The organism is Ensifer sp. ENS03 (assembly GCF_014852035.1).
GTDB lineage: Bacteria > Pseudomonadota > Alphaproteobacteria > Rhizobiales > Rhizobiaceae > Ensifer > Ensifer adhaerens.
The window spans coordinates 228428-340845 of record NZ_JACVAV010000009.1 but is presented as its reverse complement, the minus strand read 5'-3'; the positions used below and the strand labels follow the sequence as shown (position 1 = coordinate 340845).

The window sequence follows — 112418 nt, the reverse complement described above, 5'->3', positions numbered from 1 at the left end:
AAGGTGACGAAGACGGTGGCGAGCACCAGGCCCGGCACGGCAAAGAGGATCTGGATGCCGTGGCTCTGCAGCCAGGGACCAAGGACACTGTGCGAGCCGAACAGAAGCACGAAGACGAGGCCGGAGATCACCGGCGAGACCGAGAACGGCAGGTCGATCAGCGTCGTCAGGAAGGCCTTGCCCTTGAACTCGAACTTGGCGATCGCCCAGGCGGCGGCCACGCCGAAGACGAGGTTGAGCGGCACGGCGATGGCGGCGACGATCAGCGTCAGGCGGATGGCGGAAAAGGTTTCGGCATCGCCAAGGGCCAGCACGAATTCCGTCACACCCTTGCGCAGCGCCTCGGTGAAGACGGCGGCGAGCGGCAAAAGCAAAAACAGCGCGACGAAGGCGAGCGCGGTGATCGTCAGCGTCAGTCGGGCAAAGCGGCTTTCGGAGGTGGCGGCGGCCAGTTCCGGCAGGGCGGCGCGAGGGCCGGAGGCCGGACTGAGGCCGGGACTGGGTGCTGAGGCGGCGGTCAGGTCATGCGACATAGACATATCTCCGCCGGCTCCAGGCCTGGATCGAGTTGATGAGGAGCAGCATGGCAAACGAGATCGCCAGCATGACAGCGGCAATCGCTGTCGCAGCCGCATAGTTGAACTCTTCGAGCCGGATGACGATCAGCAGCGGGGCGATCTCGGAGACGTAAGGCAGGTTGCCGGCGATGAAGATCACCGAGCCGTATTCGCCGACACCACGGGCAAAGGCGAGCGCAAAGCCGGTGAGGCCGGCTGGCAAGAGCCCCGGCAAAAGCACCCGGCTGATCGTCTGGAAGCGGCTGGCGCCAAGGGTGGCTGCAGCTTCCTCCACTTCCTTGTCGATCTCCTCCATGATCGGCTGCACGGTCCTGACCACAAAGGGCAGGCCGACGAAGATCAGGGCGATGACGATGCCGGCCGGAGTGAAGGCGATCTTGAGGCCAAGCGGCTCCAGGAACTGGCCGATCCAGCCGTTCGGGGCATAGAGCGTCGTCAGCGCAATGCCGGCAACCGCGGTCGGCAGCGCAAAGGGCAGGTCGACCATGGCGTCGATCACCCGCTTGCCGGGGAACCGGTAGCGCACCAATACCCAGGCGAGGATGACGCCGAAGACGAGATTGATAACGGCGGCGATAAAGGCCGTGCCGAAGGAGATCTTCAAGGCATTGAGCGTGCGCGGATCAAGCGCCAGCGCCACGAACTGCGCCCAGCCGAGCCCGCTGGCGCGAAACACCAGACCCGACAGCGGGATCAACACGATCAGAACCAGCCAGCTCAGCGTGATCCCGAGCGACAATCCAAATCCAGGCAAAACACTCGGCTGGCGAAATCGCCAGGGTGCAGTCTTCGTCGCATCCGTCAATGGCACTACCTTTGCAGTCTTTACGCGGCACGATGAAACGCGCTTCGCTCGAGGGCTCGGCCCGGCGCGACGCGAAGCAGCGCGCGCAGCCGGGCTCGCCGGCTGCGCGCGCTGTTCAGGTTTTATTGGCCCGGCTTGTAGAGCGTGTCGAAGACACCGCCGTCGCCGAAGAATTTCGGCTGGGCTTCTTTCCAGCCGCCGAAGTCTTCGATGGTGACGAGCTTCAGTTCGCCGAACCGCTTGATATCGGCCGGGTCTGCCGCTGCCGGCTTGAACGGCCGGTAGTAGTGCTTGGCCGCGATCTTCTGGCCGGCATCGCTGTAGAGGTAGCCGAGATAGGCTTCCGCCACCTTGCGTGTACCCTTGGTGTCGACGTTGCCGTCGACGAGCGCTACGGGCGGCTCCGCCTTGATCGAGATCGACGGCGTGACGATCTCGAACTTGTCGGGGCCGAGTTCCTCGAGCGACAGGTAGGCTTCGTTTTCCCAGGCGAGCAGCACGTCGCCGAGGCCGCGCTGCACGAAGGTCGTCGTAGCGCCACGCGCGCCGGTATCGAGCACCGGCACGTGCTTGAAGAGCTCGGTCACATATTCCTGCGCCTTGGCGTCGTCACCGCCATTGGCGGAGCGGCCATAGGCCCAGGCAGCGAGGAAGTTCCAGCGCGCGCCGCCCGAGGTCTTCGGGTTTGGCGTGATCACCTGGATATCGGGCTTGACCAGATCGCCCCAGTCCTTGATGCCCTTGGGGTTGCCCTTGCGCACCAGGAACACGATCGTCGACGTGTAGGGCGCGCTGTTGTTTTCGAACTTCGTCTTCCAGTCTGCCGGGATCTTGCCGGTTTCCTTGGCGATCGCGTCGATGTCCGCTTCGAGCGCCAGCGTCACGACGTCGGCCTGCAGGCCGTCGATGACCGAGCGGGCCTGCTTGCCCGAACCGCCGTGCGACGTCTGGATCGTCACGGTCTCACCGGTGTCCGCCTTCCACTTCTCGGCAAAGGCAGCATTGAAGTCCTTGTAGAGTTCTCGTGTCGGATCATAAGACACGTTCAGGATCGTCGTGTCGGCAAACGCAACACTTGCAGCTCCCAGCTGCAGGCCTCCGAGCACGATTGCCAGTCCCACCATTCCGGTAATTCGTCCAAAGACCATTTCGACCTCCATTGGTTACCAGATAAAACTATCAATTTTGTCGACTGCTACAACGTAAACCGATGACGCCAGAAGCAGCTATGGGGAAATGTCCTATCGTTTTGTCGGGCTTTTCGGGAACGGTTTGCCTGCAACCGCCTCCGCGACCGCGCCAAACCAACGACAGAATACATGGAGAGCGCGAAGCGGCTGTCCAGAAAAAATGCGCGGCGGCGGAAATATTTGGCGCGCATCTGCGAGGAGGCGACGACGGCCGTGCTCGGCCGGCTGAACGCCGAAGACTTCCTCGGTTACTGGTCGGCGGTTGCCGGGGACGAAGCGGCCTGCTCTCGCGACCGCGGCTATGCGGACGGGCTGGTCGTGGCGGAAAAGGTGGTGTTTTCGAGGATGCTGACCGAAGCTCCCTGGGAGCGCACGCGGATCGCGAATGGATCGGTGATGGACGTCGTTTCAGACCTCAAGGCGTCCGGCGAAGGTGACATTCTCGTCAACAGCAGCGCCAGCCTCATCAAGTCGCTCCTTTCGGCCGACATGATCGACAGGCCCTATCTGCTGATCTGCCTGGAGATTGCAGGAGGTGGCGCGCGGCTCTTCGAGGACGGCCTGCCGGGCACGACGTGGCGCGTTGCGCACCAGGAGACGGGTGAGCGGGGCAAGATCGCGCTCGTTTATGACCGGGTCCGCTGAGCGCGGAGCGTCAAGAGTGGCGGCGCGGCAAACGCGCCGCTCAACTATGGCGACCGGCTAAAGCACGTGGCCGCGCGCCACTACCGGCCAGATATCCTTCAGCCTGTCGCCTTCGACGATATGGACGGCGTCGAACATGTTGGTCACGACGCAGGCGTGGTTCGGCACGATCCTCAGCTGCTCGCCGACCTTGAGCCCGATTGGCCCGTCGGTGACGAGGCGGCCGTGTTCCTCAGAGAGCTGGTCGATGCGGATGTCGTCGCGGCCGAGCACGTGGCCGTAGCCGGTGAGGCCGAGTAGATCCGAGGTCAGCACCTTGCTGCCGGCATCGATGATGGCGCGGTTCTCGGAGGGGACCGAGACGACGGTCGCAAGCACCGTCAGCGCGCACTCGTCCCAGCCGGCGACGCCGCGCGAAACCAGCGAGCGGTCGTTGTAGATATAGGTTCCGGGGCGGTATTCGCTGGCAACAGGCGCGCCGTCGGCATGCATCATGCTCGGCGTGCCGCCTGAGGTGATGGCGGGGACAGTGATGCCGTCGGCCTCGATCAACTGCTTCGCCTCGCTCATGAAGGCCTGGACCTTCGCCTGGCCGTTGACGGGCGGATAGGTCATCAGGCCGCCGAACACGAGCCCCTTTGCCTCTTCGATCCGGCGGGCGAGCTTGGCGGCCTCTGCCGGGGAGCCGACACCGCAGCGATCGGCGCCGGTGTTGCATTCGACAAGCACGTGCAGCGGCTTGTCCTTGTCGGCGAAATAGCCGGCGAGCCCGTCGATGACCGTTTCGCTGTCGGCGACGACCGAGAGCGAAACGCGGTCATTGAGCCGCTCCAGCCGCGCCATCTTGGCGTCGCCGAGAATGTTGTAGGTGATCAGCACGTCCTTGATCCGGTCGCTGCCCGCAACCATTGCCTCCGCCTCGGTGACCTTCTGGCAGGTGATGCCGATGGCGCCGGCTTGAAGTTGAAGCTCGGCCATCTGCGGCAGCTTGTGCGTCTTGATGTGGGGGCGCACGCGAATGCCGTGCTCATCCGCATAGGCCTGAAAGCGCTCGATGTTGCGCTTGGCAATTTCAAGATCGACGAGAACGGCCGGGGTTTCGATCGGCAGGGGCATCGCGACTCAACTCCTCTTGGGCGGCGCAGGATCGGGGCGAAACTACCTCAACTGCCCTTGACAAGATATGACCGCGGGCCTTTGATACGTCAATCCATTATTCAAGATTATGATGCATAGTAATAGAATAATGGTGGGGAGGCTAAAAAAGGGAGGAATGAAATGAGCAAGACCGTTTTTGCAGCGGCTGCCGTCGCAGTCATGGCTATGGCCGGCTCGGCCTTGGCCCAGGAGCCGGCGAGCAAGCTGGACGAAGTTATCGCCCGCGGCCATCTGGTCATGGGCACCGGCAGCACCAATGCGCCGTGGCATTTCAAGAGCGTCGACGACAAGCTGCAGGGCTTCGATGTCGACATGGGGCGCATCATCGCCAAGGCCCTCTTCGGCGATCCGGAGAAGATCGAGTTCGTCAACCAGTCGTCCGACGCCCGCATTCCGAACATCACCACGAACAAGGTGGACATCACCTGCCAGTTCATGACGGTGACCGGTGAGCGCGCGCAGCAGATCGCCTTCACCATTCCCTACTATCGCGAGGGCGTGGGCCTGATGCTGAAGGCCGACGGCAAATATGCTGACTACGCTGCGCTCAAGGCCGGCGGCTCGTCCGTCACCGTATCCGTCCTGCAAAACGTCTATGCCGAGGCCATGGTGCATGCCGCCTTGCCGGAAGCGACGGTCGACCAGTACGAGTCCGTCGACCTTATCTATCAGGCGCTGGAATCCGGTCGTGCCGACACGGTCGCCACCGACCAGTCGTCGCTCGCCTGGTACATGACGCAGAACCCCAACCGCTATAAGGATGCCGGCTACGGCTGGAACCCGCAGACCTATGCCTGCGGCGTCAAGCGCGGCGACCAGGACTGGCTGAACTTCGTCAACACCGCACTGCACGAGGCGATGACCGGCGTCGAGTTCGATTTCTATGCGAAGTCGTTCAAGACCTGGTTCGGCAAGGACCTTGCTCCGCCGCAGATCGGATTCCCGGTCGAGTACAAGTAAGCCTCTCCGGGGCGATCCCGCCGCCTGCGGGGTCGTCCTGCGTCCTTCGGCATGGGTGGCTGAAACATGGGCTATACTCTGAATTTTGCCGCCGTCTGGCGCTCTTTCGATCTTCTGCTCGAAGGGCTGGCGCTCAGTCTCGGCCTCGCCTTCGCGGCAATCCTTGCGGGTTGCCTGATCGGTCTCGTCACCGCTTTCGGGCTGGTGTCGAAAAACCTGTTCCTGCGCAAGCCGGCCGGTCTCTATGTGACCGTCATCCGCAACACGCCGATCCTGGTGCTGGTACTGTTCAGCTACTTCGCCTTGCCGCAGCTCGGCGTCAGGCTCGGCAAGATCGAGAGCTTCGTGCTGACGCTGGCGATCTATTCCGGCGCCTATCTCGCCGAAGTCTTCCGCGGTGGGCTGCTTTCAGTTCCGCCGGGGCAGCGCGAGGCGGGGCTGGCGATCGGGCTCACGGAAATGCAGATACGCACCTCGATCATCCTTCCCTTGATGCTGCGCAACGTCCTGCCATCCTTGAGCAGCACGATGATCTCGCTGTTCAAGGACACTTCGCTTGCAGCCGCGATCGCAGTACCCGAACTGACCTTCGAGGCGCGCAAGATCAATGTCGAGACCTTTCGGGTGATCGAAACTTGGATCGTTGCGAGCTGCCTCTATGTCGCCACCTGCTCGGTATTGGCCGCCTTGATGCGCGCGGTCGAGCGCCGTCTCTCCGTGCCGAGGTGATCGCCATGGATTTTCCAGCATTTCTCGACCAGCTCTGGCTCGCCCGCATTCCCTTGCTGAAGGGGCTTGGTGTCTCGATCTCGATCTCCTTCCTGTCGATCGTCGTCGGAACGGTGCTCGGCGTCTTCGTCGGCCTGGCGCTCACCTATGGCTATCGCCCGGTGCAATGGGTCGTGCGCGGCTATACGGATTTCATCCGTGGCACGCCGGTGCTGGTGCTCGTTCTGGCGAGCTACTATGTGCTTAGCACCGTCGGTATCGATCTCGGGCCCTTCCAGGCCGGCATCCTGGCGCTCTCGGTCTTCTGCAGTTCGCATGTCGGCGAGCTCGTCCGCGGCGCCCTGCAGGCGATCCCGAAGGGGCAGACGGAGGCGGCGAAAGCAATCGGCCTGACATTCTCGCAGACCTTCGTCTACGTGCTCGGGCCGCAGGCGTTGCGGCAGGCGCTGCCGGCCTGGGTCAATACGGCGGCCGAGATGGTCAAGGCCTCGACGCTTCTGTCGATCATCGGCGTCGCCGAGCTTCTGCTTCGCACCCAGGAGCAGATCTCCCGCAGCTTCATGAGCCTGGAGTTCTATTTCTTCGCCGGCTTCCTCTATTTCGTCATCAACTACAGCATCGAGCGTTTCGGCCGTTACGTCGAACGCAAGACCGCTGTCCCATCCTGAGGCTTCGGCTCCGATGACCCAGACACTGCTTGAAATCCGTGACCTCCACAAACGCTACGGCGCCGTCGAAGTGCTGAAGGGCGTCGACTGCACCATGGCACAAGGGGAGGTCATCTCCATCATCGGCTCCAGCGGCTCGGGCAAGACGACGATGCTGCGCTGTATCAACATGCTGGAGGAGTTCCAGGGCGGCTCGATCCGCATCGACGGCCAGGAGATCGGCTACGAGACCGTGGGCGGCCAACGCCGCCGCAAGAAGGAAAAGGAAATCGCCCGCCAGCGGGCGATGACCGGCATGGCCTTCCAGCAGTTCAACCTCTTCCCGCATATGACCGCGGCCAGAAACATCATGCTCGGCCTGATGAAGGTCCGCGGTATGGGACGCGATGAGGCGCGGGCGGTTGCCGAGAAATGGCTGGACCGTGTCGGGCTGCTCTCACGCATGGATCACTATCCCGGCCAGCTCTCCGGCGGCCAGCAGCAGCGCGTGGCGATCGCCCGGGCGATCGCAATGAACCCGAAGCTGATGCTGTTCGATGAAGTGACCTCGGCGCTCGATCCGGAACTCGTCAACGAGGTGCTGCAGGTGATCAAGGGGCTTGCCGAAGACGGCATGAGCATGCTGCTCGTCACCCACGAAATGCGCTTTGCCTATGAGGTCTCGACGCGCGTGATCTTCATGAACCAGGGCCGCATCGGCGAAGAGGGCAACCCGAAGCAAATGTTCGTGAAGCCGCAGACCGAGCGCCTGGCGGAGTTCCTGAAAAGCTCGTCGTTCAATTGATGTGGGGGCTATGATCGGGCCGGCCGCCGCGGCAGCGACGGTCGGCTCTTGTTCGTCGCGAAAGGCTCAGCCTTTCGCCAGCGACCGGCCGCTTTGCGGATCAAAGAGATGCAGCGCATCCGCCTCGATGCTAAAGGCGCGCTCGTCACCGGCCAGAAGCGAGCTGCGCGGTGGCAGGCAGGCGGTGATGCGCTGCTCACCGATCCGTGCCGTGGTGACAAGTTCTGGGCCTGTCAGTTCGACCACTTCGACGCGCGCCTTGAATTGCGGCCCAGTCTCGTCGCTGGAGGCCAGCCGCAGCGCTTCTGGGCGGATGCCGATCTTGACGCGCTGACCATCGGAGACCACACCGCGAAAATGGGACGGCAGGGCGATTGCCTGATCACCGCCGGCGATCGTCACCTGACCCTGAGCAACAGTCGCATCCAAGATGTTCATCGGCGGCGAGCCGACGAAGCCGGCGACATAGAGCGTGGCGGGCCGGTCGTAGATCTGTTCCGGCGTGCCCAGTTGCTCGATCCTCCCGTCGCGCATGACGGCGATACGGGTCGCAAGCGTCATCGCCTCGATCTGGTCGTGGGTGACGTAGACGACAGTCGTCTTCAGCATCTGGTGCAGGCGCTTGAGCTCGGTGCGCATTTCCATGCGCAGCTTGGCGTCGAGGTTGGAGAGCGGCTCGTCGAAGAGGAAGACCTGCGGATTGCGCACCAGTGCGCGGCCGATCGCGACGCGTTGGCGCTGGCCGCCGGAGAGCTGGCTTGGCTTGCGCTCGAGCAGGTTCTCGATTTGCAACAGCTTGGCGGTTTCTTTTACCGCCTTCTCGCGTTCGGCGACCGGAACCTTGCGCATCTCCAGGCCGAAGCCGATGTTCCGCGCAACGCTCATGTTCGGGTAGAGCGCATAGGACTGGAACACCATGGCGATGTCGCGATCCTTCGGATGCGCGCCAAGAATTGAGCGCTCGCCGATGCGGATGTCGCCGCCGCTTGGCTCCGCCAGTCCGGCGATGATGTTGAGAAGCGTGGACTTGCCGCAGCCGGATGAGCCGAGAAGGACCAGGAACTCGCCGCTTTCGAGCGCGATGTCGATGCCCTTCAGCGTCTCGACTTCGCCATAGCGCTTGTGAATGTTCTCAATCGCAAGTGCGCTCATGCGCCGGTCTCCTGAAGGTAGGACGAAAGCGGTTGGCCGTAGCTGCGCGGCAGGGTGGAGATCGCCTCGGAAGCGATGGCGACGCCGGTGCGCAGACAGGCTTCGAGCGGCATCTCGGCGGCAAGTGCCGCGAGGAAGCCTGCATTGAAGACGTCGCCGGCGCCGATCGTATCGACCACGGTGACGACGGGTGCTGGCGACGATGAAAGGCGGCCTTCCGCGTCAATGGCGATCGCGCCGTGTGGTCCGCGCTTGACGACGACGATCGCGCCTTCGGGCATATGTTTTCGGAGTTCGCGTGCCGCCTCGGCCGGGTCGGTGACACCTGTCAGCGTCGTCGTTTCGACCTCGTTGAACAGCGCGAGCCGGCAGCGCTTCATCCAGCCGATGGTCGCGGCGCAGTTCGCCTCCGTCCAGCCGTCGAGCGGCCAGCCAGTGTCGAGTGCCACCGCAATGTCGTGCGCATCGGCCCAGTCGAAGAAACGATCGTATTCGGCCGTCAATGCGTCCGTCAGGAACGAGCCGGTCAGAAGCGCGTAGCCGCCGCGCAGCTTCTTGCCGTCGAGCATCGCCCAGACTTCCTCGAAGGTGAGGAGCGGCAGATGTCCGCGCGTGGTGAAGAAGGTGCGCTCGCCGTCCGGATGGGTGATGCCGACGGAGAGCGTGGTGCCGACGCTTTCGACCGGCCAGGACACGGACCGCTCGGGAAAGGCCTGCCTCAGCCAGGTGCCGAACTGGTCGTTGCCGACATTGGCTGCGATTGCGTAGTCGACGCCGAGCGAATCCCAGGCGAGCGCGCTGTTGCCGGCGCAGCCGCCGACGCGCAACTCGTCATGGTCGACGATGATTTCGGTTCCGGCTTTCGGCCAGGGGGCCGCCGGCCCGAGGATGAGGTCGACATTGGCGTTGCCGACCACGGCAAGAGGACGCATCGTTATTCGCTCCGGGTAATCTTGGTCGAGCGCACCGGAGTGCCGGCATTCTCGACGCGGGCCGCCGCAAAGGCGATCATGAAGGACTGCGCGACCGGCAGCATGGCGAAGATTGCCGCGAGGCCAGTGGCCGGCGCAAAGGGAATGGTGGTGACACCATCGCTCGCCGCCTCGCCGGAAGCGTCGAAGACGATGACCGGCGAACCGGCTTCGGCGGCCGAGATCGCCATAGCGCGAACGAGCCCGGCGGTTGCATCCGCTCCACGGAAGAGAACGACGCCAACCGAAGGGCCGAGCATTTCCATAGGCCCATGCCGGAGCTGACCGCCTTCGAGCGAGAAACAGGGCAGGCGCGAGAGTTCGGTCAAGCCGAGACCGATCGCCTCTGCGAGGCCCTGCAGGCGACGGCCTGAGGTGACGACGGAGCGGACGTTGCTCAGGGCCGCAAGCGCTGCGGACGTATCCGGCGATTGCGGGTTTTCCAACGCGGAAAGCGCTTCGCCGGTGTCATCGCCGAGGGCTGCGAGGACGGAGAGGTGCAGGGCGAAGCTGATTGTCAGGCTGCGGGTAGCAGCAAAGGCCTTTTCGGTGCCGCCGACGCCGACCAGCGAAGGCGCGTTGCTTGCGAGGAAGGAGCCACCTTCCAGCGTCAACCCGAACGTGTGCGGCGTTCCGCCATCGGTCTCGGCGAACCAGCGCAGCACTTCGGCGCTTTCGCCGGACTGCGAAGTGATGAGGATCGTCTTGTCCTCGATCGACAGCGGCTGGCCGAGCTGCTCTGAAAGCGGCAGGGCGACGGCGTCGATGCCATGAGCGCGGTAGAGCGGTTCGACAGCGCGGCCGACCGCATGCGAGCCGCCCATGCCGAGCAGCAAGAGTTTGCCGGTCGCTTTCAGCGAGCGGGCGATCTCTGCGGCGCGCGGCGCTGCGCCGCGGACGGAGGCGACCGCATCGGCGGCCTGCCACGCCATTTCACGATCGATTGCGGCGAGCCCTGCGGGGCGTTCCGAAGTGGTCATGGCCGTCATCCCTTCACACCGCCGCTGGTAAGCCCGGAGATCAGGGCACGTTGCATGACGAGGCCGATCAGTACCGGGGGCAGGGCGGCCAGCACCCCGGCTGTGGCGATCAGCCCGTAATCGGAGACACGGCCGCCGGCGAGATCGGAAATGGCAACCGTAAGCGTCTTGGCGCGCAGGTCCGACGTGAAGAGCAGCGCGTAGAAGAATTCATCCCAGGCAAGCAGGAAGGCAAAGAGTGCCGATGTCGCCATGACGGGTGCTGCGAGCGGCAGGGTGATGAGCCTCAGGATCTGGTCGAGGCGGGCGCCGTCGATCATCGCGGCACTCTCGATCTCCTTGGGGATGGAATCAAAGCCGGATTTCAGCAGCCAGGTGGTGAAGGGCGCCAGAATGGTGAGGTAGACAAGGGCCAGGCCGAACACAGAATTCAGAAGCCCGAGATAGGCAAGCCCCATGTAGAGCGGCACTGCGAGCGCCACCGGCGGCAGCATGTAGGTGGCGATCACCGCATAGAGCGACCAGGAGACATTTGACGTGCGCGACACCGCCCAGGCGGCCGGAATGGCGACCGCGATCGCTGCCAGCGTCGCCATGCCGGCGACCTTCAGGCTGTTGAACAGCGAAGCGGTAAAGGCCGCACCCGCGCTGTTCTCGATCGTCGACAGAAGCAGCCGGTAGCGCGAGAGGTCGATTTCCTCCGGCCACCAGTTGAGCGGCATCGCCGAGAGGTCGGCGGCCGACGAGATGCTCATGACGAAGAGCCAGAGGATGGGGGCGAGAATGATTGCCGCCAAGAGCAGCGCTGCCGCATAGACGAAAACGGTAAAGAGTGGGCTTTGGCGTTCCATCACGAGGCTCCCGCGGCTTTGCGCACCATGGCCGCGTAGGCAACGGCGAGCACGGTTACGAGCAGGGTGACGATCAGCGCCAGCGACGCGCCGGATCCCGCCCGCTGGAAGGAGAAGGCTTCCTGATAGACCAGGATCGACAGGGTGCGGGTGCTGTTGGCCGGACCACCGCGCGTCATCACCCAGATGAGGTCGAAGACCTTGAACGCCTCGATGGTGCGCAGCACCAGCGCAACCAGCAGCGGGCCTGCGAGATAGGGCATGATCACGTAGCGGAAACGGTTGAAGGGGCCCGCGCCATCGACGAGCGAGGCGGCGGTGATATCTCGCGGCACGGCCTGGAGGGCGGCAAGCGCGATCAGCGCGACCAGCGGAAAGTTCTTCCAGCAATCGGCGACGATCAATGCCGCCAGCGCCGAGCCGGGTTCGCCGAGCCAGGAGCGGTAGCTGTCGATCACTCCGAACTGCAACAGGGCGGCGTTGAGCGCGCCGTATTCCGGGTTGTAGATCAGCCGCCACAGCGTGGCATTGACCACGGTCGGCAGCGCCCAGGGCAGGATCATCAGGGCTCTGAGCGCCGTGCGGCCGCGGAATTGCTGGTTGAGCAGTAGGGCTGCGAGCACGCCCAGCACCATTTCCGCGGTAACGGAGACGACCGCGAACCAGGTCGTCGTGATGAACGCACGCTGGAAATTCGAGCCGCCAAGCATCTTGGCATAATTGTCGACGCCGACGAACGTGCCTTCGGTGCCGACGAGCTTGGCGTCGGTGAAGGAAAGCCTGATCGTGTCGATCAACGGCCAGCCGATGACGGCGATCATCACCGCCAGCAGTGGCAGCATGAGCAGCCATGCGCGCGTTGTTATCCAGGTGCCGGACATAGGATGGAAACCTTCTCGGGCCTAGGGAGCCCCGTCATGCTATCGTTTATTGCCCCGGACCGTAATCGACCCAAGCGAATGATGCGCCAAATCAAAGTGTTAAAGCGTTGCGGCGGCGCCGCCAATTCCCGCGGTCCCCGGGCGGTTTCCCGCCCGGGGCTTGGGAGGGCGGCTCAAAGGCCGCTGTTTTCGGCCGCCGTCTTCAGGGCGTCTTCGGCCGAGGCCTGGCCGAGAAGCGCTTCCTGGATCGCCTGTTGAAGGGCGGTCGAAAGTTCCTGGTACTTGGGGGTCGTCGGGCGCGGATACATGGCAGCGAGGCCAAGCTTGGCAGCACCGATCAGCTCTTCCTGGCCCTTGGTGACGCTGGCGTCCTCATAGGAGGAGGCCCAGATCGGCAGGCTGAGCTTGGCGTAGGCGTTCTGCGTCTGCTGCGAGGTCATGTAGACGATGTACTTCCAGGCATCGTCCGGGTTCTTGCTGGTCGAGGTGACGCCGAGGCCCATCGAGCCGTTGACGGCCGAGACTTCGCTCTTGCCGGCCACGCCCGGTGCCGGCACGACGCCGACCTTGCCCGCGACCTTGCTTTCCTTCGGATCGTTGGCGAGGTTGTACATGTAGGTCCAGTTGAGAGCGAAGGCGGCTTCGCCGTTCTGGAACACCTTGCGCACGTCCTCCTCCAGGAATTCCTTGGAGTTCGGGTTGGTCAGGCCCGAGGTGTAGCTCGTCACCATGTAGTTGAGCGCGTCGAGACCGCCGCCAGAGGTGAAGGCCGGCTTGCCGCCATCGATGAACTTGCCGCCATAGGCGCTGACAAGCGTGGTGTAGTCGCAGATCGCGGCTTCGGCCTGCGACCAGCTCCAGGCGATCGGGGTTGCGAGCAGACCCTTGTCCTTGATGACCTTGGCCTGTTCGGCAAGCTCGTCCCAGGTCTTCGGCGGTGCCTTGATGCCGGCCTTCTCCAGGATTTCCTTGTTGTAGAACAGGTACTTGGTGTCGAGGATCCAGGGCATGCCGTAGCGCTTGCCGTCATATTCGACCGTCGTCCAGGCGCCGGGCAGCACGCCGGACTTCATCTCGTCGGTGATGCGGTCGGTGACGTCGACGAGCACCTTGTTGGCGGCATATTCGGCCGGCCAGATCACGTCGAAGAGCACGACGTCGTAGCCGCCGCCGGAGCCCTGTGCCAGCACGGTCTTGTCGTGCAGGCCTTCATAGGGAACGAATTCGAGATTGACCTTCACATCCGGGTTGGCCTTGGTGAAGGCCTCGGTCATGGCGCGTACATCCGCCTCGCTATAGGCGGCCTGCGCCATGAACAGTGCGTTGAGCGTCGTTTCAGCATGCGCGTGGCCAGCGAATGAGACGCCGGCAAGGGTCGCGCAAAGCAGCGTCGTTCTTATGGATTTCAACATTCCTACCTCCCAATGACATAAGCGTTTCAGATTTCCCGGCATGCCTTATGCGGCACGCCGCATGCGAGAAGTCCGCTCTTCACAAAGCGGCTGTCGACATAACAATTGGAGCGCTCGCGGTCGGTCCTGCCGCCGCTGTCGTTCCCCCGAAGCTCTTTTCGGCTTCTATTAAGTCAATTGTCTTGACTTATTTTTTGTTCAATATTCTAACAGTGTCAAGAGGGGTTTTTGGATGAACGATATGCGCCTGATCCGGGCGAAGAGCGGCACCAATCAGGAGGGGACGAGCGCGCATAACCGCCGCGTCATGATCGACGCGTTGCGACTGAACGGCCAATTGTCCCGCGCGGAACTTGCCCGCGCGACGGCGCTGACGAAGCAGACCGTTTCCAACATCATCGAAGATCTGGAGCGCGACGGGCTGGTCGAGTCACTGCAAGCAGTGCGTAATGGCCGCGGGCAGCCTTCGACGCCCTACCGGCTGGTGCCGGAAGGCGCGTTCGCAATCGGGCTGCAGATCGACCGGCACGTGACGCGTACGATCGCGGTCGATCTCGTCGGCCGGGTGCTCGCCCGCGGCGAGGCCAACCTGCCGGCCGGCGGGCCGGCGACCGGGGTCAGGACCATCCTGGAGCTGATCGAAAAGACCCGCCGTGACCTGACGGCGCTTGCGCCGCATTCGGAGGATCGCCTGGTCGGGCTTGGCGCTGCCATGCCGGGTCCCTTCGGCGTGGAGGCCGATGCCGACGACCCCTGGATGATGGCCGCCTGGCAGAACTTTCCGTTGCTCGAAACGCTTGCGGCGGGCACCGGGCTCGATGTCGGCCTGCAGAACGACGCCGCTGCAGCCGCCACCGCCGAGCGTATGGTCGGGGCGGCGCATGGCGTCGATCATGCGATCTGCATTTACTTCGGCTATGGCCTCGGCGCAGGCCTGATCCTCAACGGCGAACTCTATCGCGGCGCGAACGGCAATGCCGGCGAGATCGGCATGATCCTCAGCTTGCCGCGCGGGGCCAGTTCCGACGAGCGCATGCCGCTCGAACACCGCGCCTCGATCGCTTCGCTGTGCAAGCTTCTGGACCTCGACCCCGCCGATCCGGACCTCTATGCACGCATCGATGCTGTGGCAGAGAGCCCGGACCAAAGGCTGCTGCGGTGGATCGATGCCGCTGCCTTTGAAATGCGCGCGGCTGTTCAGGCGCTGGAAACGATCTTCGACCCGCAGACGGTGATCCTCTGCGGTGGCCTTCCGCCGGGCCTTGCGCGCCTGTTGACCGACGCGATGATGCCGCTGCTTCCGTCGATAGCCGACCGGCGAGACCGTACACTTCCTCGGCTGCAGGTCGGCTTCACCGATCCTTGGGCGGTGGCGATCGGCGCTGCCGCCGAGCCGATCAGCCGGACCTTCGATCCGCGCTTTTCCGCGATCCTCAAGACCCGGGCTGGCGCCGCCATCTGACCGCCGGCTTTAGACGATCAGGTCCGGGGCTCGTCCAGACGGGCGAGTTCCGCAAACTCGGTGCCGAGAAAATCGAGCAGGGCGCGGACGGAGGGAAGCAGGCCGCGCCGCGACGGGAAGGCAGCATGAATGATGCCGGCCTTCGGCGCCCAATCGGGCAGCACGTCGACAAGCGTGCCGTCTTTCAGGTCCTGCCGCACGACCATGGTCGGCAGCTGGCAGATGCCGACGCCGTTGAGCGCGGCCAGCCGCAGGGCCACCATGTCTTCGGTTACGAGGCGTGGCCGATGTCGGACGATCGCGGTCGCGCCGTTGGGACCGTCGAGCCGCCAGTCGTGGCTTTGGCGGTCGGGGTTCCAGGCAAGGCTCGGCAGGCCGCCGAGATCCGCCGGTGCCGGCGGGTTGCTCAAACCGGCAAGCAGCCTGGGGCTGGCGACCAGCCTTTGTTTGCTCTCGGCGAACCGCTTGACGACGAGATCGCTTTCCTCGAGCGGCGGGAAGCGCACGCGGATGGCGACATCGATGCCTTCACGCAGAACGTCGACGCGGCGATTGGTGCTTTCGAGCACCACCTCGACCTTCGGGCATTCGGCCATGAAGCGCGCGATCATCTCGCCCACCTGGAAATAGACGACCGACGACGGGCAGCTGACATGAACCACGCCCTGCGGTTCGGAACGGGTGCGGTCGATCATTTCCTGCGCCGCCTCGGCCTCCACCAGCATGGCGACGCAGTGGCGGTAATATTCCCGTCCGATCTCGGTGATGACGAAGTGGCGCGTCGAGCGCTGCACCAGCCGCACCCCGAGGCGCTCTTCGAGAAGGCCGATGCGACGGCTCAGGCGCGAGCGCGGCATGTTCAGTTTCCGGGCCGCGGCAGCAAAGCCGTTCTGTTCGACGACGTCGACGAACAGCTTGAGATCGTTCAAATCCTGCATGGGCGTTTGTCCTGTTTTCAGGACACTGTAGACCGATAGGGCTGTCTAGCGCCAGATTTGGTGCAGGCATATCTTCCCTCCAACGCTCTCGCTGACATGGCGAGACCAAGGAGAAACAGCCATGAGAAAGATACTCGGCATCTTCGGGAATGCGCATCCGCATTGGGTTGGCGATGGCTTCCCGGTCCGTTCGCTGCTGGCGCGTGACCGCGCCGGCGATCATGTGAGCCCGTTCCTTCTGCTCGACTATGCTGGGCCGATGAATTTTGCCCCTGGTGTCACGCCGCGCGGCGTCGGTGTGCATCCGCACCGCGGCTTCGAGACGGTGACGATCGTCTACCAGGGCGAGGTCGACCATCGCGACTCCGCCGGCAATGGCGGCCATATCGGTCCGGGTGACGTGCAATGGATGACGGCTGCGGGTGGTATCCTGCATGAGGAGTTCCATTCGGAGCGCTTCACACGCGAAGGCGGCACGCTCGAAATGGTGCAGCTCTGGGTCAACCTGCCGGCCGCCCACAAGAGTGTCGATCCCGGCTACCAGACGCTGCTCGACCGCGACATTCCGACGGTCAGCCTGCCGGATGGTGCGGGATCGCTCAGGGTGATCGCCGGAAGCTACGCCGGAACGCAAGGGCCGGCGCGCACCTTCACGCCCGTCAACCTCTGGGACCTGCGCCTGAAGCAGCGAGGCTCGCTCAGCCTCGATCTGCCCGAGGGCCATTCGCTCGGACTGGCGGTCCTGCGCGGTAATGTGCTCGTCAACGGTAGCGATCTTGTCGGAGAGGCGCAATTCGTTCTCTTCGGCCGCGACGGTGGCGGCATTACGCTGGACGCCAATTCGGATGCGACGGCGCTCATCTTGACCGGCGAGCCGATCGACGAACCGGTCGCCATGTACGGCCCCTTCGTCATGAACACCGAACAGGAAATCAGGCAGGCGATGACGGACTTCCAGTCCGGTCGATTCGGCAAGATCGCGAGCGTTTAGCCGCGCGAGACCGCATCGCGAACACGGAATGAACCACGACTGAACAGGAGACCGGGCGGTACCGCCCCTCAATCCCAACGCCGAAGCGCATGCGCTTCGGGGAACCCGAACGCATGCCTGCTTCCCGAATGCAGCCATGCAATCAAGCCAGCAAGGAGCAAGACCATGACACCTGCAAACTTCAACGGACAGCGCCCGGTTATCGATCCCGATGATGCGGTGATGCTTTTGATCGACCACCAGAGCGGCCTGTTCCAGACCGTCAACGACATGCCGATGCCGAAGCTTCGGGCCCATGCGGCAGCGCTTGCCAGCATGGCGACGCTGACGAAAATGCCGGTCATCACCACGGCCTCCGTGCCGCAGGGCCCGAACGGCCCGTTGATCCCGGAAATCCATGCCAATGCCCCGCATGCCAAGTATGTCGCCCGCCGCGGCGAGATCAACGCCTGGGACAATCCGGACTTCGTCGCCGCCGTCAAGGAAACCGGCCGCAAGACCCTGATCATCGCCGGCACGATCACCAGCGTCTGCATGGCCTTCCCGGCGATCAGCGCCGTGCATGACGGCTACAAGGTCTTCGTGGTCGTCGACGCTTCGGGCACCTATTCGAAGATGGCTGAGGAGATCACCCTTGCCCGTGTCGTTCAGGCCGGCGTGGTGCCGATGGATACGGCAGCGGTCGCCTCCGAACTGCAGCGCACATGGCACCGCGACGACGCCCAGCAGTGGGCCGAGATCTACACCAAGATTTTCCCGGAATATCAGCTGCTGATCGAAAGCTACCTCAAGGCCCAGCAGGTCGAGAAGGATCAGGAACAGCTCGACTCGCAGCGCGGCTAAGGCCCGCGTCGGGCAAGAGAATGAAACACCCACGGCAGATATCCTGCCGTGGGTGTTTTGTCTTGATGATTAGCGGCGGTCGATTTCCAGAATGGTCTGGAACAGCACTTCTGCGCCGCGGGCGCATTCCTCGGGCGCGGTATATTCCGCCTCGTTGTGCGAGAGCCCGTCCTTGGATGGCACAAAGATCATGGCAGTCGGGGTGATTGTCGCGATATGGGCGGCATCATGCCCGGCGCCGGAGACCATGTCGGTCGCCGAATAGCCGAGCGCTTCCGTGCTGGCGCGCACGGCGTCGATGATTACGGGATCGAAAACGACAGGCGCCTTCGACCAGATGTGGTTCAAGGCGACACCTGGCCCAGTCTTGCGGACAGCCTCTTCAAGGGCCGCTTGCATCTGATTGAGCCCCGTCTCGGAAGGATGGCGCATGTCGATCTGGAGCCGAACGGAACCGGGCACGACATTGCGCGAATTCGGCCCCACCTCGACGAAGCCGACGGTGCCCACACCCGGCGGGTTTTGACGGGCGATGTCGCGGACGGCAAGGACGATCTCGGCCGCCGCAACAAGTGCATCGTCGCGCTGCGCCATCGGCGTGCTGCCCGCATGCGCCTCCGTGCCCGTGATAGTGACATCGAACCAGCGCAGCCCTTGGATGCCCGTGACGACACCGACCTCGGTCGCCGACGCTTCGAGCAGCGGCCCCTGCTCGATATGGAGCTCGACATAGGCGGCAAAGGAAGCTGGATCGATCTTGGCCTCGCCGCGATAGCCGATCGCATCGAGCGCCGCACCGACCGTGATACCTTCGCGGTCGGTGCGCGCCTGGGCGTCATCGAGCGCCAGCGCGCCGGCAAAGACGCCGGAGCCCAGCATTGCCGGCGAGAAGCGGGAGCCTTCCTCGTTCGTCCAGTTGACGACCACGAGCGGATGGCGAAGCCGGGTGGCGCCTTCCTTGAGGGTGCGCAGGATTTCGACACCGGCGAGCACGCCGAGGATGCCGTCGAAGCGGCCGCCCTGCGGCTGGGTATCGAGATGGCTGCCGACGGCGATCGCCGGCAGCGACATGTCCTCGCCGGCATAGGTCGCAAAGATGTTGCCGATGGGGTCAATCTCGACCGTGCAGCCGAGCGCGCGGCATTCCGCGACATACCAGTCGCGGACTTCACGATCCTCCTCGGTCAATGTCAGCCGCGTGACCCCGCCCTTGTCCGCAGCACCGAAGCGCGCGGTCGAGACGATGTCGGCCCACAGCCGGTCGCCGCTTGTCGCCGGCGTGTTGATGCGGCTGGTTTCGCTGCGCATGGCTTCGGCGCTCATTTCTGCTGCTCCGGCGCGTCCTTGTTGAGCCGATAGCGGAAATCGCAATGGGAGGCGCCCTGCATTACAGTCTGGGTGCGCTCCAGCGTGATGCGCGGGTCGTAGCCGGTGCAGAAGACGCCGTCGCGGTTGCAGGACAGCAGGTGTCCGATATGGCCGAGGCCCATCTCGCGATAGGTCTCGGCGTAGCGACAGCGCTTGACGTTGTAGTGGAATTCCTCGTCCGTCGCCTTGGTGACCTCGATGACCAGCGCGTCGTCCTGGGTCCAGAGATCCTGAAGTTCCTGGAAGGTGCGCAGGTTGGTGCCGCCGGGTGTCTTGGCGGCAAAGGTCCGGCCCGCCTCGATCGCGGCCTTGGTGATCGCCTTGTCGAGGATCGCCTGGGCGCGCTCCTCGCCGATCTCCTCGCGCATCGCCTCATAGATTGGCGCGATGATGCCGGCCTCGATGCGGCGGCGCGCGAGAATTCCGATCTCGCCATCCATCGCGACGCGCGAGTCGGCGTTTTGATTGTCCGTCTTTTCCATGCAATGCCTCCCTGTCTGCCTAAGGGCAGAAGAACAGGGGCAGTTTACTACGCTGTCGATGCTTCCGTGTTGCAAATCCGTACCGGAACGATCGAATGCTGTGCAAATATTTTGCGCCAATCTCCGACCGCGCAGGAATCATTCCCGCTTTTTGGGGAATATGCATAGCCGCGTGGTGTAGCGCCCGGAATCGGCGCTGTGCCGTCAGCGCTCGCTGCTTGAAACGAACCAGCGGTAATAGGGATTGGTCGGCTCTACGCGCATCAGCAATTCCATGTCGCGCGCCCACTCGTCGCGGTAGCCGGCATAGGCATTCAGCGAGGCCTGGTAGAACAGCATCAGCCGGTTGTGGGCATCCGTCACGGATTTGTCGAACGCCGGGTCCGCGCCGAGAAGCGGAGCCTTGCTGCGGAGGGCAACCAGGGCCGGCAGCGTGCGCTGCAACTCGTCGGGGCGAACCCAGCTTGCATATTCGATCCGCGGTTGGTCGTCGGTGACCGGCAGGGCCGAACCGGCATAGCGCTCCAACCCGGTGCGATCGGACATCCAGGTCGCGAGCAGGTCGGCCGGTCCGGAAATGCCGACGTCGCGAAGCGCTGCTGCAAGCGTCGGGTCGGCGAGCCGGGCGGCAATGCGGGAAGCGTCAAGCTCCTGCGGCTCGACGGAGCCAATGAGCAGCATCTCGTGCAGTTCGGTCGACCAGAGTGTCGCATGCGGGAAACTGTCGAGGAAGCTGCGCACGAGCGCGCGGGTGTCCTCGTCGTTCTGAGTGGCGATCGGCAGCCATTGGGCGACAAGCCCGTTCGGCGCGAGGCGCTCACGCGCCAGGCGATAGAAGTCGGACGAGTAGAGGTTGACCACGCTGGCGGCCGAGGGCGGCGGCGGTTCGAGCGTGATCAGATCGTAGCGGGATTGGCTCCGCATCAGTTCGCGCCGGCCGTCGGCTACGCGCACGTCGAGACGGCTATCGCCAGCCGCATTGAAGTTGCCGGCAAAGAGCGCCGAGGCGCGGGCGACCGAGGGCAGGAGTTCGGCGGCAACGCGCCGGTCGAGGCCGGGATAGGCGAGAAGCGACCCGGCGGTGATGCCGGTACCGAGACCGATGACCAGAGCCGATTTCGGTTCGCCCTTGTGGATGACGAGCGGCAGCAGCGCCTGCAGCCGCATGTAGCGCAGCGACGGCATGGCATCGCCGGTGTTGGAAACGCCCTGGATGTAAAGGCGGCGGAAACGGCGGTCGGGCTGCCCCTGTTCGATGACGGCGACGGTGGCGCCGAGACCCTCTTCATAGGAAACGATCGTGCCATTGCCGCGCGAAAGGTTGAGCAGGCTCGCCAGCCGATCCGACGGCACGATGACGGCGATCAACACGGTGAGGGTGCCGAGAGCCGGTGCGAGTAGCCGCCGGCCCATCCAGCCGCCCTGTCCGCGACTGACGGCGACGAGCCCGATTGCTGCTGCGGCAATGGCGAGGACGGAAAAACTTCTGACGATACCGAGAGACGGGATCAGCACAAAGCCGGTCAGAAGCGTGCCGAAAATGCCGCCGAGCGTGTTCAAGGCAAGAACCCGGCCGGTGTCGCGGCCGGCGTGTTCAGGGTCGACGGCGAGCCTGAGGGCGACCGGGAAGGCGGCGCCGAGGATCAGCGTCGGGATAAAGACGATCGTCAGCGCGGCAACCAGGAAGCGCGCGCACATGCCGGCAAAGATGCTACCGGTGACGTCGGCGACGGCGGCCTCAGCGCTGGTCTGCAGCGCCGTCAGCCAGGGGCCAAGCAGCGCAAGCTCGGCCAGCGCGACCAGGCCGGCGAGCGTGATCAACAAGCCGAAGGCGCCCCAGGGGTCGGACAGGCGCTCGCTCCGGCGCGCAAAAAGGGCGGCGCCGAGGGCAAGGCCAGAAAGATAGGTGGCAAGCACCACGGAAAAGGCGAAGGAGCGGGTGGAGATGAACTGCACGATCGCCTGCGACCAGGCCACTTCATAGCCAAGGGCGATACCGCCGGCGATGGCATAGAGGACAAGCGCCAGCCGCGAACCGTTAGCGCTACGCGTTTCCCCAGGGAGTGTCCCTTGAACAGGTTCCCGGGCGATAGGCACATTCAGGGAAAGCGCGATCGCTGCGGCGACAAGGCCGAGCCCTGCTGCCGCAAGCCCTGTCGCCTGAACGCCGAGGGTGGGAATAAGGACGAAAGAGACCGCCAGGCACCCGGCGATCGCGCCGAGCGTATTGGCGGCATAGAGCCTGCCGCCCTTTGCGGCGACGCTGCCTGCTGCGGCGTTTAGCGCCCGCAGCAGGACCGGCAGGGTGCCGCCCATCAGGAAGGCTGGCGTTGCCACGATCAGGACCAGCAGGGCCCAGGCGGCCATCGGGCTGGTGCCCTCAATCGCGACGAAGACCGGCGCGATTCTGGAAAGGATGAAGGTGACGCCGGCGCCGAGCATGGCGACCCCGGTTTCAAGCAGGGCATAGAGGCGGAGCGGCTGGCGGGAACGGTCGCCGGCACGGCCAAGGACAAAACTGCCGAGCGCAAGGCCGAGGAAGAAGGCGCTGACCCCGGTGCTGACCGCATAGACATCGACGCCGGTGACCAGCGAAAGCTGCTTGATCCAGAGAACCTGAAAGACCAGGGCGGCGGTGCCGGAGAGGAAGAGCATGAAGGCGGCGATTGCCGGCCGGAAGGCCTGAATCCGTTGCCCGGTCATCGGGCCTCCAGTCGTCTCGCCAAGAGCGATCGGTCGCATGGGCGGGCTGTTCTTCGTCGTCATCGCGTCATGCCATTGTTAGGAAAGGCAAGATAGAAAAGGCGGCGCTTCAGCGCCGCCTTCGCGCATTACTGGGCAGCCGGGGTCTTCGCCAGGATAGCATTGATCTTGGCATGCACGCCTTCTTCCACCTGGTCGACCGAGAAGCTGGCGGGCTTCTGGCTTGGCGGATACTCGATGAAGGTCTCCAGGAAGGTTGCGGCCTTCATGGTAGCAATCCCGACAAGATAGACATTCTTCGTTCTCCAGTCGTTGTACTGATCGGAGACGATATCGGCCCTCTCATAGGGGTCCATGCGCAGGTTGAACATCTTCGGCACGCGCAAGCAGACAAAGGGGTCCTGCCAGACGTCGAAGCCACCGGGCTTGCGCATCTCGCAGAAGACCGCCTTCCAGTTGTCAAAGCGCATGCCGACGAGCTTGGCATCGTCGTTGAAATAGTAGAACTCGTTGCGTGCGCCCTTCGGCTGCTCGCCAAGCAGGTAGGGAAGTTGGTTGTAGCCGTCGAGGTGCACCTTGAAGTCCTTGTCTCCGAGCTTGGTACCCTTCAACAGCCGATCCTTGATGTCGTTGTCGCCGGCTGCGGCAAGCAGCGTCGGGAACCAGTCGAGGCCGGAGACCATTTCGTTGGAAACACCCGGCTTGATCTTGCCCGGCCAGCGAATGATGGCGGGAACACGGAAGGCGCCTTCCCAGTTCGAGTCCTTTTCGCTGCGGAACGGTGTGGTTGCCGCGTCCGGCCAGGAGAACTGGTTGGGACCATTGTCGGTCGCGTAGATGACGATGGTGTTGTCGGCGATCTTCAGGTCGTCGATCGCCTTCAGGAGCTTGCCCACGTCATTGTCATGCTCGACCATGCCGTCGGCATAGTCGTTGCCCGGCATCCCACTCTGGCCCTTGTACTGATCGCGCACGTGGGTGAAGAGGTGCATGCGCGTGGTGTTCATCCAGGTGAAGAACGGTTTACCTTCCTTGACCTGCTTTTCCATGAAGCCGATGGCTGCCGACGTCGTCTCGTCGTCGATCGTTTCCATGCGCTTGGAGTTCAGTGCGCCTGTATCCTCAATCTTGCCATCGGCAAAAGAGTGCAGCACGCCGCGAGGTGTGGCCGCCTTGACGAAGGGATCATTGGGATCCTTCGGCCAGTATGGGCGCTCCGGTTCTTCTTCGGCATTGAGGTGATAGAGATTGCCGAAAAACTCATCGAAGCCGTGTGCCGTCGGCAGGAAGCGGTCCTGGTCGCCAAGGTGGTTCTTGCCGAACTGGCCGGTGGCGTAGCCGAGAGGCTTCAGCGCCTGCGCAATGGTCACGTCGCGGTCCTGGAGTCCGACCGGAGCGCCGGGCACGCCGACCTTGGACATGCCTGTGCGCAGCACTGACTGCCCGGTGATGAAGGTCGAGCGACCGGCTGTACAGCTATTCTCCGCATAGTAATCCGTGAACATCACGCCTTCTCTAGCGAGTCGGTCGATGTTCGGGGTCTTGTATCCGACAACGCCGAAGGAGTAGGCGCTGATATTGGTCTGGCCGATATCGTCGCCAAAGATGACGAGGATGTTGGGCCTGGCGGCATCCTGCGCGAAGGCCGGCAGCACGGAGGCGGAAATCGACGACATTAGCACGGCGCCGGCGAGCGCCAGCGCTTTCGGTTTCGCGGCATGCCCGATGGTACACGCGGCGAGCCGGCCAAGCCTGTTCTTCAGATCGATACTCATCTCATGTCTCCCTGAGGCAGCAAGCAAACACTCTCGGAATGCAGCCAAAGTTTCGGATTTACCGATGCAACTTCTACCGGCGGGCGTCCGCGGGTAAGTACGTAACAGTTACGAAGACCGGCGACGGCGGGTAAATCAAGTCCGGCTGACGGCTCCGAAGCGCCTTGGCGGCGCGGCCTCCAGACCGGGATTAAGATCGGGCAAGTCCGATGTCGGGCCGCCGCTATCAGCGGAGGTTTCGGCCAGCCAGCGCTGTCTCGCCACGTTCAGACCGCTGCGTAACCGCAGGAGATCTGGCCCGCCCTGATGGGAGCTGCTGCTGCCATAGCGGCTGCGGCGATAATCGGCAAAAGCGTTTGCCGTCGCCGGGTCGGCGAAGCTGTCGAGCCAGCGCGAGACCGGCGTGTTGCCAGTCCGGCGTGACCAATGGTCGACCGCCGTCTCCAGCCGCGTGGGGTCGTGATCCCGACAGGCGTCGAGCACGTGGCGAAATGCCGTGGCCTCGGATTGCGCCCTCTGCTCGAGCGCGGTTTCCAGCCAGGTTTCGAGGCGGCCGAACAGATTGGCGGCCAGCTGGATAAGCGCCGCGAGAGCGGCGATCGATGTCGCGATGCCGAGCCACCACAACCAGTCGAAAGGTTCCTCAGCGGGCGGCGGCGCAGGCGGGGCGAGTGCGGGCGCAGCCGCTGGGGCAGCGTTGACGCTGACGGTCACTCTGGCCGCCTCGGCCGTCTGCATCGATCCGCTCGCCGGGTCGAACCAGGGCAGGCTGATCGCTGGAAGCGCGTAGGTGCCGGGCTTTGCAAAGACGTAGGTTGCCACGTCCTTGCGCAGTCCCGCCGTGATATCCCCGCGTGACGTGCGCTCCTCCGAAAGCACCGGATCGTGCCGGTAAAGCTGCACGTCCGCGGGGGCGTCGAAGGTCGGTTCGGGGATCATCATCGGCGCCAGGCCGGCGGCGCGGATGGTGATGGTCCGCACCAGGGCATCGCCTGCCTTTAGCCCCGCGGGATCCCGGTCGAAAGACTGGGTGAGGGTGATTTCTCCGGCGGTGACGCCGGCCTCTCCACCTGCGCCTTGCGGAACGGCTTCGACCGTGAACTTGAGCGAAGGCAACGTCACCTGACCCTTGCTCATCTGGCCGGGTACGGCGGCATAGCCGAACGGAATGATGGCGGGCGGCAGCACGTAGTCGCCTGCCGCCTGTGGGTTGATCGCGTAGGTTTTGCGGATGCCTGAGAAGGCCTCGCCGTTGACGGTCTCGTTGAGGTTCATGCCGCGTTCGTCGGGCATGGTGACGACAGTGCCGGGAAGATCGAACAGAGGAAACTGCGGCGGCGAAAGGAAGTAGTTCGGCACGAAGACGTCGACGTCGACCTCGATCTGCTGGCCGGCATAAATCGGCGCCTTGGTCGTGAGCGTCGCGCGGGCAAAGGGATCGGCGGCGAAGGCCGTGCCTGCAAGCCAAAGCGACAGGCCGAGGAGCCAGATGATCAGCCGCGGCAGGGCGGCGAGGGCTGTCACGGGGCCGCCTCCTTTGCTTCGATCGCAAATTTTCGTGCCAGCAGTTCGGCCGGCGACACCTGGATGTTGCGCATCCACATGTCGGCCGTCTGCGGTCCGCCCTGAACGGTCGCTTCCGTTCCCTTCTTGCCCTTGTCGTCGAACTGGACCTGGTCCGGGTCAATGCCCGCCTGTTCCTGCTGTGCGTCCTGTTCCTGCTTGTCCTTGTCGGCCTTGCGCTTTTTGGCGATCTCGAGGTTCTTTTGGGCGTCGGTCCAGTCGGGGCGGCGCTTTAGCGCCTGCTCGTAGGCGGCGATCGCCTCCTCGGCCTTGTCGAGGTGCAGGAGGGCATTGCCCTGATTGTAGTAGCTTTCCGCCGTATCGCTCTCGGCAAAGGTGTCGATCGCATCCTGGAAACGGCCGGCGCGGTAGAGCGCTGCGCCGCGCCAGGCGGGATCCGCGAACGTTTCAGAGGCCCCCTGGAAATCGCCCTGTTCGAAGGCGCGACGGCCCTGCTGGTCCGGAGTGAGCCAGAGGTCGATAAAGCGATTGTCCGCCGCCTCCACCCGTTCGCTGCCCATGAGCGAAGTGGCCGCGAGCAGATAGACCGCCCAGCGTATGGTCCAGCCGCGTCGGAACCAGAAGAGGCCGAAGACGGCGATCGGAATCGTCAGCCACCAGCCGAGATCGTACCAGCGCGTCAGCCCTTCGGCCGTCTTCGCTGCAAAATTCGTCTGGATGCGCCTGATGATCCAGCTGACGTCGGCGTCGTCGGATGTGACCGACGCCACCTCGGCCTTGGATGCGGACTGCAGCGCCTTGAGGCCGTCGACATCGAGCTTCGCCCTGACATGCGCGCCGGTGGCGTCGGTCAGGAACCCGCCGTCCGCCGTCTTGACCGGACCGCCTTCTGCCGTGCCGATGCCGAGCACCATCAGCGAGTTGCGCCCCTGATACCCACCGAAGGCCGGGAAGGCGGAACGCTCGACGCCGTCGGTCATGAACAGGATGGTGCCAGGCACCGTTTCGTTGGCGAGCGCTTTTTCGACCTCCTGGAGGGCCTTGGCTGTGTCCTTACCCTCGACGGGCATGATCTGCGGCGACAGCGCGGCGAGGTAGGATTTGACCAGCGCGGCATCGTCGCTGAGCGGCAGCACCATGTGGGCGGAGCCGGCATAGGCGAACAAGGCGGTGCGCGAGCCTTTCCTCCTGTCGAGAATGTCCTGGACCTTCAATTTGGCGCGTTCGAGCCGCGTCGGCGAAACATCGGTCGCGTTCATCGTCGGGTTGAGGTCGATGGCGATTGCCAGAGGTGCGGTGTCCTCGACGAAGGGCGGCCGTTCACGCTGCCAGGTCGGGCCAGCGGCTGCGATCGCCGCAACGGCGATCAGTGCGGCGGTGACGTGCACCGGCTGGAAGCGCCGTTTCCCGCCCTTGTCGATCAGCAGGTGATCGAGCAGATGCGGTGCGATCATGTCCTGCCACTGCGAGCGGACATCGCCGCGCCGGGTGACGAGGTAGATCAGCAGCGGGACGGCGGCGAGCGCCAGCAGCCACAGCGGCCGCAGAAAGTGAAAATCGGCGATCATGGCGCTGCCTCCCGGCGCTGACGCCGGTCACCGAGCGAGGATAGGAGCCACATGACGGCGTGATAGGCGAGCACCAGCAGGAGTGCCGCACCCAGCGGATAGTAGAACAGCTCGATGCGCGGCCGCCAGGAGAGCGTCTTCTGGTTTGCCGGCGTCAACTGGTCGAGCAATTGGTAGATGTTCTGCAGACCGGCCTGATCCTGGCCGAAGAAGTAGCGCCCCTTCGTCGCTTCGGCGATCTGCTGGAGTGCCGCGGTGTCGAGCTTTTGCTCTCCTTGAGCATTGGGATCGCCGATGCCGACCGTGTGGATCACCACCTTTCGCTCGGCGGCGATGCCGGCGGCCTTGTCGGGCGGCATCTTGCTGGCGGTGTCGTTGCCGTCGGTCAAGAGGATCATCACCTTGTCCGGCGCGGTGCTGGCGTCGAACATTTTGATCGCCAGCCCGATCGCATCGCCGACGGCGGTGCGGGGACCGGCCATGCCCGGCAGGCTGTCGGCCAGCATCAGCTTGACGGTCTTGTGGTCGAGCGTGAACGGTACCAGCGGATAGGGCGCATCGCCAAAGGCGATCAGGCCCAACCGGTCATTGGGCCGCCGGTCGATGAAGTCGGCGACCACCGCGTGCACCGCTTCGGCGCGGGTCTGCAGGTTGCCGGCGGGATCGCGAAAGTCGCGCGTGTCCATCGACTGTGACAGATCGATCGCCAACATCAGGTCGCGCTGCGGTTCGACCTTTTCGATCGGCGGCTCGACATATTGCGGCCGCGCCAGCGCCAGCACGATCAGCGTCCAGCAGATGGGTGCGATCACCTTCTGGCCGAGATTGGTTCTCGGAACGACGGAGCCTTCGGTCGGACCGAGATTGGCCGCCGCGGTGATGTCCTTGAAGAACGGCACCCTGACGGCGGCCGACTGCTCGCGGTATGGCGGAAGCAGCCACCAGACAAGGAAGGGCAACGGCAGAAGGATCAGTGCCCAGGCGTGGTCAAGCACGTACATGATGCGCCTCGATCCAGTGCCGCGCTGCCGCGATGTAGGCCTTTGCCTCAGCCTCCGGAACCGCGGCGAGCGCCTGGCTGCCACGATACTCGGCTTCCTCGAAAAAACGCGCAGAGGCGATCGGAAAGACGGGGCCGCCGGAATGAGCGTCGAGATATTTGGTCCAGCCGGTGCCGTGCAGGCCGGCAATGGCTTCGCGTGGCCAGACCGAGAGCGCGGTCCGCTTCAAAAGGACAGGCAGGGCCGCGAGCGCCTCGCCACGCGATCCGGTGGCGGTCAATCCGGCTTCTATCTTTCTGAGGTCGGCGAGCGCCTCGCGGCGGTAGCTGTTGGCCTCCCAGCGCCGGTACCAGCGCCAGCAGGCAAAGGCCGCCATGAGGAGGACAATGCAGCCGAGCACCACCCATGCCGGGGTCTGGGGCATCATCGAGACAGGCTGCGGCAAGGCGATATCCGCGAGCTGCCGAAGGGCGGCGTCGAGTATCGGATCTTTCGCAGGTGCCGCTGTCGCCATCATCGCCTCCGCTGCCGGCTGGCGAGCTGGCCGAGCATGGTGCGCAGCTGCGGCGCCACCTCTTCCGCCGCAGAGATCGGCAGCATGGGCAGGCCGAGCTCCTCCTGCCAGGCGCGCAGCGCTCGCCCGCGCTTGCGGGCAAAGCTGTCGATCGCCTCGCGCACATTGCCGTGGCCGAACTGCACTTCGGCCTGAAGCAGCCCGCCGCTAAAGACGATATCGCCCTTGCGCGGCAGTTCGAGCAGGAAGGGATCGTAGATCAGAACGCAGATCACATCGTTGTGGGCCGAAAGCTTCAAAAGCATGTCGCGGGTTTCGAGGCTGTAGCCGTCGAAGTCGCTGACGACGATGATCAGGTGATCGTGCCGGGCGATGTTGGCGACGGTCGTCAGCACGACGTCGAGCTGCTCGGCTCCATGCGGCGCCTGCGAACCGGCCTGCAGTGCGGTATTGTGGCGAACGATGCTGTCGGCGAGCCGGATCACCGCTTCGCGGCTGCGGTATGGGCGCGTTTCGGTCACCTCCTCGTCGCCGAAGACGAAGCCGCCGACACGGTCGCCAAGGGCCAGCACGCGCCAGGCGGAGAGCGCTGCCACTTCCGCCGCGGCGACCGACTTCATCGCGCGGCGGCTGCCGAAGAACATGTTGATGCGCTGGTCGACGAGGATGAGGGCCGGCCGGTCCTTCTCTTCGTCATAAACGCGGACGACCGGCTTGCCGGTGCGCGCCGTCACGCGCCAGTCGATGGCGCGGATGTCGTCGCCGGGCAGGTAGTTGCGTAGTTCCTCGAAGGAAAGTCCGCGGCCGCGCATGCGTGATTCGTGACGGCCGGCAAGCAGGCGGCGCACCGGCGCCTTGCGCAGGAACGTCAGGTCGCGGGCCATGGCTTCGAGGCCGACAAGTGCGTCCACCGAGGTGTAGACGCCGGTGGTGTCGGCGGTGCGGGGCTTTATGATGCCGCGTGAGCGGGCGAGGGCCGGCAGGGATATGGCCATCGGCGAACCTCCATCCTCAGGCGACCGCGACGAGCTCGACGATGCGGTCGATCACCTGGTTGGCGGTGGTGCCGCCGGCATGCGCTTCGTAAGAGAGCACCAGGCGATGGCGAAAGACATCGTGCACGGTCGCCTGCACATCGTCGGGCGTGACGAAATCGCGGCCGTTCAACCAGGCGTGCGCCCGCGAAACCTTATCGAGGCCGATGACGCCGCGCGGGCTCACGCCGACCTGAAGCCACTTGGCCAGATCCTTGTCGACCTTGTCGGGATAACGTGTCGCCATCACCAGCGCGACGATGTAGTTCTCGATCGCTTCGGAAACGGTGATCGCCGATATTTCCTTGCGTGCGGCAAAGACCGCGTCCTGGGCAAGCTTCTCCGTCGCATGATTGTTGGACTTGGCGTTGGTTTCCTCCGAGCGCACGAGCCGCATGATGTCTGCCTCTGAGGCTGCGTCCGGATAATCCACCTGGATGTGCATGAGGAAGCGATCCAGTTGCGCTTCGGGAAGCGGATAGGTGCCTTCCTGCTCGATCGGGTTCTGGGTCGCCATGACCAAAAAGAGATCGGGCAGCACATGGCTCTTGCCGCCGATCGTGACCTGGCGTTCCTCCATCGCCTCGAGCAGCGCCGATTGCACCTTGGCCGGCGCCCGGTTCACCTCGTCGGCGAGGATGAGATTGGCGAAGATCGGCCCTTCCTGGAACTGGAACGCGCCCTTGCCGCCCTCGGAAAAATAGATCTCGGACCCCGTGATGTCGGCGGGCAAGAGGTCGGGTGTGAACTGGATGCGCGAAAGCTCCGCATCGAGGTTTTTGGCCATGCTCTTGATCGCTCGGGTTTTCGCAAGTCCGGGCAGGCCCTCGACCAGCAGATGGCCGTTGCTGAGCAGCCCCAGCAGCAAGCGCTCGATCATGCCCTCCTGGCCGATGATCGCTTCGCCGATGCGCTTGCCGAGTTGTTGGATATCGTCGCGTGCACCCATGAAGTCCTGCTCCCTTGCCCCGCCGGCAACATCAGTCGTCATGAACTTTCGCGAGAGCTTATTGTTAAATCAGGCCAATTGGAAAGAACGTAACAGTAACGAAGGCCTGAGCGGCGATGGCGGATACCTCTTGTGGCACGCGGCCTGCGCCCCGAGGGCTTTGGGCGATTGCGTAACGGTTACGTACTTTGGGCAGCGGTCATTTGGCGCTAACGTGTGCAGACCGTCCGCGCGCGTGCTAGCCGACGGTGCCAAGGGAGATCAGAGCCACATGCAAATGTCCCCGAAAATGCCCCTTGTCGACGAAACGCCGGCGGCGATCAGCGCCCGCGAGCAAATCTGGATCGAGGGCGGGACCTTTCTCATGGGTTCGGACAAGCACTATCCGGAGGAAGCGCCGGCCCATCCGGTGAAAGTTGACGGCTTCTGGATCGACGTCACGCCCGTTACCAACCGGCAGTTCGCCGCCTTCGTCGAGGCGACCGGCTACGTGACCGAGGCGGAGAAGACGCCCGATCCGAAGGACTATCCGGGCGCGCTTCCGGAAATGATGCGGGCGGGTTCAGTGATCTTCGACCCGCCGAAGCGGGTGACCAGCAACAGTCCGTCGCAATGGTGGAACTTCAAGTTCGGCGCCGACTGGCGGCGGCCCTATGGGCGGCAGAGCAACATCCGCGGCAAACTCGACCATCCGGTGGTGCAGGTCTCCTACCTCGACGCCAAGGCCTATGCCGCCTGGGCGGGAAAGGACCTGCCGACGGAGGCCGAATGGGAGTTCGCCGCGAAAGGCGGGCTCGAAGGCGCGGAATTTGCCTGGGGGGACGAACTGGTGCCCGAGGGACGTTTCATGGCAAACACCTGGCACGGCATATTTCCGACGGAAAACCTGAAGCCCGACGGCTTCGAGCGGACCTCGCCGGTCGCGAGCTTTCCCGCCAATGGCTACGGCCTCTACGACATGATCGGCAATACCTGGGAATGGACCAGCGACTACTGGTCCACCCGCCACCCTGCGCCGGCGCAAAAGAGCTGCTGCATACCCGCCAATCCGCGGGGCGGGGACCGGGAAGCGAGTTTCGATCCGCGGCAGCCGACGATCCATATCGCCCGTCGCGTCGTGAAAGGCGGATCCCATCTCTGCGCGCCTAACTATTGCCGTCGGTATCGTCCGGCGGCGCGTCACGCGCACGAGGAAAACGCGGCGACGACCCATATTGGGTTCCGTTGCATTCGGCGGCCCTGATCCGGCCGGAGGACTTGAAAACCGTTCCGCCAGGAGGATGGATGATGACGGCAACAGCGATGCGTCTGGGGTTCGTGATGGACGAAAGGGCTTGCAAACCGCGGCGTCGCGCAAGGCTCGCTGGCCTGCTGCTCGCGTTCGTTGCGGCCTTCGCCTCACCTGTTGCCCTTGTGGCGGCCGATGCGCCGGCCGACATTCTGCCTTCGTGGAACGATGGCGAGGCGAAAACCGAGATCGTCGATTTCGTCACACGGGTCACCAGCGAGGGCAGCGCCGATTTCGTGTCGCCGGCAGAGCGGATCGCCGTCTTCGACAATGACGGCACGCTGTGGACCGAGCAGCCGAACTATTTCCAGGGCATGTTCGCCATCGACCGCGTCAAGGCGATGGCGCCCGAGCACCCCGAATGGAAGGACAAGGAGCCTTTCGCATCGCTGCTGAAGGGGGACATGGCAGGCGTTGCCGCCGCCGGCGAAAAAGGCATCGTCGAGTTGGTCATGGCGACCCATGCCGGCATGACGACGGACGCGTTCACGAAAACGGTCACGGATTGGTTTGCAACCGCCCGGCATCCGCGCTTCGATCGCCCCTATAACGAGGTCACCTTTCTGCCGATGCGCGAGTTGCTCGATTATCTCAGGGCAAACGGCTTCAAGACCTATATCGTCTCGGGCGGCGGCATCGAATTCATGCGGCCGATGACCGAACAGATGTATGGGATCCCACCCGAGCAGGTGGTCGGCAGCAGCATCACGACGAAGTACGAACTCGACGGCGACGCGCCGGTGCTGATGCGGGAGCCCAAGATCGACTTCATCGACGACGGTGCCGGCAAGCCGGTCGGGATCAACACCTTTATCGGTCGCCGCCCGATCTTCGCCGCCGGTAATTCCGATGGCGACTATGAGATGCTGCGTTGGGTAACGGCGGGCTCCGGCCCGCGTTTCGGCATGATCGTGCACCATACGGACGGGGAGCGCGAATGGGCCTATGATCGGCAATCCCCTGTCGGCAAGCTGGACAAGGCGATGACCGAGGCCGAGCAGCGAAACTGGCTTCTGGTCGATATGAAGAACGACTGGCGCAAGATCTACGCCTTCGAAAAATAGGTGGCTGCACGGCTGGCGCCGTGCGCCTCAGCTATCGATGTCGGGGCGAGGGCCGAGTGCCAAGTGCGACTTTAGCGCGGGGCCGTGGTCGACTATCGTCGCGCGGACGATGGTGCTCTTGCTCGTCTTTCCCGCCGCGGAACATCTCTCAACATCGATCGCGATATCGCGTGTGCCGCCTGTGCGGCTGCTGACGGCCGGAATCATGGGATTCCAGGCGAAGATTGCCAAGGCGCCGGCAATCCGGGCCAATGTTACTGTTACGTACTTCCGAAAATCGGCGTTCGTGCCACTTTTCGCTCAGGGGAGAGGTAAGCGAGGGCCGGATTGGCCACAAGCACCGACCGGCGAGCCGGCCCCCGCCCGCAACGGTGTCTGGTCGTCGCTGACACCTTGGGGAATGCAAAGGCATGAGCATCGATTGTCGTTCAAACGGATGGTAACCCATGCCCAGCGCAGCCTCTCAACGGGGACTACTGAAGCTTATGCTCAGGCTGCCGGCTCTGCGCGGCCAGTTGCAATTGCTCTGTGCCAAGAACCAGTCCCTGGCAAGCCTCTGCGAAGCCTATGAGGAAGCGAGCTCTATGCTTGACCGGCAAAGGCGTCTCGCCCCTCTGGATCATCCGATGATCTCGGAGTATGAATTGATCTGTCGCGAGATCGAAGAAGAGGTCATTTCCGTCTGTATCGCCGATACGGGGACGTGAGCGTAGTCCGTTGTGATTAACAAATAGCTCGCTTGAGCTTGTCAGAGCGACGAAAACCCCACAAGAATTCTATGGGAATGATCGAGCGTTCCTGTTCCAACTTAAAATGATTCAATTCTTCGATGAAAATATTTTGTGACGGTGCGATATTCTTCTTTCCGCCACGGAAGCTCTCGTCTAGAGTTCGCCTCGCGTTGCACTCTCTTTGGGGTTGTGGCAGTTGGGAGCGCATCATGGAAGCCAGCAGAAATGCGGGTCATACGAACTGCATTGCCGTTGCAGAATGCGAGGCGCGAGCCGCCCTTGAGCGCATTCTTGCCGACAGCCAGTTTCACGCGACCGAGCGTCATCGCAAGCTGTTGCGGTACCTGGTTGACGAGTTTTTCGCTGGCCGTTCGGGCCAGGTGAAAGCCTACACGATCGCCATTGACGTCTTCGGACGGCCCGCCTCCTTCGATCCTGCGACCGATCCGATCGTGCGTGTGGAAGCGTCGCGCCTGCGCGCGGCCCTGGCGCAGTATTACGAGGCGCTCGGCGAAAGAGCGGAGCTTCGCATCGAGCTGCCGAAAGGCAATTACGTTCCGCAATTCGTGATCAGCGGTGAGCCTTTGAGAGGGGTGCTCGAGAGCACGACGCCGGTTGCTGAGGCGGCAGCCGAGCAGCCCATCGAGCTCGCGATTGCGCCTGCCGTTCTTGCCCGCAAATGGCGCCCGCTTGCGGGCTTCGCGGCACTTGGAGCCGGCGTGGCGGTCATGGCCGGGGCCTTCTACGTGTCCGTTGCCGACCACCTTCCCTGGCAGCCGGTTTTCTCGGCCAAGCCGACGATCGTCGTTGACGTGCCGACGCGGCTCGGGGCTGACGACGAGGTGCAGAAGAAGGCGGGAGACTATCTGGTCCACGCACTCTCGCAGTTTTCCGCCGTCCGCACTCTTGCGCCGGTCTCGCCCGCGGGTGTCGACGTGGCGTCGATAACCGGGTGGGTTTCGTCCGCGCCGCCGGTCAAGCTGCAGGGCAGCAAGGAGTACAGGCTTTCCATCGCCTACAGCACCGACGAGCGCCGGCATGAGGTCTCCTGGCAGGTGATCGATGTGCAAAGCAACGAGGCGCTGAGGTCCGGCAGCTCTAAGGTGGCGCTCGATAGCGGCGATGCGCAGGAAATACAGGAAAAGCTGCTTTCTCGTCTGGCCCTTTCGCTTGCCGGCGAAGAGGGCGTCATTGTCAGTCTGGAGGCTGCGCGGCAACTGGTGACGCCGTCGATCGGCTTCGGCTGCGTGCTTCAGGCGGATGTGGCACTGGCGCGGATCGACCCTGAGGGACTGGTTTCGGCCCACGGCTGCCTTGAAAAATCCGTCGCCTACCAGGCCGCCGACGCCGATGTTTTGGCGAGCTTGGCGATGGTGTTGGTGGCAACCGGTGAAGCGAGCGCCGCGCCGACGGTGGCTGAGCGTGCGCTGAAGCTCGCCGACAAGGCCGTTGCGCTGGCACCGCAATCGAGCCAGAGCTACGTCGCCCAGATGCAAGCGCGCTTTGCAGCCGGCGACAGGGAAGCGGCGTTCATTTCCGGTCGGCGCGCGGCGGCACTCAATCCGCTCGACGACGCCATTCCGGCACGGCTAGGCCTGCTGCTTTTCGTCAGCGGCGCCTATTCGCAAGGGGTGAATCTGGCCCGTGTGGCGGATGCCGGCAGCGAGTATCTTCACCACGATGCCGCGCTGACCCTGGCGCTGGAAGACTACCGCAGCGGGCGCTACCGCGAAGCGCTGAGGCGCGCACGCGAGCTTGCCAATCCGGCGGACATGGCGGTCAATCTCCTGCGCGTGGCAGCGGCAGGCCAACTCGGCCTGACGCGGGAAGCGACCAGCGCCTTGGACGGATTGCGCCTGAACGAAACGCGCGCGTCGCAGCCGTACGATACGGAACTGGTCGCTCGCGGCTACGCGCCGGACCTGATCGCGTTGCTTGATGACGGTCTCGCCAAGGCCGGCTTCGCCCAGCAGTAACGCCGGGCCCGAGCCCCTTTTAGTTTTCGGCGGCGACCCGGATCACCAGCTTGCCGAAATTGCGGCCGTCCAGCAGACCGATGAAGGCTTCCGGCGCATTCTCGAGCCCGTCGACGATGTCTTCGCGGTAGCGGACTTCGCCGCTTTTGATCCAGCCGGCCATCTCCTGATAGAAGAGCGGCCTCTGATCGGCAAACTCGCGCTGGATGAAACCCCGGATGAGCAGGCTCCGGCTGAGCACTTCGCGCATGACGCCGGGCAACCGGTCGCTCCCGGCTTGCGCGCCTGCGGGCTGGTTGTAGTGCGCAATCAGGCCGCAGACGGGCACGCGAGCGAAGTCGTTCAACAGCGGGAACACCGCATCCCAGACATGACCGCCGACATTCTCGAAATAGACGTCGATGCCTTTGGGGCAGGCGGCGGCGAGCTGTTCGGCGAAATCAGGCGCGCGGTGATCGATCACCGCGTCGAAGCCGAGCGTGTCGCGAACGAAGGCGCATTTGTCCGCCCCGCCGGCAATCCCGACTGCGCGCGCACCCTTGATGCGGGCAATCTGCCCGACCGCCGAGCCGACGGCGCCGCTTGCAGCCGCCACGACGACCGTTTCGCCCGGCAGCGGTTTGCCGATCGTCAGCAGCCCCGCATAGGCGGTGAAACCGGGCATGCCGAGAATGCCGAGTGCCGTCGAAAGAGGTGCGGCCGCCGGATCGAGCTTGCGCAAGTCAGTACCACGCGACAGCGCATAGCTTTGCCAGCCGGAGTGGGAAAGAACGAAATCGCCGTCGCTGAAATCCGGGTGACGCGAGCGGAGGACGCGGGCGACCGTGCCGCCCTCCATGACAGCACCGATCTCCACCGGCTTGGCATAGGAGCGGCCGGCATTCATGCGGCCGCGCATATAGGGGTCGAGCGAAAGGTAGAGGATCTTCAGGAGAACCTCGCCTTCCGCCGGCTCCGGGATAGCCGTTTCGACGACGCGGAAATCGCTCGGCACCGGTTTTTCGGATGGCCGCGCGGCAAGCAGGACCTGGGTATTCTTGCTCATAGTCTTTTCCTCCTGTGCGTGTCCCGATGCCCCGCGACGGCTGACGCGCGACGAGAAGCTCTTTTCGCATGAAACGAAACAACGGCCTACAGACGTGTTTTGAGCCGCAAACGGCTCCGCGGGCTCGCCCCTGTGGACGAGCCCGCGGAAAATGCGAAAGCGTCTTACGCTCAGGCGGCGTCGATCGCTTGTCTGAGATCGCCGATGATGTCGTCCGGATGTTCGATGCCGATCGAAAGCCTGACATAGCCGGGCGTCACCCCGGTCTTTAGCTGGTCGATCTCCGACAGCTGCGAGTGCGTCGTCGTGGCGGGATGAATGGCCAGTGAGCGGGCGTCGCCGATATTGGCGACATGGTAGAGCAGTTTCAGCCCGTCGATGAAACGCCGTCCCGCCTCGCGACCGTCCTTCAGCTCGAAGCCCACGAGCGCGCCATAGTGGCCGTTCAGCAGATATTTCCCGCCGCGCGCTTTTGCCTCGCCATCCTGGAACTTCGGGAAGATCACCCGCGCCACCTTCGGGTGGGTGCGGAGGAACTCGGCCACCTTGATGGCATTCTCGTTGTGCTGCCGGATCCGGAGCGGCAGCGTTTCCAGACCCTGGATGAACTGGAATGCGTTTAGCGGGCTGATCGCGGCGCCGAGGTCGCGCAACAGCACCGCGCGGGCGCGCAGGATATAGGGATGAAACGCGATCGCGGCCGCTTTTTCGAGCCAAGTCTTGCCCTGGTAGCTCGGGTCAGGCTCGTGCAGGTTCGGATGGCGCGCCTCATGCTCGTGCCAGGGAAACTGGCCGCTGTCGATGATCGCGCCGCCGATCGAGGTACCGTGCCCGCCGATGTATTTTGTCGTCGAATAGACGACTACCGCAGCGCCGTGGTCGAAGGGCCGGATCGTCAGCGGGGCCGCCGTGTTGTCGACGACCAGCGGAATGCCGAAGCGCTTGCCGATCTCGGCGACCTCGGCGATCGGAAAGACCTCGAGCTTCGGATTCGGCAGGGACTCGGCATAATAGGCACGTGTCCGGTCGTCCGTCGCCCGGGCAAACGCCTCGGGATCAGCCGCATCGACGAAACGAACCTCGATGCCGAAACTTTTCAGGGTGGCGGCAAACAGCGCCCAGGTGCCGCCATAAAGGCCGGCGGCGCTGACGACGTTGTCGCCGGAGCGCGCAAGGTTCAGGAGCGCGAAGGCTGATGCCGCCTGGCCGGAGCCAAGTGCCAGCGCGGCTGCTCCCCCTTCGATCTCCGCCAGCCGCTGCTCAAACGCGTCTTGCGTCGGGTTGGAAACGCGGGTGTAGAGATGCCCCGGCGCCTCCAGCGCAAAGAGCTTGTCGGCGCCGTCGGTGCCGGGCAGTTGATAGGAGGTCGTCTGGTAGATCGGCACGGCGACGGCGCCGCTTGCCGGATCGAAGCGATAGCTGCCGCCGTGGAGCGCCAGCGTTTCGGGATGCAACCGCCCGCCGGCTTCGCGCAGGCCGTTCGGCGTCTTGATCTCGACTGCCGGTTCTTCCGGCTTCTGATGGATCGTCATGCCATTTCTCCTTGGCTCTCAGGTTGATCGGCGCTGTCCGGTTGATCAGGCGGGCACAGCCGCCTTTGGCTGTTCCAGCAGGTCTGCGTGGTGCGCGGCGGCGACATCGGGGTGCGAGCGCAGCCGGGATTTCAGCACGTTGCGGCCGACCTCGTGGAAGAGCGGGTTCTGCGGATCCTGGGTGACGCCGCGGACCTCGGCTGCAAGCTGTGGCGGGAGATCGAGCACCGGGATGGTCGAGGCGAGATTGGCGCCGAGGAAGAAGGCGACCGAGAGCCGATCGCCGCCAGCTGGCGGCGTTACCACCCGGTGGATGTTGGCGAGCAGATAGCCGTTCGATGCCAGTTCCAGGAGTTCGCCGACATTGATGACGAAGGTGCCGCGCTTCGGCGGTGCGTCGATCCAGCCGCCCTTGCCGTCGTCGACCTGCAGTCCGCCGACCACGTCCTGCAACAGGATGGTGACGAAGCCGCCGTCCTTGTGGGCGCCGACGCCCTGATCGCTTTCGGTCTTGTCGCGGCCGGGATAGCGGATGATCTTCAGCAACTGGTTGGGGCCATCGCGATAGATCGGCCCGAAGACATCGGGCTTCTGCCCGAGCGCTTCGGAGAAAATCTCGATCAGCCGGATACCGAGCCCGGTGACGGCTTCGATATAGCCAAGGATCGCAGGCTTCAGTTCCGGCAAGGCGTCCGGAAACTGGTTCGGGCCGACAAGCCGCTTCCACGGCGCATCGCCGGACGCGATATTGAGGCTCTGGCGCTCGGGACCAAAGTCGACCTGTTCGCGCCAGTCCTGCGTGCCGCGCGTGTATTCGAGGCCGGCGCGATTGTAGCCGCGGAAGTGCGGCGACTTGCGCATCTCGATCGCCAGCTTGTCGTCCTCCGGCAGCGCGAAGAAGCGGCGCGAAAGCGAGAGAATGCCGTCGATTTCGTCCTGCGGGATCCCGTGGCCCTCGAGATAAAAGAAGCCCACCGAGCGGGCAACGCTGCGCAACTCGTCGAGCGCTGCGGCCCGCTCGGGGTGGCCCGCCGCAAAGCGCGAAAGGTCAAGGACGGGCAGGGTTGGATTTGTCTGGCTCAAGCTGGTCTCCCTTTGTCGTTCAGGCGGTGGGCCAGTCGATAAGGGCCCTGCGCCGGTTCGCACATGATGGGAGAAGCCTAACCGGAGGTGGCTCGCTCACTCAATATTGTCTATGGAAATTATGGACTAAATTTCAACGAAAGCGCGAAGCGGGCTTTCGAACGGAACTGGTTTGCGGGGAATATCCGTCCCGGCCGTCTGTTTTACGGATTCCCTGAGCTGTCTCATGCGGTGCGAGAGCAACGATCGTTCGGCGACGAAATCCGCTTGCGGCGAAACGCGGGGAGCGGCAGACGCTAGGCCTAACAACGACCAAAACCCCGCTTCGCCTTCGGCCAAACGGGGCTATCTTCGTGTCATCGCTCAATCGCAAAGCCACCGGTCCGCGCAGGCGGACCAATCGCGGGATGACCGCAATCCCAAAAGCGGCGTGGAACTCAGCAGCGGCCGAGGCTCGGGCGCGTCAGCAACTCGTTGGTCAGATGCGCTCTCTGGCTGCCGCAGTCCTCGGCCTCCTTGAGCAGCGATGCGAGCGCGAGTTCGAGACAGTATTGCACGCCTTCGACGTTGAGGGTCTTGGCGGAGTCGCGCGCATAGGTGACAAGACGAGCCAGTGCCAAGAGCTCCTTTTCCTTGTCTTCCGGTTCTACTGGCACAGCAAATGAAGATAGCATGATTTTCCCCAGCTTCCTTTGGATCCGCAGATCCAGCCCACCGTGGCCAATCATAGCGTGACTTCGCGGCATTGCGCGTGACATGAGCGTGACACACGTTGTATGTGAAAACCACATCCTTAAGATGAAGCGTCAGGTTGACCGAACAACCTCTTCCACATGCTGGTAGAATTGAATTTCCAGCCTTGCGTTGCAACCGTCCGTTGGGTTGGCGTGTGTCGCAGTGCGTCCAGTAAATGTCGCGCGTCGATGCCCTTCTGGTCGACATATTCGCTCGCGAGCAGCGCGGTGAGACGGGCGGGGTTCGTCCCCGCCGGCAGTGCAACGCGCGCGACGATGCCCGCCCAGTTGCGCTCCTTGTAGAACATGGCGGACGCCGTCGCGCCCATCAATGCGATGAGCGCTGGGGCAAGGGCTTGGGTCTGCGAGAGGCGCTTGAGCGTCGCATCGACGTTGACCAGCGGGAGTGTCAGCGGCAGATAGCCGAGTTCGGCCGGGCCGTGGATCAGCGCAACATCGGCGTCGTCCACGCGGGCTCCTTCGGCGTATTGCCGGTAGATCTCGCCAATGCCGACCATGCCGAAGGGCGCGCATTCCGCCGCGCGCAGCGCGCCCATGCTGGCCGCGCCGAAGACCTGCACGCCCAGCGACAGCGCATAAAGGATTTCCTTGTGCCAGACGGGCGCAGCATTTTCGAAGTTGCCGTCGATAAGCCCGATCGCGGTTGCACCGCCCTCAACTTCGCGCAGGACGTCGCCCTGAACGGCAGGCGGGAGGATTAGGACGCTCTTGTCCGCCGCGTTTCGTGCGTCCGGCAGCGTCGGGCCAACAAAGACAACGTTCATCCGGCCTCCAGAGCACGGGCGAGCGCGCGTTCTCCGAAGCGACGCTTGCGCAGGCCGTCGGGATTTTCGAGGGCCGGAACGATGACCTTGACCACCGAGAAAGGTGCAACGCCTTCCATCAGCGGAACGACGACAACCGTCCGGACGCCAGCCACTTCAAGCCGCCGCAGTACGTAATCGAGCTGCGCCTGAGGCCCGGCCGGGACATCGGGGGCCGCCACGCTTGTCCGGAGCGGCACGGCGGCAAACAGGCCTCGCGTTTCCTCGGGAAGGTCGCGGGTGAAGGTTTCCGGGAACACATCGTCGCGGGCGCCGCTGATATAGGTAAGCCGCGACTGGGCGGCCTCGGTCACGGCACGGATGGCGGCGCGCCGCGCCACGGGGTGGGCACCGTGGCCGATCGTGACGTCGTGATAACGCGGCTGCCTGGCCGAGAGAATGCCCGCTTCGGCGAGGGTTGCGGCATAGCAGGGGATGCCGATGTCGCTGGTCATGTCGAACAGGCGCAACTCCAGACCTGAAGAGGCGATCCGTTCCGTAAGGGCATCGAGGACAGGATCCTCCAAACTTCCCGGATCGATGCAGCCTCGGTGCTTGCCGTTCAGCGGCAGCATTCGCCACAGCGTTTCGGCGTCGCGCTCGATGCGCTCGAGCAAGCCGTGCAGGGTCGCCTCGGTCTCGGTGTTGCCCGAGGCCAGGCCATCGGAGGACTGCCAGTAACGACAATCGACGATCGTCCGGTCGAGGATTGTCGCTTCGCGCGGGACCCAGGTGGTTGCGCCGTCAAAGAGGTCGAAGCCACGGAGCCAGTCGATCGTTTCGTCGTTCTGAAGGTCCGCTTGCCCCGCCGAGATGAGCCCCGGCAGATGCAGCGTTCGATCGCCCGTTTCGGAAAGAGCCCGGCTGGTGGCCGTTCTTGTCGCGGCCGACGGCGCGCAGGCCACTGCCCGCTCGATCGCCTCCATGGCCGCCGAAACCTTGGCGTCAACGTCGGTGATGCCTTTTCCCTGGTTGATGACGATCGATCGGGCGTTGGGCGACACGGCGCTCCACACGGGAATGCCGAGCCGGTCGAGGCCGGTCAGCCGCGCGAGCCGGGTGACGCCGAGCGCCGGCAGGAATGCCTCGATCCGCCGGAACGTTTCTTCTGGCGGGCAGGCGCGATCGCTGTAGGAAAGCGGCTCGGCCGCCGGACGGCTGGAATGCTCGTCCGACGGCCGGCCAGTTTCAGCGGCTTGTGCCACGCGTGGACTAGCCGTCCATGAACCCGCCGGAAACGGAGCCGGACGAGGCCGCAACCACGGCGAGATTGACGCCCTTGTGCACCATTGCCCCGCTGTTGTTACGCAGGTCGTTGGCCGCAGCCAGCGGCCCCTGCGTCGGCGTTGCGATCTGCGAGACCGTGCCCGCATCCAGATCCGCAACCCAAAGCCGGTTGTCACCCGCCAAACCGATCACCACTACTTTTGCCATTTTCCCCTCCTGGCCGTTGCTGATGTGAGAAATTAGAAGCCCGCCTTGCGCAGGCCCTCGCAATAATGAACGCGCTGCCATTCTTCCCTAAAGGGAACGATGGTCATCCACTTGTCGAGATCAAAGTCCGGATGCACGTCGAAAGTCTTACGGACGAACTGGCGCGCTTTTTTCCGGTTGCCGAGCATGCCCCAACTTGCCGCCGACAGCCGGTCGGCAGGGGTCGGATCGCGCATGCGCTCGATATAGGCGATCGCCTGCTCATACTGGCCAAGCGAGTAGCTGGCGCCGGCCGCGGTCCAGAAATATTCGTCCGGCGCAATCGGGTTGAGATCGATTGCTGCCTGGATCTTGCGCAGGCCACCCTCGGGGCGCGAAGCTTGCACCAGCGTGTCGGCGTAGCTCGCAATCACGTTGGCGTGCTGAGGGCTCAGCGCCTCCGCCTTGTCATGGTATTCCATGCTCTCGTCGAACTGTCTCAAGTAGAGCTTGACGACGCCAAGCTCGCGATAGCCCGTTGCCAGCGTGTCGTCGGCCACCACCGCATCGCGCGCATGCCGTTCCGCAAGCGCCAGCAGCTCTGCGTCGCCGCGGGCTGTCAGCAGCCACTCGAAAAAATAGCTGCGGGCGAGCCCGCTCATCGCCGGCGCAAAGCCGGAGTTCTCATAGAGCGACTGGCGGAAACTCTTGCGCGCGCGCCGCAGCTCCGGAAGGTTGAGCTGCTTGAGATAGCGCTGCCCGAGGAGGAAGCTGCGGTACGAGCCGACATTGGTCTCGTAGGTCTGGCGATGGGTCTCGTTGCGCTCCACCTGGTTGGCGATCGCCAGCGCGATCTGGCGGGCGATTTCCCGCCGTGAGGCCATCAGCCCGTCGCCATCGAGATTGAAACGGTCGGCCCAGATCACTTCGTCATTGGCAAAGAAGATCAGTTGCGTGAAGAGCGTCAGCCGGCTGCCTTCGTCGGTCAGGCGCGTGTCGAGAATGTAGCTGATGGCGTGCTTCTGGTAGGTGCTGGCCTTGTCTGCCTGCAGGCTGATCTGTGCGGCCGTGTAGGGCGCGATCACCGAAACCGAGCGAAGCGCGCAAAGCCCGATCGTCACGTCCTCGATCAATGCGCTTGCAAATTGTGTTGCCGGACTGTCGTTCGCGCCGTTGTTCGGCGGCAGAAGCACGACGCGCGGCGGGCGCGAGTCGGCTGCCGGCTCCGACGTCGGCGCGATTATCGTCGAGACCGATCGCAATTCCGGCCTGTTGATCGCGATCGCGCCGCCGCCATTCGAGACAGCCCGTGCCTCCAGATGGTTGCCCTCAAGCTGAAACGCCTGGGTCAGGATCTTGCGCACGTCCTCGTCGAGCGGGTTGCGCTCGAGCAGCCGGGTCGCTGCCGCCTTGACCAGCTTGCGATGATTGTTCGTCGCCTCCGCTGCCGCAAGAAGCAGGCTTTCGCGCAGCAGCGCCATATGCTCGCCACGCTGCCGCTCGATCCAGCCATGCAGCGCCTGGCCCTGGGACTTCAAGTCCTTGAGGAAGTCTTCCTGGAAGGTTTCGACGGCCCACTGGAGACGGGAAAGTGGATCGCCCGCCTCACGCCCGATGGTATCGAGGTCGCTCTTGAGCCGGCTGGCGTCGAAGCGCACGGCCGACGGCGAGAAACTCAGGAAGTGACAGCCGAGTTCTTCCTGGCGCGCGCTGATGCGGGAGACCGTCTTGCGCAGATTGACGAAGGCCTGGCTCGGGACGATCTCGTCCCAAAGGAGCTTGGCGACATCGTTTCTTGACTGCTCGCTGTGGCCGCCGACGATCAGATGACACAGGATCAGCAGACCCTTTTCGGGAAACGCTACCTCACGCCCGCCGTTATCGACGAGCCGCAAGCGCCCGAGGGTCTGCAGTCTGAATGTCATCCGGTCATTCCTGTCGGGCGCGGGTGCTTAGCCGTGCAGGTCCTGAGCGTGGCTCGTGCTTGAGCGGGCGGTCTCGGTCTCCGGCGTCTGGGCAACGGCGGCGACCAGCGAGATGATCTTCTTGCGCAGCACCGGGTCCGTGATCTTCAGGAAAGCGCGGTTGAGCGCGATGCCTTCCTTCGACGAAACGAAGGACGAGATTTCGCTCGGCTCGCGCGTTGTGTCGCCGTTGCGTGCGCCGGCAGGGTCTTCACCCTCCTGGAAGAAGAAGCTCGGGTGCACGCCGAGGATATCGGCGATCGCCTGCAGACGGCTCGCGCCGATGCGGTTGGTGCCTTTTTCGTACTTCTGTACCTGCTGGAATGTGATCCCGAGACCGTCGGCCAGCTTCTCCTGGCTCAGTCCGGCCATCAACCGACGCATCCTGACGCGGGAACCGACAAAGACATCGATCTGGCTGGGGGCTTTCGTGTTCACTTGTATTTCCTCCGCACGTAGGAGTGGTCAAATCATACATATGAGTTTGCTTGAATAAATGACTCTATGCAATCACTACGGGCTAAAACACAAAGATTTGCGACGCTTTAATGATTTTACCCGGGGAGACGGGATAGCGACCGTCGCGATCGGGACAGAAGCGGGCAACCTGAAGGACCGGGGAGGGGTGGTGAAACGGCATGCGCCCCTGCGGCGCTCCGAATCGTTCCGGTATCCGGCGTTTGCTGCGGCACGCTCCGCTCCGTTGCGTCTAACTTCTCGGCGACCCGTTACGGTCGCCGTTACTGTTACGTACTTGCGCTTTGGCGATGGGCAAAGATGTCTATGGCTCAACCAGTTCCGGTGCCAGCTTCGGCTTCAGTCGTTGCGGGCGCGGGTCGGCCGCCCGGGATCTCGGAGAACCGTAATGCGCAGACTGACACTCGCCTTCACCCTCCTCGCGATTGCCGCGGTTCCGGCGCGGGCCGGGCCGGCAACGACGAGCGCCTCAGTCAATTTCCGGGAAGGACCGGGAACCGCCTCCAACAGTCTGGGGACGATCGCCGAGGGAACCGAGGTCGATGTCAAGGAATGCGACGATGCGGGCACGTGGTGCGCGGTAAGCTTCAATGGCCAGAACGGCTTCGTGAGCGGCAAGTACCTGAACGATGCCGATCCCAAGGGGCTCGGTTGGCCGCGCGCCTACAAGACCGATAGTGGCGCGACCATCACGCTCTATCAGCCGCAGATCAACGCCTGGAAGGATTTCACCGAACTCGATGCGCTGATCGCCGCCGAATACAAGCAGTCCGACGACGCCAAGCCGATCTTCGGCGTGGTTGGCGTTACTGGCAAGACCGATGCCGACAGCGCCTCCGGCCAGGTCGTCGTTTCTGATATCAAGATGACCGAGATCAACTTCTCCGTCCTCGACCGGAAGGAACTGGCGGATCTGACGCTCGAGGTCGGCAAGCTGATGCCGGTCGGGACGATCACCATTTCGGAGGACAAGCTGACGGCGAGCCTCGCCGACTACCAGCGGCTCGGCAATGTCGAGGGGTTGAAGGCCGACGCGCCGCCGATCTTTATCAGCAAGAAGCCGGCGATCCTGGTGCAGACCGACGGCAAGGCCGTGTTTGCCCCGGTCAAGGGCGTCGAGGGGCTCTCCTTCACGGTCAACACCAATTGGGATCTGTTCAAGGTCGAGGCTGACGCCACTTATTACCTGCGCAACGACAAGTCATGGCTGCAATCGAAGGATCTCGCCTCGGGATGGCAGTCCGCCTCGTCGCTTCCCGACATACTCAGCAAACTGCCGGACGACGACAACTGGAAGGATGCCAAGGCGGCGATCCCGCCGCAGGCGGACAAGGTGATCGTGCCCGACGTCATCTATTCGGACAAGCCGTCGGAACTGCTCGCCTTCGACGGTGAGCCGAAACTCGAACAGGTGCCGGGCACCGGTCTCAAGGTTGCGACCAACACCGAGAGCGACGCCTTTTACCGTGACGTTGACTCAAGCTGGTACATCCTCGTATCCGGTCGCTGGTTCGCGAGTACCGCGCTCGACGGCCCCTGGACCTTCGCGACGCCCAAGCTGCCGCAGGACTTCCAGAACATTCCGCAGGATGCCGCCTATTACACGGTGCGCGCGTCCGTTCCCGGTACCTCCGAAAACGCAGAGGCGCGGCTGAAGGCGAGCATTCCCGAAAAGGCGCGTGTCTCGCTCGATGGCTCCGTCACGGTGGACGTCGCCTATAGCGGCGACCCGAAGTTCGAAACGATCGACGGGACGTCCCTGACCTACGCGGTCAACACCAACGAGACCGTCATCAAGGTCGGCGACAAGTATTTCGTGCTCAAGGACGGGGTCTGGTTCGTCGGCGATGCACCGACCGGGCCGTTCGCTGTGGCAAAGGCGGTGCCGGACGAGATCTATACCATCCCGCCGTCGTCGCCGATCTACAATGCCACCTATGTGCGCATCTACGATACCGAGCCCGACGCGGTCTGGTTCGGCTATACGATGGGTTACCTGGGTGCCTATCTCGCCTGGGACACCTTCGTCTACGGCACCGGCTGGTACTATGACGACTATTGGGATTACGGCTGGGCCGGTGGCGGTTACTGGCCCTATTATCCACGCCCGGTAACCTATGGGGTCGGCGCCTTCTATAATCCGGCCATCGGTACGTTCGGCCGCTATGGATATGCCTACGGGCCCTATCGCGGCATTGCTGCCGGTGCGGCCTACAATCCGCGCACGGGCACCTACGTTCGCGGCGCGGCCGGCTACGGACCGAACGGAGACCGCGGCTTCGTCGCCGCCTACAATCCGCGCACCGGCAACGCGGCGATGGCCCGCGGCGGACATAACGTCTACGGAAGCTGGGGCACCGCGGCCGTCAAGCACGGGTCCGATTTTGCCCGCATCAGCGGCGGCTCGACCGCCAATGGCGCCGGCGTCAATTGGCGCACGTCGGACGGGAACCATGGCTTTGTCGCCGGCGGCAAGGGCGGCGACGTCTATGCCGGCCGTGACGGAAACGTGTATCGTCGTGACGACGGACAATGGCAAAAGCGTACGCCCGACGGTTGGCAGCCAGTCCAGAAGCCTTTGATCCAGGATAGGACCAAGGTGGGCGAGCAATTCTCCGCCAATCATCCGGATGCGGCGGCGAACCTCAACCAGCGGATCGACACGCGCCAGCAAGCCGGTCAAGGCGCGGACCGCGCTCGTGCCCCCGATCATCTGGCGATCGACAATATCGGACGTCAACTTGGCAACCAGCGCTCCTTCGAACGACAGTCTTTCGATCAGCGGCCGTTGAATTTCCCGAGCAGTGGCGGAGGCGGCTTTGACCGACCCGGTGGCTTTAGCGGAGGTGGCTTCCATGGAGGCGGTGGGTTCCATGGCGGTGGTGGATTCCGTCGCCGTTGACCGCGACGCTCTTGACGTTGGCGCAACAGCCCGGTGGTATGTTAGCCTTTGTAATGATTGAGAGTCGTGCCGGTCGGGGGACGGGCATGTTCGTCGGGGGTGCTGAGAATGGGCTGTGTCGGGTCGTCGGGTCGCTTGCTTGTGGGGCCGGTCTTCGGTCTCGTGGCTTTTCTTTCCGTTGTTTTTGGGCTGGTTTCGCCAGGGCTGGCGCAGGAAGCCGCGCCGGCGGCTCCGCCCGCAAAGGTCCAGCAGCTGATCCAGCTTCTCGATGATCCGGAAGTGAAACAGTGGCTGTCGACGAAACAGGCCCCGCCCGCCACTGCGGCCGAAGCTCCGGCCGGAACGCCCGCAACCGGTGTCGTGGCGCGTTGGACCGCCGAAATCAGGCGTCATCTGACCGGCATCGGCAACGCCGTGCCGCGTGTCCTTCCGGAAATGCAGGCGGCGCGCCAGCGCCTTTCCGGCGACATGGAGAGCCATGGCGCCGCTCCCATCCTCAAAGGGTTTTTCCTGATCCTGGCGATCGGCTACGGCGCCGAATATCTCCTGCGCTGGCTGCTCGGACGCAGCCTGAAGGGGGCGGTGCTGACGGGGCCGGCCCGCACCATGCTCACACGGCTTCTGCCGCTTATCGTTTTTGCGGCTGCCAGCATGTCGGTGCTGGCGATCGCCGACTGGCCGACGCGGCTGGAAACGACGATCGCGCCGCTGCTCGGCGCCTGGATCGGAGCACGCCTTTTGATGATCATCGCCTCGGCGGTCCTGACGGGGGGACCGGTCAACGAGGGGAATGCGGACGGGCGAGGCGGTTACCTCTCGCTCACGCCCGATGAGGCCAGCTTCTGGCACCGGCATGCCCTATGGCTGATCGGTGGCGGGGCGCTCGTCTGGGGTGTCGGCGACGCGATGAGCGCGTTGTCGATTTCCGCGGACGTGCGCAATCTCATCACCGCGCTTCTTGGGCTCGTGGTCCTCGCGCTCGGGATCCTCACAGTCGTGCGGCGTCCGGTGGGGGCCGTCGTCGGTTCGCGCCGTATCGTCGGCAACGTGTTCCTGGTTGCCTTCCTGATCGTGCTTTGGCTGCTTTGGGTCGCCGGCATGGACGTGCTGTTCTGGATCGGCCTTTACGTGATCGGCTTGCCGCCGCTGCTGCGTTTCACGAGCGCCTTTACCAAGACGATGCTGGATAGCTCGGCAGAGGACGATCCGCGCGTGGTGCGCAACATCTTCATCGAGCGCGGGGCACGGCTGCTGGTCATCGCGCTTGCCGCCGGCTGGCTGGCGCTCGTCTTCAAGGTCAGCGCCACGTCGATGATGCAGGACGACGCCTTCAATCGGGTGTTCCGCGGCGTCCTGGCGGGTATCGTCATCCTGCTGGCTGCAGATCTGGTCTGGCAGCTCGTCAAGGGTTTCATCAACCTGCGCGTCAAGCAGGCCAATCACGCGACCGAAGACCCGGCCGAGCGCGCCCGCAACACCCGCCTGATGACGTTGCTGCCGATCCTGCGTAACTTTCTGGCAGCCTTCATCGCGATCGTGGCCGTGCTGATGGTGCTCTCCGGCCTTGGGGTGGAAATCGGCCCGCTGATTGCCGGCGCCGGTGTCTTCGGCGTGGCGATTGGCTTCGGCTCGCAGACGCTGGTCAAGGACGTCATCAGCGGCATCTTCTACATGATGGACGATGCCTTCCGCATCGGCGAATACATCCAGAGCGGCAGCTACAAGGGCACGGTCGAATCCTTCAGCATTCGCTCGGTCAAGCTCCGGCATCATCGCGGTCCCGTGTTCACGGTGCCTTTCGGCTCGCTCGGCGCGGTGCAGAACATGAGCCGCGACTGGGTGATCGACAAGTTCCTGATCAACGTTTCCTTCGATGCCGACGTCGCCAAGGTGAAGAAACTGGTGAAGGGCATCGGCGCCAAGCTGCTCGAAGATCCGGATATCGGGCCGCTGATCCTGGAAACGGTCAAGATGAAGGGTGTCGAGAACTTTGGCGACTACGGCATGACCTTGAGTTTCGCCATGAAGACGAAGCCGGGGGCACAGACCCAGGTCCGGCGCCGGGCGCAGGTGATGATCAAGGAATCCTTCAAGGAAAACGGCATCAACTTCGCCTCGCCGACCGTGCAGGTGGCGGGCGACGAGCAGCAGCAATCCGTCGCCGCGGCCGCCGCGACCCGCGACGCCATCGCCAAGAAGAATGCGGCCGCCGCGCTTGGCGAAGGCGGTCCGCCGCAGGAATAGCATTTCGGCAACAGGGTTCTCGGGCTGGGGGCTGACATGAAACGCGTTCTCTTGGGGCTGCTGCTTCTCGTGTTCTTCACGGGAAGCGGCGCCTTGGCACAGTCGAATGAGCAATTCCTTCGCTCGATGTTCGTCCCCCACAAGGACGACTTCGACGGAATGGAAAAGCGGCGCGTGATCCGCATCATCGTGCCTTTCAGCAAGACCATCTATTTCCTCGATCGCGGCCAGCAATTGGGCACGGCCGTCGACTTCGGAACGGCGCTCGAACACGAACTCAACAAGGGGAGGAAGAAGCAGATCGACAAGATCCGCGTCGGGTTCCTGCCGATGCCGCGGGCGCGTCTGCTCTCGGCGCTCGAAGAAGGGCTTGGCGATATCGTCATGGCCAATCTGACGATAACCGAGACGCGGCTTGCAAAGGTCGATTTCACCGCGCCGCTGTTCGACGAAGCCAAGGAGGTGCTGGTCACCGGCCCTTCGGCGCCGGCGATCACAAGCGTCGACGATTTGAGCGGGCAGGAACTGCATGTGCGCCGATCGAGCAGCTATTACGAGCACCTGGCGGCGCTCAGCGCCGGCTTCGAAAAGGCCGGTCGCGCGCCGATCACGCTGAAGGACATGGATGAGAACCTCGAGGACGAAGACGTCCTGGAGATGATCAATGCCGGCCTGCTGCCCTGGACGGTCGTCGACAAATACAAGGCGGACATCTGGGTGAAGGTGTTCACCGACCTCAAGGTGCGCGACGACATCGTCGTTTCCGACCACGGGGAGATCGCCTGGGCGATCCGCAAGGACAGCCCCAAGCTTAAAGGTGTGCTCGACGACTTCGTCAAGACCCACAAGGTCGGGACGACCTTCGGCAACATCCTGAGGAGCACCTATTACAAGGGCGACAAGATGCTGAAGCGCGCCTATGCGCCAGCCGATGTCGAACGTTTCAAGCAACTCGTGGAAATCTTCCGCACGCACGGGAAGACCTATTCCTTCGACCACCTGATGCTGATGGCGCAGGGCTACCAGGAATCGCAGCTCGATCAGTCCCGCCGCAGCCACAGGGGCGCGGTCGGCATCATGCAGTTGCTGCCATCGACCGCTGCGGACAAGGCCGTCAACATTCGCGGCATCGATAAGGACGAGAACCTCAACGTCGAAGCGGGCTCGAAATATCTGCGCTACCTTGTCGATACCTACATCGACGACCCGGCCGTCACGCCGAAAAACCAGATGCTGTTTGCCTTCGCGGCCTACAATGCCGGACCGGGAAACCTGCGCAAGTTCAGGGCCAAGGCCAAGGATATGGGGCTCGACCCGAACCTCTGGTTCGGCAATGTCGAGAATGCGGCGGCGGCGATCGTCGGGCGCGAGACGGTGCAATACGTCAGCAATATCTACAAATACTATGTCGCCTATAGCCTGCTCTCGGAGCATGATACGGAAACCACGGTCGAGAAGGCCGGCAGCACAGGGGTGGCTGCAACGCCTTAGCGAACGCGGCGGCGCGATCTGGCCGCGCTGGAAGAAGAGAAACGAAACAAGGAGTGGCAGGCACGGAGCGGTCCACGGACGGCGATGGGGCTGCCAGGTGATCATGGTGAAAAACATCCGCAGCCTTGGCGGGCTGTTTGGTCTGCTTGCTCTGTCCGCGGTGACGCTTGCGGGCTGCACGACGCCGGACCTGGAGCCGATCCCCGGCAGCATCACCTATGGCGGGCAGCCGCGCACGAAGCTGACGAAGGCGCCCGTCGGCAGCATCGTCCCGCACCGCTTCACGAGCGGCAACAGCTTCGTTCAGGAAACCTATGTCATCGAGCCGGACCGTTCGCTGAAACTGATCCGCCGGGACTACTACGATTTGCCGATCGACCGATGAACCGCTGGCGGTCGGGCCTGGTATCCCCTTGGCTGCAGACGGCGGCGCGGACGCATGCTTTCCTCTCCCGCGATCCCACCGGAAAGCGGCAAGCTCCCGGCGCGGTCGGTTGACAGGCCGCCGCGGAGAAACGATAGCTCGCTGCGGATGAAGATCGCCTTTTACGCACCGCTGAAATCCCCAGACCATCCCGTTCCTTCGGGTGATCGCCTGATGGCGCGCATGCTGGTTGCAGCACTCCGTGCGGGAGGGCACGAGGTCGCGGTCGTCTCGGACCTGCGCAGCTTCATGGCGGCCGCGTCGGACGTAGATTTTCGTGAACTGGAGCAAGCGGCGGCAGGCGAGATCATCCGCCTCCGGCAGGGGTGGATGCGCGACGGCGCCCCCGATCTATGGTTCTGCTACCATCCCTACTACAAGGCGCCGGACCTGCTCGGTCCTTCGCTTGCCGCCGAATTCACCATCCCCTACGTGACGGCAGAGGCCTCCTACTCGGCGCGGCGAAACGAGGGCGTGCGCGCGATCGCCCAACGCCACGTGCTCCAGGCCATCGAGCAGGCGGCAGTCAACATCTGCCTGACGCGCCGGGACCGGGATGGCCTGCTGGAGGCCGCGCCCGACTGCCGCCACGCGATGCTTGCCCCCTTCATCGATGCCGCCCCTTTCGTGCCGGGCGGCGGAAGCACGGATGACCTCTGCCGCATGGTCGCTGTCGCCATGATGCGCAGCGGCGACAAGCTGGACAGCTACCGCATGCTGGCGCAATCGCTGACACACATCGCCGATAGCCGCTGGACCCTGACGATCGTCGGCGACGGTCCGTGCCGCGACGAGGTGCAACAGGCCTTCTCGGCCTTGCCGTCCGACCGGCTGGACTGGCTCGGCGAAAGGAGCGCTGCCGATCTGCCGGCTATTCTTGCCGGCAGCGACCTCTACGTTTGGCCGGGCTGCGGCGAGGCCTATGGGCTTGCCTATCTCGAAGCTCAGGCGGCGGGCCTGCCAGTCGTTGCGCAGAATACCGCCGGCGTGCCGGAAGTGGTCAGGGACGGCGAGACAGGGATCCTTACGCCCGACGGCGATGCCACCGCCTTTGCGGCGGCGATGCGCGCGCTGATAGAGGATCCGGTCCTTCGGCGGAGATTGGGTACGGCTGCCGGACGGTTCGTCCACGACGAACGTTCCTTCCCTGCCGCGGCGCGGCGGCTGCGCACGATATTTGACGAGCATCTGGAGGCGACGGCATGAGACGACCCCATTGGCAGCAGCTTGCCGTCGCGCTCGACCGCGTGGCCGCGTCCGGTCGACAGGTTGATTTCTGGCTGCGGGACGACGACGCCGCCGAGCCGACGGCAGCACTCGACCGCCTGTTGTCGCTGGTTGACAAGCACCTGGTTCCGGTGGTCATCGCCGTGCCGCCCGCGCTGACGGGCGAGGCGCTTGCGCGCCGCCTCGATGGACATGCCGGCGTCAGCGTCGCGGTGCACGGCTGGGCGCACCGCAACCATGCTCCGCCCGAGGAAAAGAAACAGGAACTCGGCGCGCACCGGCCACGCTCAACGGTTCTCGATGAACTCACGGAGGGTTGCGCGCGTCTCCAGGCGCTGTTTCCGCGCAGCTTCGTGCCGATGCTGGTGCCGCCGTGGAACCGGATCGACGGCGCGCTTCTGGATGACCTGCCCGGGGTCGGTTTTGCGGCGCTGTCGGTCTTCGGTCCGGAAAAACCCTCGCTCTTCAAGCTCGTCAACACCCATGCCGATGTGATGGATTGGCAGGGAACACGCGGCTGCCGCGAGCACGCGGCGATTGTAGCAGACATCATCGCCAGGCTAAGGCAGATCTGCGGTGACGATGAAAAGAGGCGGGATCAGGCCGGGCGAACCATCGGAGTGCTCACCCATCATCTGGTTCACGACGCCGGCGTTTGGTCCTTCATGGAGGAGCTCTTCACGCTTACGGCCGCGCATCCGGCCTGTCGCTGGCGGACCGGAGCCGATCTCATAGCTTAATGATCCTTTCGCTGGCGGAAGCGTAGTTTGGCCAGCTGCCGCGACAAACAGTAGGGACGCTTGCCGCCATGTCAGGGAGGCGCGGCCGTCGGATGCGACGGCCCATGTTTTGCTGGAACACCACCTCAGCCGCTACCGGGTACGACAGTGTCGTCATCGTTGTCCGGCAGCAACCCTGAGCCGGGGGTCTTGGTCTTGTCGGTCAGTCGATCCTTTGCATGAGGACCTGCGGTTGGAAGATGCTGCCCACCCGACGGATCCTTGCCGGTTTCCTCGATCGCCTGCTGGGCCTTCTTGTCCTTGCTCATGCGGTGCTCCTTCTTTGGAAAGAAGGAATCCACGAGGCGTGAAATAGTTCCGGCCCGAATTTCGGGTAAAGGACATCCCGACGCGATTTCAGATGCTCAATCGAGCTCGACGATCTGTCCGTCGCGGGCGGCAAAGGCGCCGGGGAATGTCGCCTGGACATCGCGTTCCATGGCGGCCAACGCCTCATCGGTGCGCGACGGATCGTGGTGGAACATGGCGAGCTGCTTGACGCCGGCGGCCATCGCCAGTCGTGCGCCATGCATGCCGGTCGAGTGTCCGTAACCCTGAAAATGCTCCATCTCGCTTTCGAGATAGGTGCAGTCGTAGACGAACAGGTCGGCCCCGGCGATCAGTTCGAGCACGCCGGGATCGAGGACGCCCGGCTCGTGCTCGGTATCGTAGACGAGAGCGACGGCGCGGCCGTTCCATTCGATCCGATAGCCGACGCAGCCACCGGGATGGTTGAGGCTCGTCGTGCGGATGGTGACGCCGGCACGCGGGGTCAGCACGTCACCGGGTTTGAAGTCCATGCCGTCGAGGCTCGCTTGACAGATGTCGGGATCGACCGGGAACCATGGTGGGCGCATGAAATCGCGGATCATCTCCCGCGTGGTCATGGTGCCGTGCAGATGGCCAGACCAGAAGCGCACCGAATTGCGACATTTGTAGATGGGTTTGAAATAGGGAAGACCGATAATGTGGTCGTAGTGGCTGTGAGTGAAGAACAGATCGAACTCTTCGACGCCTTCGGCGATCAGCGCATAGCCAGCCTCGCGCAGGCCAGAGCCGGCATCGAACAGCAATACGTCCTTGCCGCATCGAATTTCGATGCAGGATGTATTTCCCCCATAGGCGACGTATTGTTGGCCGGAGACCGGCAAACTTCCTCTTACGCCCCAGAACCGCACTCGAAAGTTGTCGTCACGCATTCAGTTTCGGCTTCACTACGCACGCTTGGACCATTTTGATCCTTGTGTGACTGTTAAACAAGCACAGATGGCCACACCCCTGCAATGCCATGGGTTATTATTTGGAAACTAACCATCGCGTCGCCAAGTCCCCCTCCGGCCAAATCCGCTCCTCGCCTATCTTCTAGGCTGCAGAAACGGACTGAGGTGTCTCCTTGGTAACAGCCAATGAAACTTTTTGTTGCGCTCCCGCGTGAATTATCTGACGAACGTTAAGGGCGAGCGAAGATCGAGGCGCTGATGGTTGAGGCAATGGAAGGCCGATTTTACGATAGCGTGCCGTTGTTCGACGCCTTCGAAGGCGTCGCGGACGAAGCGAATTACCGGCCGTTGCCGGACGGCTGGCTGCTGGCCGTGGCCGATATCGTCAACTCGACCGGTGCGATTGCCGACGGCCGCTACAAGACGGTCAACATGGCCGGCGCCAGCGTCATATCCGCCCTGATGAACGTGCTCGAAGAAAAGACGATGCCCTTCGTATTCGGGGGGGATGGCGCCTTGGCGGCGCTGCCGGCATCAATGGCCGACAGGGCCCGCGACGCGCTGGCCGCGGTGAAGACCTGGGTGGCGGAGGAACTTGACCTTGAGTTGCGGACCGCGCTCGTTCCGGTCAGTGACATCCGCCAGCACGGGCTCGACATGCGCGTCGCCCGCTTCAAGGCCAGCGACGAGGTTTCCTACGCGATGTTTGCAGGCGGCGGCGCAAGCTGGGCCGAGGCGGCGATGAAGGCCGGGCGCTATCACGTCGCGGCGGCGCCTGCCGGCAGCCGGCCGGACCTGACCGGCCTTTCCTGTCGCTGGAACCCGATCGAGTCCCGCCACGGCACGATTGCCTCGATCATCGCGGTGCCGGGCGCGAAGGGCAACGGACCGGAATTCCAGGCGCTGATCGCCGACATCGTCGCGCTTGCCGACGAGGAAGGTCGCGGCGGTCACCCCGTTCCCGAGCTTGGTCCGACCGCGCGGTTCTCCTTCCAGGGGATCGACACCGAGACGCGCGCGGCCGCTCCGCGAGGGCGACGTTTCCTGAAGCGTTGCGTTATCACCGTGCAGACGCTGGCACTTTTCGTCTGCCTTCGGATGGGCTGGAACCTTGGGCCCTTCGATACGAACCGATACCGCCGCGACCTTGCCGACAACACCGACTTCCGTAAATTCGACGACGGCCTGAAAATGACGATCGATATCAGTGCCCCGTGCCTCGAACGGATCGAGGCGCGGCTGCAGCGGGCAGAGGCAGAGGGCGTCGGACACTATGGCCTGCACCGGCAGGATTCGGCGCTGATGACCTGCATCGTGCCGACGCCGATGACCCGCGACCACATACACTTCGTCGACGGCGCCTCTGGAGGCTATGCGGTGGCGGCGAGCAATCTCAAGGCCGCGCTGGCGCGCAACAAGGCTACTCAACCCTTTGCCGGTGGCGCCGGCTAGCTGTTGTGGCCACAGGGATGCGCACGACCGTTGCGCTATGCCTTGATAATGTGGCTGCCCGTCAGGCCGTTTCGATGGAAGACGTTGCGGGTATCGACGACGAGCGGCGCCCACTTGGCGAGGGCTGCGTAGTCCACCTGGTCGTGGTCGGTGGCGATCAGCACGGCGTCGAACGCCGCCACCGTGGGCTCGTCGAGCGTCACTGAACGCCGGCCCTTCAGAGCGGCATATTCGCGCGTCGGCGGGATCTCGGTAACGTAGGGGTCGTGATAGGCGGTGTGGCCGCCGCGCTCCTCGATCAGTTCGATCAGGCGCAACGATGGGCTCTCGCGAATATCGGGAACGTTCTTCTTGTAGGCGAGGCCGATGACGAGAACGGTGGAGCGGCTGAGCGCCTTGCCGGCGTGCCGGTCCAGCGCCTCGGCCAGTCGGCTGACGACGTGGCGCGGCATGGCCGAGTTGATCTCGCCGGCAAGCTCGATGAAACGCGTCGGCAGTTCGTATTCGCGCGACTTCCAGGTGAGGTAAAAAGGGTCGATCGGAATACAGTGGCCGCCGAGGCCGGGGCCGGGATAGAACGGCATATAGCCGAACGGCTTGGTTTTGGCGGCCTCGATCACTTCCCAGACGTCGATGCCCATCGCCTCGTAGACAATCTTCAATTCGTTGACGAGCGCGATGTTGACCGAGCGGAAGATGTTTTCGGTGAGTTTCACGGCTTCCGCCGTGGCGTTGGACGAGACCGGAACGACCGTCTTGACCACGGAAGCGTAGAACGCCTCCATCAGCTTTGCCGCCTCGGGGCCGTCGCCGGCGACGACCTTCGGAATGCTCACGGTCTCATAGACCGGGTTGCCCGGGTCTTCGCGCTCGGGTGAAAAGCCGACGAAAAATTCGGCGCCGGACTTGAACCCGGTTTCCTCGAGGATGCTGCGCACGATGCCATCGGTCGTACCGGGGTAGGTGGTCGATTCCAGGACGATGAGCTGCGCGGGACGCAGGGTTGCGGCGATCGCGCGCGACGTCTTTTCGACAAAGGAAAGGTCCGGGTCGCGATATTTGGTCAGGGGCGTCGGCACGCAGATGATGATGACGTCGCAGCCGGACAGTTCGAGGAAATCCGTCGTGGAACGGAAACGGCCAGCACCGCTCTCCCGGGCAAGGACAGCGTCCGAGACCGCCCCGATGTAGGACTTGCCCGCATCGAGCGCGACGATCTTGCCGGGATCAATGTCGAAACCGATGACGGAATAGCCCGCGCGCGCTGCCGCAATCGCCAATGGCAGGCCGACATAGCCGAGCCCGATGACGCCGGCCTTGGCGCTCCGGGCGGAGATGGACGACAGCAGGCTTTCGAAATGAGGTGAGGTCAAGTTTCGGTTCCGGATCTCGTGGACAGACAGGCGCGGCGCGCGAACATGTCGTGGTTTGTTGGAGAGAAACAAGCCCCAAGTCAAGCGAGGCCCGGCACCAGGGCCGCTGGCAGGCCGTTGAGCCGGCTATCAAATCTTCATGCTGCAACAGGTCGGAAAAATCTTCGTTCGCCTCTGGAAATTGGCGGCGCGCGTGAATATCTGCAACATATAAGTGCCGCATTCCGGGTGCCTGCACGTCATCGACGCCGGAATCGGTTGGAGCATTTTCTTAACGGGCACGGCTCATCATCATCCACCGCGAACATGAACCGGCAAATTGCCGGGGCGTTCGCCGTCTCCGGATGCTGACGCGGGACGGTCTGTCATGCGAGGACGCGAAATGGGCCCGACGAACGACAACGTATCCGAAATCCTCATCGACAAGGTCGCCGACTGGCTGATGCGCACATCGCTGAGCGACGCGCCGCTGGAGACGATCGTCAAAGGCTTCTGCGAGCGGCTGGCGGCCGCCGGCTTGCCGCTGATGCGCGTCCATCTTTCCTTCTCGATGCTGCACCCGCTTTACGATGCTCTGGGCTTCACCTGGGTGCGCGGCAAGGGCGTGGAGGTCAGCGGCCTTCGGCACGAGGAACTGGCGCTTAATCCCGAGCGGTTCCTGCAGAGCCCCTACTATTACCTGCTCAACAACAATCTCGAGCATGTCCGCCGGCGCATCTACCAGGATACCCCGTCCGAATTTCCGATCTTCGACGATCTGAAGGAGCAGGGTGCGACGGACTATCTCGCCTTCATGCAGTCTCTCGGCGCCGATTCCGGCCACGGCATGGTCGGATCCTGGACGACCGATCGGCACGGCGGCTTCACGGACGATGTCATTGGCGCGCTTTTGAAGCTGCAATACCATCTGGCAGTCGCCGCGAAGATGGCGGTGCTCGGCAAGCTCGCCGACAACATGCTGACGACCTATCTCGGCTCCAGCGCTGGCCGGCGTGTGATGAGCGGCCAGGTTCGCCGCGGCGACGGCGAGACCGTGCGCGCCGTCCTCGTCATGGGCGACATGCGCCGCTCGACGATGCTGGCGGAAAAGGAAGGGCGTCAGTCCTATATCGAGACCCTGAACACCTATTTCGATGCAATCGCAGCCCCCTTCAATCGCAACGGTGGCCATATTCTGAGCTTCGTCGGTGACGGCTTCATCGCCGTCTATCCCTGTGGGCGCCACAAGGAGCCCTCGGAATTTGCCGCCCGCGAGGCCTTTGCCGCCGTGCGCGCGGCAACCGCACGCATGGACATGCTGAACGGCGAGCGGCGCAAGCAGGCACGCGATCCGATCGGCTACGGCATCGGTCTGCATGTGGGCAACGTGATGTTCGGCAATGTGGGCCTGCGCGACCGGCTGACGTTCTCGGCCTTCGGCTCGGCCGTCAACGAAGTCCAGAGGTTGCAGAACCTGACCAAGAAATACGCCCACAGCGTCGTCGCGAGCGAAGCCTTCGTCAATTATTGCGGCGGCGACTGGACGGCCCTCGGCCAGGAAAAGCTCCGCGGCGTGCGGCAGAAATTCACGATCCTCTACCCCAACGACGCTGCCTTGCTCGCAAGGGCCGATGAACGATTCGACGACGTGTTGCAGGATGGACTTTCCGAGGCGGAGCATGTCATGCTGCTTCATCGCAATACGCGTCCGCTCCAGCCGCCGCGCGGCCTTATCGACAAGATGCTTCAATAGGGGGAAGAATGTTTCGCACCGTCCTTTTCGTCGCTTCCATCGTCATGGCCGGGAGCGCGATGGCGCAGCCATGGGAAACCAAGCTTTCCGACGACTTCGAGGGGCGGGATTTTGCGCCTGAGGGCGGGCTCTACTATCGCGAGAACTTCGAGCAGACCGCCGGCACGGTGGAGTTTCAGAACGAGGTCAAGCATAACGGTAATGGCGCGCTCAAGCTGAGCGTCGTTCCGACCTGTCCCGATTCGCTCGACGGTTGCAGCGAGCGGGCCGAGATCTGGGAAAAGACGGCGCTGCGCGTGCCATACGACCAGGGCGTCTGGTATGGTTTCGCGGTCAAGTTTGCCGACCCGATCCCGAATGAGGACCATCGTTATCTGATCGCCCAGTGGAAGCGCGAGATCGATCCGGGTGCCGAGGGCGATTTCAGCCCGTTCCTTGCCTTGAGGCTCGAGGCCGGCAAACTTTTCGCCACTGTGGAAACGAACTATATCGCGCCGCTCTGGGCCGGTCCTGAGGGGAAGCCGGCGAGCTGCAAACCGGGCGAGATCCCCGTATGGGGGCGGCCGGGCGTCAACCAGATGCGCATGCTGGTCGCCGCAGACAGCAACTGGGAGCTGATCGACGGCAGTCTCTTCAATGCATGCACCGATGCGATCAAGGTGACGAACCACGGCAATCCGTTGCCCGACCCGAAGTCCGGCTGGATCGATTTCGCGATCTACACGCTGCCGGGAGCCAATGGCACGGGTCGCATCGAACTCTTCGCCAACGACAAGCCGATCATCACGGTGACGGGCCATATCGGTCACGACGACAAGGGGCTCGGCAAGAACCAGTACTTCAAGTTCGGCCCCTACCGGGCGGCCGATAAAACCGACTGGACACTGTTTTACGACGACTTCCGACGCTCGGCCAATTGCGCCGACGTGTTGAAGGGCGGTGCCTGCCCTTCGTTCTAACCATCTGAAGATGCAGGTGGGTAGAGCCTCGTCTGCAACCGGGTGTGCTGGACAGCCCTTGGAAGCTGCGCTAGTCTTTTTTTAGAGGCGGCGGATAAAAAGCAATGAGGGAAGCGTGCTGCTATGACATCTGGGGCGGACCTGCTTCGAGTTGAAGGTCTGCGGATCACATTCTCGGTGCTCGGCGGCGAAGTTCAAGCCGTCAATAACGCGAATTTCAGAATTTTGCCCGGCAAGGTGACGGCGCTCGTCGGCGAGTCCGGATCGGGGAAATCCGCAATCAGCCAGGCGGTGATGGGCATCTTGCCCAACGTCGCCAAGGTTGGTGGCAAAATTTTGTTCAACGACCCGACGACGGCTGCAAAGCCGATCGACCTGCTCTCGCTGGAGCGGGAAGGGGAGGAGATCCGCAGCCTGCGCGGCACGCGCATCAGCAAGATCTTCCAGGAGCCGATGACATCGCTGTCGCCGCTCCACACGATCGGAAACCAGATTTCCGAAGTGCTGAAGATCCACACCGACGCGGAAAAGGCGGAACGTCGGGCGCGAACGGAAGAGCTGCTCGGCTATGTGGGCTTTGCCAATCCGAAGCGCGCCTACGACATGTATCCGTTCGAGCTTTCCGGCGGCATGCGGCAACGCGCGATGATTGCCATGGCATTGATCTGCCGGCCGGCGCTGTTGATCGCCGACGAGCCGACGACGGCGCTCGACGTGACCGTTCAGGCCCAGATCCTGAAACTCCTGCGCGAGCTTCAGGTCAAACTCAACATGGCCATGCTGCTGATCACCCATGACCTTGGCGTCGTCGCCAACATGGCCGACGAGGTTGTGGTGATCTATCACGGCCAGATCGTCGAAGCGGGTCCGGTCGAGGCGATCTTCCGCAACCCGCAGCATCCCTATCTCAAGGGCCTGATGGCCGCGGTTCCGCATTTCGACATGAAGCCCGGCGAGCGGCTGAAGGCACTGCGCGAAGTGCCGGTCAAGGCCGGAACGCTGCTCGGGACCTCGGCCGCCGACCGGCGCACCGGTCCCGACGTGCTTTTGTCCGTCCGCAATGTCTCGAAGACCTATGGAACGCGCAAATCGTCCTGGTTCGGTGGTGGCGAAGATACGCTGCATCGCGCCGTCGACGATGTCAGTTTCGATATCCGCCGTGGCGAGTGCCTCGGCCTCGTCGGGGAAAGCGGCTGCGGCAAGACCACCGTCAGCAAGATCCTGATGCGGGCCGTCACGCCCGACCAGGGCTCGGTGATCTTCGACAATGGCGAGGGGCCGGTCGATGTGCTGAAAGTGCAGGGCGACGACCTTAAGGCCATGCGGTCCAAGATCCAGATGGTCTTCCAGGATCCGGTCTCCTCGCTCTCGCCGCGCATGACGGTCAAGAACATCCTCAGCGAGCCGCTCGAGATCCACGGGCGCGGAACGGGCAAATCGCGCGAAGAAACGGTGCGTTCGCTGCTGCAGGCCGTCGGTCTCGACCAGCGCTTCATCAACCGCTACCCGCATTCCTTCTCGGGCGGTCAACGCCAGCGCATCGGGATCGCGCGCGCACTGGCGCTGGTGCCGGAGCTGCTAATCTGCGACGAGCCGGTGTCCGCGCTCGACGTCTCCGTCCAGGCGCAGATCCTCAATCTGCTGAAGGACCTGCAGAAGGAGCTGGGGCTGACCTGCCTGTTCATCTCGCACAATCTGGCTGTCGTCGACTATATGGCCGACCGCATCGCCGTGATGTGTGCAGGGCGTATCGTCGAGCTGGCGCCGCGCGAGGTGCTGATGCGCAATCCTGTTCATCCCTATACCAAGTCGCTGCTCGCGGCGGTTCCTTATCCGGATCTCGACCGGCCGCTGGATTTCGAACTGCTGAAGGACAGCGAAGGTTCGGACATGCGGCGTTGGGGAGCGCAGTTCCGGGACGATGATGCCGGCGACGCGCTGATCCCCGCGGATCTCGGTGGTGACCACATCGTGCTGGCGCGCCGATCCGTGGATGCAAGGGAGTTGCGGCCATGATCACCCGCCGAACTGTATTGGCATTGCTTGCGACTGTGGCTCTGCCGACGCGGCTCTTTGCAGCTGCAGGCGAGCCCGCATTCTGGGAAAAGCAGATTGCCGACGGCAAGCTGCCGCCGCTGGCCGAGCGCCTGCCGAAGACGCCGCGTGTCATCAACGTCGCGGCCATGGGGCGCCAGCCCGGCAAGTACGGCGGCGAGGTGCGGATGCTGATCGGCAGCGCCAAGGACATCCGCCTGATGACCATCTACGGCTATGCCCGTCTGGTCGGCTTCGACGAAGCGCTGAAGATCGAAGCGGACGTTCTCGAAAGCTTCGAAACGGTCGAGGACCGCATCTTCACCTTCCACATCCGTGAAGGCCACAAGTGGTCCGACGGCACGCCGCTGACGTCGGAGGATTTCCGCTATTGCTGGGACGACGTTCTCAACAACGAGAAGCTGAGTCCGGCCGGGCTGCCGACGGCGCTGGTCATGGATGGCGAGGCCGCCAAGTTCGAGATCATCGACGAACGCACGGTGCGCTATTCCTGGTCGACACCCAATCCTGACTTCCTGCAGAAGCTCGCCGCCCCCCAGCCGATGGTGGTGGTGATGCCGTCGGCCTACCTGAAACAGTTCCATGAGAAGTATCAGGAAGAAGACAAGCTCAAGGCGCTGATGAAGGAGGAGCGGGTGAAGAAATGGAGCCAGCTGCACATGCGCATGGCCCGTTCCTACCGCCCGGAAAACCCGGACCTGCCGACGCTGGACCCCTGGCGCAACACGACGCCGCTTCCGGCCGAACAATTCGTCTTCGAGCGCAATCCCTACTATCATCGCGTCGACGAGAACGGCCTGCAGCTACCTTATATCGACAAGTTCGTGCTTAGCGTCAGCTCCTCGGCGCTGATCCCGGCCAAGACCGGCACCGGCGAGAGCGACTTGCAGGCGACCAGTATCGACTTCGTCGACTACACCTTCCTCAAGGATTCCGAGAAGCGCTATCCGGTGAAGGTGCTTCTGTGGAAGAAGACGCAGGGCTCGCGCCTGGCGCTGCTTCCCAATCTCAACTGCTCGGATGAGGTCTGGCGGGCGCTGCTGCAGGATGTGCGCGTTCGCCGCGCGCTGTCGCTTGCGATCGACCGTACCGAAATCAACAAGGCGGTGTTCTACGGCCTGACGAAGGAAAGCGCCGATACGATTCTGCCGGACAGCCCGCTCTTCCGGCCCGAGTTTGCCAGTGCCTGGGTCGCCCACGATCCGGAACAGGCCAATGCGCTGCTCGACGAGGCAGGCCTTACGAACAAGGGCAGCGACGGCATCCGTATTCTCTCCGACGGCCGCGCAGCGCAGATCGTCGTGGAAACGGCCGGGGAAAGCACACTCGAGACGGACGTGCTGCAGCTCATCACCGACTACTGGCAGAAGGTTGGGATATCGCTCTTCATCCGGACCTCGCAACGCGACACGTTCCGCAGCCGCGCCGTCGGTGGCGAGATCATCATGTCGATGTGGTTCGGCATAGACAACGGCGTGCCGACGGCCAGCATGAACCCCGGCCAGCTTGCGCCGACCGCGGACGACCAGCTGCAATGGCCGGTCTGGGGGCTGAATTATCTTTCCCACGGCGAAATGGGCCAGGCCCCGGACCTTCCGGCAGCCGTCGAACTGACGGAACTGCTGCAGCGCTGGCGGCATTCGGCCGAGGATGCCGAGCGGACGGAGATTTGGAGCCGGATGCTCTCGATCTACACCGACCAGGTGTTCTCGATCGGCATCGTCAACGCCTCGCTCCAGCCGATCCTCGTGGCAAAGAAGCTGAGGAACGTGCCCGACACTGCGCTCTACGGCTTCGACCCCACGTGCTATTTCGGTGTCTACAAACCCGACACCTTCTGGATCGAACAGGAAGGCTGACATGCTGCGATATATTCTCTGGCGTATCGCGGCGATGGTTCCGACCCTCCTCATCATTTCCGCTCTTGTCTTCACCATCATCGAGCTGCCGCCGGGTGACTACTTCGAAAGCTATGTTGCCGAGATCAAGGCGCAGGGCGAAGGCGTCGACATGGAGCAGATCGAGGCGCTCCGGAAGGAGTACGGCTTCGATCAGCCGCCGGTGCTGCGCTACGTCTACTGGCTCGGCGGCATGCTGCAGGGCGATTTCGGCTATTCCTTCGAATACGAGCTTCCGGTGAGCGCCGTCGTCGGCGACCGCCTGTGGCTGACGATCCTCGTTTCCTTCGTCACCATCATCTTCACCTGGCTGATCGCTTTCCCGATCGGCATCTACTCGGCGACCCATCAGTACAGCTGGGGCGACTATGGCCTGTCGCTGATGGGCCTGATCGGCATCGCCATCCCCAACTTCATGCTGGCGCTGATCCTGATGTACTTCGCCAACATCTGGTTCGGGATTTCCATCGGCCACCTGATGGACCAGAAATATCTCGCTGAACCCATGAGTTGGGAAAAGGCGAAATCGATCCTCGAACACATCTGGATTCCGGTCATCATCGTCGGCGCGGCGGGAACCGCCGGCATGATCCGGCGCCTGCGCGCCAACCTGCTTGACGAGTTGCAGAAACAGTATGTGGTGACGGCACGCGCCAAGGGGCTTTCGCCGATGCGCACGCTGGTGAAATATCCGTTGCGCATGGCGCTGAACTTCTTCATCTCGGATATCGGTTCGATCCTGCCGGCGATCATCTCCGGCGCGGAAATCACCGCGATCGTGCTTTCGCTCGAGACCACCGGCCCGATGTTGATCAAGGCGTTGCAGAGCCAGGACATGTATCTTGCCGGGTCGTTCCTGATGTTCCTGGCCTTCCTGACGGTGATCGGCGTGTTGATCTCCGACATCGCGCTCGCCATTCTTGATCCTCGAATTCGGCTGCAAGGCAGGAGCACCAAGTGACGTCATTTCTTCCGGCGCCCGGCGAGCCCATGCCGCACTACGTATCGACGGCTCCGTTCGATCCCTATTCCGTCGAGGCGATGACGGACGAGCAGGTGCGCGTCAACCAGGCTTCGCAGCTGCGGCTGATGTGGTGGAAATTCCGCCGTCACAAGCTGGCGCTTGCGTCCGGCGTCTTTCTCGTCGCGCTCTACCTGATGATCGTCGTCTGCGAGTTTCTGGCGCCCTATAACCTGCACACCCGCAACATGGACTATATCTATGCGCCGCCGCAGGCGGTGCATCTCTTCCATGAGGGCAAGTTCGTCGGTCCCTTCGTCTATGGCCGCACGATGACGCTGGACATGGATACGCTGAAGCGCAACTACGCCGACGATACCAAGGATGTGCAGCCGCTTCGCTTCTTCTGCCGCGGCGACGGCTATCGCTTCTGGGGGCTGTTCGAAAGCAACGTGCATTTCGTCTGCCCGGCAACGGGCGGCGAGGCCTTCTTCCTCGGAACGGACCGCCTCGGGCGCGACGTGCTGTCGCGCATCATCTATGGCGCGCGGATTTCGCTGACGATCGGCCTTCTCGGCATTACCGTCAGCTTCGTGCTCGGTATCGTCATCGGCGGTCTTGCCGGCTACCACGGCGGCGTCTTCGATCTCATCGTCCAGCGTGTCATCGAGGTGCTGCAATCGATCCCGAGCATCCCGCTCTGGCTGTCGCTGGCGGCGATCATGCCGGCGACCTGGAGTCCGATCTTCATTTATCTGGCGATCACGATCATCCTCGGCCTGCTCGATTGGACCGGGCTTGCGCGCGCTGTCCGCTCGAAGCTGCTGGCCTTGCGTGAAGAAGACTATGTGCTTGCGGCCCAGCTCATGGGTGCAAGGAGCAGCCGCATCATCGGCCGGCACCTCGTGCCCGGTTTCATGTCGCATCTGATCGCCACCGCGACCATCTCTATTCCCGGCATGATCCTCGGGGAAACGGCGCTCAGCTTCCTTGGCCTCGGTCTCAGGCCGCCGATCACCAGCTGGGGCATTCTGCTGACGGAGGCGAAAAGCGTCAGCGTCATTGCCTTCTATCCCTGGCTCCTATTTCCCACAATTCCGGTCATTCTTGTGATTTTGGCGTTCAACTTCTTGGGAGATGGGTTGCGTGACGCGGCGGATCCCTACAAATGAAGCCCGGTTTGACGCAGCCATACGGCCCGCGTGAAACGGTTCATCGTACCCTGAGTGAAAGGTTTCTTGCATGATGCGGCGTTTTGAAGATGCCCGGATCCTCATGTATAGCCATGACACGTTCGGGCTCGGACACCTCAGGCGCTGCCGCACGATCGCGCATTCGCTGGTGGAAGACTATCGCGGCTTGAACATCCTGATCATTTCCGGGGCGACGATTGCCGGCGCGTTCGACTATCGCGCGCGCGTGGATTTCGTGAAGATCCCGAGCGTGATCAAGCTGCATAATGGCGACTACACCTCGCTCGACCGCCATATCGAACTCGATGAAACGCTGAAGATGCGCCAGGCGATCATTCGCCATACGGCAGAGACCTTCAAGCCGGACATCTTCATCGTCGACAAGGAGCCGATGGGCCTGCGCGGCGAGGTCGAGGAAACGCTGACCTATCTGAAAGCGCACGGCACGACGCTCGTCCTCGGCCTGCGTGAGGTCATGGATGCGCCGCACCTGCTCGAGGCAGAGTGGAAGCGGCGCGATACCATGCGCAAGATCGAGCAGTACTACGACACGATCTGGGTCTACGGCCCGCCTGATTTCTACGACCCCCTGACCGAACTCGACGTGCCGCCCGCGGTGCGCGAGCGCATGAACTTCGTCGGTTTTCTGCAGCGCAGCGTCCCGCGCGAGGAATTGCCGGGTCATAAGCCTCAGGGCGACTACATCCTCGTCACCACTGGCGGCGGCGGAGATGGGGCGGACCTGATCCACGACGTCATCCATGCCTATCAGCAGGATCCGGAGCTCACGCACAAGGCGCTGATCGTGCTAGGACCCTACATGCCGGTCAAGAAGCGGGAAAAGCTGATCCGCAAGGGCAGCAAGATCCCCTATATCAAGATCATCGAGTTCGACAATCGCATGGAAGAGCTCATTGCCGGCGCCAAGGGCGTCGTCGCCATGGGCGGCTACAACACCTATTGCGAAATCCTCTCCTTCGACAAGCCGGCGCTGATCGTGCCGCGCATCCAGCCGCGCGAGGAGCAACTGATCCGCGCGCGCCGGGCTGCCGAGCTGGGGCTGATCGAGATGCTCCTGCCGGACGAGGCGGAGGATCCGTTGCGGCTGGCGGCGGCGCTGAGGGCGCTGCCTTATCGTGAGCCACCGTCGAAAAGCAGCGCCAACGGCCTGCGGCTGGAAGGCCTCGTGCACATCTCCGAGATCGTCGGCAGATGGCTCGATCGGCCGTCGAGCGACCACCTGAACATCGTGAAGAAATCGAGCTGAAGCATTGCCGACAGACCGCAAGATTGCAGTCGTGCTGAAGGGCTACCCGCGTCTTTCGGAAACATTCATCGCCCAGGAACTGCTTGGCCTCGAGCGCGCCGGGATAGAACTCGTCCTGATCTCGCTTCGGCGTCCAACGGACGGCAAGCGCCACCCGGTGCATGACGAAATCCGCGCCGACGTCCACTATCTGCCGGAATATCTGCATGAGGAGCCGCTAAGGGTTCTGCGCGGGCTCGTGCGCTGTCTGCCGAAACCCGGATTCTGGCGCGTCCTGGGTCTGTTCCTCAAGGACCTGCCGCGCGATTTCAGCCGCAACCGCTTTCGCCGGCTCGGCCAGGCGCTGGTGCTCGCCTCCGAATGGCCTGGACAGCCGCGCTGGCTGCACGCGCACTTCATCCATACCCCTGCTTCGGTGACGGCCTATGCCAGCGTGATCGCTGGCACGCCCTGGACCTGTTCGGCGCATGCAAAGGACATCTGGACCTCGCCCGACTGGGAACTGTCCGAAAAGCTCGGCCTTGCGCGCTGGACGGTAACCTGCACACGCATGGGGTACGAGCATCTCCGCAGCCTTGCCAGCGACAAATCGAGAGTACATCTGAGCTATCATGGCCTCGACCTCGACCGCTTCCCGCATTTCGACGGCACGCATTCCAATCGCACCGGTTCCGATCCGGCCGATCCCGTCCGCATCGTCAGCGTCGGCCGTGCCGTTGGAAAAAAGGGCTACGACGTGTTGCTGAAGGCGCTGGCCAAGCTGCCGGCAGAGCTTCATTGGCGGTTCGAGCATATCGGCGCCGGCGAACTGACCGGCCAATTGAAGACGCTCGCCACGGAGCTCGGCGTCTCCGACCGTATTGTCTGGAAGGGCGCGCTCGACCAGACCGATGTGCTTGCGCACTATCGGGCAAGCGACATCTTTGCGCTTGCCTGCCGGATCACCGCGGACGGCGATCGGGACGGGTTGCCGAACGTGCTTGTCGAAGCATCGAGCCAGCGGCTGGCCTGCGTCTCGACGGCGATATCCGGCGTTCCGGAACTCCTCGAGGACGGCGAAAACGGCCGTGTCGTTCCGTCGGAGGATCCGCAGGCACTTGCGGCCGCGCTTGAGGAACTGATCCGCAATCCGGCACTTCGCCACAGGTTCGGCGATGCGGCCGAGCGGAAGGTTCGCGGCCAGTTCGACCACCACACCAGCATCGAACAACTCGCCGGCCTGTTCGCCAGCGAATGGAGAGCCGCCTGATGTCCGCACGTCGCGTCTTCTTCTACGTACAGCACCTGCTCGGCATCGGTCACCTGGCGCGGGCAAGCCGGATCGCGAGCGCCTTGGCGGCCAAAGGCTATGACGTGACCGTCGTGACGGGCGGCAGCCCGGTGCCGGGGTTCCCCGCAAACGATGTGAAACACGTGGCCCTGCCGCCGGTGCTGGCTGGCGACAAGGGGTTTAGCGGACTTGCCGATGGCGAGGGAAACCCGGTCAGCGAGGCTTTCAAGCAAGAGCGCCGCGACCTGCTGATCGAGGCATTTCTTGCCTGCAAGCCTGACATCGTCATCTTCGAAGCCTTCCCCTTTGGCCGCCGCCAGATGCGTTTCGAGTTGATGCCGCTGCTGGAGGTGATCGAGAAGCAGGAGCCGCGGCCCCTCGTTGCCGCATCGCTGCGCGATATCCTGCAGGAGCGGACGAAGCCCGGGCGCGCCGAAGAAACCCTCGACGTTGTCAGGGCGCATTTCGACCTCGTGCTCGTGCATGGCGATCCTGCCTTTGCGCGGCTAGAGGAGACCTATCCGTATACGGCGGAGATCGAAGACAAGATCGTCTATACCGGTCTTGTCGCCGGCCATGCCCCTGAACCTCCGGCTGAAAGGTTCGACGTGCTTGTTTCGGCTGGCGGCGGCGCGGTCGGCAAGGAGCTGATCGGCGCGGCACTACAGGCGGCCGGGCTGCTTGCGGGCGACCTGAAATGGTGCCTGATCACCGGGCCGAACCTGCCGCAGGACGACTATGATGGCTTTGCCGCCGCAGCGCCCGCAAACGTGCATCTGTTCCGCTTCCGCAAGGATTTTGCGAGCCTTCTGTCGGGTGCGCGGCTCTCGGTTTCCCAGGCCGGCTACAACACCGTCTGCGATATCTTCCGTGCCGGCTGTGCGTCGCTGCTCATTCCCTTCGTCGCCGGCGGCGAGACCGAGCAGTCGACGCGCGCCGAAAGGCTCGAAAAGCTCGGCCTTGCCGGCGTTCTGCCAGAAGCGGACGTGACACCGGAGAGGCTGGCCCGCGACGTCGAGACGATGCTGGCGCGGCCAAGGCCGGAGATCCCACCACTCGACCTGAACGGCGCCGCTAGAACGGCGGAGATACTGGGGCTTCAGACGGTCCGCTAGCCGTAGTCGGTGGTGCCCATCGGTCTCCGCTGAAGGCCGCCCTTGAGCGGAACCACCGAAATAGAAAAGTCGCTCGGCAAACCAATGGTCGGGCGACCATTCGACTATCTGCCAGTATGTACGGAGCCTGGATATTTTCCTCGCGTTCTGCGTGTCCCGGCTGGCTGTCTCCGGAATGGTATGTTAGTGAAATCAATAATACTGATTCTGAATATACGCAGTGCATTTCCACCGAACGATAACCTGGGTTCCTGTGTGCACTAAACTCAAGGTCTTGCCAGGACTGGGTCATACTCTTGGCGAAGAGTTTCCCGTACGGCTTTCCTGCCTTGTCTACCTCTCCAACATCCGCCGGCCTCTCGCGCACGGCATCGCCTGTGCGCTGCAGCGGCGCCGGCTGGCGAGCGTAGAGGCAGCGGGGCACCCGCGATGAACGGCGGCCGCAGAGCAATGCAAGGGGATTTCGGCGCGTCGAGCGCGTAAGGCAGGAGGGGCAGTTGAGAAATCTGATCGCGCTGTTGATCTCAGTGACCTTGGCATTGGGGGCCGGGGAGGTAATGCTGCGCATGTTCACGCCGTTTCCGATCGGAACGCAGTCGCACCGAAGCATCGACGAAAAGTATGGCTATCGTCTCGATCCTACCCTTTCCGGCGTTGACGAGGACGGCTTCCGCGACCCGGCAGGCGCACGGCAGGGCTTTCAAGTCGCCGCAATCGGCGACTCGATGACCTATGGCAACAACGTCGAAAGCGGTCAGACCTGGCCGGCCGTCTTCCAGGCCATCACCGGCGAACACACCTACAATTTTGGTGTCGGAAGTTACGGCATCTACACCTACCACGCGATCGTCCACGACGCGCTGGCAAATGGAGCCAAAGGCGCGATCGTCGCCATTTTCCCAGGCAACGACTTCGCGATCGTTTTTTCGGCATGCGATATCATGAACGCGCGTTCCGACTTCTGGCTTGCAGAGCAGGCACGGCTTCACCTGCAGGCTCTCTTCAGTCCGACCGGAAGCCATACGCAATGCACCAAGGCGCGATCGGCGAGCATCAAGACGAAGCTGTTCGAGAACGTCGCGCTTCTGAGCGCTTATCAATATGCGATAAAGGACCGTGTGACGAGCTTGTATGCGCGCTTCTTTGGCACGGGCAGCGATGAAGCGTCCGAATATTACCGGTTCCCGGACGGGATCCCACCGGTGTCGAGGCGCTATGTGGATGATGCCGGTCGCATGAGCGATTTGGCCTCGTCCGAGACAGCGGCGATGTTTGCGGACTTTGAACGTTTTGCGGCCGACTGGGCCGCGCAGGGACGGGGACGGGTAGGACTGTTGCTGATTCCGTCCAAGGAGCGTGTGGTTTTCGAACACCTTCGGCGCGGTGGCCAGCTGGCGGTTGCCGATCCCGCCTTCATCCGCAGTGTCGAGCGTCAGATCGCACTCGAGGACAAAATTCGGGAGGTCGCCGGCCGGCTTGATCTGCCGTATCGTAGTGCGGTGGATGCAACGACTGACGCCTTGCGGGATGCGATCCTGGCCGGGCAGCGCTTTTATCCTGATAACGACGGACATCCGTTTGAGGCAGGCTACAAGGCGTTCGCAGGAACCGCGTCGTCGCTCTGGAACGAGATGAAATCAAGGGTCGCCGAGACGCATGACTGAACGTCGGGGGGCGGCGGTACCCGTGGAGGCCGACGACAGACAACGGTGCCGGAGCGCACGGGTGCTGTCCCGGCAAACAAGTGCGATCTCGATCGGTTCAGACCGTGCCGATCAGCATGAAGCGGGTGTATTTTTTGGTCGGCAGCGCGCCGGCGAACTCCACGGTCGTCAGTGCCGCCTGCTTGGCGAATTCTTCGACCGAGGCCACGCAGTTGATATGCGTCGGCTCGCTGAAATAGTCGTTGGACTGGAGCAGCACCCGCGTACCGGCCGGAATGCGATCGAGCCATGCCTTGAGGTCTGCGATATGCTCGCAGCTCGTATTGATCACCACGTCTGCCGCGAGCGCCGCGTAGTCGATCGCATACATGTCCGCCGTCACGGCATGAAACTTGTCCGGAAAGGCCGCGTTCAGCGTCCGCGCCACCGCTTCGACGTCCGGATCGATGTCGAAGCTGTCGACTGCCGCCACATCGAAGCGCTGGTCTTCCAGCAGCATGGCGCCGAGAATGCCGTACCAGCCGCCGAGGATGGCGATCTTGCCGTAGGAGGGGCCGGCCACCTCAAAGAGCGTATCGCGCGCCCAGACCTTGCAGGCAACCTGCTTGTGGTTGAAGGCATTGGCGATGTGGGCGTCTGGATGTTTGGCGATCACCCGGCCGATCCCTTCGATCAGCGGACTGCGCGTATAGGCGGCGATGCCACGCGCGAGATCGAAGGCATGCTCGTACCAATCGTTGGTTTGGCAGGGGGGATGGCTGGTTTGTTTCATGCGGTCGTTGTAAGCTGCGCATCGAGCGAGTGCAATAACGGCGTGTGCTTTCGGGAGCGTCGACCTCTGCCGGTTGACTTCAAGGCCGCCTGTTGGAAACCGCGTCCATTGCAGATTTCCCTCGCACCTGCATAATCGATCAACCGGATTCGGCGCCGGGCGGAATATGCAGGCGTCCCTTCAGGAGCGTGCCTTAGGGTACCCGTCCGGAGGTGTCGCCGAAGAGTGATGCGTGCTGGGGACATATGGCAACCCGGCCCGCCAGCAGCAGTCGTGTTCAATAAGGTCCTATCGCCAGTAACATGGAACCACGCCTTTCCCGCTATATCTGGACCCACACGCGCAAGGACCAGCTTTGGATCCTGGTTGTCGTCGCGCTGTCGATGATCCCTTACTTCCTGTCGTTCGATCTGCCGAAGCAGATCGTCAACGGGCCGATCCAGGGCGATGGCTTCGACAGCCCGGAGGCCACCCAGGCCTTCCTGCCGATATCCTTCGACCTGCCGTATTTGGGCACGTTCAACGTCTTTGACGGCTTCCAGCTCGGCCGCGAAGGTATGCTGCTCGCCCTCAGCCTGGTGTTCCTGGCGCTGGTGGTGGTCAACGGCCTCTTCAAATTCTACATCAACACGTTCAAGGGCCGGCTCGGCGAGCGGCTCTTGCGCCGCATCCGTTTCGAACTCGTCGACCGGGTCCTGCGTTTTCCGCCCAGCCATTTCAAGCGGGTGAAGCCCGCCGAAATCGCGACGATGATCAAGGACGAGGTCGAGCCGCTCGGTGGTTTCACCGGTGATGCCTTCGTCTCGCCCGCCTTGCTCGGCGGCCAGGCCTTGACGGCGCTCGTGTTCATCCTGCTGCAGAGCTTCTGGCTCGGGCTGATCGCAACGCTGATCGTCGCGGTTCAGGCGGTCATCATTCCGCGCATGCGCAAGCGGCTGCTTGTGCTTGGGCGCGAACGGCAGTTGACGGCGCGCGAGCTTTCCGGCCGCGTCAGCGAAATCGTCGACGGCATCGGCGCGATCCGTGGCCACGATACGTCGAACTACGAGCGCGCCGACATCGCGGCGCGGCTCGGCCGGATCTTCAAGATCCGCTACGACCTCTACCAGTGGAAATTCCTCGTCAAGTTCATCAACAACTTCCTCGCGCAGGTCACGCCTTTCCTGTTTTACGCGATCGGCGGCTATTTCGCCCTGCAGGGCCGCCTCGACATCGGCCAGCTCGTTGCCGTCATCGGCGCCTACAAGGACCTGCCGGGTCCGCTGAAGGAACTGATCGACTGGGACCAGGCCCGTCAGGACGTCCAGGTGAAATATGCGCAGGTGGTCGAGCAGTTCAGCGTCGACACGCTGCTCGATCCCAAGGTCCAGGCGGTGGCAACCACCGCTGCCGTGCCGCTCGCAGGCCCGCTTGCCGCCGTCAATCTGACGGTGATCGACGATGGCGGCTCGACGCTGCTTGACCACGTCTCGCTGCAGGTCCAGCCCGGCGAGAAGGTGGCGCTGATGGGTGGTGGCGAAGTGCTCGCCGAGGCCTTCGGCCGGCTCGTCTGGCCGGCAAGCGGCAAGGTGCTCGTCGGGGGCCAGGACATCTTGGAACTGCCGGAATCGGTGACCGGCCGACGGATCGCCTACGCCTCGTCCGACGTCTACGTCTTCCAGGGCAGCCTCGGTGACAACATCCTTTACGGGCTGAAGCATGCGCCGCTCACGGACGAGATCTATGAGGGCGAGCGTGCGACGCACCGCAAATGGGAGGTGACCGAAGCCCGGCTGGCCGGAAACCCGTATCTCGACGTCAACAGCGACTGGATCGACTATGGATCCGCCGGGGCAAACGGGCCGGACGATCTGCTCGTGCAGATCCGGCCGGTTCTCGACGCGGTGCTTTTGACCAACGACGTCATGGCGCTGGCCGTGCGCTCGACCATCGATCCCCACGAGCATGCGGAGTTCGCCGCAGGCATCGTCGAGATGCGCAGCGCGCTCCGGCAGCGTCTCGAAAAGGAAAAGCTCAGCGACCTCGTCGTGTTCTTCGAGCCCGGGACCTACAATGTCGAGGCGACGATCGGCGAAAACATGCTCTTCGGCACCATCACCGATCAGGTGATGTGGGCAGATGCGCTGGAGAACCATCCGTTCTTCAAGACGATCCTGCAGCGGGTCGGCCTGCGCGACACCTTTTATGAGATGGGCATCGAGATCGCCGAGAACGTCGTCGAACTGTTCCGCGACTTGCCGCCGGATCACCCGTTCTTCCAACAGTTGACCTTCATGACCGCCGAGGAAATCCCGGTCTATGAGGCCATCCTCCAGAAGGTACGCACGAAGGGCAAGGGCGAGGTCTCCGAGGACGACCAGATCAAGGTGATCAGGCTGTGCTTCGATTACATCGAGCCGCGGCACCGTTTCGGTCTTTTGACCGATGAGGTCATGGCGAAGATCGTCGCCGCCCGGCGCGAGTTCGACGAAGGCCTGCCGGCCGATCTCGCCGGGATGATCGAGCACTACCGCCCGAACCGATTCATCGCGTCCGGCAGCATTATCGACAACGTGCTCTTTGGACGTATCGGTCACAAACACGCCGACGGCTCGGAGAAAATCCGCGCGATCGTCCGGGATCTCTTCGAGGCGGGCGGTCTCTACAACGAAGTGCTTGCTTTCGGCTTCGACTTCAATGTCGGCGCCGGCGGCAAGCGGCTGACGGCCGCGCAGCGGCAGAAGCTCGACCTTGCGCGCGCGCTGATCCGCAATTGCGATTACTACATCTTCAATCAACCGCTCCTGGCGCTCGACCAGCGCGTCCAGGAACAGGTCGTCCGCAACGTCTTTGCGATGCTCGATCAGGGCGGGCGCGATCCGGCGGTCATCTGGGTTCTCGCCAATCCGGCGCTGGCGGACCTCTTCGATCGCGTCGCCCGGTTCGAAAACGGGCGCCTACTGCACGACGCCAATGTGGATGAACGACCTGACTACAAGGAAATGGCATCTTGATGTAATATTAATGTCAGGGCACGAGCATATGGTCCCGCCGCGATGCGGGAGGCAAGTTGCCCCCGACGGGAACTCGGAGACACGGATTGTGATGTTGCTCAAAGATGAAGTCGAAATGCTGCGCCGAATAACCCTGTTCTCGGGATTGCCGCCGGCAAAGCTGAAACTTCTGGCCTTCACGTCCGACAGGGTCATGTACAGCGCTGGTGAAGCGCTGTTCTATCAGGGTGACATCGGCGACGCGGCCTATGTCATTCTTTCCGGCAAGGCGGAGGTGCTCATCAATACGGCGGGTGGGCCTTTCAAGATCGCCGAAGTCGAGCAGAATTCGATCGTCGGCGAAATCGCCATTCTCTGCAACACGCCACGCACCGCGACGGTGCGCACCAGCACGCCGCTCGAGGCCCTGCGCATCCGCAAGGACGATTTCCTCAAGCTTCTGGCCGATTTCCCCGAGATGGCGGTGGAAATCATGCGCGTTCTCGCCGACCGCCTCGCGCAAACGACGGCGGAGCTCAGCGAGGCCCGCGGCTCGATGGAGCCGGTGGACGCCTGACGGCGGCACCTCTCTTGTACGGGCGAACCTTCACGAAAATGCAGGCGGCGATGTGCCGGGGCAGCCATTCGCCTCGGTCATATGAGCCCTTCGCAAAATCCATTCCGCTTCGTCCGGATATGGGTTAGAGAAACGCCATGCGTTCGATCACCTATTTCCACAAGACCGTTCAGTTTCCCGACAAGCCGGAAAAGAAGCACTTTTTCGCGCGGCTGCAGAACGGCGACTGGGAGCCTTGCACGTTCCAGAACATCGCGCGCCTGGTCGACGCCAAGACGACTTTCATCGACATCGGCGGCTGGATCGGCGTGACGCCCTATTGGGCGGCGCAGATTGCCGACAACGTCATCACGGTCGAGCCCGATCCTGTCTGTTTCGGCATCCTCAAGGAAATGCAGCCGGAGAATTGCGGCGAAGTGCGGGTCATCAATGCAGCGCTATCGGAGGATGACGTTCTCGTGCTGCATTCCGTCGGTGGCGGTTTCGGCAGCTCCGAAACATCGGCCCTGATCGCCGACGACGACGGCGAGGCGATCCGTGCGCGCACCGTGACGATCGCAGCCCTTCAGGACATGGCGCGGACCGAAAGGCTCTGTTTCAAGATCGACATCGAAGGTTACGAGTATCGCGCGCTGGACCAGTTCCGCACGATCGATCGGATGCGGACGGCCGGCGTGCTGCTGGCGGTTCATCCGCAGATCCTGTTTGCGTCGCTGACGGGCTCCAGGCTGTCGCGCGTCCTTCGCACCATGACCGCCACTATCGGATTGATCCGTAGTCTGAAGGGCTTCCGCCTCGACAATCCCTCGGCAATCTGGACGGCGCTACGCAAATCGATCGCGCGCCGGGAGTTTCGCGGTTTCGACCTGCTGTTCGTGGCGCGCGAGGGTAGCCGCTAAGGAGCCTTTGGCGGCTCAAGTCCTTTCATGCATGAGGACAAGGACGGTAATGTCCGGGCATCCGCCGAGAACCGAAACGATCCTCGGTTCGGTTAACCATGCCCCCGCTTAAAGTTAACTCTTCGTTTCAAAATGTTACTTCCGGTGGTATAGGTTCGCTGCTGCTATTTCCTGGTTTTGGTTGTGGCGCGTCGCGGAGGGCGGTTGCATGTCCTGGTTATACGTTGCCGGTGTCGCCTATGGCCTGACGGCGTTTTTTCTCGTGGGGATGACCTACCTTGAAGGATTGCAGGCGCATGCACCTTGGAACATGTACCGCGTGGCCGGGCTTCTGGTCTGCGTTTTCTGGCCGATTCTGTTTCTGTATCTGATGCTCAGGATGGCATCGAAAAGACGAATTCCGGAGCGCTGACGGCAAGGGCCAGCGGCGCTTATCCTCAACGCGGCGCCTGAACGGCGGTATTTACCATACAACTAGAAAATGCCGGAGATTAACCCATGATTCCGTCATGCGGTTTATGGTCCGGCAGTGATCGAACGGTGTGAAAGTATCTCGGCATGTGCGGTTACGGTGGCTATTTCGGGTCGGTCCCGGATGCGGAAATCCTTCTCAAAAGGATGGCCTCTGCGATCGCGCATCGTGGCCCGGACGAAAACGGCGTTCTTGCCGCACCGGAGGCCGGGCTCGCCCATGTACGGCTGTCGATTGTCGGTCTCGGCGACGGCCAGCAGCCGATGTCCGACGAAACCGGCGACCTTTCGATCGCCTTCAACGGCGAGATCTTCAACTACGTCGAATTGCGCGAGGAACTGCGCGCCAAGGGGCGACGGTTCCGCACTGCGAGTGACACCGAGGTCATCCTGCATCTCTACGCCGTGATGGGCGAGGACTGCCTGTCCGTCCTCAACGGCGATTTCTCCTTCGCGATCTGGGATAGACGCCGTCAGCGCATGGTGTTGGCGCGCGACCGCATGGGCGTGCGCCCGTTGTTTTACACGACCCATGCCGGGACGTTCTATTTCGCCTCCGAAATCAAGGCGCTGCTCCAGGTTCCCGGCATTTCCGCCGAACTCGATCCCGTTGCGCTCGACCAGATTTTTACCCTTTGGGCGCCGATCGCGCCGCGGACCGGCTTTCGTGGCATTCACGAGCTCGAGCCGGCTCACCTGATGATCGTCGAGAAGGGCAAGACGTCGATCCGCCCCTATTGGCAACTCGACTATCCGGACCACGACGCGCCGCCGCTGTTTGCCGATGAGCGCAGCGCGGCCGAGGAACTACGCGCGCTTCTTACCGATGCGACCCGGATCCGCATGCGGGCCGACGTGACCGTCGGATCCTATCTCTCGGGCGGGCTCGACAGCTCCATCGTCTCGGCGCTTGCGGCCGGAATGGCGCCGCAGGGTCTGCGCACGTTTTCCGTGACGTTTGATAGCGTCGAACACGACGAGAGCGCCTTCCAGATGGAAATGGCGAAGGCGCTCGGCACGCATCATAGCGCGGTCGCCTGTCGTGCCGGCGACATCGCGAAGGTCTTTCCGCAGGTCGTCCGTTTCGCCGAACGTCCGATTATCCGCACGGCACCCGCCCCGCTTTACCAGCTCTCGGGTCTCGTGCGCGAGCAGGGATTGAAGGTCGTGCTGACGGGCGAGGGCGCCGACGAGGTCTTCGCCGGATACGATATCTTCAAGGAGGCGCGGGTGCGCCGCTTCTGCGGCCGCCAGCCCGGTTCGCGAATCCGGCCGCACCTGTTCCGCAAGCTCTACCCCTATCTGCCGGGCCTGCAGCAGCAATCGGCGGAATATCTCGCCGCTTTCTTCGGCGCCGGCGACGTGCCGCTCAACGACCCGCTGTTCTCGCACCGCCCGCGGTTCAAAAGCACGGCCGCGACCAAGATTTTCTTTTCTCCCGACCTGCGCGCCACGCTGAAGGACTACGACGCGGCCGAAGATCTGGCGAGCCGGCTTCCTGCTGCCTTCGGTCGCTGGCATCCGCTGCACCAGGCGCAGTATCTGGAAAGCCGTTTCCTTCTGCCCGGCTACATTCTCTCCAGCCAGGGCGACCGCATGGCCATGGCGCACGGGATCGAAGGACGCTTCCCGTTCCTGGACCACCGCCTCGTCGAGTTCGCGACGCGCCTGCCGCCGGAAATGAAACTGAAGGGGTTGGTGGAAAAACACATCCTGCGCGAAGCGACGAAGGACCTGCTTCCGCCGACCATCGGTCAGCGCACCAAGCAGCCCTACCGCGCGCCCGACAGCCATTCCTTCACCGGCGCCGGCGAACTGGAATACGTTCGCGATGCCATGAGCGAGACACGCATCGGTGACAGCGGTCTGTTCAATGCCAAGGCCGTGAGCAAGCTCTACGAGAAATGCCAGTCGCAACCGACCACCGGCTTTAGGGACAATGCCGCCTTCGTCGGCATCCTGTCGACGCAGCTCTGGCTGCAGACCTTTACCGGCACCAGCATCCGCGCCGCTCAAGCGGCCTGAAACCCATTGGGAAAGGAAATGAAATGACGGAAACCATCAAGGACAAGGTCAGGGCCTTTGTCATCGAGAACTTCCTGTTTGGCGATACCTCGTACGATCTCGCCGACGGCGCCTCTCTGATCGAGAACGATATCATCGACTCGACCGGCGTTCTCGAACTCGTCGCCTTTATCGAAGACCAGTTCGGCATCGCCATGGCCGACGCAGACATCGTGCCGGCGAACCTCGATTCGCTCGCGCGCATCTCGGCCTTCATCGAGGCAAAGGCCGGAGTGCCGGCCACGGCCTAACCAAGACCCGAGGGCGTTCCATGCGGTTCGAGCAGTTTCTCATCGGCAATGCGGCAAGGCATGCGGCCAAGACGGCGCTGGTCACCGATCGCAAGCGCCTCAGCTACGGCGAGTTCGACGATCTGTCGAGCCGGCTGGCGGCCGCGTTGGCAAAGGCAGGCGTCAAGCGCAACGACCGCGTCCTCGTGTTCATGGACAATTGCTGGGAGGCGGCCGTCTCGATCTTTGCGATCCTGAAGGCGGGCGCGACCTTCAGTCCGATCAACGCCTCGACCAAGGCCGACAAGCTCGCCTACATCATCGACGACTGCGAGGCGGCTGCGATCCTGACGCAGGCCAAGTTGATGCCGGTGGTGGCGGACGCCCGGGCGCAGAGCAGCGGCAAGGCGGATATCTTCGTCGCATCGACCGCGGCGCCCAATGGCCAGTCGCCTGCCGGAGCGGTGCCCTTCGAGGGCTGCCTGTCGGCGGAGGCGACGCCGGTGCCGCATGGCGGCATTGACGTCGATCTGGCGATGCTCATCTACACATCGGGGTCGACCGGCCGCCCGAAGGGCGTGATGATGACCCACCGCAACATCGATGCGGCGTCGGAATCGATCACCACCTATCTGCGCAACGAGCACGACGATATCATCCTCAACGTGCTGCCGCTCGCCTTCGACTATGGGCTCTACCAGTTGCTGATGGCGATCAGGCTCGGGGCGACGCTGGTGCTCGAAAAGTCCTTCGCGTTCCCGCATGCGATCTTCGAGCGTATTCGCGAGGAGGGCGTCACCGGCTTCCCGCTGGTGCCGACGATGGCGGCGATGATCCTGCAGATGCGCGACCTTGAGCCGGGTTTCCTGCCGAGCCTGCGCTACCTCTCCAACACCGCCGCCGCCCTGCCGCCGCCGCATATCGCCCGCCTGCGCGAGCTTTTCCCGGGCGCACGACTCTATTCGATGTACGGGCTGACAGAGTGCAAGCGCTGTACCTACCTGCCGCCGGAGGAACTGGATCGCCGGCCGGGCTCCGTCGGCATTGCCATCCCCAACACGGAAGCCTTCGTCGTCGACGACGAGGGCAGCCGCGTGCCGCCGGGCGTTCCCGGCGAACTCGTCATCCGCGGGCCGCATGTAATGCAGGGCTACTGGCGCAACGACGTGGCGACCGAGCGCATGCTGCGGCCCGGGCCGAACCCTTGGGAGAAGGTGCTCTATACGGGCGACCTTTTCCAGACGGACGAAGAGGGCTTTCTCTATTTCGTCGGCCGCAAGGACGATATCATCAAGACCCGCGGCGAGAAGGTCGCGCCCAAGGAAGTCGAGACCGTGCTCCATGCCCATCCCGGCATTGCCGAGGCCGTCGTCATCGGCATGCCGGATCCGGTTCTCGGCCACGCGATCGCTGCCCTTGTGGTGCGCACGGATCCTGACTTGACCGACAAGGACATCATCCGCCACTGCACCCGCCACCTCGAAGATTTCATGGTGCCGAAGATCATCGAATTCCGCACCGAACTGCCGAAGACGGATACCGGCAAGGTCAGCCGCCGACTTGCCGCCGAGACGATGGAGCCTGCACAATGAACATCAGAACAACCGGGGGCAATGGCCCGTTTTCGGCCGAAACCCTGACAATCGACCACGCGGCCGAGACCGATCGCATCGTTTCCGCCTTGCGCGGACAGTTGCGCTCCATGAAGAAGCGCGGTCTGGTGCTCGGGCTTTCGGGCGGCATCGACTCCAGCGTTTCCGTGGCGCTTGCGGTGCGCGCGGTCGGCGCCAAGAACGTCTTCTGCCTGTTCATGCCGGAAAACGATTCCGATCCGGAAAGCCTGCGCTTCGGCCGGTTGGTCGCTGAAACCTTCGGCGTCGAGGCGATCGTCGAAGACATCGGGCCGATCCTCAAGGCCATGGGCTGCTACGAGCGCCGCGACGCCTTCATCCGGGAACTGGTTCCGGACTATGGCGACGGGTGGGCCTCGAAGGTCGTCATCGCCAACGCGCTTGAGGGAGAAGGCTACAACATCTCCTCGCTGGTCGTTCAGAGCCCGGAAGGCGTGCAATCGAAACATCGCATGCCGCCCTCGGTCTATCTCGGCGTCGTTGCGGCCACCAACATGAAGCAACGCACTCGCAAGCAGGTCGAGTACTATCATGCCGACCGGTTGAACTTTGCCGTACTCGGCACGCCCAACCGGCTGGAATACGACCAGGGATTCTTCGTCAAGAACGGCGACGGCGCCGCCGACGTAAAGCCGATCGCCCATCTCTATAAGTCGCAGGTCTATGCGCTTGCCGCCCATCTCGGCGTTCCCGCGGAAGTTTGCCGTCGCCCGCCGACGACCGACACCTATTCGCTGGAACAGACGCAGGAGGAGTTCTATTTCTCCCTGCCTTACGACCGCATGGACCTCTGCCTTTATGGCCTCAATCACGGGATCGAGATCGAGGCCGTCGCCAAGGCGGCCGGCTTGACCGTGGTCCAGGTCGAAAGGGTCTGGGCGGATATCGCCGCCAAGCGCAAGGCGACGCGCTACCTGCATCTCGGGCCGCAACTGGTGCAGCCCGTGGAGGAAATTGCCGGCTATTGAGGCCTGGCCGCACCGCCGCCCATCGTCAATCGAAGCTGCCGCCGATCAGCCGGCTCCAGTATTCGCCGGAAATGCCGTTGAAGAAGCCCTGTCCGTCGCGGCAGGCTTCGACGATGGTCTGGTCGCGCGAATGCACAACGGTCGAGGCGACGTGCACGAAGGCGATGCGTCGGCCGAGCATGGCTTCCATCAGCGCCGGTTGCGTGCGCCCGCGCAAACCCGCAAGCCCACGTCTCGACGCCTCGTCGACCAGGCAGTCAATGACCGGCCCGGCCTGCCCTGGCCGCGCCAGGATCTGCAGTACCCGACCGATTTCACCGGCTTTGACGTAGTAGGCGAATGCACCGACCACGGCGCCCGTGCGCGCCGTCACCAGCGCGTAGGCGAGTTCGCCCTGCTCGGGCTTCTTTTCGGCATCGGCAAGGATGTGGTCGAGCTGCCCGTCGCTCCATTCGGGGCGAAGCGGAAACGGCGCGGTGAACTGGTCGACGACGGCGGCAAAGCCGCTGCGGTCCGTCTCGGTCGCGGTGAAGCCGGCCGGTGCCGCCCCCGCCTCGGGCAGGGCGGACCAGCGCTGCTCGCCCTGGCCCATGCGCTTGCGATAGAACCTGTCGAGTGCGCGCGCGAAGGGGGCGGCGAGCCGGGCGGGCTTGATGCGGTTCGAGGCGACGCTCAGGCTAAAGGTCGCCGGACGGATGACGCGCACCCAGTCGAGGCTGTATTGCGGCAGGACCACGCCCCGAAGCCGCGTCCACATCTGCACAGAGACTTCGCTTGCTGTCTCACTGAAGGATAGATCCTGCGGACCGGCGAGGAAGGCCTTCATGAGGCGCGCTCCGGCCAAGGGGTCGCTTTCCCGGTCTTCCGCCATCAGCGATCCGCAGATCGCGGCGCGCAAGTGCCGGCCGTTCAGTGTCATCGGCAGCGCATTGACGCCGACGAAGCCGGTAATCCGACCCTCGTCGTTCACATGCACGAGAGGTCTGATTTCCGGATCGCAGCCTGGCCCGTCGAGATAGAGTTGCCGCATATAGTCGGCAAGTGCTGGCGAAGCGGTCCGCTCGTCACGGAACACCCGCTGGAACATTCCGGCGACCGCTGGAACGTCCGCGTGGTCTAGCGAACGGATTTCGCTCATCGGGCCTGCTCTCCGGCGCCGGCCTCTGCCGGGCCGGCGATTTTCTGGACGATGGCGACGCGCGGCTTGCCGTCACGGTCGGATGCGAAGGTGACCGGTGCATAGGCTTTCGCCCGTGAGAGAAGTGCAGCCGCCTGCCGCTCCTGGCCCTCGCCGAACTCGAACAACAGCCAGCCTCCCGGTTTCAGGAAGGCAAGGGCGTCCCGGATCAGGCGCTGGTGTATGGAAATGCCGTAGGGGCCTCCGTCGAATGCCTCGCGCGGCTCGTTGTCGAGCAGATGCGCGCGGTCCCCCTCCAGCCGGCCGGTCGAGATATAGGGTGGATTGCAGACCACCATGTCGATCTTGCCCTGGAGATCGTCGCTTTCGAGCGCCGCAAAAAGATCGCCCTGCCGGACAAAGACGCGCGACCCGAGGCCGAGCCGATCGACGTTGCGGCGGGCAAGCGCCACGGTGCTGTCCGTCAGGTCAGCGCCCCAGACACGCGCCGACGGGATCTCTCTGGCGATACCAACGGCGAGGTTGCCGGAACCGCAGCACATGTCGATGATGGTGACGTCGAGGGGGGCGCCTTCAAGGATTGAGACGGCTCTTTTTCCAAGAAGCTCTGTTTCTTCCCGTGGAACCAGGACGTCGGGCGCAAGTTCCAGTTCGACACCCATGAAGCGGTGCAGTGTTGCGGCCCGGTCTTCGGTCGGTCGGTCGGTCTGATTGCTGTCGTTTTGCGCCACAGCCACTCCTCATGTCGCTGGAAAACTCTGTAGACGTGCGGACCGCAGCCTAGTGCAATTGAGTAAACGGAAGCTGAAATACAATTGCCGCGAGCACGTTAACCGCGCAATCATTTCTGCCTGTTACCTTGCGCGTGATCAGAGGCGGGTGCTCGCTGTCATTGAACGCATCTTGCGCGTAACAATGACGGGTTGAGATCAAGGGCAGATCGGAATGGCTTCGGAAGGTGTGAAGGAACGCGCGCACAAACCGTTCCTCTCGATGATCATATCCTATGCTGCATCCGGCGGCAGCCTTGTCATTGGCTCGGCTGCGCAGCTTCTGACCTTTGCGATCCTCGCGCGCTTTCTCGGCGTGCATGAATTCAGTGTCTTCGTCGCAATCACGGCCGTTGCCAACATCGCGGTTCACCTTTGTGGTCTCGGCGCGATGGAGTGCCTGGTGCGCCGTGTCGCGCGCGACCGGGGCATGTACCCGCAGATGCTCGGCCACAACATCATTCTGACCTCGATCAGTGGCGTGCTGCTGGTGTTGCTCGGCGCAGCGGTGTTGCCGTTCTTCTTCACGCTTTCGCCCGATCCCGCGGCCAATGTCGCGGTGATCACCTTGATGCTCGTGACCAACATCATCTTCGTGCGGGTCATCGTGCTGGCGGAGCAGATCTTTCTTGCGCATTCGAATTTTGCCTCGGCCAACAAGGTGGTCGTCGGTTTCGCCCTGGCGCGCACCATAGCTGCAGCGCTCGCCTGCATCGCCTTCGGGGTCGCGACGGTGGCCTCCTGGGCTGTATGGCAGTTCGTATGCCATGTAATCGTGGCCCTCGGCTGCTGGCGGGCGGTCAAGGGGTTGGGACGCCCGACCTATGGCATCGTGCGGGAAGAGCTGCCGCTCGGTCTCTATTTCAGCATCCCGTTCATCCTGCGCGCCGTCCGGCAGAACGCCGACCTTCTGGTCCTGAGCCTCGTGGCGAGCGCCGAGGTCATGTCCAGCTACAGCGTCGCGCGGCGCATGCTGGAGAGCAGCTATCTGTCGGTTGAGGCCTTGAACCGGCTGATCTATCCGGGTTCGGCAAAGGCAACGGCAGCCGGCCTGCACCACGCCTTCGAGCGCGTGCGCAAAGTGCTGTTCGCGGCCACCTCGATCAGCATTGCCGCGGCCGTTGCCGTTTTCGTGCTGGCGCCGGTGCTGCCCTATCTCTTCGGCAAGGACTACGTCTCCCTCGTTTCCTTCGTTCGCATCCTGTGCTGGGTTGTGGTGCCGCTCGCCATGTGGTCGGTGGCGATGGAGGCCCTTGGTGCGTCCGGCCACCATCCGGCGCGCGCTTCGGTCATGGGCCTTGGCAGCGTGCTTGGTGCGGCACTCACCGCCTGGGCGACCTGGTACGCACCGCCGACAGGCACGTTCATTTCCTTCTACGTGATCGAGACCGCGATGGTGATCGTCTCATGGGCGGTCTTCCTGCGCTTCGTGCGGCGCGATCGGGAACAGGCCGGCGCGGCCTCCCTGTCGACGGGGGTGGTGCATGGAGGTTGAGCTCGGGAAGATCCAGGCCGCACGGTCGTCCGGACGGGAAATGCCCCGGATGGGCAACGTGCGCGCCATGGAACCCCGGGATATCCCAGCCGTCAGCAGCATGTTCACCCGGATCTTTCGCAAGCGGGAGCAAGAGGCGAGCGCGGAGCTTCAGAACTATGTCGAGACCATCTTCTTCGGCAGCCCGCTTTATGCGCCGGAACACGGCAGCATCGTCTACGACGACGGGACCGGCGGCATCGGCAGCGCCATTCTAGCGATTCCCATGGAGTTCACGGTCAACGGCCGCCGAACGGTGGCGAAACTTCTCTGCGCCTTCATGTCCGAGGGCAAGGCCGGTGCGGTCGGCGCCGCCTGCCTGGCGCGCGCCATGCGGGCGACACGGCAAGACATGTGTTTTTCCGACAACTCGTCTCCGGTCAGCGCCGATCACTGGGTCGCTGGCGGTGGCGTCGTGCTGCCGATCCAGAGCCTCGACTGGCGCCGCTCCTTCCGTCCGTTCAGAGCCTGGGGGCTAACGGTTGGCAGGCAAGTGCGCCTGCTCAGATCCCCGATACTTTCCAAGCCGCTTGCGCTTGCGGACCGGCTTTTGCGCCGCCGCCGCCCGCGCACGAAACCCGATCCGGTGGCCGGCTGCACGACGCACGCCATTGATCCCGCTGCCTTCGTCGATCTCGCAGAACCCATGCTGCAGCGTTTTTCCGTCAGGCCGGTCTGGTCGCGCAGCGAATTCGACTGGCTGGTAACGGTCGCGCGACTGAACACGCCGCTCGGCGAGCTTCTCTGCCGCGAGGTCCGGGATGAAAGCGGGCGCGTCATCGGCGCTTATCTCTACTTCGGCAAGGCCGGCGAGCGGGCAACGGTGCTCAACGTCGTCTGCGAGGCCGGCCGTGAGTTCGCCGTCACCGCACAGATGTTCCATGCGCTTGACGCCGAGGGTTACGCGCTCGCCGTCGGCAGCTCGCAGCCGTTCCTCATGAATGCGATCTCGCGCCAGAGATGGCTGTCCTTCCACCATCGCGGCTATTTCTGCATGGTGACGCGGCATGCGGATCTGAAAGACGCGGCCCAGCGCAACGATATCTATGTGGGCGGTCTGGCATCGGAGAGCTGGAGCCGGTTGTTGACCGACTTCTGAAGCGACGGGTTAAGCGGCAATCCTGCCGTTTAACGGAATATTCACCGTACAACCTTAATTCTGCGCTAGAAGGCGGCTCGCGGGGTCACGATCTTCGCGTCTTGATGGGCGTGCGTGAGGGATGCTTATGTATAGGCCGGACGAGGCCGGAAAACAGGGGGCCAGCCAACCGGCACGCGAGCAGCGTGCACCGGTCGAAAGAGGCTCGCTGCTCGATCTGCTCTCGTCAGACCTTCACGAAGCGAAGTCTGGCGCTGACGGTTCGGCAACAGACCGGCCCGCCGAAGTCCAGCATCAATCCAGAGATATTCCGAAAGCCTCGCCCCATCCGGCTGACTTGGTACCGCCCGTGTCCAGTGCGGCCGGCGCGCCTCGCGATAGCTATTTTCCCGGGTTGAGCGGCCTCAGCCGGATCGGCGTCGACGATATCATCGGCTGGTTGCGCGACGGGCTCATCTGGATCGTGCTGGCGCTCGTCCTGTGTGTGGGTGCCGCGCTCGCCTATGCGATGACGGCGACGCCCCGCTATACGGTCTACACCGATATCGTCGTCGATCCGTCCAACCTCAATGTCGTCAGCGATGACGTCTTCACCACCAATCCGCAGCGCGATGCGCAGTTGCTGGAAGTGGAAAGCAAGCTGCGTATCCTGACGTCGCGCAATGTGCTGTCGCGGGTGATCACCCAGATGCGCCTCACCGAGGACCCGGAATTCGTGAAGCCCTCGGCCTTCAGTTCGCTGAAGAACCTCTTCTCGACGAAGGCGGAGCAGCAGGCCGGAAACGAGCTTGCTGCCATGCGGGCCTTGTCGGAGCGGGTGGAAGCCCGGCGCGAAGAGCGGTCCTTCGTGGTGGTGATGAAGGTCTGGAGCGAAGAGCCTGCGAAAGCGGTGACGCTGTCGGATGCGATCGTCGCGGCTTTCGAGCAGGAGCTGTTTCAGTCCGCCGCCGAGAGCGCCGGTCGCGTCGCGCAGAGCCTCAACGCCCGGCTCGACGAGTTGCGCCACAACGTCACCGAATCCGAACGCGCGGTCGAGGATTTCCGCCGCAAGAACGGGCTGCAGTCGACCAATGACGGTCAGCTCGTGAGCAATCAGCTTTCGAACGAACTCAACACCCAGGTTCTCGACGCCCAACAGCGCTTCATCCAGGCCGATACCCGCTACCGGCAGATGAACGACGCGATAACACAGGGGCGGACCGCAAGTGCATCCGAGTTTGAATCCGTCAACATGACGAACCTGCGAGAGCAGTATAACGTGCTGCAGCAGCAGATCGCCTCCATGCAGCGCACCTATGGGGAGCGCCATCCCCGCCTCGTCAATGCGCGCTCGGAGCGTGCGAACCTGGAATCGGCCATGGCCGATGAGGCGCGCCGCATCCTCGATCGCGCCAAGGCGGACATGGACCGGGAGCAGCAGGCCTTTTCGGCCTTGCGCGCCAAGGCGAGCGACGAGAAGTCGAACGTGTTCTCCGACAACGAAGCCCAGGTGCAGCTGCGAGACCTCGAAAGGGACGCGCGCGCCAAGGCTGCCATCTATGAGACCCACCTGGCGCGCGCCCAGCAGATCACCGAACGCCAGCAGATCGACACGACTAATGTTCGCGTGATCTCGCGCGCCTTGCCGCCGAATGCGCGCAGCTGGCCGCCGCGCACCGTGGTTCTGGTCGCCGGCGGCGGTTTCCTGGGGACTATTCTCGGCATATCCCTCGCGCTTGCCCTCGGTCTGTGGAGATACATCCGTCGTCCGCAGCCCCTGGCGCCGTGAGAGGGCGGCCATCGTGCCCGATCTCAGCGGCAGCCCGGCCAATTCTGCAGAAACCTTGAGGGTCCGCGTCGGGACCTTCCTGTTCCTGGCCATTTCCATCTACTACTGGATCCCCTTTCATTCCTTCGTCGACCTGACCAAGGAAAGTCTGTTGGAACCGGGCGGCGACAATTCCAGCCGGCTGAACCAGATCGTGGCACTGCTGCTGTTTGCGGGCGCCTCCTGCTACGGTGTGCTGCATCCGATGCGGCGTGGGCTTATGCAGCCGCGGGTGCTGCTTGCGATCCTGCTTTTGTGGGTGCTCTTTGCCTGCCTGGTCTCCGCTCATCCGGCCAACGGCATCAAGGCGATCATCCTGACGACGATGGTTGCGGTCAACGCCAACGTCTATCTGCTGCTGCCGGCCAACGAGCGGCACTTCGCCAAGATGCTGGCGGTCTCGACGCTCGTCATGCTCGCGGTTGCCTATTACGGCGTCCTGTTCAAACCGCTTCTGTCCATTCACCAGGCCAACGAAGTGCTGGAGCCGATGCATGCAGGGCTGTGGCGCGGCCATTTCCGTCACAAGAACGAAGCGGCGGTCGCCATGGTGCTTGCCTCGTTTCTCGGCCTGTACGTCCTGCGCCGGTGGTCGAAGCTTGTCGGCCTGACCATCGTTAGTCTGGCCTTCTTCTTCCTCATCCATACGGGAGGAAAGACCTCGACGGCGATGTTGCCGGGCATTCTGCTTCTGGCGTGGCTCTTCGAACATGTGCGCTTGCTGCGCATCCCGATCGCGATCGGCGGCGTGGCCCTGTTCAACCTTTTCGCCGTCGGGTCGGCCGTCTTCCGACCGCTCGGCGAATTCGTCTCGTCGCTCGGCATCGACGCGACCTTCACGAACCGGGCCGATGTCTGGCGCTTCGCCTTTTCGGTGATCGCCGAACAGCCGTTTATCGGGCGAGGCTTCAAGGCCTTCTGGCAGACCGAGGAAGTGGTGTTCAGCGGCGGTGGCATCGAGACCTGGGCGGTTCGTGCGGCCCATGCGCACAATTCCTATCTCGAGACGCTTCTCGTCATCGGCATTCCGGGGTTGATCCTCACGCTGCTTTGGCTGGTGGTGCTCCCGCTCTATCATATCTCGCGCATTCCGCCGGCCCGGCAGCACAGCGACCTCACGCGGCTGTTCCTGCGGATCTGGCTCTATTCGATCTACAGCGCCAGCCTTGAGGCCTTCTTCTTCGATGGTCCGAATGTGCTGTGGTTTACCTTGCTTTTCGCGATTTGCGGTTTGCGCCTGCAGTCCTCGGCAGCGCTTGCAACCGAACCACGCCCGCTTGCACAAAGGATGGTGGCGCATGCCTAGTTTTTCACAGGCTCTGTCGAGGGTCGACGGCCTTGTCGACCGCGTCGCCAACCGGCTGATCTGGCGTCTCGCGTCGAAACCCCGTGACGTCATAACCGACGCGCCGCTCGTGTCCTTCACCTTCGACGACGTGCCGGACACAGCACTTCACAATGGCGCCGCTATTCTCGAACGTCACGGCGTGCGCGGCACGTTCTACATCGCCGGGGGGCTTGCGGGGCGCGTCGAAACGGATCGCACCCTGATCTCGCCCGAGGGCTGCGCGGATCTCGCCCACCGGGGTCACGAGGTCGGCTGCCACACCTATTCCCATAGCAAGATCAGGCGTTTGGGCGGAAGTGGGCTTGCCCGGGATCTCGACCGCAATGCCGCCTATCTCAGGCAAAGCGGCGTCGGCCCGGCCGCGACCAACTTTGCCTTTCCCTACAACGCCGCCTGGCCGCCGGCGCGCCGGGAGTTGGCGCGCCGCTACCGCACCTGCCGCGCGGCCGGCGAGGGCATCAACCGCACGGCCGTCGATCCGCTGATGCTGAAGGCCGTCGAGATCCGGCAGCCGGAGACGGACGCGCAGGCGCTCACGGGCTGGATCGAAGATGTCGTCGATCGGCCTGGCTGGCTCGTGTTTTTCACCCACGACATCGCCCCGCGCCCGACGCCCTATGGCTGCACGCCCGAGACCTTCGAGAACCTGGTTCGCTACGCGGTTGAGAAGGGCTGTGTCGTGTTGCCGGTCGAGCAGGCGCTCGACAGGCTCGGCTGGTAGGAGGACGCATGTCGCGGCAGGGAAACGGCGGCAACAGGCTGCTCGCCATCAACAATTACTTCTATCGCCGTGGCGGCGCGGAGGCGGTCTTTTTCGACCACATGAAGATGTTCTCGGACATCGGCTGGGACGTGGTGCCCTTCGCCATGCAGCACGAGGATAACGAAGCCTCTCCATGGTCCGAGTATTTCGTCTCCGAGATCGAGTATGGTCGGCGTACCAACCTCCTGCGTAAGGTGGTGCAGGCGGCGAGCGTCATCTACTCGCGCGAAGCGCAGAAGAACGTCAGCCGGCTGATCGAGCGCGCTCGGCCCTCCGTCGCCCATGCGCACAACGTCTACCATCATCTTTCGCCCGCGATCTTCTCGACGCTGAAGGCGGCCGGCATTCCGGTCGTCATGACCGCCCACGATCTGAAGCTCGCATGTCCCTCCTACAAGATGCTGCGTGACGGTGCCGTCTGCGAGGACTGTCGCGGCGGGCATATTTACAACGTCTTGCGTCATCGCTGCATCAAGGGGGAGACGACGCTGAGCGCGGTCGTGCTCGCTGAAACCATGGTCCACCGTGCGCTCGGTCTCTACCGCAACAAGGTGGACCGCATCGTCGTGCCGAGCAAATTCTATGTCGAGAAGCTGGTCGAGTGGGGCTGGCCGCGCGAACAGATGGTCCATATCCCGAACTTCGTCGATGTCGACGTCTATTCGGCCGACTGGGTCGAGGGCGACTATTTCGTCTTTGCCGGACGCCTGGCCCCGGAGAAGGGGTTGGCGACGCTGATCCGCGCGGCGGCCACATCAGGCCAACGGCTGGTGATCGCCGGAACCGGCCCCGAGGAAGCGATGCTGCGCCAGTTGGTTGCGCAAACCGGCGCCGACGTGACCTTTGCCGGCTATCTCTCAGGCCAGTCCCTGCATCGTCTGATCGGAGAATCCTGGGCGCTGGTTCTGCCTTCCGAATGGTACGAGAACGCGCCGATCAGCGTGCTTGAAGCCTATGCTTTGGGGCGACCGGTAATCGGCGCCTCGATCGGCGGCATTCCTGAAATGATCCGCGAGGGTGAGACGGGCATGACCGCGATTTCGGGCGACGCCGATGATCTCGCCCGCGTGCTCTCGACGATGGCCGGTCTGCCAGTTGCCGAACGCGCTGCGATGGGTGCTTCGGGCCGACACTGGATCGCCAGTGAGTTCTCCGCGGCCGCCTATCGTGAAAGAACGGTCGACCTCTACTCCAGGCTGGGAGCGGTCTGATCTCGTCCGGCATTAACGTTACGATACAATTTGTAGTAACCTGGGCTCGCCCTATGGTTTTCGGTCATTTATATAAGGGGTGAATGAAATATCTTGGCGATGATTAAGTATATCGCCCTAGTAAACGGAACGGGCAACCTTCGAGGCGACACATGAGCAGAAAGCCTGATGTTTCGCGAAGTCATCGCCAGCAACAGCCGGTGATTGCGCAGGAGATGGTGCAGACCGGACTGTCGGACGGAGCCGGCCGGTTGCCTCGGCATAGCGCCGCGCTCGCAGGCCGGCAGCATGGCCACCCCGTTCAGAGCGGCGCGCTGGCCGCGCGCGGCGAGCGCAAACGCGTGATGATGCTGGGCTTGCGCGGCATCCCCAACGTTCAGGGCGGCGTCGAGAAACACGTCGAAATGCTGGCGAGCAAGCTGCTCGGATACGGCTGGGACGTCGAGGTGGTCGGACGTCGTCGCTATCTGGAGGATCGCAACGCCTACGCCTGGAACGGCGTCGACGTCGTCCCTCTCTGGGCACCGCGCCGGATGGCGTTGGAAGCCATTGTACATACCTTCCTCGGTGTCTGGCTCGCCGCCTGGCGGCGCCCGGATGTCCTGCACATTCATGCCATCGGCCCCGCGCTGATGACGCCGCTTGCGCGCATGCTTGGGCTCAAGGTCGTGGTGACCCACCATGGCTACGACTATGACCGGCAGAAATGGGGCGGTTTCGCCAGGCGCACGCTGAAGCTCGGAGAGCGCCTCGGCATGCGGTTCTCGAACGGACGCGTGGCGATCTCGAAGGACATCGCCGAGACGATGCATGCCCGGCACCATGTCTCCATGACGCTGGTCCCGAACGGCGTCCAGGTCACTCCGCCGACCGGCGAGGCCGGCATTCTCGCGGAGTTCGGCCTGGAACGGCGGCGCTATATCCTGCTCGCTGCCCGGCTGGTTCCGGAAAAGCGACAGCTTGATCTCATCCGCGCTTTTGCCAAGTGCGACTTGGCCGATATGAAGCTCGTTATTGCCGGCGGCGCTGAATTCGAAACGCCCTACGTCAAGGAGGTGAGGGCGCTTGCGTGCGACGTGCCCGGCGTCGTGCTCACAGGTTTTCAGACAGGCGACAGACTGGCGGAACTCTTCGACAATGCCGCCCTTTTCGTTCTGCCGTCCAGCCACGAAGGCATGCCGATTGCGCTGCTTGAGGCGATGGCCTACGGGCTGCCGGTCCTCGCAAGCGATATCGTCGCCAATCAGGAGATGGAACTGGCGCCCGACGAGTATTTCCCGTTGGGCGACATCGACGCGTTGGCGTCCGGTATCGTGGAAAAACTCGCAGCCCCGCTCAGCGACGAGGAGGTGCGCGAGCGTGCGGCGCACGCGGAAGCCGCCTATAGCTGGACAAATGTGGCAGAAAGGACCGCGGCGGTGTATAGCGCGTTGCTGGCGAAATAGCCGGACGTTCGCGTCCACCGTGTCGCCGGCCGGAGCTTGCCCCGTGCGTTCACCGCGCACCGCTCTCCTCAAAAATGCGGCCGCGCCCCCGCAACGCGATGAACGCGCAGGCGCCGTCGCCGATCGTTCGATGATTGCCGTGCCTCGCACGCCTCCTGGAAGACAAGCCGACAATGACTATCAAACGCGCCGCCAGCCTCTTCGCATGGATCCTCTTTGCCGTGATCGCCTATTCGACGATGTCGCCGCTCGACCTGCGGCCCCGCATCGGGCACCTGGTCCATCTCGAACGGTTCGGTGCCTTCGGCCTGCTGGGCCTGCTTTTCGCGATCGCCTATCCGAGGCGGCTGGGGCTCGTGCTGGTTCTGGTCTTTGCGACGGCCATCGGCTTCGAGCTGCTGCAGATGGTTTCGGCCGATCGCCACGCACGCGTGACGGATGTGATGGTCAAGCTTCTTGGCGGCGCCTGCGGCGTCTTTGGCGGCTGGTTCCTTCATCGCTTTCGCTTGCCGCTGCTGCGACTGCTGGGGCGGTAAACCAAAACGCAAAATATCGCCGCTAAGATCGGCGGCAACCGGAGCAGGTCTGCGCTCCGTCGAGACTGGGGGATCGCGTGGCAGTATCCGTCATCATCAAGACGCTGAACGAAGAAAAGCGCATCGCCGCGACCATTGAAAGCGCGCTGAAGGCGCTCGAAACCGTTGGCGGCGAGGTCATCGTCGCCGACAGCGGCTCCAGGGACAGGACGGTGGAGATCGCCGCGCGCTATCCGGTCGTGATCGCACAGATCAGCCCGCCGGCACTTCCGAGCTGCGGCATCGGCCCGCAACTCGGCTTCCAATACTCGCGCCACGCGCATATCTGCCTGCTCGACGGCGACATGTTGCTGGACGACGATTTTCTCGAAGTGGCGGAAGCGTTCCTCGCCGACGACCCCGATGTGGCTGGTGTCACCGGCCATGTCCAGGAGATGCTGACCTCAAACCTCGAATTCTCCCGCCGGGTCACACGCAATTCACCAGAAAACCGGATCGGCGCGATCGACCGCATGAATGGCGGCGGCCTCTATCGCCGGGCGGCGATCGAGGCGGTCGGTTACCTCTCGGACCGTAATCTGCACGGTTATGAGGAGTTCGACCTCGGCATCCGGCTCAGAAGTGCCGGCTTTAAGCTGCATCGCCTCGACCGACGCTTCGTCCAGCATTTCGGCCACACCGACAATTCCTATCGCCTGCTCGTACGCCGCTGGAAGAGCAAGTATCTGTTCGGCATCGGAGAACTGCTGCGCGCCTCGCTCGGCCAGCCCTATTTCCTCCAGCTCATCAGAGAGCTGCCGGAGCTCAAGCTTTGGGCGCTGGTCTATCTCTGGTGGGCGGCGTCGCTTGCGATCCTGCTCTTCGTGCCCGACAAACTCCTTGCGCTCGGCATCGTTCTTGCGATCCTTGCCGGCGTGGTGGGACTGATGAGCCTGCGCAAAGGCGGTTTCAGCATGGGGCTTTATACCGTCGTCGCCTGGTTCTTCCATGCAGCGGCGCTGCCGGTCGGCTTCGTCCGGGCGCGCCGAAAGCCTGACGCGCCGATCGAAAGCAAGCTGCTCGGGGCCCCGGCATGATGCGGCGGCCATTGCTGGCAGCCGCGGCAGCGCTTGCTGCTGTCTGCTCGCCGGCGCAGGCATCGGACCAGTGGCTTGCCGTGCGGGAAATTTCCCTCGAGTTCGAGGCTGGCAGCCCTCTCGATTTTTCGTCTTTCCTGCCGAACGGCACGATCGATGCGGATCACCGCCTGGTCGCCGGTGCCGGCGGGCGGCTTGCCTTCGCGAAGTCGCCGGACAAGCCGGAGCGCATGCTCTGCGCATCGCTTGCCTGGAGCCCAGCCTCCGGCGGGTTTCCGGATCACGAAACGGCTGACCGCTACGCCCGGCAGCTGGCGATGCGCGGCTACAATCTCGCCCGGCTGCATTTCGTTGATGGCAGCCTGATGTTCGGCCGGGACCGGGATTTCGATTTCGACCCCGAGACGCTCGACCGTATCCACTACCTGCTGGCGGTGCTGAAGAAGAACGGCATCTACTGGATGATGGATGGCCTGTCGTCGCTGCGCGGCGTTTATGGCGGTTTTGACGATCGCTGGGACGATGGCGGAAACCTCAAGCTCGAGCTGTTTGTCGACGAGCGGGCGTCCGACCACTGGAAGCGCATGCAGGAGACGATCCTCGGGCGCGTGAACCCCTACACGGGCGTGGCGCCAATCCGCGACGATGCGCTCGCGGTCGTCATTCTCGCCAACGAGAACGGCATGGAGTTCGACACCGTCGTGCACGATCGGCCGGGCAAGCCGCCCTATGATCCGCAGCTTGCCAAGCCGTTCAACGTGTGGCTCGCCAAACGCTACGGATCGACCGAGGCGCTTGCCAAGGCGTGGCCTGACCTCCGCCCGGACGAGACGATCGAGGCGAGATCCGTGGCGCTGCCGGCGGACCGCTACATCCCTGCTCCGCGGCTGCGCGACCTGCAGGCCTTCTTCACCGAGACGGAAGAGGCCACGACCGCGCGCATGAGCGAGGTGCTCCGCAGGCTCGGCTACCGCGGCTTGATCAGCAACTACAACAACTGGCCGACGGTGCAGGCGTCGCTCAGCCGCCGCGGCCTCGAAGCCGTGACCATGAATACATATCACGACTGGGTCAGCGGCTACGCCCCGGGAAGCAAGACGACGCAGGTCAGCTCGATCGCCGACGGTGTTAATTATATCCGCATGATCGCGGCAACGCGCTGGCTCGACCGGCCGTTCCTCGTCAGCGAATATGATCATCTGTTCTGGAACCGCTACCGCTACGAGGCCGGGCTGGCGATGCCGGCCTATGCGGCGCTGCAAGGCTGGGACGCGCTTTGCCGACATGGCCATGGCCCGATCGTTCTTTCCTATGGCGAGCCGTTCCCGCACAAGAAGGCGATGCTGCCTTATGCCATCGCGCTCGATCCCGTCGCGCGCGCCGGCGAGACGCTGTCGGCGCTTCTCTACCGGCGCGGCGACGTGGCGACCTCAGCCGTCACCGTCCCGTTTGCGGTACGTGGCGAGGAGGATCTTTCCGACGACATGCAGGCCCGCGAACCGGAACGCCTGACGGACCTGGCGTTGGTCGGGCGGATCGGTCTTGAAGACGTAAACCGGCTCGGCGATGTGCCTGCGGTGAAGCAACCGCGCCAGCAAGACAGCGAAGGGATACTCGGCAGCCTGCGCCAAAGCGGCGCGCTTTCTGATGAAAACGGTACCAGCATCGATACCGGCATTTACCAGAGCAGCACCGGCGAGATCCTGTTGAATCGCTTTGCCGGACAATTGCGCGTCGTCACCGACAAAACGGAGGCAGCCGCCTTCTCGACGCTGCGAGAGCCGATCGATCTCGGCCTGCTCAGGGTCGAGCGGGCCGATGGCAATGGGCTCGTTGCGCTCTCGGCGCTCGATGCGGATGGAGGGCTCGCAAGGGGCCGGCACCTACTGCTGATCTTTGCGACCGATGCGCAAAACACCGGCATGGCGTTTCGCGACACCGAGGAGAAGGTGATCGAGGACTTTGGGCGGCTGCCGGTTCGGCTGCGTGAAGGCTATGTCGATCTGACGTTGGCGCGAACCGCAAAGAACTGGAGCGTTTCGCCCGTGGGCCTCGACGGCAAGGTGCATGCGCCGGTGGCGCAAGGCACGGGCGACGTCGCCTTCCGGCTCTCCAACAATGGGCCCTTCGGCCCAACCACCTATTTCCTCCTCGAATTGCGGTAAGGAGTGGCGCGGCACATCGCTGGATCAATGAATGGCCACGATGTCAGTCTATGCTCCGCCCCTTTCACGTACAGGAGGTTGAGATGAGAATATCGGAAGCCATGCATCCCGGCGCTCGCTGGATCTCTCCCGAAACCGATCTGAAGACAATCGCGCGTATCATGCGCGACGAGGACATCGGTGCGCTGCCGGTCGGCGAAAACGACCGCCTGATCGGCATGGTCACGGACCGCGACATTGCCTTGCGCGCCTTTGCCAACGGGCGGGACCCGGCGTCGATGACGGCGCGGGACGTGATGACGAGGGATATCGTCTATTGCCGCACGGACGAGACGATCGAACATGCCGTTCATCTGATGGAGGCGAAGCAGGTGCGGCGTCTGCCGGTGATCGACCAGGACAAGCGCATGGTCGGTATGCTGTCGCTGGGGGACGTCTCCCATGCGGGCAGCCAGCAATTGTCGGGCGAACTCGCCAGAGCCGTCACGGCCCACCACGTCTAAGGTCGGGCTCTACAGGGTGCGGCGCCTTTAAGAGGGCGCCGCAAGCCGTTTCGTTTGGGGTCATCAGAACCGGTAGCTGATACCGGTGCCGATGAGCCACGGATCGAGCTTGACCTTGCCGCTGACAGCACCGGCGCCGGGCAGGGTGGCGTTGACCTCCGGTTCCAGGAACAGCTTCTTCACGTCGAAGTTCAGGCCCCAGTGGTCGTCGAGCTTGATGTCGACGCCCGCCTGCAGCGCCACGCCAAAGGTGTTCTTCAGGTTGAAGCTGGAGAAATCGCCGCGGGGCTTCTCGTTGTAGAACATCGTGTAGTTCACGCCTGCGCCGACATAGGGCTTGATCTCGTCGGTGACGTTGAAGTGGTACTGTAGCGTGAGCGTCGGTGGCAGCAGCCAGGCCTTGCCGATCTCGCCGAGGCCGGCGATCGAGCCGCTGCCGCGTGCCGTGTGTGGCGTCGTGCCGAGGATCAGTTCGGCGGCGATGTTGTCGGTGAAGAAATAGGTGATGTCGAGTTCCGGCACCACGGAATTGCTGACGCCGACCTTTTCGCCGTCGAGCGCGCTGCCGTTGAGATAGAGCGTGCCCTTGTCGTCAGGCAGGACAGCCAGTGCGCGGCCGCGGATCATCCACGGGCCTGGCTCGCTTGCGAGAGGCATTTCCGGTGCCGCGACCGCGCCCGGCTCGGAGAGATCTGCCGCCGTCGCGAGCGCGAGCGGCGCCGCAAGCGCGGCGAAAAGGACGGCAGATGGCAGAATGGCGCGAGTAGGCATGATTTTCCGGACCCCCAGAAGAAGTTGAACATCGCCGGTCAGGGCGTTAGCGGCAGGGATTCTGCGGCCGACGGCACTATGCTCAACAGGGCGTCTCAGCGGTTGTCTTGGATCAATGCGCGCGCGAATCACCAAGCCCTTGGGGATAAAGGTGGATTCGGCTGAAGATGCGATATCCGCGCCAATCCCCTGTCAGGCGGGCATGCGCGGAATGCTGGCAAGAAGACGCTGTGTGTATGGGTGCTTCGGGGCGGCCAATATGTCGCGGGTCTTGCCGCTTTCGACCACCTTGCCGCGCTCCAGAATGACCATCTCCTCGCAGAGGGCCGCGACGACGCCGAGATCGTGCGAGACGAAAACCAGCGTCAGCTTCTCAGCGAGTGTCTTGAACAGCTCGACGATGCGGATGCGGGTGGAAAGGTCGAGCGCGCTGACCGCCTCGTCGGCGAGTACGATCTGCGGTCGCGCGACGATGGCGCGGGCAATGGCGATGCGCTGGCGCTGGCCGCCGGAAAACTCGTGCGGGTAGCGGTGGAGTGCATCGGCAGGAAGCCCGACCGCTTCGAGCGCCGCGGTGACCGCCTGCGTCCGGTCACCCGGGATCCGCAGCGACCGCAGCGGCTCGCAGATAATGTCGATCACTCGCTGGCGCGGGTCGAGAGAGGAATAGGGGTCCTGGAAAACCGGCTGCACGGCACGACGATAGCGCTGCATGAAGGCGCTGCTGCCGGTGTCGAGGATCTCCTCGCCGAAGCGAATGCTACCGCTCGTCGGGCGAATGAGCCCGAGCATCAGTCGCAGCAGCGTCGTCTTGCCCGATCCGGATTCGCCGACGAGACCGACGCTCACTCCCGGTCGCACCGATATCGAGACGTTGTCGAGGGTGGTCTGCTGGCGGGAATAGCCGAAGCTGACGTTTTGAAGATCGAGCATCATGATCCGGTTGCTCCCAGCGCTTCGTCGAAGAGACGGGCGGCCTCGACCAGCGTCCTGGTATAGTCGTGCTGCGGCTTGCCGAAGACCGAGCCGACCAGTCCCTCCTCGACAGCGATACCGTTCTTCAGCACGAGGACGCGCTCCACCACCTGGGCAACCACGGGCAGGTCGTGGCTGATGAACAGAAGCGCCATGCCGGTCTCGCGCACCAGCTGGTCCAGCAGCTTCAGGATCTCCGCCTGGGTCGTGACGTCGAGCGCGGTCGTCGGCTCGTCGGCAATCAGGAGCTTCGGGCGGCAGGCGAGCGCCATGGCGATGGCGACGCGCTGGCGCTGGCCGCCGGACACTTCGTGCGGGTAGGAATTGATGATGCGGTCGGGCTGCGGCAACGCCACCTTGTCGATGAGGTCGCGGACTTCGCGTTGGACCGCCTCCTTCGTTGCCTTGCCGCCGTCCCGTTCCAGACGCCGGCGAACGGGCTCGGCGATCTGTCGGCCAATCTTCATCAGCGGATCGAGCGCGGTCAGCGGCTCCTGGAAGACGACCGCTGCGGCCACGCCGCGCAGCCGGTTCATCACCCGATCTGTGGCGCCGACCACCTGTTGCCCGTCGAGCGTGATCGAGCCGGCGACAGTGATCGACGGCGGCAGCAGGCCGGTCGCTGCCATTGCCGTCATCGATTTGCCGGAACCGGACTCACCGATCAGGCCGATGCGTTCGCCGGGCCGGATTGAGAGGGAAAGGTCAGAGACCAGCGGCTTGTCGCCGGCGCGGATGTCGAGACCCTTGATGTCGAGAAGCGGCGTCATCGCGATCTCCCCCGTGTCGGATCGGCGATATCGCGCAGGCCGTCGGCTAGGAGGTTCATGCCGATGACGAGTGCGACGAGGGCGATGCCCGGCGCGATCGCGCCGATCGGCGCCGTATAGACGGTCCCTTGCGCTTCCTGCAGTAGCCGTCCCCAGGAGGCGTTCGGGGGCGGCGCACCGAGCCCGAGATAGGAGAGCGACGCCTCGGCGATAACGGCCAGGCCGAACTGCAGGGCGAAGTTGACCGAGAGTGTCGGCCAGATGTTGGGAAGCACATGGCGGAAGACGACTCCGGCCCAGGAGGTTCCCGATGTGCGCGAGGCGACGATGTAATCCTGCCGCAGCACCCGCTTGGCAAGGATGCGGGTCAGCCGCGCGACGATCGCCGAGATGGCAAGCCCGAGTGCCAGGATCGCCGACCAGAGACTGGCGCTGTCGCTTGCCGCCACCACCAGCATGGCAAGCAGCAGGGTCGGAAAGGCGATCAGGATATCGAGCGTCGCGGCCATCACGTCGTCGGCAAGGCGCGTGGCGAAGGCTGCGAGAACGCCGAGGCTGACGCCGATCGCAGCCCCGATCACAACCGCACCGGTGCCGACCAGCAGCGCTGTGCGAGCGCCGATCATCAGCTGGGTAAGCAGGTCGCGGCCCAAGCGGTCAGTGCCGAGCCAGTGCAAAAGCGACGGCGCTTCCAGTCGTCCGCCTGAGGCGTTCAATGGATCATAGGGCGTCCAGAAGAGCGTCAGTACCGCAACGGCGACGTTGAGGCCGACGAGCGCAAGGCCGACGGTAAGCGCCAGCGAGCGCCGGCGTTTCGGCGCAGAAACGGATGTACCGATCGAGGTCATGCGTTGCCTCCGACGGCCCGTTCGCGCAGGCGTGGATCGATCAGCCGTTGGGTGAGGTCGGCGGCAAAGCCGATCAGCAGCACCAGCAGGGTGGAGATGAACAGCACGCCCTGAACGTTCGGATAGTCGCGCTGCTCGATCGCAAGCAGCAGCATCGAGCCAAGGCCTGGCAGCGCGAAGACGCGCTCGACGACGACCGCGCCGAGCAAGGTCGTCGCAAGCTCGATGCCGAGGATGGAAACGATCGGCACGGCGCCATTGCGGATGCCGTGGCGAATGAGCGCTTCGGGGAAGCTGGCGCCGAGGGCGCGCGCCGTTCGCAAGTAATCGCTACCGAGAACGTCCTGCGTCGCCGAGCGCACATAGCGCAGCAGTGACGCGCCCATGACGAGGCCGATCGTCATGACGGGCAGGGCGAGCGCATAGAGCACCTGCCCCTCATTCTGCCAGCCGCGGCGGGGAAAGCCGCCCGAAGGGAACAGCCGGAAGGTGACGGCGAACAGCGTGACCAGCAGAATGCCGACCCAGAAGACGGGGATGGCGATGCCGAGCTGCGAAACTGTCGAGATCAGTCCGCCATACCAGCGATCGGCCTTGACGGCCGAGAGGATGCCGAGCGGAACGGCGATCAGGATAGCGAGCACAAAACCCATCAGCGCCAACGGCACGGTGACCGTCAACCGCGCGGCGATCTCCTCGATCACCGGCTTGCCGCTGACGAAGGACGTGCCGAGATCGAAGCGGGCGAGGCTGCCGGCAAAGCGCAGAAACTGCTGCCAGAGCGGCAGGTTCGAGCCGACCTGTTCGCGCGCCTTCTCGATCTGCACGGCATCGGCGCCGACGGAGAGAAGCGCATTGGCGGGGTCGCCCGGCAAAAGGCGCAACAGCACGAACAGCACCACCGCTGCGATCAGCAGCGACAGAAGCAGAATGGCAAAGCGGCGGACGAGATAGGTGAGAATGGCTGCATTCCTTTCTTCTCACGGGATCCGTGATCAGAGAGCTGGCTTTTGCACCAAAAAGAAGAGGGAGGCTAGAGCGTCTCTCGTCTTTGGGAGTGCCTGTGGAAGGCCTGAGAGGTGCTCGGACGAATTGGCGCGAAACGCAATCAGCCCCCGGAACGGATCCAGGGGCTGTCGTTTACGCATCCGGCGCGGATGCGCGCGGGATGGCGATGCCGCTTACTGCTCGCTCTTCTTGATGCCGAAGGCGAAGAACTGCGAGTTCAGGCCGTTCACGGGATAACCGGTGACGGCCGAGCTCGAGACGACGATCTGCGGGTAGAGGTAGAGCCAGTTGCTGGCGGCATCCTCGGCGATGATCGTGTTGGCTTCTTTGAGCTGTGCGGTCTGCTCGTCGGTGTTGGCCGCTGCCTCCGACGCTTTGATCAGGTCGACGACTTTGGGATTGTTGTAGCCCCAGTAGAAGTCCGGATTGCCGTAGAAGACGATGTCGCGGTGATTGACGTGCTCCTGCAAAGTCGCCTGGAAGTCATGTGCTTTGTAGACCTTCGTGTACCACTCGTTGGCGGTGATCACGTTGATCTCGACCTTGATGTTGACCTTGGCGAGTTCGCTCTGGATGAACTGGGCGACGATCGGATGAGGGTCGTAGTTCGGCGTGTCGAGCTTGAAGGTGAAGCCATCGGCAAAGCCCGCTTCCTTCAGCAGCGCCTTGGCGCTCTCGACGTCATAGGCATCGACGGCGGTGAGGTCCACGTACCAGGGGTCCGTCGGCGGAACGAAGGAGCCGATCAGCGTGCCGTATTCGCCCCAGATCGACGTCAGCAGCTTCTTGTCGTCGATGGCGCGGGCGATCGCTTTGCGGACCTTGACGTTGTCGAAGGGGGCGACGCGGTCGTTGAAGGCGAGCAGTTCCTTGGTCGTCGACTGGCCGGCGGTGACGGTGAAGTCAGGATTGTCCTTGAACTGGGCGATCGAGTCCGGGCTCTGGACGCTGGTGATGATGTCGACGGCGCCGGTCAGGAGCGCATTGTTGAGCGCGGTCGCGTCGGTGAAGTACTGGAAGACGACTTCGCCATTGGTCGGCGCGGTGCCCCAGTATTTGTCGTTGCGGATCAGGGCCAGCGACGAGCCGCGGCGCCATTCGTCGAGGCGGTAGGGGCCCGTGCCATCTTCGCTGGCGTTCAGGTCCTTGGCCGCATCGTTGACGATCCAGACATAGCTCAGATTGTAGGGCAGCGAGATCGAGCGGGCAGACAGCTTGACGACCACCGTCTGGTCATCGGGCGCCTCGATGGCGCTGATGGTTGCAAGGCTCTTCTTGCGCGAGCTCTTGGATTGCTCTGCCGTCACGCGTTCGATGCTGTACTTGACGTCTGTCGCCGTCAGCGGATCGCCGGAGTGGAAGGTGACGCCGGGGCGAAGCTTGAAAGTGTAGGTGAGGCCATCGTCGCTGACGCTCTGCTCGGCCACGAGGCCCGGCTGAACGTCGCCGGCATCGGTCAGCGTGAACAGCGCTTCATAGACATTGCCGTTGAAGGCTTCGTTGATGCCCTGGCCGGCGCCGGCGGTGTTGTCGAGGTTCTGCGGCTCATAGAGCGAGCCGATGGTGATCGAGGCGTTGGGATCGAATTTCGCGTCCTCGGCAAGAACGGCCGTGCTCGACGAAAGAGCCAGCGCCAGCGTGGTAGCTGCCAAGGTTGCGCCGCGCGCCCGGCGGGTTTGTCCCGCGGTCTTGCCAAAGCCGATGATAGTGCCAGTCATGTCCCAAACTCCTGCTTATGCCTGTTGTGCGGATCGCACCGCCGCCCGAATTCTAGCCATCGGACGATTGCCGTGCATCATACTTATTCCCTAGTAATTTAGTGGGAAAATTGATTTCTTTTGTCAGGCGAAGTTGAAATTTGTACCCGCGATTGCGGCGGTTGGGCAGATGCGTGTTTCGCTTTTCATCGCTCGGTGTCGGCGGAGATATATCAGGCAGACTTTGGACGGCCCGTTGGTGCTTGAGGAATTGACGTGAACTCCTTCCGCTGATTGTGAACGCCAGGCGCCAAGCGGAAATCGATTGTTGTTCGCAAATCTTTTCCCTCGAAAATTGCAAAATGCAACGAGTCGACAAAAGGATTCGACAGTCGGAAGATTCTGATATATCGGCTGATTAATCGTTTAATCACGCGATAGCGGAAACCACTGATTTGGCGCGTTCCGGACCAAAACTGACGAGGATTGCCAGAACGCTGGGCGTCTCCGCGGCGACGGTTTCAAACGCGCTCTCGGGCAAGGGGCGCGTCTCCGCCGAGATGGTGGAAAAGATCCGCGCGACCGCTGCCGAGCTCGGCTATGTGCCGAGCCAGGCGGGCAGGGCGCTGCGCACCGGCCGCACGGGTGTTCTCGGCCTCGTGCTTCCCGATATCGCCAATCCGCTCTTCCCGCAGATCGCCCAGGCAATCGAGCTTGCGGCTTCGTCCTCGGGCTATGGCGTGCTGATCGCCGACTCGCGCGGCGACGTCTCGACCCAGACCAAGGCGATCGAGCGCCTGATCGATCGCGACGTTGATGGCCTGGTGATCGTGCCCAGGCGCGGCACGCGCATTGCCGATGTCGGCTGTCCGGTCGCCGTCATCGATACGCCCTCGACGCCGGGCAACACGGTCGCCGCCGACCATTGGGGTGGCGGCCGGCAGATTGGCGAACACCTCAAGGCTCTCGGCCACCGCCGCGTGCTGATCATCGGCAACAATCCCGCCTCGAACGTGCAGAACGACCGCGCCGGCGGTATTCGCTCGGTCTTCGGCGAGGGCACCCATACCGATACGCTCTGGATCGAGCCGTTGGAAAAGGCGGCCGGCAAGGGCTGTCCGCTCGGCCTCGCCGATAAGGTGGCGGAAGGCTACACGGCCTTTGCTTGCATCTCCGATCTCCATGCGCTGCGGGCGCTCACCGAATTGCAGCGCGCCGGCATCAACGTGCCGGAAAAGGCGAGCGTCACCGGTTTCGACGACCTGATCTGGTCGCCGGTCATCACGCCGGCGCTGACGACCGCGCGCATGGACATGACCGAGATCGCGGCGATCGCCGTCGCAGCGCTCGTGAAGGCGATCAGCGAGCGCGACCCGTCCGATCCCGAGATCGGCGCACCGGTTACGGCGGCGACCTCCAAGGTGCCGATGCATCTGGTCGTCCGGCAATCGGCCGCGGCACCGTCCGCGTCTCAACCCGTTCTTACCACTGCCACCGCAGCTACATCCGTCACCGAAGGAGGACACCAGCCATGAAGAAGTTCTTGCTTGCCTCGAGCGCGCTCTTGCTCGTTACCGCCCCTGTCGCATCCGCTCAGGAAAAGACGCTCACCATTTCCGTCTACGGCTTTGCCCAGGACGCATTCAAGGAACTGGTCTACACTCCGTTCGAACAGAAGTGCGGCTGCAAGCTCGTCGTCGAAACCGGCAACAGCGTCGAGCGCCTCGCCAAGATGGAAGCCAACAAGGCGAGCCCGGTCGTCGACATGGCCGTCGTCTCGATGGCCGACGCGCTTTCGGCCACCCGCGCCGATCTCATCGAAAAGATCGACACCTCGAAGCTCCAGAACTTCAACAAGCTCTACGACCTTGCCAAGGACCCGAACGGCGACGGCATGAGCGTCGGCTACACCTTCTATGCCACTTCGATCGTCTATCGCTCGGACAAGATGGAAGTGAACTCCTGGGCCGATCTTCTGAGCGACAAGAACGCCAGCCACGTCGCCTTCCCGAACGTCACCACCAACCAGGGCCCGCCGGCGCTCTACATGGTCGGCGAAGCCATCGGCAAGAACACGCCTGACCTCAAGGAAGCGATTGCCGCCGTCGGCGCCAAGAAGGACGATATCGTCACCTTCTACGTCAAGTCCTCCCAGCTCGTTCAGCTGATGCAGCAGGAAGAAATCTGGGCCGCTCCGATCGGTCGCTTCTCCTGGGAAGGTTTCACCAAGCTCGGCCTGCCGATCAAGTGGGCAACGCCCAAGGAAGGCCAGACCGGCGGCATGAACGTCATGGTGCTGACCAAGGGCAGCAAGAACCAGGATCTGGCGCTTCAGTTCATGGACTTCTGGCTCTCGACCGAAATTCAGACCGCGCTTGCCGAAAAGCTGGTCGACAGCCCGGCCAACAAGGACGTGAAGGTTTCGCCTGAGATCGCCGAAAACCTCACCTACGGCGAAGAGACCGTGAAGAATCTGAAGCTGATCCCGTCGGCCGTTGCCCTCGACAACCGCGAAGCGTGGCTGTCGGAGTGGAACGCCCAGGTCGGCCAGTAAGACCAAGCCATTGCGACCTCCACCGGCGGATCGTGATCGCCGGTGGAGACCTGATGCGACGGGCGCGATGAGACGCGCCCCGGAATGCCTTGAAAGGAAGAAGGATGTTCCAGAACCGCGCCGAAGCCCTGGCGCTCGCTCTGCCCGCAGCGGTCTTTGCGGCGATCGTCTTTCTGGCGCCGGTGGTGATCCTGCTGGCGGAAGGCTTTCGCAGCGCCGACAGCTGGTCGCTGTCGGCCTATACGACCTTCTTTTCCGATCCGCTGAACCGCACCGTCTTCCTGCGCACCTTCCGGCTCGGCCTGATGGTTACCGTCGTTTCGGCGGTCATCGGCTATGCCGCCGCCTTTGCGATCGTCAATCTGACGCCGCGCAACAAGGGACAGATGATCGGCCTTGTCGTGCTGCCGCTGATGATCTCGTCGGTTGCCCGCACCTATGCCTGGATCGTCATTCTCGGCCGCACCGGCATCGTCAACCAGGCGCTCCAGCTTGTCGGCCTCTCGGATGAGCCGATCCGCTTCCTCTTTACCGAGACCGCCGTGTTCATCGGTCTCTTGCAGCTTTTCCTGCCGCTGATGATCCTGTCGCTGATCAGCGCGCTTGAAAACATGCCGAAGGATGCGATCCCGGCTGCCCGCGTACTCGGCGCCAACTGGTTCCAGGTGTTTTTCAAGGTGATCCTGCCGCTGACCAAGGAAGGCCTGGTGATCGGCGGCACGCTGGTCTTCACCGGCTCGCTCACGGCCTACATCACACCGGCGATCCTCGGTGGCTCCAAGGTGCTGATGCTCGAAACGCTGCTCTATCAGCGCGTCACCGTCGCCAACGATTTCGTCGCGGCCAGCGTCATCGCCTTCATCCTGATCGTCATGAGCTTTGCCGCCAATCTTCTTTTGAAACGGCTTGCCACCGCGAGGAACAAGCGATGACACCTCGTATCTTTACTCCGCTCGTCCTCTTCCTGGTGATCGGCTTCCTGATCGGGCCGTTCTTCATCATCGTCGCCGCGTCGCTCTCCGGCGGCGAGACGCTGGCCTTCCCGCCACAGGGCTTCTCGCTCAAGTGGGTCGCCAAGGTGTTCACGGTCGAGAGCTTCCAGGAAAGTTTCGCGATCTCGATGCTGCTGGCGATCGGCGGAACGGCGGCCGCTCTCGTGCTCGGCGTTCCCGCCTCCTACGCCCTCTCGCGCTACAAGCTGCCTTTTGGCGAAACTATCCGCACGATCGTGTCGCTGCCAATCATCGTGCCCGGTATCATCGTCGGCCTGGCGCTCTTGCGTTACATCGTCGTGCCCTTTGGCCTCAACATCACGCTGACGCTGTTCCTCGCCCACACCGCGCTGGTTCTGCCCTATGCGGTCCGGGTCGTCTCGGCGAGCCTCAACAACCTGCGCTCCGATATCGAGGAGGCAGCTGTGCTGCTCGGCTCCTCGCGCGCCGGCGCCTTCTTCCGCGTGGTGATGCCGAACATCCGCAGCGGCATCCTCGCCGCCTTCATCCTCGGCTTCGTCACGAGCTTCAACCAGGTGCCGGTATCGCTCTTCCTCTCCGGTCCGGGTGTGCGCACCCTGCCGATCGACATGCTCTCCTACATGGAGATCACCTACGATCCGTCGGTCGCCGCCCTCTCCGCGCTGCTCGCCTTCATGTCCATCGGCATCGTCTTCCTTGCCGAACGCTTCCTGGGATTCTCTCGCTATGTCTGACGCCCCCTTCCTCAGCCTTGAAAAACTGACGCTCGCCTATGGCGATACCGTTGCGGTGAAGGACCTCGACCTTTCGATCCGCAAGGGCGAACTGGTGGCCTTCCTTGGGCCCTCCGGTTGCGGCAAGACGACGACGATGCGCTCGATCGCCGGCCTGCTGTCGCCCGCGTCCGGCGCGATCAAGCTCGATGGTGCCGACATCACCCGCGTGTCCGCCAACAAGCGCTCGGTCGGCCTGGTCTTTCAGTCCTATGCGCTGTTTCCGCACCTGACTGTGTTCGAAAACGTCGCCTTCGGCCTGCGGCTGAAGAAGCTGCCGGCCAACGAGATCGAGAGCAAGGTGACCGCCGGTCTCAAGTCGGTCGGGCTTTCGAAGTTTTCCGCCCGCAAGCCGGGCGAACTCTCCGGTGGCCAGCAGCAGCGTGTCGCGCTGGCGCGTTCCATGGTCATGGAGCCGAAGGTGCTGCTGCTCGACGAGCCGCTGTCGAACCTCGACGCTCGTCTGCGCCTCGAAATGCGCACGGAACTGCAGCGGGTGCAGAAGGAAACCGGCGTCACGATGATCTTCGTCACCCACGACCAGGGCGAGGCCCTGTCGCTGGCGGACCGCATCGTCGTCATGCTGAACGGCGCGATCGAGCAGATCGGCACGCCCGAGGATATCTACAACCGCCCGATCTCGCGCTTCGTCGCCGACTTCGTCGGTTTCGAAAACATCTTTGCCGTCGAGGGCGGCAAGCTGAAGGCCGAGAACGGCCCGATCGATCTCTCCGGATCCCTGCCGCCTGACACGGCAGGGCTTGCGTGGCGTCCGCGCATGGTGACCCTTGGTTCAGGTCCTTTCCAAGGCACCGTGCGCGGAGCCTCTTTCTCCGGCAGCACGCGCGAGTACCTGCTCGATACGCCGCTCGGCGCCATCAAGGCGGAAGAGGATGCAGCACTTGCAGCCCGTGAAACCGGTTCTGCCATTGCCTTCGACCTGCCGGTCGAGAAGGCCGCACGCCTCAAGAAGTTCGGGTAAGGTCCGATGGGTGTCTGGATCGATACGGACATGGGGTTCGACGACATTGCCGCAGTGCTTGTCGTCCTTCATGCCGGTGAAGAGATCGACGGCGTTTCGCTGGTTTTCGGTAACACGCCGCTTGACCAGGTGAAGCGCAACGCTGCCGGCGCCGCGCGCGCTTTCGGCTGGGCTTTCCCCATCCATGAGGGGCGCGCCCTGCCGGTGCTCGGCAAGCTCGAAACTGCCGAACGCATCCTTGGCGAAGCCGGCATGCCGACAGCGGGATTGACGCTGCCGGAGGCCGACGCCTTGCCGGTAAGCGAAGCCTTTGCGGCACTTTGCGCCTGGCTGGAGCAGGAGGGGCCGAAGCGGATTCTGGCGCTCGGGCCGCTCACCAATCTCGCTGCCCTTTGCCTTGCCCGTCCGGACTTGGCGAGCCGGATCACCGACCTCACCTGGATGGGGGGCGGCGTCACCAGCGGCAACCATACGGCATCTGCCGAATTCAACGCCTTCGCCGATCCGGAAGCGCTGGCGATCGTGATCGCTCATGGCCTGCCGCTGCGCATGGTCGATCTCGATCTCTGCCGCAAGGTCTTTGCCTACCCCGATGACGTCGCGCCGATCCGCTCGGCGGGTGGCGTCCATGCCGCCCTCATCGCCGATCTGCTTGCCGGCTTCATTTCGATCGGCACCAGTCGCGGCCGGCCGGGCATGGCGATCTACGACCCTTGCGCTGCCGTTGCCTTCGTCAATCCGGGCGCAATCTCGTTTCGCAAGGCGCGCATCGATGTCGAACTCGGAGGGACGCTGGCCCGGGGGCGCACCGTCGTCGAAACGCGCGAAAGCCATGCGATCTTCAATGCCGAATATGCCGTCGATGCCCATGTCGAGACGACCAGGGCTCAGATCCTGGGCGCTTTGATGAAGGAAGCGCAGAAGTGAGTTCCATAGAGCAGCCTCAGGACTTGATGGATGCGGCGCTCCGTAGCCGGGCAGTGGCGGCAGCGCGTGGTGCTGAACCGTTCGACGTTCTGATTTCGGCCGGTACGCTCGTCGACGTGGTGACGGGCGAGCTTCGCCCGGCTGATATCGGCCTTGTTGGATCGTTGATCGCAAGTGTCCACGAACCGGGCACGCGCTCCGATGCGGCAACCATGATCGATGCGACGGGCGCTTACGTTTCGCCCGGTCTGATCGACACCCATATGCACGTCGAAAGCTCGATGGTGACGCCGGCGACCTATGCCAATGCGGTGCTGCCGCGTGGCGTGACGACCGTCGTCTGGGATCCGCATGAGTTTGGTAATGTCAACGGTGTGGCCGGCGTGCGCTGGGCCGCAAACGCCAGTCGCGATCTGCCGCTGCGCACGATGCTGCTGGCACCGTCGAGCGTGCCGTCAGCACCCGGCCTGGAGCTGGCCGGTGCCGATTTCGACGCTGATGTGATCGCCGACATTTTGAGCTGGCCGGAAATCGGCGGCATCGCCGAAATGATGAACATGCGCGGCGTCATCGACGGTGAGGCGCGCATCACCGGGATCGTTCAGGCGGGGCTTGCCGCCGGCAAGCCAGTCAATGGCCATGCGCGCAGCCTTGCGGGGCCTGATCTCCAGGCCTTCGTGACCGCCGGCGTCAGCTCCGACCATGAACTCGTTTCCGGCGACGATCTGCTGGCAAAACTCAGGGCAGGGCTTTCGATCGAACTGCGCGGTTCGCACGATCACCTGCTGCCGGAATTCGTCAAAACGATCAAGGCTCTGGGCCATCTTCCTCAGACGGTAACGCTCTGCACCGACGACGTTTTCCCGGACGATCTTGCCCATGCCGGCGGTCTCGACGATGTCGTTCGCCGGCTGGTGCGCTATGGCCTGCCCGCCGAATGGGCGCTTCGGGCGGCAACGCTGAATGGCGCGGTCCGCCTGGGCCGGCATGATCTTGGACTTGTGGCGCCAGGGCGTCGGGCGGACATCGTGGTCTTCGAAGATCTCGCTGATTTCCGTGCGCGCACGGTCATCGTCGACGGCAAGACGATTGCAGACGCCGGACGGATGATCGAGCCGCTCAGCGGCATTGCCGCCGAGACCCTGCACGGAACGATGAAGATCGCGCCGCTGTCGGAGAACGACTTCCGCATTCCAGCAGATGGCACGAAGGTCCGCGTCGCGACCATCGACCGGCCGCGTTTTACCCAATGGGGCGATGCCGTTGCCGCGGTTGAGGGCGGCTTCGTCGTTCCGCCCGAGGGGACGACTCTGATCGCCGTGGCGCATCGTCACGGGCGCGCCGATAGCCGACCGGCTGTGGGTCTGCTGTCGAGTTGGGGCGCCTGGCGCGGCGCCTTTGCAACCACGGTATCGCATGACAGCCACAACCTCACGGTTTTCGGCGGCAATGCGCAGGATATGGCGGTCGCTGCAAATGCGGTGATTGCTGCCGGTGGCGGCATGGCCGCTGTGTCCGGCGGCAAGGTCAATGCACTCCTGCCTCTGCCACTCGCGGGGCTGGTTTCCGAGGAGCCGCTGGAAGAGGTGGCGGATAGCTTTGCAGCACTCCGCGAAGCAGTCGGCCGCATCGTCGATTGGCAGCCGCCTTATCTGGTCTTCAAGGCCTGCTTCGGCGCGACGCTCGCCTGCAACGCCGGACCGCACCAGACCGATCGCGGCATTGCCGACGTGGCGACGGGCAAGGTCATGGAAAGCCCGATCCTGGAGATCCTTGAAGCCTGACATTCAAAGGCCGCTAAGGCAGAGCGGCCGTTGAAGTCCGACGTCATTTCCGTATGACAGCTTGCCTCGCCCTTCAAGCGCAGGTTCTAAATCCTTGAGATCG

The 112418-nt window shown here is 63.4% G+C and carries 96 protein-coding genes and 1 pseudogene; 55 read left to right on the top strand and 42 right to left on the bottom strand.

Translation table 11 applies throughout. From position 1 onward, the window contains the following. The 3 genes and pseudogenes from cysW to IB263_RS27100 form a co-directional block, all read right to left on the bottom strand. Positions 1-533, bottom strand: a pseudogene (gene cysW / locus IB263_RS27110) (sulfate/thiosulfate ABC transporter permease CysW); the annotation flags it as partial. Continuing rightward, a complete protein-coding gene (gene cysT / locus IB263_RS27105; protein ID WP_064817027.1) occupies positions 523-1383 on the bottom strand; it encodes a sulfate ABC transporter permease subunit CysT in 861 nt (286 codons plus the stop codon). The pseudogene cysW and the gene cysT, both read right to left, overlap by 11 nt. 122 nt (positions 1384-1505) lie before the next feature. Beyond that, positions 1506-2507: a sulfate ABC transporter substrate-binding protein gene (locus IB263_RS27100; protein ID WP_370689622.1), complete on the bottom strand. Its 1002-nt coding sequence runs from the start codon at positions 2505-2507 to the stop codon at positions 1506-1508. 195 nt (positions 2508-2702) lie between these two features. Between IB263_RS27100 and IB263_RS27095 the strand changes: the two genes are divergently transcribed. Further along, positions 2703-3218: a dihydrofolate reductase family protein gene (locus IB263_RS27095; RefSeq protein ID WP_082584657.1), complete on the top strand. Its 516-nt coding sequence runs from the start codon at positions 2703-2705 to the stop codon at positions 3216-3218. 57 nt (positions 3219-3275) lie between these two features. On the opposite strand, the gene IB263_RS27090 is transcribed toward IB263_RS27095, so the two are convergent. Then, positions 3276-4334, bottom strand: coding sequence for a D-TA family PLP-dependent enzyme (locus IB263_RS27090; protein ID WP_034799096.1), 1059 nt, complete (start codon positions 4332-4334; stop codon positions 3276-3278). 162 nt (positions 4335-4496) lie between these two features. On the opposite strand from IB263_RS27090, the gene IB263_RS27085 reads away from it, so the two are divergent. The 4 genes from IB263_RS27085 (at position 4497) to IB263_RS27070 (ending at position 7517) form a co-directional block, all read left to right on the top strand. Then, entirely contained in the window at positions 4497-5336 is an 840-nt protein-coding gene (locus tag IB263_RS27085) for a transporter substrate-binding domain-containing protein (RefSeq protein ID WP_192439260.1), read from the top strand. 66 nt (positions 5337-5402) lie between these two features. Beyond that, entirely contained in the window at positions 5403-6065 is a 663-nt protein-coding gene (locus IB263_RS27080; protein ID WP_060521811.1) for an amino acid ABC transporter permease, read from the top strand. Positions 6066-6070: 5 nt separating this feature from the next. Continuing rightward, positions 6071-6733 (top strand): amino acid ABC transporter permease, encoded by a 663-nt coding sequence (locus tag IB263_RS27075; RefSeq protein WP_034799100.1) that lies wholly within the window; start codon positions 6071-6073, stop codon positions 6731-6733. Between the two features lie 13 nt (positions 6734-6746). After that, positions 6747-7517, top strand: a complete 771-nt coding sequence (locus tag IB263_RS27070) for an amino acid ABC transporter ATP-binding protein (RefSeq protein ID WP_034799101.1) — start codon at positions 6747-6749, stop codon at positions 7515-7517. A 66-nt stretch (positions 7518-7583) separates the two neighbouring features. On the opposite strand, the gene IB263_RS27065 is transcribed toward IB263_RS27070, so the two are convergent. From IB263_RS27065 to IB263_RS27040, 6 genes are all read right to left on the bottom strand, one after another. After that, on the bottom strand, positions 7584-8669 hold the full coding sequence (locus IB263_RS27065) for an ABC transporter ATP-binding protein (RefSeq protein ID WP_034799110.1): 1086 nt from the start codon (positions 8667-8669) through the stop codon (positions 7584-7586). Continuing rightward, on the bottom strand, positions 8666-9601 hold the full coding sequence (locus tag IB263_RS27060; RefSeq protein ID WP_034799113.1) for a carbohydrate kinase family protein: 936 nt from the start codon (positions 9599-9601) through the stop codon (positions 8666-8668). The genes IB263_RS27065 and IB263_RS27060 overlap by 4 nt, the downstream gene beginning before the upstream one ends. 2 nt (positions 9602-9603) lie before the next feature. After that, positions 9604-10620 (bottom strand): SIS domain-containing protein, encoded by a 1017-nt coding sequence (locus IB263_RS27055; RefSeq protein WP_090426584.1) that lies wholly within the window; start codon positions 10618-10620, stop codon positions 9604-9606. 5 nt (positions 10621-10625) lie between these two features. Beyond that, positions 10626-11471 carry a carbohydrate ABC transporter permease gene (locus tag IB263_RS27050; RefSeq protein WP_192439259.1) on the bottom strand — a complete coding sequence of 282 codons (846 nt, stop codon included), beginning with the start codon at positions 11469-11471 and terminating at the stop codon, positions 10626-10628. Further along, positions 11471-12352: a carbohydrate ABC transporter permease gene (locus IB263_RS27045; protein WP_060601602.1), complete on the bottom strand. Its 882-nt coding sequence runs from the start codon at positions 12350-12352 to the stop codon at positions 11471-11473. The genes IB263_RS27050 and IB263_RS27045 overlap by 1 nt, the downstream gene beginning before the upstream one ends. 173 nt (positions 12353-12525) lie before the next feature. After that, positions 12526-13764, bottom strand: a complete 1239-nt coding sequence (locus IB263_RS27040) for an extracellular solute-binding protein (RefSeq protein ID WP_060521806.1) — start codon at positions 13762-13764, stop codon at positions 12526-12528. Positions 13765-13996: 232 nt separating this feature from the next. Here IB263_RS27040 and IB263_RS27035 point away from each other — a divergent pair, with 232 nt between their 5' ends. Then, a complete protein-coding gene (locus tag IB263_RS27035) occupies positions 13997-15226 on the top strand; it encodes an ROK family transcriptional regulator (RefSeq protein ID WP_060521805.1) in 1230 nt (409 codons plus the stop codon). 17 nt (positions 15227-15243) lie between these two features. On the opposite strand, the gene IB263_RS27030 is transcribed toward IB263_RS27035, so the two are convergent. Beyond that, positions 15244-16164, bottom strand: coding sequence for a LysR substrate-binding domain-containing protein (locus IB263_RS27030; RefSeq protein WP_060530235.1), 921 nt, complete (start codon positions 16162-16164; stop codon positions 15244-15246). A 121-nt stretch (positions 16165-16285) separates the two neighbouring features. Here IB263_RS27030 and IB263_RS27025 point away from each other — a divergent pair, with 121 nt between their 5' ends. After that, positions 16286-17155 carry a pirin family protein gene (locus IB263_RS27025; protein ID WP_060521803.1) on the top strand — a complete coding sequence of 290 codons (870 nt, stop codon included), beginning with the start codon at positions 16286-16288 and terminating at the stop codon, positions 17153-17155. A 165-nt stretch (positions 17156-17320) separates the two neighbouring features. Then, the gene (locus IB263_RS27020; RefSeq protein WP_034799134.1) at positions 17321-17998 is read left to right on the top strand and encodes an isochorismatase family protein; all 678 of its coding nucleotides are present in this window, start codon (positions 17321-17323) and stop codon (positions 17996-17998) included. A 69-nt stretch (positions 17999-18067) separates the two neighbouring features. On the opposite strand, the gene IB263_RS27015 is transcribed toward IB263_RS27020, so the two are convergent. The 10 genes from IB263_RS27015 to IB263_RS26970 all read right to left on the bottom strand — a co-directional run bounded on the left by IB263_RS27015 (position 18068) and on the right by IB263_RS26970 (position 30916). Continuing rightward, positions 18068-19321 (bottom strand): Zn-dependent hydrolase, encoded by a 1254-nt coding sequence (locus IB263_RS27015; protein ID WP_244495271.1) that lies wholly within the window; start codon positions 19319-19321, stop codon positions 18068-18070. Next, positions 19318-19848 (bottom strand): L-2-amino-thiazoline-4-carboxylic acid hydrolase, encoded by a 531-nt coding sequence (locus tag IB263_RS27010; RefSeq protein WP_034799136.1) that lies wholly within the window; start codon positions 19846-19848, stop codon positions 19318-19320. The genes IB263_RS27015 and IB263_RS27010 overlap by 4 nt, the downstream gene beginning before the upstream one ends. 204 nt (positions 19849-20052) lie before the next feature. Then, a complete protein-coding gene (locus IB263_RS27005; protein WP_060521839.1) occupies positions 20053-22551 on the bottom strand; it encodes a spermidine synthase in 2499 nt (832 codons plus the stop codon). A gap of 128 nt (positions 22552-22679) precedes the next feature. Next, positions 22680-24326, bottom strand: a complete 1647-nt coding sequence (locus tag IB263_RS27000) for an arylsulfatase (protein WP_082566557.1) — start codon at positions 24324-24326, stop codon at positions 22680-22682. A 135-nt stretch (positions 24327-24461) separates the two neighbouring features. Then, entirely contained in the window at positions 24462-25850 is a 1389-nt protein-coding gene (locus tag IB263_RS26995; protein WP_060601595.1) for a BatD family protein, read from the bottom strand. Then, positions 25847-27418: a VWA domain-containing protein gene (locus tag IB263_RS26990; RefSeq protein ID WP_060644290.1), complete on the bottom strand. Its 1572-nt coding sequence runs from the start codon at positions 27416-27418 to the stop codon at positions 25847-25849. The genes IB263_RS26995 and IB263_RS26990 overlap by 4 nt, the downstream gene beginning before the upstream one ends. After that, positions 27415-28419 (bottom strand): VWA domain-containing protein, encoded by a 1005-nt coding sequence (locus IB263_RS26985; protein WP_034799141.1) that lies wholly within the window; start codon positions 28417-28419, stop codon positions 27415-27417. The genes IB263_RS26990 and IB263_RS26985 overlap by 4 nt, the downstream gene beginning before the upstream one ends. After that, the gene (locus IB263_RS26980) at positions 28406-28933 is read right to left on the bottom strand and encodes a DUF4381 domain-containing protein (RefSeq protein WP_060521799.1); all 528 of its coding nucleotides are present in this window, start codon (positions 28931-28933) and stop codon (positions 28406-28408) included. Before IB263_RS26980 ends, IB263_RS26985 begins: the two co-directional genes overlap by 14 nt. Beyond that, a complete protein-coding gene (locus IB263_RS26975; protein ID WP_082566555.1) occupies positions 28933-29928 on the bottom strand; it encodes a DUF58 domain-containing protein in 996 nt (331 codons plus the stop codon). The genes IB263_RS26980 and IB263_RS26975 overlap by 1 nt, the downstream gene beginning before the upstream one ends. Positions 29929-29944: 16 nt before the next feature. Then, positions 29945-30916: a MoxR family ATPase gene (locus IB263_RS26970; RefSeq protein WP_060521798.1), complete on the bottom strand. Its 972-nt coding sequence runs from the start codon at positions 30914-30916 to the stop codon at positions 29945-29947. Positions 30917-31193: 277 nt separating this feature from the next. Between IB263_RS26970 and IB263_RS26965 the strand changes: the two genes are divergently transcribed. The 4 genes from IB263_RS26965 to IB263_RS26950 all read left to right on the top strand — a co-directional run bounded on the left by IB263_RS26965 (position 31194) and on the right by IB263_RS26950 (position 35975). After that, the gene (locus IB263_RS26965) at positions 31194-32159 is read left to right on the top strand and encodes a formylglycine-generating enzyme family protein (protein ID WP_082566554.1); all 966 of its coding nucleotides are present in this window, start codon (positions 31194-31196) and stop codon (positions 32157-32159) included. 77 nt (positions 32160-32236) lie between these two features. Continuing rightward, positions 32237-33268, top strand: coding sequence for an HAD family phosphatase (locus IB263_RS26960; RefSeq protein ID WP_082584670.1), 1032 nt, complete (start codon positions 32237-32239; stop codon positions 33266-33268). A 446-nt stretch (positions 33269-33714) separates the two neighbouring features. Next, complete coding sequence (locus IB263_RS26955) at positions 33715-33975, top strand: hypothetical protein (protein WP_060521795.1); 261 nt, start codon at positions 33715-33717, stop codon at positions 33973-33975. A 233-nt stretch (positions 33976-34208) separates the two neighbouring features. Beyond that, positions 34209-35975 (top strand): tetratricopeptide repeat protein, encoded by a 1767-nt coding sequence (locus tag IB263_RS26950; RefSeq protein ID WP_060601583.1) that lies wholly within the window; start codon positions 34209-34211, stop codon positions 35973-35975. Between the two features lie 19 nt (positions 35976-35994). On the opposite strand, the gene IB263_RS26945 is transcribed toward IB263_RS26950, so the two are convergent. The 9 genes from IB263_RS26945 to IB263_RS26905 form a co-directional block, all read right to left on the bottom strand. Beyond that, positions 35995-37020, bottom strand: a complete 1026-nt coding sequence (locus tag IB263_RS26945) for an NADP-dependent oxidoreductase (RefSeq protein WP_034799157.1) — start codon at positions 37018-37020, stop codon at positions 35995-35997. A 170-nt stretch (positions 37021-37190) separates the two neighbouring features. Next, positions 37191-38552, bottom strand: a complete 1362-nt coding sequence (locus tag IB263_RS26940) for an O-acetylhomoserine aminocarboxypropyltransferase/cysteine synthase family protein (RefSeq protein ID WP_082566553.1) — start codon at positions 38550-38552, stop codon at positions 37191-37193. Between the two features lie 45 nt (positions 38553-38597). Next, on the bottom strand, positions 38598-39635 hold the full coding sequence (locus tag IB263_RS26935; protein WP_034799159.1) for an isopenicillin N synthase family oxygenase: 1038 nt from the start codon (positions 39633-39635) through the stop codon (positions 38598-38600). A gap of 437 nt (positions 39636-40072) precedes the next feature. Beyond that, complete coding sequence (locus tag IB263_RS26930; protein WP_034799160.1) at positions 40073-40309, bottom strand: hypothetical protein; 237 nt, start codon at positions 40307-40309, stop codon at positions 40073-40075. Positions 40310-40428: 119 nt separating this feature from the next. Next, the gene (locus IB263_RS26925) at positions 40429-41154 is read right to left on the bottom strand and encodes a TfuA-like protein (RefSeq protein WP_060521792.1); all 726 of its coding nucleotides are present in this window, start codon (positions 41152-41154) and stop codon (positions 40429-40431) included. Next, positions 41151-42398, bottom strand: coding sequence for a YcaO-like family protein (locus IB263_RS26920; protein ID WP_082566552.1), 1248 nt, complete (start codon positions 42396-42398; stop codon positions 41151-41153). Before IB263_RS26920 ends, IB263_RS26925 begins: the two co-directional genes overlap by 4 nt. A 7-nt stretch (positions 42399-42405) precedes the next feature. Continuing rightward, positions 42406-42627 carry a hypothetical protein gene (locus IB263_RS26915; RefSeq protein WP_034799164.1) on the bottom strand — a complete coding sequence of 74 codons (222 nt, stop codon included), beginning with the start codon at positions 42625-42627 and terminating at the stop codon, positions 42406-42408. A gap of 32 nt (positions 42628-42659) precedes the next feature. After that, positions 42660-44531 (bottom strand): hypothetical protein, encoded by a 1872-nt coding sequence (locus IB263_RS26910; RefSeq protein ID WP_060521791.1) that lies wholly within the window; start codon positions 44529-44531, stop codon positions 42660-42662. A gap of 27 nt (positions 44532-44558) precedes the next feature. Further along, positions 44559-45008 (bottom strand): helix-turn-helix domain-containing protein, encoded by a 450-nt coding sequence (locus tag IB263_RS26905; RefSeq protein ID WP_060521790.1) that lies wholly within the window; start codon positions 45006-45008, stop codon positions 44559-44561. 427 nt (positions 45009-45435) lie between these two features. On the opposite strand from IB263_RS26905, the gene IB263_RS26900 reads away from it, so the two are divergent. From IB263_RS26900 to IB263_RS26875, 6 genes are all read left to right on the top strand, one after another. Continuing rightward, the gene (locus IB263_RS26900) at positions 45436-47949 is read left to right on the top strand and encodes an SH3 domain-containing protein (protein WP_192439258.1); all 2514 of its coding nucleotides are present in this window, start codon (positions 45436-45438) and stop codon (positions 47947-47949) included. A 108-nt stretch (positions 47950-48057) separates the two neighbouring features. Next, the gene (locus IB263_RS26895) at positions 48058-50193 is read left to right on the top strand and encodes a mechanosensitive ion channel family protein (RefSeq protein WP_082566551.1); all 2136 of its coding nucleotides are present in this window, start codon (positions 48058-48060) and stop codon (positions 50191-50193) included. 36 nt (positions 50194-50229) lie between these two features. After that, positions 50230-51684 carry a lytic transglycosylase F gene (locus IB263_RS26890; protein WP_060521787.1) on the top strand — a complete coding sequence of 485 codons (1455 nt, stop codon included), beginning with the start codon at positions 50230-50232 and terminating at the stop codon, positions 51682-51684. 103 nt (positions 51685-51787) lie between these two features. Then, positions 51788-52069: a hypothetical protein gene (locus IB263_RS26885; RefSeq protein ID WP_034799172.1), complete on the top strand. Its 282-nt coding sequence runs from the start codon at positions 51788-51790 to the stop codon at positions 52067-52069. A 147-nt stretch (positions 52070-52216) separates the two neighbouring features. Further along, positions 52217-53314: a glycosyltransferase family 4 protein gene (locus tag IB263_RS26880; protein ID WP_060586098.1), complete on the top strand. Its 1098-nt coding sequence runs from the start codon at positions 52217-52219 to the stop codon at positions 53312-53314. Next, positions 53311-54075 (top strand): polysaccharide deacetylase family protein, encoded by a 765-nt coding sequence (locus tag IB263_RS26875; RefSeq protein ID WP_060601577.1) that lies wholly within the window; start codon positions 53311-53313, stop codon positions 54073-54075. The genes IB263_RS26880 and IB263_RS26875 overlap by 4 nt, the downstream gene beginning before the upstream one ends. Before the next feature lie 125 nt (positions 54076-54200). On the opposite strand, the gene IB263_RS26870 is transcribed toward IB263_RS26875, so the two are convergent. Together IB263_RS26870 and IB263_RS26865 are read right to left on the bottom strand one after the other, a co-directional pair. Continuing rightward, positions 54201-54383: a hypothetical protein gene (locus IB263_RS26870; protein ID WP_034799175.1), complete on the bottom strand. Its 183-nt coding sequence runs from the start codon at positions 54381-54383 to the stop codon at positions 54201-54203. A gap of 96 nt (positions 54384-54479) precedes the next feature. Then, positions 54480-55313 (bottom strand): MBL fold metallo-hydrolase, encoded by an 834-nt coding sequence (locus IB263_RS26865; protein WP_043613689.1) that lies wholly within the window; start codon positions 55311-55313, stop codon positions 54480-54482. Between the two features lie 279 nt (positions 55314-55592). Between IB263_RS26865 and IB263_RS26860 the strand changes: the two genes are divergently transcribed. Continuing rightward, on the top strand, positions 55593-56786 hold the full coding sequence (locus IB263_RS26860) for a DUF3095 domain-containing protein (protein ID WP_060586103.1): 1194 nt from the start codon (positions 55593-55595) through the stop codon (positions 56784-56786). A 35-nt stretch (positions 56787-56821) separates the two neighbouring features. On the opposite strand, the gene IB263_RS26855 is transcribed toward IB263_RS26860, so the two are convergent. Then, entirely contained in the window at positions 56822-58159 is a 1338-nt protein-coding gene (locus tag IB263_RS26855) for a nucleotide sugar dehydrogenase (RefSeq protein ID WP_060530245.1), read from the bottom strand. A gap of 382 nt (positions 58160-58541) precedes the next feature. On the opposite strand from IB263_RS26855, the gene IB263_RS26850 reads away from it, so the two are divergent. From IB263_RS26850 to IB263_RS26805, 10 genes are all read left to right on the top strand, one after another. Continuing rightward, a complete protein-coding gene (locus tag IB263_RS26850; RefSeq protein WP_060521782.1) occupies positions 58542-59891 on the top strand; it encodes an adenylate/guanylate cyclase domain-containing protein in 1350 nt (449 codons plus the stop codon). Between the two features lie 8 nt (positions 59892-59899). Continuing rightward, entirely contained in the window at positions 59900-60850 is a 951-nt protein-coding gene (locus tag IB263_RS26845; RefSeq protein WP_060521781.1) for a polysaccharide lyase, read from the top strand. A 123-nt stretch (positions 60851-60973) separates the two neighbouring features. Further along, positions 60974-62866, top strand: a complete 1893-nt coding sequence (locus IB263_RS26840) for an ABC transporter ATP-binding protein (RefSeq protein WP_060521780.1) — start codon at positions 60974-60976, stop codon at positions 62864-62866. Continuing rightward, positions 62863-64764 carry an ABC transporter substrate-binding protein gene (locus IB263_RS26835; protein ID WP_060521779.1) on the top strand — a complete coding sequence of 634 codons (1902 nt, stop codon included), beginning with the start codon at positions 62863-62865 and terminating at the stop codon, positions 64762-64764. The genes IB263_RS26840 and IB263_RS26835 overlap by 4 nt, the downstream gene beginning before the upstream one ends. 1 nt (position 64765) lies before the next feature. After that, a complete protein-coding gene (locus IB263_RS26830) occupies positions 64766-65764 on the top strand; it encodes an ABC transporter permease (protein WP_043613700.1) in 999 nt (332 codons plus the stop codon). After that, positions 65761-66936 (top strand): ABC transporter permease, encoded by a 1176-nt coding sequence (locus tag IB263_RS26825; RefSeq protein WP_060539369.1) that lies wholly within the window; start codon positions 65761-65763, stop codon positions 66934-66936. Before IB263_RS26830 ends, IB263_RS26825 begins: the two co-directional genes overlap by 4 nt. Before the next feature lie 70 nt (positions 66937-67006). Beyond that, on the top strand, positions 67007-68224 hold the full coding sequence (locus tag IB263_RS26820) for a glycosyltransferase family protein (protein WP_060521778.1): 1218 nt from the start codon (positions 67007-67009) through the stop codon (positions 68222-68224). 4 nt (positions 68225-68228) lie between these two features. Continuing rightward, a complete protein-coding gene (locus IB263_RS26815) occupies positions 68229-69473 on the top strand; it encodes a glycosyltransferase family 4 protein (protein ID WP_034799194.1) in 1245 nt (414 codons plus the stop codon). Then, positions 69473-70609: a glycosyltransferase family protein gene (locus IB263_RS26810; RefSeq protein WP_177235716.1), complete on the top strand. Its 1137-nt coding sequence runs from the start codon at positions 69473-69475 to the stop codon at positions 70607-70609. The genes IB263_RS26815 and IB263_RS26810 overlap by 1 nt, the downstream gene beginning before the upstream one ends. A 497-nt stretch (positions 70610-71106) precedes the next feature. Then, complete coding sequence (locus IB263_RS26805; RefSeq protein ID WP_089043717.1) at positions 71107-72273, top strand: hypothetical protein; 1167 nt, start codon at positions 71107-71109, stop codon at positions 72271-72273. Positions 72274-72370: 97 nt separating this feature from the next. Here IB263_RS26805 and IB263_RS26800 read toward each other — a convergent pair whose 3' ends face one another. After that, positions 72371-73045, bottom strand: coding sequence for a class I SAM-dependent methyltransferase (locus IB263_RS26800; RefSeq protein WP_090426417.1), 675 nt, complete (start codon positions 73043-73045; stop codon positions 72371-72373). 302 nt (positions 73046-73347) lie between these two features. Here IB263_RS26800 and IB263_RS26795 point away from each other — a divergent pair, with 302 nt between their 5' ends. From IB263_RS26795 to nadE, 8 genes are all read left to right on the top strand, one after another. After that, on the top strand, positions 73348-76038 hold the full coding sequence (locus IB263_RS26795; RefSeq protein WP_034799202.1) for an ABC transporter transmembrane domain-containing protein: 2691 nt from the start codon (positions 73348-73350) through the stop codon (positions 76036-76038). Positions 76039-76129: 91 nt separating this feature from the next. Next, entirely contained in the window at positions 76130-76594 is a 465-nt protein-coding gene (locus tag IB263_RS26790) for a cyclic nucleotide-binding domain-containing protein (protein WP_034799203.1), read from the top strand. A gap of 137 nt (positions 76595-76731) precedes the next feature. After that, a complete protein-coding gene (locus IB263_RS26785; protein WP_192439257.1) occupies positions 76732-77493 on the top strand; it encodes an FkbM family methyltransferase in 762 nt (253 codons plus the stop codon). Positions 77494-77701: 208 nt separating this feature from the next. Continuing rightward, positions 77702-77905 carry a hypothetical protein gene (locus tag IB263_RS26780; protein WP_034799207.1) on the top strand — a complete coding sequence of 68 codons (204 nt, stop codon included), beginning with the start codon at positions 77702-77704 and terminating at the stop codon, positions 77903-77905. Between the two features lie 146 nt (positions 77906-78051). Further along, entirely contained in the window at positions 78052-79989 is a 1938-nt protein-coding gene (asnB, locus tag IB263_RS26775) for an asparagine synthase (glutamine-hydrolyzing) (RefSeq protein WP_060530251.1), read from the top strand. Positions 79990-80012: 23 nt separating this feature from the next. Further along, a complete protein-coding gene (locus tag IB263_RS26770) occupies positions 80013-80279 on the top strand; it encodes an acyl carrier protein (RefSeq protein WP_034799210.1) in 267 nt (88 codons plus the stop codon). 20 nt (positions 80280-80299) lie between these two features. After that, entirely contained in the window at positions 80300-81850 is a 1551-nt protein-coding gene (locus IB263_RS26765; protein WP_192439256.1) for a class I adenylate-forming enzyme family protein, read from the top strand. After that, entirely contained in the window at positions 81847-82857 is a 1011-nt protein-coding gene (gene nadE / locus IB263_RS26760) for an NAD(+) synthase (RefSeq protein ID WP_034799213.1), read from the top strand. Before IB263_RS26765 ends, nadE begins: the two co-directional genes overlap by 4 nt. Before the next feature lie 25 nt (positions 82858-82882). Here nadE and IB263_RS26755 read toward each other — a convergent pair whose 3' ends face one another. Both IB263_RS26755 and IB263_RS26750 read right to left on the bottom strand, forming a co-directional pair. Next, the gene (locus IB263_RS26755; RefSeq protein ID WP_034799214.1) at positions 82883-83995 is read right to left on the bottom strand and encodes a hypothetical protein; all 1113 of its coding nucleotides are present in this window, start codon (positions 83993-83995) and stop codon (positions 82883-82885) included. Then, a complete protein-coding gene (locus IB263_RS26750) occupies positions 83992-84657 on the bottom strand; it encodes a HemK/PrmC family methyltransferase (RefSeq protein ID WP_082573034.1) in 666 nt (221 codons plus the stop codon). The genes IB263_RS26755 and IB263_RS26750 overlap by 4 nt, the downstream gene beginning before the upstream one ends. 283 nt (positions 84658-84940) lie before the next feature. Between IB263_RS26750 and IB263_RS26745 the strand changes: the two genes are divergently transcribed. The 11 genes from IB263_RS26745 to IB263_RS26695 all read left to right on the top strand — a co-directional run bounded on the left by IB263_RS26745 (position 84941) and on the right by IB263_RS26695 (position 98252). Further along, on the top strand, positions 84941-86260 hold the full coding sequence (locus IB263_RS26745; RefSeq protein ID WP_089043724.1) for a lipopolysaccharide biosynthesis protein: 1320 nt from the start codon (positions 84941-84943) through the stop codon (positions 86258-86260). A gap of 49 nt (positions 86261-86309) precedes the next feature. Beyond that, positions 86310-87398, top strand: a complete 1089-nt coding sequence (locus IB263_RS26740; RefSeq protein ID WP_371814216.1) for a GNAT family N-acetyltransferase — start codon at positions 86310-86312, stop codon at positions 87396-87398. A gap of 127 nt (positions 87399-87525) precedes the next feature. Continuing rightward, entirely contained in the window at positions 87526-89166 is a 1641-nt protein-coding gene (locus IB263_RS26735) for a GumC family protein (RefSeq protein WP_192439255.1), read from the top strand. A 13-nt stretch (positions 89167-89179) separates the two neighbouring features. Next, positions 89180-90511 carry an O-antigen ligase gene (locus IB263_RS26730; protein WP_034799223.1) on the top strand — a complete coding sequence of 444 codons (1332 nt, stop codon included), beginning with the start codon at positions 89180-89182 and terminating at the stop codon, positions 90509-90511. Further along, entirely contained in the window at positions 90504-91274 is a 771-nt protein-coding gene (locus tag IB263_RS26725) for a polysaccharide deacetylase family protein (RefSeq protein WP_060586123.1), read from the top strand. The genes IB263_RS26730 and IB263_RS26725 overlap by 8 nt, the downstream gene beginning before the upstream one ends. An 8-nt stretch (positions 91275-91282) precedes the next feature. Continuing rightward, positions 91283-92527 (top strand): glycosyltransferase family 4 protein, encoded by a 1245-nt coding sequence (locus IB263_RS26720; RefSeq protein ID WP_192439254.1) that lies wholly within the window; start codon positions 91283-91285, stop codon positions 92525-92527. Between the two features lie 344 nt (positions 92528-92871). After that, positions 92872-93972, top strand: coding sequence for a glycosyltransferase family 4 protein (locus IB263_RS26715; protein WP_246811091.1), 1101 nt, complete (start codon positions 92872-92874; stop codon positions 93970-93972). Between the two features lie 173 nt (positions 93973-94145). Then, positions 94146-94508 (top strand): VanZ family protein, encoded by a 363-nt coding sequence (locus IB263_RS26710; RefSeq protein WP_034799228.1) that lies wholly within the window; start codon positions 94146-94148, stop codon positions 94506-94508. 77 nt (positions 94509-94585) lie between these two features. Next, the gene (locus IB263_RS26705) at positions 94586-95584 is read left to right on the top strand and encodes a glycosyltransferase (RefSeq protein WP_192439252.1); all 999 of its coding nucleotides are present in this window, start codon (positions 94586-94588) and stop codon (positions 95582-95584) included. After that, the gene (locus IB263_RS26700) at positions 95584-97749 is read left to right on the top strand and encodes a glycoside hydrolase (protein ID WP_113506129.1); all 2166 of its coding nucleotides are present in this window, start codon (positions 95584-95586) and stop codon (positions 97747-97749) included. Before IB263_RS26705 ends, IB263_RS26700 begins: the two co-directional genes overlap by 1 nt. 83 nt (positions 97750-97832) lie before the next feature. Next, the gene (locus tag IB263_RS26695) at positions 97833-98252 is read left to right on the top strand and encodes a CBS domain-containing protein (RefSeq protein ID WP_034799235.1); all 420 of its coding nucleotides are present in this window, start codon (positions 97833-97835) and stop codon (positions 98250-98252) included. Between the two features lie 63 nt (positions 98253-98315). Here IB263_RS26695 and IB263_RS26690 read toward each other — a convergent pair whose 3' ends face one another. The 6 genes from IB263_RS26690 to IB263_RS26665 form a co-directional block, all read right to left on the bottom strand. After that, the gene (locus IB263_RS26690) at positions 98316-99023 is read right to left on the bottom strand and encodes an OmpW family protein (protein WP_060530260.1); all 708 of its coding nucleotides are present in this window, start codon (positions 99021-99023) and stop codon (positions 98316-98318) included. Positions 99024-99215: 192 nt separating this feature from the next. Then, positions 99216-99962, bottom strand: a complete 747-nt coding sequence (locus IB263_RS26685; protein ID WP_060586127.1) for an ABC transporter ATP-binding protein — start codon at positions 99960-99962, stop codon at positions 99216-99218. Continuing rightward, positions 99956-100768, bottom strand: coding sequence for an ABC transporter ATP-binding protein (locus tag IB263_RS26680; protein WP_060530262.1), 813 nt, complete (start codon positions 100766-100768; stop codon positions 99956-99958). Before IB263_RS26680 ends, IB263_RS26685 begins: the two co-directional genes overlap by 7 nt. Further along, positions 100765-101616, bottom strand: coding sequence for an ABC transporter permease (locus IB263_RS26675; protein WP_060521747.1), 852 nt, complete (start codon positions 101614-101616; stop codon positions 100765-100767). Before IB263_RS26675 ends, IB263_RS26680 begins: the two co-directional genes overlap by 4 nt. Beyond that, positions 101613-102578, bottom strand: a complete 966-nt coding sequence (locus IB263_RS26670) for an ABC transporter permease (protein ID WP_090295980.1) — start codon at positions 102576-102578, stop codon at positions 101613-101615. Before IB263_RS26670 ends, IB263_RS26675 begins: the two co-directional genes overlap by 4 nt. Before the next feature lie 219 nt (positions 102579-102797). Next, positions 102798-104342, bottom strand: a complete 1545-nt coding sequence (locus tag IB263_RS26665) for an ABC transporter substrate-binding protein (protein WP_113136239.1) — start codon at positions 104340-104342, stop codon at positions 102798-102800. A 434-nt stretch (positions 104343-104776) separates the two neighbouring features. On the opposite strand from IB263_RS26665, the gene IB263_RS26660 reads away from it, so the two are divergent. From IB263_RS26660 to IB263_RS26630, 7 genes are all read left to right on the top strand, one after another. Continuing rightward, entirely contained in the window at positions 104777-105856 is a 1080-nt protein-coding gene (locus IB263_RS26660) for a LacI family DNA-binding transcriptional regulator (RefSeq protein ID WP_192439251.1), read from the top strand. Beyond that, positions 105853-106875 (top strand): PotD/PotF family extracellular solute-binding protein, encoded by a 1023-nt coding sequence (locus IB263_RS26655; RefSeq protein WP_060586131.1) that lies wholly within the window; start codon positions 105853-105855, stop codon positions 106873-106875. The genes IB263_RS26660 and IB263_RS26655 overlap by 4 nt, the downstream gene beginning before the upstream one ends. Before the next feature lie 104 nt (positions 106876-106979). After that, complete coding sequence (locus tag IB263_RS26650) at positions 106980-107807, top strand: ABC transporter permease (protein WP_060586133.1); 828 nt, start codon at positions 106980-106982, stop codon at positions 107805-107807. Further along, positions 107804-108583 carry an ABC transporter permease gene (locus IB263_RS26645; protein ID WP_060586135.1) on the top strand — a complete coding sequence of 260 codons (780 nt, stop codon included), beginning with the start codon at positions 107804-107806 and terminating at the stop codon, positions 108581-108583. The genes IB263_RS26650 and IB263_RS26645 overlap by 4 nt, the downstream gene beginning before the upstream one ends. Further along, the gene (locus IB263_RS26640; protein ID WP_060521736.1) at positions 108576-109604 is read left to right on the top strand and encodes an ABC transporter ATP-binding protein; all 1029 of its coding nucleotides are present in this window, start codon (positions 108576-108578) and stop codon (positions 109602-109604) included. Before IB263_RS26645 ends, IB263_RS26640 begins: the two co-directional genes overlap by 8 nt. 6 nt (positions 109605-109610) lie before the next feature. Continuing rightward, positions 109611-110531 carry a nucleoside hydrolase gene (locus tag IB263_RS26635; protein WP_060586137.1) on the top strand — a complete coding sequence of 307 codons (921 nt, stop codon included), beginning with the start codon at positions 109611-109613 and terminating at the stop codon, positions 110529-110531. Between the two features lie 26 nt (positions 110532-110557). After that, positions 110558-112315 carry an adenine deaminase gene (locus tag IB263_RS26630; RefSeq protein WP_210338327.1) on the top strand — a complete coding sequence of 586 codons (1758 nt, stop codon included), beginning with the start codon at positions 110558-110560 and terminating at the stop codon, positions 112313-112315. Positions 112316-112418 lie beyond the last annotated feature (103 nt).

Excerpts from the sequence above, each read along its gene's own strand:
- IB263_RS27085 (WP_192439260.1), top strand. The coding sequence starts at position 4,497 with ATGAGCAAGACCGTTTTTGCAGCGGCTGCCGTCGCAGTCATGGCTATG.
- IB263_RS26715 (WP_246811091.1), top strand. The coding sequence starts at position 92,872 with ATGATGCTGGGCTTGCGCGGCATCCCCAACGTTCAGGGCGGCGTCGAG.
- IB263_RS27095 (WP_082584657.1), top strand. The coding sequence starts at position 2,703 with ATGGAGAGCGCGAAGCGGCTGTCCAGAAAAAATGCGCGGCGGCGGAAA.
- IB263_RS26635 (WP_060586137.1), top strand. The coding sequence starts at position 109,611 with ATGGGTGTCTGGATCGATACGGACATGGGGTTCGACGACATTGCCGCA.
- IB263_RS26915 (WP_034799164.1), bottom strand. The coding sequence starts at position 42,627 with ATGGCAAAAGTAGTGGTGATCGGTTTGGCGGGTGACAACCGGCTTTGG.
- IB263_RS26870 (WP_034799175.1), bottom strand. The coding sequence starts at position 54,383 with ATGAGCAAGGACAAGAAGGCCCAGCAGGCGATCGAGGAAACCGGCAAG.
- IB263_RS26965 (WP_082566554.1), top strand. The coding sequence starts at position 31,194 with ATGTCCCCGAAAATGCCCCTTGTCGACGAAACGCCGGCGGCGATCAGC.
- IB263_RS27055 (WP_090426584.1), bottom strand. The coding sequence starts at position 10,620 with ATGACCACTTCGGAACGCCCCGCAGGGCTCGCCGCAATCGATCGTGAA.
- IB263_RS26955 (WP_060521795.1), top strand. The coding sequence starts at position 33,715 with ATGCCCAGCGCAGCCTCTCAACGGGGACTACTGAAGCTTATGCTCAGG.
- IB263_RS26795 (WP_034799202.1), top strand. The coding sequence starts at position 73,348 with ATGGAACCACGCCTTTCCCGCTATATCTGGACCCACACGCGCAAGGAC.
- IB263_RS26970 (WP_060521798.1), bottom strand. The coding sequence starts at position 30,916 with ATGGGTGCACGCGACGATATCCAACAACTCGGCAAGCGCATCGGCGAA.
- IB263_RS26650 (WP_060586133.1), top strand. The coding sequence starts at position 106,980 with ATGTTCCAGAACCGCGCCGAAGCCCTGGCGCTCGCTCTGCCCGCAGCG.
- IB263_RS27030 (WP_060530235.1), bottom strand. The coding sequence starts at position 16,164 with ATGCAGGATTTGAACGATCTCAAGCTGTTCGTCGACGTCGTCGAACAG.
- IB263_RS27035 (WP_060521805.1), top strand. The coding sequence starts at position 13,997 with ATGAACGATATGCGCCTGATCCGGGCGAAGAGCGGCACCAATCAGGAG.
- IB263_RS27070 (WP_034799101.1), top strand. The coding sequence starts at position 6,747 with ATGACCCAGACACTGCTTGAAATCCGTGACCTCCACAAACGCTACGGC.
- IB263_RS26780 (WP_034799207.1), top strand. The coding sequence starts at position 77,702 with ATGTCCTGGTTATACGTTGCCGGTGTCGCCTATGGCCTGACGGCGTTT.
- IB263_RS26765 (WP_192439256.1), top strand. The coding sequence starts at position 80,300 with ATGCGGTTCGAGCAGTTTCTCATCGGCAATGCGGCAAGGCATGCGGCC.
- IB263_RS26700 (WP_113506129.1), top strand. The coding sequence starts at position 95,584 with ATGCGGCGGCCATTGCTGGCAGCCGCGGCAGCGCTTGCTGCTGTCTGC.
- IB263_RS27000 (WP_082566557.1), bottom strand. The coding sequence starts at position 24,326 with ATGAGTATCGATCTGAAGAACAGGCTTGGCCGGCTCGCCGCGTGTACC.
- IB263_RS26945 (WP_034799157.1), bottom strand. The coding sequence starts at position 37,020 with ATGAGCAAGAATACCCAGGTCCTGCTTGCCGCGCGGCCATCCGAAAAA.
- IB263_RS27075 (WP_034799100.1), top strand. The coding sequence starts at position 6,071 with ATGGATTTTCCAGCATTTCTCGACCAGCTCTGGCTCGCCCGCATTCCC.
- IB263_RS26985 (WP_034799141.1), bottom strand. The coding sequence starts at position 28,419 with ATGTACGTGCTTGACCACGCCTGGGCACTGATCCTTCTGCCGTTGCCC.
- IB263_RS27025 (WP_060521803.1), top strand. The coding sequence starts at position 16,286 with ATGAGAAAGATACTCGGCATCTTCGGGAATGCGCATCCGCATTGGGTT.
- IB263_RS27080 (WP_060521811.1), top strand. The coding sequence starts at position 5,403 with ATGGGCTATACTCTGAATTTTGCCGCCGTCTGGCGCTCTTTCGATCTT.
- IB263_RS26725 (WP_060586123.1), top strand. The coding sequence starts at position 90,504 with ATGCCTAGTTTTTCACAGGCTCTGTCGAGGGTCGACGGCCTTGTCGAC.
- IB263_RS26845 (WP_060521781.1), top strand. The coding sequence starts at position 59,900 with ATGTTTCGCACCGTCCTTTTCGTCGCTTCCATCGTCATGGCCGGGAGC.
- IB263_RS26820 (WP_060521778.1), top strand. The coding sequence starts at position 67,007 with ATGATGCGGCGTTTTGAAGATGCCCGGATCCTCATGTATAGCCATGAC.
- IB263_RS26735 (WP_192439255.1), top strand. The coding sequence starts at position 87,526 with ATGTATAGGCCGGACGAGGCCGGAAAACAGGGGGCCAGCCAACCGGCA.
- IB263_RS27040 (WP_060521806.1), bottom strand. The coding sequence starts at position 13,764 with ATGTTGAAATCCATAAGAACGACGCTGCTTTGCGCGACCCTTGCCGGC.
- IB263_RS26785 (WP_192439257.1), top strand. The coding sequence starts at position 76,732 with ATGCGTTCGATCACCTATTTCCACAAGACCGTTCAGTTTCCCGACAAG.
- IB263_RS26860 (WP_060586103.1), top strand. The coding sequence starts at position 55,593 with ATGGTTGAGGCAATGGAAGGCCGATTTTACGATAGCGTGCCGTTGTTC.
- IB263_RS27050 (WP_192439259.1), bottom strand. The coding sequence starts at position 11,471 with ATGGAACGCCAAAGCCCACTCTTTACCGTTTTCGTCTATGCGGCAGCG.
- IB263_RS26665 (WP_113136239.1), bottom strand. The coding sequence starts at position 104,342 with ATGACTGGCACTATCATCGGCTTTGGCAAGACCGCGGGACAAACCCGC.
- IB263_RS26755 (WP_034799214.1), bottom strand. The coding sequence starts at position 83,995 with ATGAGCGAAATCCGTTCGCTAGACCACGCGGACGTTCCAGCGGTCGCC.
- IB263_RS26960 (WP_082584670.1), top strand. The coding sequence starts at position 32,237 with ATGGACGAAAGGGCTTGCAAACCGCGGCGTCGCGCAAGGCTCGCTGGC.
- IB263_RS27010 (WP_034799136.1), bottom strand. The coding sequence starts at position 19,848 with ATGGAAAAGACGGACAATCAAAACGCCGACTCGCGCGTCGCGATGGAT.
- IB263_RS26720 (WP_192439254.1), top strand. The coding sequence starts at position 91,283 with ATGTCGCGGCAGGGAAACGGCGGCAACAGGCTGCTCGCCATCAACAAT.
- IB263_RS27015 (WP_244495271.1), bottom strand. The coding sequence starts at position 19,321 with ATGAGCGCCGAAGCCATGCGCAGCGAAACCAGCCGCATCAACACGCCG.
- IB263_RS26740 (WP_371814216.1), top strand. The coding sequence starts at position 86,310 with ATGGGCAACGTGCGCGCCATGGAACCCCGGGATATCCCAGCCGTCAGC.
- IB263_RS26850 (WP_060521782.1), top strand. The coding sequence starts at position 58,542 with ATGGGCCCGACGAACGACAACGTATCCGAAATCCTCATCGACAAGGTC.
- IB263_RS26790 (WP_034799203.1), top strand. The coding sequence starts at position 76,130 with ATGTTGCTCAAAGATGAAGTCGAAATGCTGCGCCGAATAACCCTGTTC.
- IB263_RS26950 (WP_060601583.1), top strand. The coding sequence starts at position 34,209 with ATGGAAGCCAGCAGAAATGCGGGTCATACGAACTGCATTGCCGTTGCA.
- IB263_RS26710 (WP_034799228.1), top strand. The coding sequence starts at position 94,146 with ATGACTATCAAACGCGCCGCCAGCCTCTTCGCATGGATCCTCTTTGCC.
- IB263_RS26865 (WP_043613689.1), bottom strand. The coding sequence starts at position 55,313 with ATGCGTGACGACAACTTTCGAGTGCGGTTCTGGGGCGTAAGAGGAAGT.
- IB263_RS26830 (WP_043613700.1), top strand. The coding sequence starts at position 64,766 with ATGCTGCGATATATTCTCTGGCGTATCGCGGCGATGGTTCCGACCCTC.
- IB263_RS27065 (WP_034799110.1), bottom strand. The coding sequence starts at position 8,669 with ATGAGCGCACTTGCGATTGAGAACATTCACAAGCGCTATGGCGAAGTC.
- IB263_RS26840 (WP_060521780.1), top strand. The coding sequence starts at position 60,974 with ATGACATCTGGGGCGGACCTGCTTCGAGTTGAAGGTCTGCGGATCACA.
- IB263_RS26640 (WP_060521736.1), top strand. The coding sequence starts at position 108,576 with ATGTCTGACGCCCCCTTCCTCAGCCTTGAAAAACTGACGCTCGCCTAT.
- IB263_RS26695 (WP_034799235.1), top strand. The coding sequence starts at position 97,833 with ATGAGAATATCGGAAGCCATGCATCCCGGCGCTCGCTGGATCTCTCCC.
- asnB (WP_060530251.1), top strand. The coding sequence starts at position 78,052 with ATGTGCGGTTACGGTGGCTATTTCGGGTCGGTCCCGGATGCGGAAATC.
- IB263_RS26835 (WP_060521779.1), top strand. The coding sequence starts at position 62,863 with ATGATCACCCGCCGAACTGTATTGGCATTGCTTGCGACTGTGGCTCTG.
- IB263_RS26980 (WP_060521799.1), bottom strand. The coding sequence starts at position 28,933 with ATGGCGACAGCGGCACCTGCGAAAGATCCGATACTCGACGCCGCCCTT.
- IB263_RS27045 (WP_060601602.1), bottom strand. The coding sequence starts at position 12,352 with ATGTCCGGCACCTGGATAACAACGCGCGCATGGCTGCTCATGCTGCCA.
- IB263_RS26675 (WP_060521747.1), bottom strand. The coding sequence starts at position 101,616 with ATGACCTCGATCGGTACATCCGTTTCTGCGCCGAAACGCCGGCGCTCG.
- IB263_RS27090 (WP_034799096.1), bottom strand. The coding sequence starts at position 4,334 with ATGCCCCTGCCGATCGAAACCCCGGCCGTTCTCGTCGATCTTGAAATT.
- IB263_RS26630 (WP_210338327.1), top strand. The coding sequence starts at position 110,558 with ATGGATGCGGCGCTCCGTAGCCGGGCAGTGGCGGCAGCGCGTGGTGCT.
- IB263_RS26910 (WP_060521791.1), bottom strand. The coding sequence starts at position 44,531 with ATGACATTCAGACTGCAGACCCTCGGGCGCTTGCGGCTCGTCGATAAC.
- IB263_RS26680 (WP_060530262.1), bottom strand. The coding sequence starts at position 100,768 with ATGACGCCGCTTCTCGACATCAAGGGTCTCGACATCCGCGCCGGCGAC.
- IB263_RS27020 (WP_034799134.1), top strand. The coding sequence starts at position 17,321 with ATGACACCTGCAAACTTCAACGGACAGCGCCCGGTTATCGATCCCGAT.
- IB263_RS26895 (WP_082566551.1), top strand. The coding sequence starts at position 48,058 with ATGGGCTGTGTCGGGTCGTCGGGTCGCTTGCTTGTGGGGCCGGTCTTC.
- IB263_RS27060 (WP_034799113.1), bottom strand. The coding sequence starts at position 9,601 with ATGCGTCCTCTTGCCGTGGTCGGCAACGCCAATGTCGACCTCATCCTC.
- IB263_RS26890 (WP_060521787.1), top strand. The coding sequence starts at position 50,230 with ATGAAACGCGTTCTCTTGGGGCTGCTGCTTCTCGTGTTCTTCACGGGA.
- IB263_RS26800 (WP_090426417.1), bottom strand. The coding sequence starts at position 73,045 with ATGAAACAAACCAGCCATCCCCCCTGCCAAACCAACGATTGGTACGAG.
- IB263_RS27005 (WP_060521839.1), bottom strand. The coding sequence starts at position 22,551 with ATGACCGGGCAACGGATTCAGGCCTTCCGGCCGGCAATCGCCGCCTTC.
- IB263_RS26810 (WP_177235716.1), top strand. The coding sequence starts at position 69,473 with ATGTCCGCACGTCGCGTCTTCTTCTACGTACAGCACCTGCTCGGCATC.
- IB263_RS26900 (WP_192439258.1), top strand. The coding sequence starts at position 45,436 with ATGCGCAGACTGACACTCGCCTTCACCCTCCTCGCGATTGCCGCGGTT.
- nadE (WP_034799213.1), top strand. The coding sequence starts at position 81,847 with ATGAACATCAGAACAACCGGGGGCAATGGCCCGTTTTCGGCCGAAACC.
- IB263_RS26750 (WP_082573034.1), bottom strand. The coding sequence starts at position 84,657 with ATGGGTGTCGAACTGGAACTTGCGCCCGACGTCCTGGTTCCACGGGAA.
- IB263_RS26940 (WP_082566553.1), bottom strand. The coding sequence starts at position 38,552 with ATGACGATCCATCAGAAGCCGGAAGAACCGGCAGTCGAGATCAAGACG.
- IB263_RS27100 (WP_370689622.1), bottom strand. The coding sequence starts at position 2,507 with ATGGTGGGACTGGCAATCGTGCTCGGAGGCCTGCAGCTGGGAGCTGCA.
- IB263_RS26655 (WP_060586131.1), top strand. The coding sequence starts at position 105,853 with ATGAAGAAGTTCTTGCTTGCCTCGAGCGCGCTCTTGCTCGTTACCGCC.
- IB263_RS26645 (WP_060586135.1), top strand. The coding sequence starts at position 107,804 with ATGACACCTCGTATCTTTACTCCGCTCGTCCTCTTCCTGGTGATCGGC.
- IB263_RS26880 (WP_060586098.1), top strand. The coding sequence starts at position 52,217 with ATGAAGATCGCCTTTTACGCACCGCTGAAATCCCCAGACCATCCCGTT.
- IB263_RS26875 (WP_060601577.1), top strand. The coding sequence starts at position 53,311 with ATGAGACGACCCCATTGGCAGCAGCTTGCCGTCGCGCTCGACCGCGTG.
- IB263_RS26885 (WP_034799172.1), top strand. The coding sequence starts at position 51,788 with ATGGTGAAAAACATCCGCAGCCTTGGCGGGCTGTTTGGTCTGCTTGCT.
- IB263_RS26930 (WP_034799160.1), bottom strand. The coding sequence starts at position 40,309 with ATGCTATCTTCATTTGCTGTGCCAGTAGAACCGGAAGACAAGGAAAAG.
- IB263_RS26990 (WP_060644290.1), bottom strand. The coding sequence starts at position 27,418 with ATGATCGCCGATTTTCACTTTCTGCGGCCGCTGTGGCTGCTGGCGCTC.
- IB263_RS26690 (WP_060530260.1), bottom strand. The coding sequence starts at position 99,023 with ATGCCTACTCGCGCCATTCTGCCATCTGCCGTCCTTTTCGCCGCGCTT.
- IB263_RS26975 (WP_082566555.1), bottom strand. The coding sequence starts at position 29,928 with ATGGCCATATCCCTGCCGGCCCTCGCCCGCTCACGCGGCATCATAAAG.
- IB263_RS26770 (WP_034799210.1), top strand. The coding sequence starts at position 80,013 with ATGACGGAAACCATCAAGGACAAGGTCAGGGCCTTTGTCATCGAGAAC.
- IB263_RS26745 (WP_089043724.1), top strand. The coding sequence starts at position 84,941 with ATGGCTTCGGAAGGTGTGAAGGAACGCGCGCACAAACCGTTCCTCTCG.
- IB263_RS26925 (WP_060521792.1), bottom strand. The coding sequence starts at position 41,154 with ATGAACGTTGTCTTTGTTGGCCCGACGCTGCCGGACGCACGAAACGCG.